General features: G+C 54.6%; 97 protein-coding genes, 1 tRNA gene and 1 pseudogene (1 of these 99 cut by a window edge). 39 read left to right on the forward strand and 60 right to left on the reverse strand.

The window, feature by feature from the left end:
• Positions 1 to 825: the start of an excinuclease ABC subunit UvrA gene (gene uvrA / locus ABLV17_RS17905; protein WP_308958489.1), read on the reverse strand. The gene continues 2,001 nt to the left of window position 1, outside the view; 825 of the gene's 2,826 nt are visible here — the first part of the coding sequence; the start codon lies at positions 823 to 825; its stop codon lies beyond the left edge, outside the window.
• A gap of 254 nt (positions 826 to 1,079) precedes the next feature.
• On the opposite strand from uvrA, the gene ssb1 reads away from it, so the two are divergent.
• Complete coding sequence (gene ssb1, locus ABLV17_RS17910; RefSeq protein WP_015368746.1) at positions 1,080 to 1,604, forward strand: single-stranded DNA-binding protein SSB1; 525 nt, start codon at positions 1,080 to 1,082, stop codon at positions 1,602 to 1,604.
• A 79-nt stretch (positions 1,605 to 1,683) separates the two neighbouring features.
• On the opposite strand, the gene ABLV17_RS17915 is transcribed toward ssb1, so the two are convergent.
• Positions 1,684 to 3,264: a lytic transglycosylase F gene (locus tag ABLV17_RS17915; protein WP_308958490.1), complete on the reverse strand. Its 1,581-nt coding sequence runs from the start codon at positions 3,262 to 3,264 to the stop codon at positions 1,684 to 1,686.
• 451 nt (positions 3,265 to 3,715) lie between these two features.
• Between ABLV17_RS17915 and iraM the strand changes: the two genes are divergently transcribed.
• The gene (gene iraM / locus ABLV17_RS17920; RefSeq protein WP_308958491.1) at positions 3,716 to 4,069 is read left to right on the forward strand and encodes an anti-adapter protein IraM; all 354 of its coding nucleotides are present in this window, start codon (positions 3,716 to 3,718) and stop codon (positions 4,067 to 4,069) included.
• Between the two features lie 70 nt (positions 4,070 to 4,139).
• On the opposite strand, the gene ABLV17_RS17925 is transcribed toward iraM, so the two are convergent.
• Positions 4,140 to 4,421 carry a YjcB family protein gene (locus ABLV17_RS17925; protein WP_015704055.1) on the reverse strand — a complete coding sequence of 94 codons (282 nt, stop codon included), beginning with the start codon at positions 4,419 to 4,421 and terminating at the stop codon, positions 4,140 to 4,142.
• Between the two features lie 550 nt (positions 4,422 to 4,971).
• On the opposite strand from ABLV17_RS17925, the gene ABLV17_RS17930 reads away from it, so the two are divergent.
• A complete protein-coding gene (locus tag ABLV17_RS17930; RefSeq protein WP_308958493.1) occupies positions 4,972 to 6,576 on the forward strand; it encodes an EAL domain-containing protein in 1,605 nt (534 codons plus the stop codon).
• On the opposite strand, the gene soxS is transcribed toward ABLV17_RS17930, so the two are convergent.
• The gene (soxS, locus tag ABLV17_RS17935) at positions 6,561 to 6,890 is read right to left on the reverse strand and encodes a superoxide response transcriptional regulator SoxS (RefSeq protein ID WP_015368734.1); all 330 of its coding nucleotides are present in this window, start codon (positions 6,888 to 6,890) and stop codon (positions 6,561 to 6,563) included. The genes ABLV17_RS17930 and soxS overlap by 16 nt on opposite strands.
• Before the next feature lie 84 nt (positions 6,891 to 6,974).
• Here soxS and soxR point away from each other — a divergent pair, with 84 nt between their 5' ends.
• The 4 genes from soxR (at position 6,975) to ABLV17_RS17955 (ending at position 11,891) form a co-directional block, all read left to right on the forward strand.
• A complete protein-coding gene (gene soxR, locus ABLV17_RS17940) occupies positions 6,975 to 7,433 on the forward strand; it encodes a redox-sensitive transcriptional activator SoxR (RefSeq protein WP_087858828.1) in 459 nt (152 codons plus the stop codon).
• 274 nt (positions 7,434 to 7,707) lie between these two features.
• Positions 7,708 to 8,376: a glutathione S-transferase gene (locus ABLV17_RS17945; protein ID WP_087858827.1), complete on the forward strand. Its 669-nt coding sequence runs from the start codon at positions 7,708 to 7,710 to the stop codon at positions 8,374 to 8,376.
• Between the two features lie 371 nt (positions 8,377 to 8,747).
• Complete coding sequence (locus ABLV17_RS17950; protein ID WP_015368730.1) at positions 8,748 to 10,097, forward strand: NCS2 family permease; 1,350 nt, start codon at positions 8,748 to 8,750, stop codon at positions 10,095 to 10,097.
• Between the two features lie 147 nt (positions 10,098 to 10,244).
• Positions 10,245 to 11,891: a Na+/H+ antiporter gene (locus tag ABLV17_RS17955; RefSeq protein ID WP_015368729.1), complete on the forward strand. Its 1,647-nt coding sequence runs from the start codon at positions 10,245 to 10,247 to the stop codon at positions 11,889 to 11,891.
• A 131-nt stretch (positions 11,892 to 12,022) separates the two neighbouring features.
• Here ABLV17_RS17955 and ABLV17_RS17960 read toward each other — a convergent pair whose 3' ends face one another.
• Positions 12,023 to 12,904 carry a LysR family transcriptional regulator gene (locus tag ABLV17_RS17960; RefSeq protein WP_087858825.1) on the reverse strand — a complete coding sequence of 294 codons (882 nt, stop codon included), beginning with the start codon at positions 12,902 to 12,904 and terminating at the stop codon, positions 12,023 to 12,025.
• Positions 12,905 to 13,007: 103 nt separating this feature from the next.
• Here ABLV17_RS17960 and ABLV17_RS17965 point away from each other — a divergent pair, with 103 nt between their 5' ends.
• The 7 genes from ABLV17_RS17965 to ABLV17_RS17995 all read left to right on the forward strand — a co-directional run bounded on the left by ABLV17_RS17965 (position 13,008) and on the right by ABLV17_RS17995 (position 20,078).
• Positions 13,008 to 13,418, forward strand: coding sequence for a CidA/LrgA family protein (locus tag ABLV17_RS17965; RefSeq protein WP_113375005.1), 411 nt, complete (start codon positions 13,008 to 13,010; stop codon positions 13,416 to 13,418).
• The gene (locus tag ABLV17_RS17970; protein WP_087858823.1) at positions 13,411 to 14,100 is read left to right on the forward strand and encodes an LrgB family protein; all 690 of its coding nucleotides are present in this window, start codon (positions 13,411 to 13,413) and stop codon (positions 14,098 to 14,100) included. Before ABLV17_RS17965 ends, ABLV17_RS17970 begins: the two co-directional genes overlap by 8 nt.
• Positions 14,101 to 14,550: 450 nt before the next feature.
• Entirely contained in the window at positions 14,551 to 15,111 is a 561-nt protein-coding gene (locus ABLV17_RS17975) for a fimbrial protein (protein WP_162750243.1), read from the forward strand.
• Between the two features lie 53 nt (positions 15,112 to 15,164).
• A complete protein-coding gene (locus tag ABLV17_RS17980) occupies positions 15,165 to 15,851 on the forward strand; it encodes a fimbrial assembly chaperone (RefSeq protein WP_087858822.1) in 687 nt (228 codons plus the stop codon).
• Positions 15,805 to 18,378, forward strand: coding sequence for a fimbria/pilus outer membrane usher protein (locus ABLV17_RS17985; RefSeq protein WP_348854525.1), 2,574 nt, complete (start codon positions 15,805 to 15,807; stop codon positions 18,376 to 18,378). Before ABLV17_RS17980 ends, ABLV17_RS17985 begins: the two co-directional genes overlap by 47 nt.
• A gap of 22 nt (positions 18,379 to 18,400) precedes the next feature.
• Complete coding sequence (locus ABLV17_RS17990; RefSeq protein WP_308958495.1) at positions 18,401 to 18,964, forward strand: fimbrial protein; 564 nt, start codon at positions 18,401 to 18,403, stop codon at positions 18,962 to 18,964.
• A gap of 19 nt (positions 18,965 to 18,983) precedes the next feature.
• The gene (locus ABLV17_RS17995) at positions 18,984 to 20,078 is read left to right on the forward strand and encodes a type 1 fimbrial protein (protein WP_113375008.1); all 1,095 of its coding nucleotides are present in this window, start codon (positions 18,984 to 18,986) and stop codon (positions 20,076 to 20,078) included.
• A 41-nt stretch (positions 20,079 to 20,119) separates the two neighbouring features.
• Here ABLV17_RS17995 and actP read toward each other — a convergent pair whose 3' ends face one another.
• The 3 genes from actP to acs all read right to left on the reverse strand — a co-directional run bounded on the left by actP (position 20,120) and on the right by acs (position 24,222).
• On the reverse strand, positions 20,120 to 21,769 hold the full coding sequence (gene actP, locus ABLV17_RS18000) for a cation/acetate symporter ActP (protein WP_213317920.1): 1,650 nt from the start codon (positions 21,767 to 21,769) through the stop codon (positions 20,120 to 20,122).
• A complete protein-coding gene (locus ABLV17_RS18005; protein ID WP_045398145.1) occupies positions 21,766 to 22,080 on the reverse strand; it encodes a DUF485 domain-containing protein in 315 nt (104 codons plus the stop codon). The genes actP and ABLV17_RS18005 overlap by 4 nt, the downstream gene beginning before the upstream one ends.
• A gap of 183 nt (positions 22,081 to 22,263) precedes the next feature.
• Positions 22,264 to 24,222 carry an acetate--CoA ligase gene (gene acs / locus ABLV17_RS18010; protein WP_032709622.1) on the reverse strand — a complete coding sequence of 653 codons (1,959 nt, stop codon included), beginning with the start codon at positions 24,220 to 24,222 and terminating at the stop codon, positions 22,264 to 22,266.
• 414 nt (positions 24,223 to 24,636) lie between these two features.
• Here acs and gltP point away from each other — a divergent pair, with 414 nt between their 5' ends.
• Positions 24,637 to 25,947: a glutamate/aspartate:proton symporter GltP gene (gene gltP / locus ABLV17_RS18015; protein WP_045398139.1), complete on the forward strand. Its 1,311-nt coding sequence runs from the start codon at positions 24,637 to 24,639 to the stop codon at positions 25,945 to 25,947.
• Positions 25,948 to 25,982: 35 nt separating this feature from the next.
• Here gltP and ABLV17_RS18020 read toward each other — a convergent pair whose 3' ends face one another.
• Complete coding sequence (locus ABLV17_RS18020; RefSeq protein ID WP_087858852.1) at positions 25,983 to 26,666, reverse strand: tetratricopeptide repeat protein; 684 nt, start codon at positions 26,664 to 26,666, stop codon at positions 25,983 to 25,985.
• 352 nt (positions 26,667 to 27,018) lie between these two features.
• Positions 27,019 to 29,166 (reverse strand): formate dehydrogenase subunit alpha, encoded by a 2,148-nt coding sequence (gene fdhF, locus ABLV17_RS18025; protein WP_308958424.1) that lies wholly within the window; start codon positions 29,164 to 29,166, stop codon positions 27,019 to 27,021.
• Positions 29,167 to 29,438: 272 nt separating this feature from the next.
• On the opposite strand from fdhF, the gene ABLV17_RS18030 reads away from it, so the two are divergent.
• The gene (locus ABLV17_RS18030; protein WP_087859226.1) at positions 29,439 to 30,173 is read left to right on the forward strand and encodes a response regulator transcription factor; all 735 of its coding nucleotides are present in this window, start codon (positions 29,439 to 29,441) and stop codon (positions 30,171 to 30,173) included.
• A gap of 28 nt (positions 30,174 to 30,201) precedes the next feature.
• On the opposite strand, the gene ABLV17_RS18035 is transcribed toward ABLV17_RS18030, so the two are convergent.
• Genes ABLV17_RS18035 through ABLV17_RS18045 form a run of 3 tightly spaced genes read right to left on the reverse strand, consistent with a single transcriptional unit; the run spans position 30,202 to position 33,686 of the window.
• The gene (locus tag ABLV17_RS18035) at positions 30,202 to 31,143 is read right to left on the reverse strand and encodes an ABC transporter substrate-binding protein (protein ID WP_113374716.1); all 942 of its coding nucleotides are present in this window, start codon (positions 31,141 to 31,143) and stop codon (positions 30,202 to 30,204) included.
• A gap of 27 nt (positions 31,144 to 31,170) precedes the next feature.
• Entirely contained in the window at positions 31,171 to 32,169 is a 999-nt protein-coding gene (locus ABLV17_RS18040; RefSeq protein WP_045380370.1) for a ribose ABC transporter permease, read from the reverse strand.
• Positions 32,166 to 33,686, reverse strand: a complete 1,521-nt coding sequence (locus tag ABLV17_RS18045; protein WP_032713455.1) for a sugar ABC transporter ATP-binding protein — start codon at positions 33,684 to 33,686, stop codon at positions 32,166 to 32,168. Before ABLV17_RS18045 ends, ABLV17_RS18040 begins: the two co-directional genes overlap by 4 nt.
• 189 nt (positions 33,687 to 33,875) lie before the next feature.
• On the opposite strand from ABLV17_RS18045, the gene ABLV17_RS18050 reads away from it, so the two are divergent.
• Both ABLV17_RS18050 and yjdP read left to right on the forward strand, forming a co-directional pair.
• Positions 33,876 to 36,161 (forward strand): hybrid sensor histidine kinase/response regulator, encoded by a 2,286-nt coding sequence (locus tag ABLV17_RS18050; RefSeq protein WP_271031625.1) that lies wholly within the window; start codon positions 33,876 to 33,878, stop codon positions 36,159 to 36,161.
• Positions 36,162 to 36,231: 70 nt separating this feature from the next.
• Complete coding sequence (gene yjdP / locus ABLV17_RS18055) at positions 36,232 to 36,585, forward strand: DDRRRQL repeat protein YjdP (RefSeq protein WP_045396524.1); 354 nt, start codon at positions 36,232 to 36,234, stop codon at positions 36,583 to 36,585.
• Positions 36,586 to 36,607: 22 nt separating this feature from the next.
• On the opposite strand, the gene phnP is transcribed toward yjdP, so the two are convergent.
• The 12 genes from phnP to ABLV17_RS18115 all read right to left on the reverse strand — a co-directional run bounded on the left by phnP (position 36,608) and on the right by ABLV17_RS18115 (position 45,497).
• On the reverse strand, positions 36,608 to 37,366 hold the full coding sequence (gene phnP / locus ABLV17_RS18060) for a phosphonate metabolism protein PhnP (protein WP_308958313.1): 759 nt from the start codon (positions 37,364 to 37,366) through the stop codon (positions 36,608 to 36,610).
• A gap of 15 nt (positions 37,367 to 37,381) precedes the next feature.
• Positions 37,382 to 37,945 (reverse strand): ribose 1,5-bisphosphokinase, encoded by a 564-nt coding sequence (phnN, locus tag ABLV17_RS18065; protein WP_308958314.1) that lies wholly within the window; start codon positions 37,943 to 37,945, stop codon positions 37,382 to 37,384.
• Entirely contained in the window at positions 37,945 to 39,081 is a 1,137-nt protein-coding gene (phnM, locus tag ABLV17_RS18070; protein WP_308958315.1) for an alpha-D-ribose 1-methylphosphonate 5-triphosphate diphosphatase, read from the reverse strand. The genes phnN and phnM overlap by 1 nt, the downstream gene beginning before the upstream one ends.
• Entirely contained in the window at positions 39,078 to 39,758 is a 681-nt protein-coding gene (gene phnL, locus ABLV17_RS18075; RefSeq protein ID WP_308958316.1) for a phosphonate C-P lyase system protein PhnL, read from the reverse strand. Before phnL ends, phnM begins: the two co-directional genes overlap by 4 nt.
• A 107-nt stretch (positions 39,759 to 39,865) precedes the next feature.
• On the reverse strand, positions 39,866 to 40,624 hold the full coding sequence (gene phnK, locus ABLV17_RS18080) for a phosphonate C-P lyase system protein PhnK (RefSeq protein WP_042894298.1): 759 nt from the start codon (positions 40,622 to 40,624) through the stop codon (positions 39,866 to 39,868).
• On the reverse strand, positions 40,621 to 41,469 hold the full coding sequence (locus tag ABLV17_RS18085; protein ID WP_015368699.1) for an alpha-D-ribose 1-methylphosphonate 5-phosphate C-P-lyase PhnJ: 849 nt from the start codon (positions 41,467 to 41,469) through the stop codon (positions 40,621 to 40,623). Before ABLV17_RS18085 ends, phnK begins: the two co-directional genes overlap by 4 nt.
• The gene (locus ABLV17_RS18090; RefSeq protein WP_308958317.1) at positions 41,462 to 42,526 is read right to left on the reverse strand and encodes a carbon-phosphorus lyase complex subunit PhnI; all 1,065 of its coding nucleotides are present in this window, start codon (positions 42,524 to 42,526) and stop codon (positions 41,462 to 41,464) included. The genes ABLV17_RS18085 and ABLV17_RS18090 overlap by 8 nt, the downstream gene beginning before the upstream one ends.
• Complete coding sequence (phnH, locus tag ABLV17_RS18095; RefSeq protein WP_015368697.1) at positions 42,527 to 43,111, reverse strand: phosphonate C-P lyase system protein PhnH; 585 nt, start codon at positions 43,109 to 43,111, stop codon at positions 42,527 to 42,529.
• A complete protein-coding gene (phnG, locus tag ABLV17_RS18100; RefSeq protein WP_015368696.1) occupies positions 43,108 to 43,560 on the reverse strand; it encodes a phosphonate C-P lyase system protein PhnG in 453 nt (150 codons plus the stop codon). Before phnG ends, phnH begins: the two co-directional genes overlap by 4 nt.
• A complete protein-coding gene (phnF, locus tag ABLV17_RS18105) occupies positions 43,561 to 44,286 on the reverse strand; it encodes a phosphonate metabolism transcriptional regulator PhnF (RefSeq protein ID WP_015368695.1) in 726 nt (241 codons plus the stop codon). It abuts the gene before it with no gap.
• A 156-nt stretch (positions 44,287 to 44,442) separates the two neighbouring features.
• On the reverse strand, positions 44,443 to 44,877 hold the full coding sequence (yjdN, locus tag ABLV17_RS18110) for a VOC family metalloprotein YjdN (RefSeq protein ID WP_308958318.1): 435 nt from the start codon (positions 44,875 to 44,877) through the stop codon (positions 44,443 to 44,445).
• 284 nt (positions 44,878 to 45,161) lie between these two features.
• Entirely contained in the window at positions 45,162 to 45,497 is a 336-nt protein-coding gene (locus tag ABLV17_RS18115; RefSeq protein ID WP_015704081.1) for a zinc ribbon domain-containing protein YjdM, read from the reverse strand.
• A gap of 534 nt (positions 45,498 to 46,031) precedes the next feature.
• Between ABLV17_RS18115 and proP the strand changes: the two genes are divergently transcribed.
• Positions 46,032 to 47,534, forward strand: a complete 1,503-nt coding sequence (proP, locus tag ABLV17_RS18120; protein WP_020079848.1) for a glycine betaine/L-proline transporter ProP — start codon at positions 46,032 to 46,034, stop codon at positions 47,532 to 47,534.
• 50 nt (positions 47,535 to 47,584) lie between these two features.
• On the opposite strand, the gene melR is transcribed toward proP, so the two are convergent.
• Positions 47,585 to 48,523 carry a transcriptional regulator MelR gene (gene melR, locus ABLV17_RS18125; RefSeq protein ID WP_032715623.1) on the reverse strand — a complete coding sequence of 313 codons (939 nt, stop codon included), beginning with the start codon at positions 48,521 to 48,523 and terminating at the stop codon, positions 47,585 to 47,587.
• Positions 48,524 to 48,762: 239 nt separating this feature from the next.
• On the opposite strand from melR, the gene ABLV17_RS18130 reads away from it, so the two are divergent.
• The 5 genes and pseudogenes from ABLV17_RS18130 (at position 48,763) to ABLV17_RS18150 (ending at position 53,235) form a co-directional block, all read left to right on the forward strand.
• Positions 48,763 to 50,115, forward strand: a complete 1,353-nt coding sequence (locus ABLV17_RS18130; RefSeq protein ID WP_308958319.1) for an alpha-glucosidase/alpha-galactosidase — start codon at positions 48,763 to 48,765, stop codon at positions 50,113 to 50,115.
• Between the two features lie 92 nt (positions 50,116 to 50,207).
• Positions 50,208 to 51,623 (forward strand): melibiose:sodium transporter MelB, encoded by a 1,416-nt coding sequence (melB, locus tag ABLV17_RS18135; RefSeq protein ID WP_113374726.1) that lies wholly within the window; start codon positions 50,208 to 50,210, stop codon positions 51,621 to 51,623.
• Positions 51,624 to 51,628: 5 nt separating this feature from the next.
• Positions 51,629 to 51,693, forward strand: a pseudogene (locus ABLV17_RS18140) (hypothetical protein); the annotation flags it as partial.
• Between the two features lie 204 nt (positions 51,694 to 51,897).
• Positions 51,898 to 52,854, forward strand: a complete 957-nt coding sequence (locus ABLV17_RS18145) for a plasmid stability protein StbA (protein WP_015368687.1) — start codon at positions 51,898 to 51,900, stop codon at positions 52,852 to 52,854.
• A 9-nt stretch (positions 52,855 to 52,863) separates the two neighbouring features.
• Entirely contained in the window at positions 52,864 to 53,235 is a 372-nt protein-coding gene (locus ABLV17_RS18150; RefSeq protein ID WP_087859243.1) for a plasmid partitioning/stability family protein, read from the forward strand.
• A 192-nt stretch (positions 53,236 to 53,427) separates the two neighbouring features.
• Here ABLV17_RS18150 and cbpM read toward each other — a convergent pair whose 3' ends face one another.
• From cbpM to ABLV17_RS18165, 3 genes are all read right to left on the reverse strand, one after another.
• Positions 53,428 to 53,733 carry a chaperone modulator CbpM gene (gene cbpM / locus ABLV17_RS18155; RefSeq protein WP_087859244.1) on the reverse strand — a complete coding sequence of 102 codons (306 nt, stop codon included), beginning with the start codon at positions 53,731 to 53,733 and terminating at the stop codon, positions 53,428 to 53,430.
• Complete coding sequence (cbpA, locus tag ABLV17_RS18160; protein ID WP_308958321.1) at positions 53,733 to 54,650, reverse strand: curved DNA-binding protein; 918 nt, start codon at positions 54,648 to 54,650, stop codon at positions 53,733 to 53,735. The genes cbpM and cbpA overlap by 1 nt, the downstream gene beginning before the upstream one ends.
• 141 nt (positions 54,651 to 54,791) lie before the next feature.
• Complete coding sequence (locus ABLV17_RS18165; RefSeq protein WP_087859246.1) at positions 54,792 to 55,475, reverse strand: TerC family protein; 684 nt, start codon at positions 55,473 to 55,475, stop codon at positions 54,792 to 54,794.
• A gap of 218 nt (positions 55,476 to 55,693) precedes the next feature.
• Between ABLV17_RS18165 and ABLV17_RS18170 the strand changes: the two genes are divergently transcribed.
• Positions 55,694 to 56,485, forward strand: a complete 792-nt coding sequence (locus tag ABLV17_RS18170) for a DsbA family protein (RefSeq protein WP_045380425.1) — start codon at positions 55,694 to 55,696, stop codon at positions 56,483 to 56,485.
• A 57-nt stretch (positions 56,486 to 56,542) separates the two neighbouring features.
• Here the strand turns inward: ABLV17_RS18170 and pgaD are convergent, their stop codons facing one another.
• The 4 genes from pgaD to pgaA are packed head-to-tail and all read right to left on the reverse strand — an operon-like array spanning position 56,543 to position 62,769.
• Positions 56,543 to 56,977 (reverse strand): poly-beta-1,6-N-acetyl-D-glucosamine biosynthesis protein PgaD, encoded by a 435-nt coding sequence (gene pgaD / locus ABLV17_RS18175; RefSeq protein ID WP_087859247.1) that lies wholly within the window; start codon positions 56,975 to 56,977, stop codon positions 56,543 to 56,545.
• A complete protein-coding gene (gene pgaC / locus ABLV17_RS18180; protein WP_087859248.1) occupies positions 56,974 to 58,305 on the reverse strand; it encodes a poly-beta-1,6-N-acetyl-D-glucosamine synthase in 1,332 nt (443 codons plus the stop codon). The genes pgaD and pgaC overlap by 4 nt, the downstream gene beginning before the upstream one ends.
• Positions 58,298 to 60,313 carry a poly-beta-1,6-N-acetyl-D-glucosamine N-deacetylase PgaB gene (gene pgaB / locus ABLV17_RS18185; protein WP_348854529.1) on the reverse strand — a complete coding sequence of 672 codons (2,016 nt, stop codon included), beginning with the start codon at positions 60,311 to 60,313 and terminating at the stop codon, positions 58,298 to 58,300. The genes pgaC and pgaB overlap by 8 nt, the downstream gene beginning before the upstream one ends.
• Before the next feature lie 8 nt (positions 60,314 to 60,321).
• Complete coding sequence (gene pgaA / locus ABLV17_RS18190) at positions 60,322 to 62,769, reverse strand: poly-beta-1,6 N-acetyl-D-glucosamine export porin PgaA (protein ID WP_271031630.1); 2,448 nt, start codon at positions 62,767 to 62,769, stop codon at positions 60,322 to 60,324.
• 651 nt (positions 62,770 to 63,420) lie between these two features.
• On the opposite strand from pgaA, the gene ABLV17_RS18195 reads away from it, so the two are divergent.
• The gene (locus ABLV17_RS18195; RefSeq protein ID WP_020079840.1) at positions 63,421 to 63,987 is read left to right on the forward strand and encodes a LuxR family transcriptional regulator; all 567 of its coding nucleotides are present in this window, start codon (positions 63,421 to 63,423) and stop codon (positions 63,985 to 63,987) included.
• 330 nt (positions 63,988 to 64,317) lie between these two features.
• Positions 64,318 to 64,605, forward strand: coding sequence for a PerC family transcriptional regulator (locus ABLV17_RS18200; RefSeq protein WP_020079839.1), 288 nt, complete (start codon positions 64,318 to 64,320; stop codon positions 64,603 to 64,605).
• Positions 64,606 to 64,973: 368 nt separating this feature from the next.
• On the opposite strand, the gene ABLV17_RS18205 is transcribed toward ABLV17_RS18200, so the two are convergent.
• From ABLV17_RS18205 to aspA, 7 genes are all read right to left on the reverse strand, one after another.
• A tRNA-Phe gene (locus tag ABLV17_RS18205) sits at positions 64,974 to 65,049 on the reverse strand.
• Positions 65,050 to 65,163: 114 nt separating this feature from the next.
• A complete protein-coding gene (locus ABLV17_RS18210) occupies positions 65,164 to 67,251 on the reverse strand; it encodes a DUF1176 domain-containing protein (RefSeq protein ID WP_308958326.1) in 2,088 nt (695 codons plus the stop codon).
• Positions 67,252 to 67,316: 65 nt separating this feature from the next.
• On the reverse strand, positions 67,317 to 67,892 hold the full coding sequence (locus ABLV17_RS18215) for a transcriptional regulator (protein ID WP_113374765.1): 576 nt from the start codon (positions 67,890 to 67,892) through the stop codon (positions 67,317 to 67,319).
• Positions 67,893 to 67,927: 35 nt separating this feature from the next.
• The gene (locus tag ABLV17_RS18220; protein ID WP_308958327.1) at positions 67,928 to 69,640 is read right to left on the reverse strand and encodes a protein-disulfide reductase DsbD; all 1,713 of its coding nucleotides are present in this window, start codon (positions 69,638 to 69,640) and stop codon (positions 67,928 to 67,930) included.
• Positions 69,616 to 69,939 (reverse strand): divalent cation tolerance protein CutA, encoded by a 324-nt coding sequence (gene cutA / locus ABLV17_RS18225; RefSeq protein ID WP_213795028.1) that lies wholly within the window; start codon positions 69,937 to 69,939, stop codon positions 69,616 to 69,618. Before cutA ends, ABLV17_RS18220 begins: the two co-directional genes overlap by 25 nt.
• Positions 69,940 to 70,038: 99 nt before the next feature.
• On the reverse strand, positions 70,039 to 71,340 hold the full coding sequence (locus ABLV17_RS18230) for an anaerobic C4-dicarboxylate transporter (protein ID WP_047040086.1): 1,302 nt from the start codon (positions 71,338 to 71,340) through the stop codon (positions 70,039 to 70,041).
• 116 nt (positions 71,341 to 71,456) lie between these two features.
• Positions 71,457 to 72,893 carry an aspartate ammonia-lyase gene (gene aspA / locus ABLV17_RS18235; RefSeq protein WP_045380159.1) on the reverse strand — a complete coding sequence of 479 codons (1,437 nt, stop codon included), beginning with the start codon at positions 72,891 to 72,893 and terminating at the stop codon, positions 71,457 to 71,459.
• Between the two features lie 335 nt (positions 72,894 to 73,228).
• Between aspA and ABLV17_RS18240 the strand changes: the two genes are divergently transcribed.
• Positions 73,229 to 73,699: an FxsA family protein gene (locus tag ABLV17_RS18240; RefSeq protein ID WP_015368667.1), complete on the forward strand. Its 471-nt coding sequence runs from the start codon at positions 73,229 to 73,231 to the stop codon at positions 73,697 to 73,699.
• Positions 73,700 to 73,730: 31 nt separating this feature from the next.
• Here the strand turns inward: ABLV17_RS18240 and yjeH are convergent, their stop codons facing one another.
• Positions 73,731 to 74,978 (reverse strand): L-methionine/branched-chain amino acid transporter, encoded by a 1,248-nt coding sequence (gene yjeH / locus ABLV17_RS18245; RefSeq protein WP_308958328.1) that lies wholly within the window; start codon positions 74,976 to 74,978, stop codon positions 73,731 to 73,733.
• A gap of 231 nt (positions 74,979 to 75,209) precedes the next feature.
• Between yjeH and ABLV17_RS18250 the strand changes: the two genes are divergently transcribed.
• From ABLV17_RS18250 to ABLV17_RS18260, 3 genes are all read left to right on the forward strand, one after another.
• Positions 75,210 to 75,503, forward strand: coding sequence for a co-chaperone GroES (locus ABLV17_RS18250; RefSeq protein WP_003855929.1), 294 nt, complete (start codon positions 75,210 to 75,212; stop codon positions 75,501 to 75,503).
• 37 nt (positions 75,504 to 75,540) lie between these two features.
• Positions 75,541 to 77,187: a chaperonin GroEL gene (groL, locus tag ABLV17_RS18255; RefSeq protein ID WP_015368665.1), complete on the forward strand. Its 1,647-nt coding sequence runs from the start codon at positions 75,541 to 75,543 to the stop codon at positions 77,185 to 77,187.
• A 127-nt stretch (positions 77,188 to 77,314) separates the two neighbouring features.
• Complete coding sequence (locus tag ABLV17_RS18260; RefSeq protein WP_015368664.1) at positions 77,315 to 77,668, forward strand: DUF4156 domain-containing protein; 354 nt, start codon at positions 77,315 to 77,317, stop codon at positions 77,666 to 77,668.
• A gap of 42 nt (positions 77,669 to 77,710) precedes the next feature.
• Here the strand turns inward: ABLV17_RS18260 and yjeJ are convergent, their stop codons facing one another.
• The 8 genes from yjeJ to ABLV17_RS18300 form a co-directional block, all read right to left on the reverse strand.
• On the reverse strand, positions 77,711 to 78,574 hold the full coding sequence (gene yjeJ / locus ABLV17_RS18265) for a YjeJ family protein (protein ID WP_348854530.1): 864 nt from the start codon (positions 78,572 to 78,574) through the stop codon (positions 77,711 to 77,713).
• Between the two features lie 10 nt (positions 78,575 to 78,584).
• The gene (locus ABLV17_RS18270; protein WP_316425429.1) at positions 78,585 to 80,708 is read right to left on the reverse strand and encodes a peptidase domain-containing ABC transporter; all 2,124 of its coding nucleotides are present in this window, start codon (positions 80,706 to 80,708) and stop codon (positions 78,585 to 78,587) included.
• Entirely contained in the window at positions 80,701 to 81,990 is a 1,290-nt protein-coding gene (locus tag ABLV17_RS18275) for an HlyD family secretion protein (RefSeq protein WP_087859218.1), read from the reverse strand. The genes ABLV17_RS18270 and ABLV17_RS18275 overlap by 8 nt, the downstream gene beginning before the upstream one ends.
• Positions 81,991 to 82,061: 71 nt before the next feature.
• Positions 82,062 to 82,433 (reverse strand): hypothetical protein, encoded by a 372-nt coding sequence (locus tag ABLV17_RS18280; RefSeq protein WP_087859217.1) that lies wholly within the window; start codon positions 82,431 to 82,433, stop codon positions 82,062 to 82,064.
• A gap of 132 nt (positions 82,434 to 82,565) precedes the next feature.
• Entirely contained in the window at positions 82,566 to 83,582 is a 1,017-nt protein-coding gene (locus ABLV17_RS18285; protein ID WP_213317938.1) for a fimbrial protein, read from the reverse strand.
• A gap of 23 nt (positions 83,583 to 83,605) precedes the next feature.
• A complete protein-coding gene (locus tag ABLV17_RS18290; protein ID WP_271031636.1) occupies positions 83,606 to 86,149 on the reverse strand; it encodes a fimbria/pilus outer membrane usher protein in 2,544 nt (847 codons plus the stop codon).
• Positions 86,150 to 86,184: 35 nt separating this feature from the next.
• Positions 86,185 to 86,871, reverse strand: a complete 687-nt coding sequence (locus tag ABLV17_RS18295; RefSeq protein WP_087859214.1) for a molecular chaperone — start codon at positions 86,869 to 86,871, stop codon at positions 86,185 to 86,187.
• 56 nt (positions 86,872 to 86,927) lie between these two features.
• Positions 86,928 to 87,491: a fimbrial protein gene (locus tag ABLV17_RS18300; RefSeq protein WP_213317940.1), complete on the reverse strand. Its 564-nt coding sequence runs from the start codon at positions 87,489 to 87,491 to the stop codon at positions 86,928 to 86,930.
• A gap of 501 nt (positions 87,492 to 87,992) precedes the next feature.
• On the opposite strand from ABLV17_RS18300, the gene ABLV17_RS18305 reads away from it, so the two are divergent.
• On the forward strand, positions 87,993 to 88,550 hold the full coding sequence (locus tag ABLV17_RS18305; RefSeq protein ID WP_087859212.1) for a winged helix-turn-helix domain-containing protein: 558 nt from the start codon (positions 87,993 to 87,995) through the stop codon (positions 88,548 to 88,550).
• 164 nt (positions 88,551 to 88,714) lie between these two features.
• Here the strand turns inward: ABLV17_RS18305 and epmB are convergent, their stop codons facing one another.
• Positions 88,715 to 89,746 (reverse strand): EF-P beta-lysylation protein EpmB, encoded by a 1,032-nt coding sequence (gene epmB, locus ABLV17_RS18310; RefSeq protein ID WP_113374739.1) that lies wholly within the window; start codon positions 89,744 to 89,746, stop codon positions 88,715 to 88,717.
• A gap of 42 nt (positions 89,747 to 89,788) precedes the next feature.
• Between epmB and efp the strand changes: the two genes are divergently transcribed.
• From efp to sugE, 4 genes are all read left to right on the forward strand, one after another.
• Entirely contained in the window at positions 89,789 to 90,355 is a 567-nt protein-coding gene (efp, locus tag ABLV17_RS18315; RefSeq protein WP_003855940.1) for an elongation factor P, read from the forward strand.
• Positions 90,356 to 90,419: 64 nt separating this feature from the next.
• Positions 90,420 to 90,551, forward strand: coding sequence for an entericidin A/B family lipoprotein (locus ABLV17_RS18320; RefSeq protein ID WP_087859224.1), 132 nt, complete (start codon positions 90,420 to 90,422; stop codon positions 90,549 to 90,551).
• 151 nt (positions 90,552 to 90,702) lie between these two features.
• Positions 90,703 to 90,849, forward strand: coding sequence for a lipoprotein toxin entericidin B (gene ecnB, locus ABLV17_RS18325; protein ID WP_015368653.1), 147 nt, complete (start codon positions 90,703 to 90,705; stop codon positions 90,847 to 90,849).
• A gap of 138 nt (positions 90,850 to 90,987) precedes the next feature.
• Positions 90,988 to 91,305: a quaternary ammonium compound efflux SMR transporter SugE gene (gene sugE / locus ABLV17_RS18330; protein WP_015368652.1), complete on the forward strand. Its 318-nt coding sequence runs from the start codon at positions 90,988 to 90,990 to the stop codon at positions 91,303 to 91,305.
• On the opposite strand, the gene ABLV17_RS18335 is transcribed toward sugE, so the two are convergent.
• The 5 genes from ABLV17_RS18335 to frdA all read right to left on the reverse strand — a co-directional run bounded on the left by ABLV17_RS18335 (position 91,302) and on the right by frdA (position 95,239).
• Positions 91,302 to 91,832: a lipocalin family protein gene (locus tag ABLV17_RS18335; protein ID WP_047046300.1), complete on the reverse strand. Its 531-nt coding sequence runs from the start codon at positions 91,830 to 91,832 to the stop codon at positions 91,302 to 91,304. The two genes, sugE and ABLV17_RS18335, sit on opposite strands and share 4 nt — an antisense overlap.
• Before the next feature lie 113 nt (positions 91,833 to 91,945).
• Complete coding sequence (gene frdD, locus ABLV17_RS18340; RefSeq protein ID WP_015368650.1) at positions 91,946 to 92,305, reverse strand: fumarate reductase subunit FrdD; 360 nt, start codon at positions 92,303 to 92,305, stop codon at positions 91,946 to 91,948.
• Positions 92,306 to 92,315: 10 nt separating this feature from the next.
• Positions 92,316 to 92,711 (reverse strand): fumarate reductase subunit FrdC, encoded by a 396-nt coding sequence (gene frdC / locus ABLV17_RS18345; RefSeq protein WP_045362549.1) that lies wholly within the window; start codon positions 92,709 to 92,711, stop codon positions 92,316 to 92,318.
• Between the two features lie 10 nt (positions 92,712 to 92,721).
• The gene (gene frdB, locus ABLV17_RS18350; RefSeq protein WP_087859210.1) at positions 92,722 to 93,456 is read right to left on the reverse strand and encodes a fumarate reductase iron-sulfur protein; all 735 of its coding nucleotides are present in this window, start codon (positions 93,454 to 93,456) and stop codon (positions 92,722 to 92,724) included.
• Complete coding sequence (frdA, locus tag ABLV17_RS18355) at positions 93,449 to 95,239, reverse strand: fumarate reductase (quinol) flavoprotein subunit (protein ID WP_113374740.1); 1,791 nt, start codon at positions 95,237 to 95,239, stop codon at positions 93,449 to 93,451. The genes frdB and frdA overlap by 8 nt, the downstream gene beginning before the upstream one ends.
• Before the next feature lie 277 nt (positions 95,240 to 95,516).
• Between frdA and epmA the strand changes: the two genes are divergently transcribed.
• Both epmA and yjeM read left to right on the forward strand, forming a co-directional pair.
• The gene (gene epmA / locus ABLV17_RS18360; protein WP_015368646.1) at positions 95,517 to 96,494 is read left to right on the forward strand and encodes an elongation factor P--(R)-beta-lysine ligase; all 978 of its coding nucleotides are present in this window, start codon (positions 95,517 to 95,519) and stop codon (positions 96,492 to 96,494) included.
• 202 nt (positions 96,495 to 96,696) lie between these two features.
• Positions 96,697 to 98,199, forward strand: coding sequence for a glutamate/gamma-aminobutyrate family transporter YjeM (gene yjeM / locus ABLV17_RS18365; RefSeq protein WP_087859208.1), 1,503 nt, complete (start codon positions 96,697 to 96,699; stop codon positions 98,197 to 98,199).
• Positions 98,200 to 98,242: 43 nt separating this feature from the next.
• On the opposite strand, the gene mscM is transcribed toward yjeM, so the two are convergent.
• The 3 genes from mscM to rsgA form a co-directional block, all read right to left on the reverse strand.
• Complete coding sequence (gene mscM / locus ABLV17_RS18370; protein WP_087859207.1) at positions 98,243 to 101,569, reverse strand: miniconductance mechanosensitive channel MscM; 3,327 nt, start codon at positions 101,567 to 101,569, stop codon at positions 98,243 to 98,245.
• 24 nt (positions 101,570 to 101,593) lie between these two features.
• Positions 101,594 to 102,556, reverse strand: coding sequence for an archaetidylserine decarboxylase (gene asd / locus ABLV17_RS18375; protein ID WP_308957759.1), 963 nt, complete (start codon positions 102,554 to 102,556; stop codon positions 101,594 to 101,596).
• A 150-nt stretch (positions 102,557 to 102,706) separates the two neighbouring features.
• Positions 102,707 to 103,768: a small ribosomal subunit biogenesis GTPase RsgA gene (gene rsgA, locus ABLV17_RS18380; RefSeq protein ID WP_087859205.1), complete on the reverse strand. Its 1,062-nt coding sequence runs from the start codon at positions 103,766 to 103,768 to the stop codon at positions 102,707 to 102,709.
• A 94-nt stretch (positions 103,769 to 103,862) separates the two neighbouring features.
• Between rsgA and orn the strand changes: the two genes are divergently transcribed.
• Positions 103,863 to 104,408, forward strand: coding sequence for an oligoribonuclease (gene orn / locus ABLV17_RS18385; RefSeq protein ID WP_015704162.1), 546 nt, complete (start codon positions 103,863 to 103,865; stop codon positions 104,406 to 104,408).
• 41 nt (positions 104,409 to 104,449) lie between these two features.
• Here the strand turns inward: orn and ABLV17_RS18390 are convergent, their stop codons facing one another.
• Together ABLV17_RS18390 and ABLV17_RS18395 are read right to left on the reverse strand one after the other, a co-directional pair.
• Positions 104,450 to 105,181, reverse strand: a complete 732-nt coding sequence (locus tag ABLV17_RS18390) for an arginine ABC transporter substrate-binding protein (protein WP_308957760.1) — start codon at positions 105,179 to 105,181, stop codon at positions 104,450 to 104,452.
• Between the two features lie 130 nt (positions 105,182 to 105,311).
• A partial coding sequence (locus ABLV17_RS18395) for a hypothetical protein (RefSeq protein WP_205414710.1) occupies positions 105,312 to 105,528 on the reverse strand: 217 nt, incomplete at its 5' end.

A 105,528-nucleotide genomic window follows, 5' to 3' on the forward strand; every position in this document is an offset into this window, starting at 1 on the left:
CCCTGCCGGGTTGTTGAAGGAGAACAGACGCGGCTCCAGCTCACGCATGCTATAGCCGCAAATCGGGCAAGCGAAGTTGGCCGAGAACAGCAGTTCTTCCGCTTTACTGTCATCCATGTTGGAAACAATGGCGGTGCCGCCTGAGAGCTCCAGCGCGGTTTCGAAAGATTCCGCCAGACGCAGCGCCAGATCGTCGCGCACTTTAAAGCGGTCGATAACCACTTCAATCGTGTGTTTCTTTTGCAGCTCTAATTTCGGCGGATCCGAAAGATCGCAGACTTCGCCATCGATCCGCGCGCGGATGTAGCCCTGACTGGCAAGGTTCTCCAGCGTTTTGGTGTGCTCGCCTTTACGTTCTTTAATGATGGGCGCCAGCAGCATCAGGCGCTGACCTTCCGGCTGAGAGAGCACGTTATCGACCATCTGGCTGACGGTCTGCGCGGCCAGCGGGACGTCGTGGTCCGGACAGCGCGGTTCACCGACGCGGGCGTACAGCAGGCGCAGGTAGTCGTGGATTTCAGTAATCGTACCTACCGTCGAACGCGGGTTGTGGGAGGTCGATTTCTGTTCGATAGAAATCGCCGGCGACAGCCCTTCGATATGATCGACGTCCGGTTTCTCCATCAGCGACAGGAACTGTCGCGCATAGGCGGAGAGCGATTCGACGTAGCGACGCTGGCCTTCGGCGTACAGGGTGTCGAAAGCGAGTGAGGATTTGCCAGACCCAGAAAGCCCGGTGACGACAATAAGTTTGTCGCGCGGAATGACGAGGTTGATGTTTTTGAGATTATGGGTGCGGGCGCCCCGAACTTCGATCTTATCCATTCACCTTTCCCGGTAGGTAGATACACGGATTGCCTGGTTTGCTTAAAGGACAAACGGCAGAAACGGCTAATTATGACACAATTTAACCTGTCTGGATATACAGTATTGGAATGGCGCTGCAGTAAGAGGGTGAAAATTTGCATAGCAGCGGCATGTTTTCTGGAATTGGCTTCGCAGCTATCAAATTGCCCCTTTGTGGTGTTAGAATTCCCGGTTTACACTTATACAAAACGTATTATTCAGGAGATTCGATCATGGCCAGCAGAGGCGTAAACAAGGTGATTCTCGTCGGTAATCTGGGGCAGGACCCGGAAGTACGCTACATGCCAAGTGGCGGCGCTGTCGCCAACTTCACGCTGGCAACTTCCGAATCCTGGCGCGATAAGCAAACCGGCGAAATGAAAGAGCAGACTGAATGGCACCGCGTTGTGCTGTTCGGCAAACTGGCGGAAGTCGCGGGCGAATACCTGCGTAAAGGTTCTCAGGTTTATATCGAAGGCCAGCTGCGTACCCGTAAATGGACCGATCAGTCTGGCCAGGACAAGTACACCACTGAAATCGTGGTAAACGTCGGCGGCACCATGCAGATGCTGGGCGGCCGTCAGGGCGGCGGCGCACCGGCAGGCGGCGGCCAGCAGCAGGGCGGTTGGGGTCAGCCTCAGCAGCCGCAGGGCGGCAACCAGTTCAGCGGCGGCGCGCAGTCTCGTCCGCAGCAGCAGGCCCCGGCAGCGCCATCTAACGAACCGCCGATGGACTTCGACGACGATATCCCGTTCTAAGGTTTTCCTTATTACCTACTGCCTATGCAGTTAGCCAACAAAAAGCCCCGAGTGTTCGGGGCTTTTTCGTTTCAGGCTCTCAGGTTGCCGGGGCCGAAGCTTCAGGAGCGGGTGACGGAGCCGCGTCTGGTTGAAGCTTACCTGTTCCTGGCTCGGGTAGCGGGGTGGCGGTCGCTTTTTGTTTACGGGCGATATCATCCATTATCAGTCGATAGGCAATGTAGTATTTATAGATATTACTGACATAGGTCACCGTCTCAGCGCCGATTTTTTCCGCCGCGAGATTCTCAACGTTGCCAAACCAGATATTCGGATCAAAACCGCGTTTTTGGGTTTCCGTACGTAGACGCGCGATACGCGCCGGGCCCGCATTGTAGGACGCGAACGAAAACAGCGCTTTATTAAGCGGCGTCATTGGCTGATCGCCATAGTAATGATCAATCATCCAGCGCATATACTTCACGCCGGCATGAATGTTGGGATCGATTTTCTTAATATCGCCAACTTTTAGTTCCTTGCCGGTCGCGGGCATGACCTGCATCACGCCGATTGCGCCAACGTGGCTGCGTACCGATTGATTGAGCCGCGATTCCTGATATCCCTGGGCGGCCATCAGCAGCCAGTCGACATCATAGCGTTCGCCATATTTTCTAAAAATTTCCACCATCTGCAAAAACTTAGCGCGCTCTCTGTTGGCTGCGGCGTTTTTAACGTAGGTCGCGCTTTTCAGGTAGCGCAGCAGAATCGTGTTTCCCAGGGTGCTGCCTTGACGATTATTTTTCACGAAATTATTCAGCACCGCGAGAAGCTGCGGGTTGTCTTTGCGGACCGCCCAGGCGATGTCGCCTCCCTCCCGTAATACAATGTCTTCATGCACCTGAATTTTTGGAAACACCTGTTTCCAGAAAATCGCTTTATGGCGATCCACTACGATCAGGGGTATCAGATCGGCATTGAGCATTTCGAGAAGATCCTCATCCTCGAGCGCTTCAGGTGCTTCCTGCAAAATGACCGGCGGCAGCGCTGCTTTGGCAAAGCGGGCGTTAAGCGCCTGCAAACTTTCGTAATAGCTGGATGAGCGTCGAACAAACACGGTTTTACCGGAAAGCTGCTCCAGGCTTTTTACCTCGAGCGATGATGGCCCCGAAACTAATAGTTCTTTGACATCGCTATAGAGCGGGGTGGTAAAGGCGACCTGCTCCTGACGCGATGAAGTAATCGTGAGATTGGCGGCAGCGATATCCCCTTTGCCTTCATTCAGTGCCTTGAACAGGTTATCCCGCGTCACCGGGATAAAAACGATCCGCACTTTGAGGTGTTTCTGCTTCAGCTTCTTCTCTTTTGCCAGCTTGCTATTGAGATCTTTTTCTAAAGCGATGAAAAGATCGTGGGTGGCGCCGCGTTGGGTACCCTTGTCGATAAAAAAGAACGTTTTGCTGTAGGTCGTCAGCACCCGGATCGCCCGCCGATTGATCATATCGGGAAGATCGCCTTTTTGTGGCTGCATGATGTGATCCATATCGATGGTCAGCTCAGCTTTATCCTTATGCGCCGGCGACGCTTTACTCGTCGAAGCCGCTGAAGCGGAGAAGGCAAACAGTATGGCGAGAAGGCAGCAGGAAACCATCGCCAGGCGACGTTGAAAACCGAAGATGTTCATGATGCGGCACTCTGCAGGGGGATGGTTATATTTTAGTCAATGCAAACGCGCCCCTGTGCCTTTTTCTATCTACCTCCCTCGTGTGCTGCTCGGCGTAGGTGGTATTTGCCTGTTTGCGAAAATTCAAAGGACAGAGGCACTTCTCATACTAGAAAATATTTTCATTTTGCGATTGCTAATTGATTATTCCGCCCACTTGAATATCAAAATGATATTTTTGTCTGCTATTTAAAATATATTGTAAGGTTAGTTATAGTCTTTGCATGGTTTTGTTTTTTTAGTATTAATACATAATTCGTAGAATGCCCGGGTTAGCTTACTTCAAGAGAGGTATAGCCGAGATGTATCAGGCTTGGTCTATATCACAATATTAATCAGCCACCTTGCAGATAACGGCCTGGAGTGCTATCACTAAATTTCCCGTAACAGATTTTACTTACAAGGACGGAAGATGAAATGGACGATTCTTAACACCCTTATCTGCCCGCATACCGGCGTTGCATTCTCGTCAATATCGGGGCTGCGGTTTCTGAAGTTTATTATCTGGTATGAAGCCGATCTTTTATTAATTCCTGGCGAAACCATGAAGCTTTATTCATCTAAAGTTTTAATTAATGATCAATATCATTCATTAAAAATTTATAACATCACGTGTTATGACGATAAACAGTGGGAAACGTTAAGAGAGCGGCCAACCTGTCCGTATAATTTCGAGGTCGCGGAGCCGGAATTTTGTCTTTATCAATCGTATTGTGCGGTTAAGCGCTGCCCGAACGAGCGTCTGCGGCCGATGTTATACGGATAATATTAGCTCGGGTAGAGAAGAACATCATCGTTGCTGAAAATAAAAAAGCTTCCCGCAGGAAGCTTTTTTATCAGGTCATCATCATTGGCCACTCTGGCGGCGTCTGACTCATGACTTCAACCATGACATCTTTAATGTTGCCCCAGATTTTGGCGACATCCACCATGGTGATACCTAACAAGCCGGTGGCAAACCAGCAGGCGGCAGCCAGACCCAGACAGCTACAAATAATCGCTAAGCCGGCATAGTCGCTTTTACGTAATTGAATATTCAGCGAGCTGGCCAGGAACATCAATACCGCGCTCACCAGGGGCCAGCGCAAAAGTACGACACTGGTAGTAATGGAAGCCATTAACTTATCCTATCTCTCAAAGAAATTCGGGAGCCTTAGACAACCTGGCGCGATTATCAATAATGAGACGCTCTGGCTATCTGGGGGCACTTCAGGGAGTGATGAAACGACAGTTCTGTTTCATCAACTTGTGTGAACTATATCACATTTGTTGATTTATTCACCAGACAAAAAATGACCTTTTTTGACATTTAAAAACCATGTTGTGAGTGTGGTTAATTGCGCGGCAATGCGTACCAGCTTGTCTGATGGCCGTTTTTCGACGCCGTTAAGGACCGGACTAGGACTGCCGATAATTGATCTACGGGTTTTGTTACTTATTACGAGTAATTGTACGGAGAAACCGAATTAGTAAGTGGCTAGTGTCTTAATTATTACGAGAATGTTTCTCGATCCATCTATAAGTAAGTATGATTCATCATTATTAGGTGTGAGGTTTTTACATAAACGTGTTCGTTGCTGAAATTCGCTGTTTTTTATAACAGTCGGTAATGCCTGGTTTTTGTCCTTATACCGTGATTGAGGCGTATCGCATGGATAAAAAGCGGAAATGAATCGTAACGCGCCGCATAAGGCGTTAAGAATATTCTTCATCATACTGGTGGTTGTACTGCCGGTGGTGTTGGCGTTGTGGTTTGCGCAAATCAGGGCCAAGGAAGAAATCTCAGATAGACTGCAATCGTTTTCGCAGCTGGCGCTGCAAAAAACGGAAATGGTCATTCATGAATCCGAGCAGGCGCGCGAAAAAGCCATGCGGTTTACCGGGTTAATGTGTTCCCCTCAGCATCAGCAGTACATGTTGAATATTGTTCGCGGACTACTGTACGTTGATGACCTGATTTACGCGAGCGGTAACACTTTCCTTTGTTCCACAGCGGTCCATCCCGAAGAGGGCTGGAGAATATCCGCGGCGAATTATACTCGAAATCCCGACATCTCCATCTACTACTATCGCGATACGCCGTTTTATCCCGGCTATGATATGAATTATATGCAGCGTGGGCATTATGCCGTGGTGGTTAACCCCCTCTCTTATAGTTCAGTCATTTCCAGTGATAAAGATTTAGCCTACGGCGTCTTCGACACCAAAACGAACATGTTTTTCTCCGTGAGTAAAAACGTTGATGCCAGGGAGCTTCATCGTCTTATTCGCCACGAAGACGCTTTTTTCAATCAGGATGGCCGGGTTTATACCGTCGCCCATTCGTCGATTCGGCCGATTGCGGTCATCATGTCCACCTCGCGCGCCAGCTATTATGCCAGCCTGTACGATCAGGTTACTTTGACCCTGCCGTTAGGAATTATTTGCAGCATATTGATTCTGATGGTCTGGTCGCGAAGCCGTCAGCAGTATCATTCGCCGCGCAATAAGCTGCAGCGAGCGTTAAGCCACCGCCAGCTTTGTCTGCATTACCAACCTATTATTGACATCAAGAATAACCGCTGCGTCGGCGCCGAGGCGCTGCTACGCTGGCCGGGATTTGACGGTCCGGTGATGAGCCCGGCGGAGTTTATTCCGTTGGCGGAAAACTCAGGCATGATTGCTCAGGTAACAGATTACGTGGTTGACGAGTTGTTCAACGATCTTGGTGAATACCTGGCCAGGCATCCGCAGCTCTATATCGCGATTAATCTTTCGGCATCCGACTTCCATTCCGCGCGGTTAATTGCGCAGATTACTGAGAAAGCGCGCAGCTACGCGGTTTGCGTGAAGCAAATCAAAATTGAAGTCACCGAAAGGGGATTTATCGATGTGCCGAAAACCACGCCGGTGATTCAGGCTTTCCGCGAGGCGGGCTACGAGATAGCTATTGATGATTTCGGCACCGGTTATTCCAACCTGCATAACCTCTATTCGCTCAACGTCGATATTCTGAAGATTGATAAATCTTTTATCGATACGCTGACGACTAATAGCACCAGCCACCTGATTGCCGAGCATATCATCGACATGGCGCGTAGCCTGCGTTTAAAAACCATCGCTGAAGGGGTAGAAACGCTGGATCAGGTGGATTGGTTACTTAAGCGCGGCGTACAGTTTTGTCAGGGATGGCATTTTGCGAGGGCAATGCCGCCGCAGGAGTTTATGCAGTGGCTGGCCAAGTCCCCGATCTTACTGCGTACGCCGCACGACGGTCGTCAGGCGGAAATCTGATGACGGTAGTCGCTGGGAGTGCGATCGAACTCCCGGCGGAACACCCGCGAGAACGTCTGCTGCGAGACGTATCCCAAATCCATCGCAATATCAAAAATAGGACGCTGCGTGGTTCTCAGCGCTTCAGCAGCGAGCAGTAGCCGGCGCTGACGAATGTAATCACCCAGCGTTTGGTGGGTAACGGTACGGAACATCCGCTGCAGATACCATTTCGAGTATCCCGATTTTTTAGCGACTACATCAATGTTAAGTGGTTGATCGATATGTTCATCAATCCATTCAATAAGCGTTTGGATAATATCCTGATGGGACATAAAGCGGCCTCTCTCAATTCTCGATTCGTCGTTTTGTCTGTCGGCGAGTATAATTCCTCAAGTTAACTTGAGGTAAAGAGCTTTATGGAAAAGAAATCAGCCCGTATCAAAATGCTGCTTTCTCCTGGAGAAGTGGCTAAACGAACCGGCGTCGCCGTCTCGGCGCTGCACTTTTATGAAAGTAAAGGGCTTATCCGCAGCCAGCGTAATGCCGGCAATCAGCGGCGATATCGCCGTGATGTACTGCGAGCGGTAGCCATTATCAAGATTGCGCAACGTATTGGCATTCCGTTGGCGACCATCGGCGAGGCATTTGGCGTCCTGCCGGAAGGACATAATCTGAGCGCCAAAGAGTGGAAACAGCTGTCGTCGCAATGGCGGGAGGAGCTGGACCGGCGTATTCACACCCTGACTGCGCTGCGTGATCAACTCGACGGCTGCATCGGCTGTGGTTGTTTATCGCGCCGCGATTGCCCATTACGCAACCCAGGAGATAAGTTGGGTGAAGAGGGGACCGGCGCACGCCTGCTGGAAGAGGATTAATCGTGATACCTACAAAAAACTAAAGCGCCACAACAGGGCGCTTTAGTTGTTTTCCGGTCTTTGTCTTTCGCATTATCCCGCTGGCTCACGGGAGGGTTTCCCCCGACGTCGACTCCCCTCAGGTATTGCGCAATGTGTTGAAGGAGGTTCCGGATTGCGTCGACAATGTAATTGTGGCACAGCCTGCTGATTTTGCCTGTTGGTGTTGCCGAAATTTTTCCGTCATTGGCCGCCTGTTCCTATAGTTAATTTGAACGAACAACAGGAGAGCGCCATGTTGACGGTCCATCACCTCAACCAATCCCGCTCGCAGCGCGTGCTGTGGGCGTTGGAAGAACTGCAATTGTCCTATCAGGTCGTCTGCTACCAGCGTGAAAAAAACATGCAGGCGCCGCCGGAGCTGAAAAAAATTCACCCGTTGGGTAAATCGCCGGTGCTTGAGGATCAGGGCGTAGTGCTGGCGGAGTCCGGCGCCATTCTGGAATATCTGCAGGAGACCTACGATAGCGCCCAGCAGCTGAAGCCGCAGGGGCGGGAAGATAAACTGCAATATCGCTTTTGGCTCCATTATGCCGAGGGATCGTTAATGCCCTTGTTGTTGATGAAGCTTATCTTCGCCAGCCTCGGCAAACCGCCGGTGCCGCTTGGCATGCGCACGCTGGGCGGGGCGTTGGGCAAAGGGGTGCAAAAGGCGTGGCTGGATAGACAGCTGGCGACCCATGCGGCATATATTGAACAGCATCTGGCTGGCCAGCCGTGGTTTGCCGGCGGCGCGCTGAGCATGGCGGATATTCAGATGAGCTTTCCGGTGATGGCGTTACTGGCGCGCGGCGGCATTCAAGACCTGCCGCACACCCGCCGCTGGCAGCAACAGGTTGAATCGCGACCGGGCTGGCTGAATGCTATTGAGCGCGGCGGGCCGTTTACCCTACCTGGCGGTTAATGCGCTGAAAGCGGATTAAAACATATAAAAATGTTAATGCTTTGCGCATTGACGATAACGTTTGCGCATCGTTTGTCTATTTCCTGAGCTTTGGCGGCGAAATTTGGCAAAATACGACAAACTTCAGTTGAAAAGGGTCGTCTAAAGACAGGATAATCGTTTGCCTTTTTACTTTGCTCGTTTTTTCCCCTGCCGATAGGGGGAGCAAAGACATTCCATACATCGCATTGTATGTGCGGAGTTAAACGTTTGCTTTTTCTCAGCCTCCCTCCTGGCGCCGGGAAACAGCACAAGGAGATGGCGTTTAACTGGCAGTGGATGGTCCATCACGCATGCAAGCGAACGATCAAAATTTTCAGGGGAAGTTTTCTATGTCTACGCCTTCAGCGCGTACCGGCGGTTCTTTAGACGCCTGGTTTAAAATTTCAGCTCGCGGCAGCTCCGTACGTCAGGAAATCGTTGCCGGATTAACCACCTTCCTGGCGATGGTGTACTCCGTCATCGTAGTGCCGGGAATGTTAGGCAAAGCCGGTTTTCCGCCGGCAGCGGTGTTCGTCTCGACCTGCCTGGTGGCGGGCGTCGGTTCATTAGTGATGGGTCTGTGGGCTAACCTGCCGCTGGCTATCGGCTGTGCGATTTCGCTGACTGCCTTTACCGCTTTCAGCCTGGTGCTGGGACAACACATCAGCATTCCGGTGGCATTAGGCGCCGTGTTCCTGATGGGGGTATTGTTCACCATTATCTCCGCCACTGGTATTCGTAGCTGGATCCTGCGCAATCTGCCGCAAGGCGTGGCGCACGGAACCGGCATCGGTATCGGCCTGTTCCTGCTGCTGATCGCCGCCAACGGCGTCGGCCTGGTAATTAAAAACCCGCTGGACGGCCTGCCGGTGGCGCTGGGCAATTTCGATAGCTTCCCGGTGATGATGTCGCTGATTGGCCTGGCGGTGATTATCGGCCTGGAAAAACTGAAAGTGCCGGGCGGTATTCTGCTGACCATTATCGGGGTCTCCATTATCGGGCTGATTTTCGATCCCAACGTCCACTTCTCCGGGATTTTCGCCATGCCGTCGCTGAGCGATGACAAAGGCAATTCGCTGATTGGCAGCCTCGATATCATCGGCGCGCTGAACCCGGTGGTGCTGCCAAGCGTGCTGGCGCTGGTTATGACCGCGGTATTCGACGCCACCGGCACCATTCGCGCGGTCGCCGGCCAGGCTAACCTGCTGGATAAAGACGGGCAGATCATCAACGGCGGCAAAGCGCTGACTACCGACTCCCTGAGCAGCGTGTTCTCCGGCGTGGTGGGCGCAGCCCCTGCGGCGGTGTATATTGAATCGGCGGCCGGTACGGCGGCGGGCGGTAAAACCGGCCTGACGGCAGTCACCGTTGGCGTGCTGTTCCTGCTTATCCTGTTCCTTTCCCCGCTCTCCTATCTGGTTCCGGCCTATGCGACCGCGCCAGCGCTGATGTACGTTGGCCTGCTGATGCTGAGCAACGTGGCGAAAATCGACTTCAATGACTTCGTGGATGCGATGGCGGGGCTGATTACCGCGGTGTTCATCGTGCTGACCTGCAACATCGTAACCGGCATCATGATCGGTTTTGCGTCGCTGGTGATTGGCCGCGTGGTATCCGGCGAGTGGCGTAAGCTCAATGCGGGCACCGTGATCATCGCGGCGGCGCTGGTCATCTTCTACGCTGGTGGGTGGGCGATTTAACTTTTCCTGCTAACGACGGGCGGCTTTGGCCGCCCGTTTAATTTTTCAGCCACATCCTGTTTCCTTTTGCGTTAATCTGAGTAGCGTATCATTTCGAGACATGACGCCTCGGATGTAAAAAAAGAAAACGCAGCAAACAGGGAACACATGGAAATATTCTTCACCATACTCATCATGACCCTCGTGGTCTCTCTCTCCGGGGTGGTTACACGCGTACTGCCCTTTCAGGTTCCATTACCGTTAATGCAAATCGCCATCGGCGCGCTGTTGGCCTGGCCGACCTTTGGTCTGCACGTCGAGTTCGACCCTGAACTCTTCCTCGTTTTGTTTATCCCGCCGCTGCTGTTTGCCGACGGCTGGAAAACGCCGACCCGCGAGTTTATCGAGCACGGGCGAGAAATCTTCGGCCTGGCGCTGGCGCTGGTGGTGGTCACCGTGGTCGGTATCGGCTTCCTGATTTACTGGATTGTGCCGGGGATCCCGCTGGTTCCGGCATTCGCCCTTGCGGCGGTGCTGTCGCCGACCGATGCCGTGGCGTTGTCCGGTATTGTCGGCGAAGGGCGGATACCGAAGAAAATCATGGGCATTCTGCAGGGCGAAGCGCTGATGAACGACGCTTCGGGCCTGGTGTCGTTAAAATTTGCCGTTGCCGTGGCAATGGGCACGATGGTGTTCACCATTGGCGGCGCCACCGTTGAGTTCCTGAAGGTGGCGATTGGCGGCATCCTGGCCGGTTTCGTGGTCAGTTGGCTGTATGGCCGCTCAATGCGTTTCCTCAGCCGCTGGGGCGGCGATGAACCGGCAACGCAAATTGTGCTGCTGTTCCTGCTGCCGTTCGCTTCCTACCTGATTGCCGAACATATCGGTTTCTCCGGGATCCTGGCGGCGGTGGCCGCAGGGATGACCATCACCCGTTCCGGGGTGATGCGTACCGCGCCGCTGGCTATGCGCCTGCGCGCCAACAGCACCTGGGCAATGCTGGAGTTCGTGTTTAACGGCATGGTGTTCCTGCTGTTGGGTCTGCAGCTACCGGATATCCTGTCGAGTTCGCTGGTGGCGGCAGAAGCCGATCCTAACGTTGAAACCTGGATGCTGTTCACCGATATCGTGCTGATTTACGCCGCGCTGATGCTGGTGCGTTTCGGTTGGCTGTGGACGATGCGTAAGCTTAGCCAGCGCTTCCTGAAGAAGAAGCCGATGGAGTTTGGCTCCTGGACCACCCGTGAGCTGCTGATCTCCTCCGTCGCCGGGGTGCGCGGGGCGATTACTCTCGCCGGTGTGCTGTCGATTCCGCTACTGCTGCCGGACGGCAACGTCTTCCCGGCGCGTTACGAGCTTATCTTCCTGGCCGCCGGGGTGATTCTTTTCTCCCTGTTCGTCGGGGTCATCGCGTTGCCGATTTTGCTGCGGCGTATTGAGTCTACCGACCACGTACAGCAGCGCAAAGAAGAGCGTCTGGCGCGTGCCGCGACGGCGGATGTGGCGATTGTCGCGATTCAGAAAATGGAAGAACGCCTGGCGGCGGATACCAAAGAGAATATCGACAACCAGCTGTTGACCGAGGTAAGTTCGCGCGTCATCGGTAACCTGCGACGCCGTGTGGATGGCCGTAACGATGTCGAAACCTCGATGCTGGAAGAGAGCCTTGAGCGCCGTTTCCGTCTGGCGGCGCTACGTTCGGAGCGCGGTGAGCTGTACCACCTGCGCGCGACGCGGCAAATCAGCAACGAGACGTTGCAGAAGCTGCTGCACGATCTCGACCTGTTAGAAGCGCTGTTAATCGAAGATCAGTAACCTTAAGTCCCGGTAAGCGCGACGTTTATCGGGACTACTCGCGGTGCCGTTAATTTATTCACCATGCTGGCTGATACTGCCGGTACCAATGGCCTCAAAATCCCCCGGTGGCGCTGCCGCTTACCGGGGAGTTACTCCAGCCAAAATGACTTACTGCACTCCAGCCACGCCTGGGCGCTGCGCGACATATATACGCCTTCCCGCCAGATCATCCCTAATTCCCAACGTAATTCGCTCTCCAGCGGGATCCAGTAAAAATCCTCGGCATCCAGCCGCTGGCAAATCGGCTCCGGCAAAATCGCCACGCCAATGCCCGCCTGCACCATTGCCGCCAGAAAATCCCACTGGCCGCTGCGCACGGCGATACGCGGCTTCACGTCATGCTCGGCAAACAGGCGCATCAGCTGCTGGCTGAGGGCAAAATCTTCGTTGTAGATAACCAACGGATGCTGCGCCAGCTTCTGCGGCGAGATCGAGGTGATATCCTGCCATTGCGCCGTCTTTGGCACGAGGACGCAGAGCGGATGGCTGAAGAGCGACAGCGTGGTCAGACCGCTGGCCTCATCGACCGGTAGCGCGGTCATCGCCAGATCGAGCTCGCCGTTGCTAACCGCCTGCTGTACCGTCAGCCCGCCGAACTCGGAAATTTTCAGCTCCACGCCGGGATAACGCAGGCGAAACCGGCTGATGGGCTCAGCCATCAACATGCCGACCATCGGCGGGATCCCCAGCCGCAGCACGCCTTTATTCAGATGGTTGATATCGCTGAGCTCGGCTTTTAACTGGCTGAATTCGCCGAGTATCGCCTGCCCGCGTTCGAAAACTACCCGGCCGGTATCGGTTAATAACAGCTTACGGCCATCACGGATAAGCAGAGTGCAGTTGAGCTCGTCTTCCAGATTTTTGAGCATCTTGCTGATGGTGGGCTGCGTGACGAAGAGCTTCTCCGCCGCGCGGGTAAAGCTTTGCTGGCGGACGACTTCGACAAAATATCGCAACGTACGTATATCCATGATTATTCCCTGAGACTATACCTGTGATGATTTTAATTCATTTCTGTCAGTAAGGGCGGCTCTCTATACTTCACGTCTGTCTTATTTTTAGGGAATTCCGCTCATGGCCTTCGCGCCAGCACGTGTTGCGCCTTTCGTGGCGCGACGTCTTCAGGTACCGGTTCAGGTACTGCTCTATGCCGGGCTGTTTGTCTGCGCTGAATATCTGGTTAATTGGCTTCATCTCCCGCTTCCGGCCAATCTTGTCGGCATGTTGATGCTGCTGATGCTTATCGTCTGCCGGGTGATACCGCTGAACTGGGTGCGCGCAGGCGCGCGCTGGCTGCTGGCGGAGATGCTGCTATTTTTCGTCCCGGCGGTGGTTGCCGTCGTTAACTATGCGCAACTGCTGATGGTGGACGGCTGGCGTATCTTCCTCGTCATCGCGCTAAGCACCACCCTGGTATTGGGCGCCACGGCGTGGGTAGTGGATAAGGTTTATCGCTACGAAGTGAGCAGGTTGAAAGATGAGTGATTTTACCCTGAGCGTGTTGTGTCTGGCGGTCACCCTCGTGCTCTATTTTGCCAATAAGCGTCTCTATCGCCGCTTCCACAAACTGCCGTTGATGCCGCTGGTGCTGACGCCGGTATTGTTGGTGCTGATCCTCGTCTTTGGTCATATTTCCTACCAGAGCTATATGGGCGAGTCGCACTGGCTATTGTGGCTATTGGGGCCAGCCACCATCGCCTTCGCCGTGCCGGTCTATGACAACATGGCGATTATCAAGCGTCACTGGATGTCGTTGACTGCCGGGGTGGTAACGGCTTCGCTGGTGGCGGTAACCACTTCCGTCTGGCTGGCGCGTCTGTTTACTCTTTCAGATGAGATCCAGCGAAGCCTGGCGGTGCGCTCGGTGACCACGCCGTTTGCGCTGGCGGCAGCGAAACCGCTCGGCGGTCAACCCGACTTAGTGGCGCTGTTTGTGGTGGTTACCGGAGTCTTTGGCATGGCGATTGGCGACGTGCTGTTCTTACGCTTGTCGATAAGCGCCGGCATGGCGAAAGGAGCCGGCTTTGGCGCGGCGTCCCACGGCGCCGGGACCGCTCGTTCTTACGAGCTCGGGCAGCAGGAGGGCGTGGTCGCCAGCCTGGTAATGATGCTTTCCGGCGTAGTGATGGTACTGGCGGCGCCTTTGGTGCGCTGGGCGATATTTTAAACTTCAGCAGTTTTACCCCGAAGTACAGCGGGTAAGGCTGCTGATATTAGAATGAGTTAAGAAACTACGTATATATAAGATGTTTGGCGTAATTAATATTTAAAGTGTTTAGGCTTTATTCCGAATCCATCAGGATACATTAATTTTCTTTCTGGCTGAGTGTATATCTAATTTGTTGATGTTTATGATTTTATGTTTTGTGATGCCTGGTGATAAATTTCTGCTAATAAGTGATGTTAGCTCTTCTTATTGAAAAATATTTTCTGCTCGATATTATTTTGATGTGGGATATTATTATTGAATGGATTCAATGAGTGACCACGTGGTGAAGTATGACGGGTATAAATTGATCTTATCATTATTTGCATGACGCATTTGTAATGCGAATATTGAATTCCATTCTCTAATATACCTGCATGAAGCAATTGACGGATTGATTGTCATTTTACAATGGATATGGGAATTCATATGAAAATCAGTAAAAAATATTTATTCAGCGCGCTGGCGATTTCCGCCTCCTGTATGTTGTCTACTATTACGCAAGCGGCGCCGAATACCATTACCTTCACCGGTACCGTTTCTGATACAACCTGCACCGCAACCATTGACGGCGGCGTAACTGCGATTGCCATGGGGACCGCGTCGGTTGCAGATTTAAAAGCCTATACCTACGGCGCGGCGAAAAACTTTTCCTTTAAGCTGGCTGATTGCCCAACCACTGAAGAGGGAGGGAGCACTATCGCTCGCGTAACATTTGGTGGCGAAGCAGACAGCGCTAATAGCGATTATTTTAAAAACCAGGCAGGCTCGGAAGCGGCATCAGGCGTTGCCGTTGCTATCTTCGACAATGCGGGAAATTTACTCAAAAATAACGTTGAGGGCGCCGATGTTGATATCTCCTCTGGTGAGGCGACCATCCCTTTTACGGTAAAAATGGCTAAATCAGGAAGCGCTGACCCAACTAAAGGCGCAGTACAAACCACTGTGACTTATAACGTGACTTACTATTAATATTATTCATGGAGCAAGGGGAATCTATCCTGATTCCCCTGGAATAAAATCAGATGAGATATTTTCTGTTATTTTTCGGGTTATTATCTATCACCAGCGCGCAAGCGAGCGTAGTGGTTGGCGCAACTCGCGTGATATTTGACGGTGCAAAAAATAATGCCGAGGTAGCTGTAGAGAATAAAGATAATAGCTCTGATATTGTTCAGTCGTGGGTCTCATTGGTGGATGCCACATCTCCGGCGAAAGACTCATTTATCATTACCCCTCCGCTTTTTCGCTTAAAAGCGGGAGAAAAAGGTTTCGTGCGAATAGTGCGTTCCGGTAAGCCTCTGGCCGCCGACCGTGAATCCATGTTTTGGCTTAACATTAAAGGTATTCCGGCAATGAATAATATGCCAGATACTAATATGGTTCAGTTTGCTATCAATTCAAAGATAAAACTTATCTATCGTCCCGCTGAGCTTAAAAACAGTTCGCCAGAAATGTATGCCGGGAAATTACAATGGCAGCGCTTGGGAAGCTTTATTAGTGTAAAGAACAACTCACCACTTTATATGAACTTCTCGCAGATTGGCATTAACGGTAGGAATATTTCTGGCGGATGGTTTGCCGCCCCGTTTACGACGTTAAAAATACCAGCTGAAAGTAATTTATCCTCGACAGGGAAACAATCGATCACATGGAGCGTGATTAATGATTATGGTATGTCAGGAAAGAAATACACTGCGATCGTACAATAGTTCGAAGTTAATATACTGCCGTATTATTTTAATCCTGTCCGCTGCCGCGTTGAGCGTTAGCGTACAGGCGAGTGAATATTTTAATCCCCATCTCCTTGAGGTTACGGAAAGCCAATCAACTGCTGTCGATTTATCCTATTTTTCTCAGGAAGCGGTACCGCCGGGCCGCTATAGCCTGGATGTTTATATAAATGATAAATTTGTTTCTTCTGAATCTATTGATTTTAAAAAACATTCCGGCGATGCCGCGATGGCGGTTCAACCTTGCATTCGGCTTGAGCTTCTTAAAACGTGGTTAATTAATACCGAGAGTTACCCGAAGCTTGCTGCCGCGGGAACGGAATGCGCTCGCCTGTCTGCCATTCCGGGGCTGGAGTACACCGTCGAACTCGCCCAGCAGCGGATTAATTTTTCGATTCCACAGGTCGCGTTACTGAATCGGCCAAGAGACTATGTGCCGGAAAATCAGTGGCAGCAAGGCATCAATGCCGGTGTACTCAATTACAGCCTATCCGGCCAGCGTAGCATTCCGCGTCATGGCGGCGCCGCGACGGAGAGTCAGTTTGTCAGCCTGCAGCCAGGTATTAATTGGGGAGCGTGGCGTATACGCAACTACAGCACGCTTAACCATAGCGATGATGGCAGCCGGTGGGAATCGGTTTATAGCTATCTTGCGCGAGATATTCATCGGCTGAAAAGCCAGTTGGTGATGGGCAATACCTATACCGCCTCGGATATTTACGACAGTTTGAACTTCACTGGTCTACAGCTAAGTTCGGACAAAGAAATGCTACCAGATAGCCTGCATGGTTTTGCGCCGACGATTAAGGGAATTGCGCGGACAACGGCCGAAGTTTCTGTTTATCAAAACGGCTATAGTATTTATAAAACGACGGTTGCCCCCGGCGCCTTTGAGATAAAAGATCTGTACTCTACCGGTAGCGCTGGCGATTTGTACGTCAATATTAAAGAGTCAGATGGCAGTCAGCAAAGTTTCGTCGTTCCTTACGCATCATTGGCGATTTTGCAGCGCGAAGGGCAGTTGGATTACACGTTTAGCAGCGGTAAGACCCGCTCGGCCAATTCAGGCGGTAAAGAATATAATTTTGTCCAGTCAACTTTGGCTTACGGGCTTTCCAGCAACGCCACGCTCTATACCGGGTTTCAGCAAGCTGAAGATCGGTATACGAATATACTCGTAGGTACCGGATTCAATCTCGGTATTGTTGGCGCTCTTTCTCTGGATGCTTCCGGCTCTTTGGCTGAGATGAAAAATAACGATAACTCGCTCTTTGCAACTAAAGAGAAAGGGCAATCCTATCGCCTGCGTTTTAATAAAAGTTTTATGCAATCGGGGACCAGTTTTTCCGTCGCGGGTTATCGCTATTCCACTTCCGGATATTATTCTTTTGCCGACTTTATTGATGAGACTACCGCTGATAGTGACCGCAGTTCATTAACCGGTCGCAAAAAAGGTCGTTTTGATGCGTCAATTTCGCAAACGCTATCTGACTACGGCTCACTGTCGCTTTCACTGGTCAATGAAACGTATTGGGATAACTCAAGAATGGCCTCTTTAGGCGTTGGTTATAGCGGTACTATCGGCAAAGTGTCTTACTTTGTTAATTATTCATACAACCGTAATGTCCAAAGTACAGACGATAGCGGGGAGAACAATCCAGACAGCGACACTATCGTGTCACTCACGCTGAGTGTGCCGCTCGGCGAAACGATGTCAGCCAATTACAGTATGAGCGCGGGCCGTAAAAGCGATACCACGCACAGTGTCGGTCTTAACGGGATGATGCTTGCCGATCGTTCGCTGAACTGGAACGTTCAGCAAGGCTATGACGCCAGTGATAAAAGTATCTCCGGAAATATTGGCGTGGGTTATCAAGGATCAAGGGGCGAAGTGACCGCCGGATATGGTTACGATCGCTATAGCAACCATTACAACTATACGCTGCGTGGCGGCATGGTTGCTCATTCAGGTGGACTTACGTTTTCTCGTTTTCTGGGGGAAAGCTCGGCGCTGGTTGAAACGCCAGGCGTCAGCGATGTGACGGTGCGCGGTCAAACGAACGTCAGCACCGATTCGGCGGGTTACGCTATTGTGCCTTATATCCGCCCTTATCATAGCAACAACTTGTCATTGGATGAGCAGCAGGTCACTGGCGCCGAAGTGGATAATGTGGTGAGAACCGTGGTGCCGACGCGCAACGCCATCGTGAAAGTAAAATACGATACCTATATTGGCTATAAGGCAATGATTACCTTAAAAACGAAGTCTGGAATTGTCCCATTTGGCGCCATCGTGTCTCTGGATAATAATAATGGACGAGCCAATGATATCCGCAGCAATATTGTTGGTGATGGCGGACAGGTATATGTAACGGGCCTCCAGAAAAAAGGTGCGCTGCTTGTAAAATGGGGCAGCGGTAGCAATGAGCAGTGTCGGGCAGTTTATGACTTTAGCGGCCAGGTTTCGGACCAGGATATTATTTTCTATCAGGCTATTTGTTATTAACTTTTCACGCTGAGAGTAATAAATGAGTAAAGTTAAAAAAATAACTTCGATATTAACTTGCGCCCTTGTTTTATTGCCCGGCAGCTTTTTTATCGCGCCTTGCGCGCTGGCATATGATGAGTCGAGTACGCTTAATATTAACGTCACGGGAAGTATCGAGGAGCCCTCCTGCGAGGTGGCGGTTAAACCGTCAACCACCATCGACTTAGGCACGGTGTCCTATCAAACTCTGACGGGGAAAGCAGGATCCCATGGGCAAAGTACGCCGGTTAAATTAGAGTTTACTAACTGTGCTGCGGGTTTAACGTCGGTTACGCTATCATTCAGTGGTTCATCTTATGATGATACTTATCCTTCAATCTACAAAAGTAATCAAACAGGCAGTAACGGCGCCAGCGGCGTCGGAATGCAATTGCTTAGCCAAACCGACCAACAAACCTTAGGCCCCAACGAACGCTATCTCTATACCTTTGATAACACTGATACGCATACTTTTAATATGCTTGCTCGAATGTATTCACCCTATGGAAAAATAAGCGCTGGCGTAGTGGGTTTTACGGCCACGTTTGATGTGGCCTATAAATGATATTTATACAGGGAAGAGTATGAAAAAATACATTTTACTGTTACTGGTTATTATCTTTCCTGTTTATGGTTGGGCCTGTGATGGGATTAACTATGGCAGCGTCTCTATGACCAATTTGCCGGAGAAAATCCTCGTCAATGCCGGTAGCTATTCGGCTGGTACTATTTTATATGACTCCGGCAAAATTACGCGCGCGCAGACAACGTTATTAAATTGTGAAGGTGAAACCTACGCGCTTTTTAAGTGGGCATCAGACAATGCGGGTACGCTAATTGGCGATAATATCTATACCACCTCGGTTTCAGGCGTTGGTATTCGTGTGAAAGTCTGGCTAAATATCACAGGTGAGTACGGTGGCGATACCAATGATTTTAGCAGTGATTATCAAACGCATTATATTGGCGATGCGAACTATTATCTGGGCAAGCCTACGGGATTTGGTGATAGCTTCGCGACAACCAGTTACTCGCCCGCGTATCAACTACAGTTGGTCGCCACCGGCGGGCCGATCGCCAGCAATAGTACTTTAACGTTTGGCGATCCGATTTCCAGAGTATCGGTTCAGGATAATGTCGGCACCACCAGTATTTCTCCCTTGCATATCAGCGGCACCACCACGATTCAACTGACCCCGATGGGCTGTGTAACCAATAGCTCGGGGCTCAACTTCGCGATGGGGACGGTCAGCGCCTCGGCGTTTAATACCGCGACGAAAGTGGGCTCCGTCCGGCAATCTGTCACGCTCGCCTGCGAACCCGGGACTAACGTATCGATGCGGGTGACGGCGGCACAAGCGGGCGGTGATAATCCTGATAACACGGTGATGGCGCTGACGGCAGATAGCAATGTCGCCACCGGCGTTGGCGTTCAGCTTAATCTGAATGGCGAGGCGTTACCGTTGAATACGGATATCAGCTTGTATTCTTCAAGCCGCACCACGGTGACCAATAGCGGCGCGGATGCTGGCTATACTATTTTTACTAATCCTGATAGCCCCGGCGGCGCCTATGCTTTAGACACGTTGCTATTCTCAACCAATTACTACAAAACAGGGGCGACGGTGACGGCGGGCTCGGCAAATGCGGCCGGGGTGATAACTTTTACCTATAACTAAACCTCAGCCTCCTCCCCAGCGCGAGGAAGAGGCTGATACGCTTAGTGCGCCTGACCGCGTTCGATACCGATACCGGTTTGCGAACGGATGAACTGAGCGCGGAACTGCTCGCGCTCGCGCATCCCTTCGGCGGAGTTATCGGTAATCGAGAACAGCCAGATGCCGATGAACGCGATGGCGATGGAGAACAGCGCCGGGTATTCATACGGGAAGACGGCTTTCTCGTGTCCGAGGATCTGCACCCATATGGTCGGGCCGAGGATCATTAGAATCACCGCGGTCAGCAGGCCGAGCCAGCCGCCAATCATCGCGCCGCGGGTGGTCAGTTTCGACCAGTACATCGACAGCAGGATAATCGGGAAGTTACAGCTGGCGGCGATAGAGAACGCCAGGCCGACCATGAAGGCGATATTCTGGTTTTCGAACAAAATCCCCAGCAGAATCGCCACCACGCCAAGGATCAGCACGGTGATTTTCGATACTTTCAGCTCCTGACGTTCGGTCGCGCCTTTACGGAACACGTTAGCGTAAAGATCGTGAGAGACCGCCGATGCCCCCGCCAGCGTCAGTCCGGCGACTACCGCCAGAATTGTGGCGAACGCCACCGCCGAGATAAAGCCGAGGAACAGGTTACCGCCGACGGCATCCGCCAGATGTACTGCCGCCATGTTGTTGCCGCCGATAAGCTGTCCGGCCGCGTCTTTAAACGCCGGATTCGCCCCCACCAGCATGATCGCGCCAAAGCCGATGATAAAGGTCAGAATATAGAAGTAACCCATGAAACCGGTGGCGTAGAACACGCTCTTACGCGCTTCTTTGGCGTCGCTGACGGTGAAGAAACGCATCAGAATATGCGGCAGGCCCGCGGTACCGAACATCAAGCCGAGACCGAGCGACAGCGCCGATATCGGGTCTTTCACCAGCCCGCCGGGGCTCATGATCGCCGCCCCTTTCGGGTGGACCGCCATCGCTTCAGTGAACAGATTATTGAAACTGAACCCGACGTGCTTCATCACCATAAAGGCCATAAAGCTGGCGCCGAACAGCAGCAGGACCGCTTTGATAATCTGCACCCAAGTGGTGGCAAGCATGCCGCCGAACAGCACGTACAACACCATCAGCACGCCGACCAGCACCACCGCCACGTGGTAGTTGAGGCCGAACAGCAGCTGGATGAGCTTACCGGCGCCAACCATCTGCGCGATCAGATACAGCGCCACCACCACCAGCGAACCGCAGGCGGAGAGGGTGCGAATCGGCCCCTGCTTCAGGCGATAAGACGCTACGTCGGCAAAGGTATAGCGGCCGAGGTTACGCAGGCGTTCGGCGATCAGGAACAGGATAATCGGCCAGCCGACGAGGAAGCCGAGCGAGTAGATCAGACCGTCGTAGCCGGAAGTGTAAACCAACGCGGAAATGCCGAGGAACGAGGCCGCGGACATAAAGTCGCCGGCAATCGCCAGACCGTTCTGGAAACCGGTGATATTGCCGCCTGCGGTGTAGTAATCGCTACGCGAACGTACGCGTTTTGACGCCCAGTAAGTGATATACAGCGTCAAGGCGACGAAAATCACGAACATGATAATCGCCTGCCAGTTGGTCGGCTGACGCTGCACCGCGCCGGTAATGGCATCGGCGGCGTTGGCCGCGAAAGGGAACGTGGCGGCAAGCGCCGTCAGGACTTTTTTCATGATGCTTGCACCTCGCTAATCACGCTTTTGGTCAACTTGTCGTATTCGCCGTTTGCCCGCCAGACGTAAATCCCGGTCAGAACGAAGGAGATGATAATGACGCCGATGCCAATAGGGATACCGCGGGTGACGCTGGTGCCTTCATGCAGCGGCGTCCCCAGCCAGCCGGGCGCGAAGGCGATAAGCAAAATAAAGCCTACGTAAATGACCAACATAATGACTGACAGAATGGCGGCAAACCGTTGCCGTGATGCAACTAACTCCCTGAAATGCGCACTATTTTCTATCCGCTGACAAATTTGTTCATTCATCTTAGCGTCTCCAGAGGTAACCCTTATGTCATCCATCGGCTATCCGTCGGCAACAGTGACCCGCCCGACGCTATTGCGTCGAGTCGTCGCTGATTTACCGCTTTCCTGCTGAATAGAATCCTTGGGGGGAGTTTATGTTTTTAACCTCTCCCTCCTAAGAGGGAGAGGGGGGTAGGTATCGTGTTAAGAAGGCATCGCAATGGCCTGCTTCTCTTCGAGCAGTTTGTCCACTACGCCCGGATCGGCCAGCGTCGAGGTATCCCCGAGATTACTGGTATCGCCAGCGGCAATCTTACGCAGAATACGGCGCATGATTTTGCCGGAGCGGGTTTTCGGCAACGAGTCGGTCCAGTGCAGTACATCCGGCGTCGCCAGTGGGCCAATCTCTTTGCGCACCCAGTTACGTACTTCGGCATACAGTTCCGGCGTCGGCTCTTCACCGTGATTCAGCGTCACGTAAGCGTAGATGGCCTGGCCTTTGATGTTATGCGGAATGCCGACCACCGCCGCTTCGGCGATTTTCGGATGCGAAACCAGCGCGGATTCAATTTCCGCGGTGCCCAGACGGTGGCCGGAGACGTTCAGTACGTCATCGACGCGACCGGTTATCCAGTAATAACCATCTTCGTCGCGACGGGCGCCGTCGCCGCTAAAGTACATATTTTTAAAGGTCGAGAAGTAGGTCTGCTCGAAGCGTTCATGATCGCCAAACAGGGTACGCGCCTGGCCAGGCCAGGAGTCGGCGATAGCCAGGTTGCCCTCGGTCGCGCCTTCCAGCGGCGTCCCTTCGTTGTCCACCAGCACCGGCTGGACGCCGAAGAATGGACGCGTGGCGGAACCGGCTTTCAGCTCGGTGGCACCCGGTAGCGGGGTAATCATGAAGCCGCCGGTTTCGGTCTGCCACCAGGTGTCCATCACCGGGCACTTCTCGTTGCCGATCTTCTTCCAGTACCACTCCCAGGCTTCCGGGTTAATCGGCTCGCCGACCGAGCCGAGGATGCGCAGTGAGGAACGATCGGTACCTTCGATAGCTTTGTCGCCCTCCGCCATCAGCGCGCGGATCGCCGTCGGCGCGGTGTACAGAATATTGACCTGATGTTTATCCACTACCTGGCACATGCGCGCCGGGGTCGGCCAGTTTGGCACGCCTTCAAACATCAGCGTGGTGGCGCCGCAGGCCAACGGGCCGTACAGCAGGTAGCTGTGACCGGTGACCCAGCCCACATCGGCGGTGCACCAGTAGATATCGCCCGGATGATAATCAAAGACGTATTTGAAGGTAGTCGCCGCATACACCAGGTAGCCGCCGGTAGTGTGCAGCACGCCTTTAGGCTTGCCGGTCGAGCCGGAGGTATAGAGGATGAACAGCGGGTCTTCGGCGTTCATTTCCACCGCTTCATGTTGGTCATCCGCTTTTTCAATCAGATCGCTCCACCACAGGTCGCGACCTTCCTGCCAGTCGATTTTGCCGCCGGTGCGTTTGAGTACCACTACGTGCTCGATGCTGGTGACGTGCGGGTTTTTCAGCGCATCATCGACGTTTTTCTTCAGCGGGATGGCGCGACCGGCGCGTAACCCCTCGTCAGAGGTGATCACCAGGCGAGCGCTGGAGTCGATAATACGACCGGCAACCGCTTCCGGCGAAAAGCCGCCGAAGATAACCGAATGGATGGCGCCGATGCGCGCGCAGGCCAGCATAGCGACGGCGGCTTCCGGCACCATCGGCATATAGATAGCAACGACATCGCCTTTTTTAATGCCCAGATCGAGCAATACGTTGGCAAAACGGCAAACATCGCGATGGAGTTGGCGATAAGTGATGTTTTTGCTCTGGCTGGCGTCGTCGCCTTCCCAGATGATCGCGGTCTGGTCGCCGCGCTCGTGCAGATGGCGGTCGAGGCAGTTGGCCGCGAGGTTCAGGGTGCCATCTTCATACCATTTGATGGAGATGTTTCCCGGGGCGAAAGAGGTATTTTTTACCTGCGTATAGGGCTTAATCCAGTCGAGGATTTTGCCTTGCTCACCCCAGAAGGCATCTGGGTTGCTGATGGATTGTTGGTAGTTCACCTGGTACTGTTGCGGATTCATCAGGCAATGTTCCGCAATCTCTGCGGGAATAGGGTGTTTATGTATTTGGCTCATGGCTTTTTTTCTCCTTTAACTTGTTAAATATATGTCAAATAACCGTTAAGAATAGGGGCTTTATGAGCTTTGTTTACTATTTGGGGGGCAGATCACGCATTGATTAAACTGAATGAAATTCAATCAAATGAAACTTTGAAGTGAAATAATTTACAGCGTGGATTTATAGAAACTGAATGTGTTAAATATTTTTTATAACAAATACTTATGCAATGTAATGCGCTGAAATGGGCGGATTTATGCAGAAAACCAGAGGAAAGCCCTGTTCTTAAAGGCTTGCGCAGCATGCCGTGCAAATGATACTGATATTGCGCGTTAAATAACCCCATAAAGCAACGCAACACAATTCATACCCCTTTCAGTGGGTGCCATTACCTCCCGGAATGGTGCCTTTCATTGAGGAAGTCAGTAGTGATGAAAAAAACAAAAGTCAGCCTGGCCTGGCAGATTTTGCTAGCCCTGGTGCTTGGCATACTTCTGGGCAGCTACCTGCATTACCACGCCGAAAGCCGTGATTGGTTAATCTCAAACCTCCTGACCCCGGCGGGCGATATCTTTATCCACCTGATTAAAATGATTGTCGTCCCGATTGTCATCTCGACGCTGGTGGTGGGCATTGCGGGTGTAGGCGACGCCAAGCAACTGGGCCGCATCGGCGCCAAGACCATTATCTATTTTGAAGTGATCACCACGGTGGCGATTGTGCTGGGGATCACCCTGGCGAACGTCTTCCAGCCGGGTAGCGGCATTGATATGTCGCAGTTGGCGGCGGTCGATATCTCGAAATATCAGAACACCACCGCAGAGGTGCAGAGCCACGCTCACGGCCTGATGGGGACTATCCTGTCGCTGGTGCCGACTAATATCGTCGCCTCGATGGCGAAAGGCGATATGCTGCCGATTATCTTCTTCTCGGTGCTGTTCGGTCTGGGGCTTTCTTCCCTGCCGTCTACTCACCGCGAACCGCTGGTGACCGTGTTCCGCTCCATCTCCGAAACCATGTTTAAAGTGACGCACATGGTGATGCGCTATGCGCCGGTCGGGGTCTTTGCCCTGATCTCGGTGACCGTCGCCACCTTCGGCTTCGCTTCGCTGTGGCCGCTGGCTAAGCTGGTTATCCTGGTTTACTTCGCGATTCTGTTCTTCGCGCTGGTGGTGCTGGGTATCGTGGCGCGGGTATGTGGGCTGAGCATCTGGATCCTGATTCGTATCCTTAAAGATGAGCTGATTCTGGCTTATTCCACGGCGAGCTCCGAGAGCGTGCTGCCGCGTATCATTGAGAAAATGGAAGCCTACGGCGCGCCGGCCTCAATCACCAGCTTCGTGGTGCCGACCGGCTACTCCTTTAACCTCGATGGTTCGACGCTATATCAGAGCATCGCGGCGATCTTCATCGCCCAGCTGTATGGTATCGACCTCTCCCTGTGGCAGGAAATCACTCTCGTGCTGACGCTGATGGTGACCTCGAAAGGCATCGCGGGTGTACCGGGCGTCTCCTTCGTGGTGTTGCTGGCGACCCTGGGTAGCGTGGGGATCCCGCTGGAAGGGCTGGCGTTTATTGCCGGCGTCGACCGTATCCTCGATATGGCGCGTACCGCGCTGAACGTGGTCGGCAACGCGCTGGCGGTGCTGGTTATCGCCAAGTGGGAACATAAGTTTGATCGCAAGAAAGCGCTGGCGTATGAACGCGAAGTGCTGGGCAAGTTTGATAAAACCGCCCAATAAGATGTCAGAGCCCGGCCATTCGCGCCGGGCTTTTTTTAGCCTTTGGTTATCCTGTCGAACTCTTCACATCCGGTATCAAACCCCTCCTGACAGCTGACGTTAAGCCAATGCAGCGCTTTTTGCGGGTTTGGTTCGATAAAACCTTTCTCTCCCTGCTGGAACATCATCCCAGCCCAGTATTCGGCATAGCCGGTGCGCGAAAGCGCCGAGCTGCCTTTGAAGTACTGCGCGGCCTTGAGGTCATCTTCCGGCGGCAGCACGCCGCTGGCGTAGATAAGCCCCAGCAGCATCTGCGCATCGACGGCAGAGTCGCTCTCTTCATCTTTGGCCGCATCCTGCAGCAGCCTGATGGCGTGCGCATAATCGGTGGGGCCAGCCTGCTGATTGACCAGCACGCGGGCGAGGATAATCTCGCCGGCCTTGCTGCCGGCCTGCACGGATTTTTCCGCTAGCTGTCGAGCCTGCTGATAGTCGGCCTGCTGCGGGTTACGGATTTTAAGCTGAGCCAGCAGCGCCAGCGCGTCGCCATCGCCCTGCGCCGCCGCTTTCTGCGCCCAGTATTCAGCCTGTTGATAGTTGCCGGAGCTAACCCAGGTATCCGCCAGATAAAACTGCGCGCGCGGGTCGCCAGCTTCGGCCTGCTGTTGGTATTGGCTGCCCGGATCTGCAGCGTCTGCGGCGAAGCTTGTCAGCGCCAGCAGTAAATAGAGGTATTTCATTTTTTTATTATCAGTAAGGAAGACCCCCGCAGTATAAAGGGAGGCGGAAAAGAAGAAAATGGCGGGAATTAGCGGGGTGAACCGGGCTACGGTTCGGTATTCGGTCGGTAGCCCCGGTAAGCGTAAGCGCCACCGGGGAGGGTTCCCGGATAGCGGCGCATAGCGCCTTATCCGGGCTACGGTTCGGTATTCGGTTGGTAGCCCCGGTAAGCGTAAGCGCCACCGGGGGAGAATTCCCGGATAGCGGCGCGTAGCGCCTTATCCGGGCTACGGTTCGGTAGTCGGTTGGTAGCCCCGGTAAGCGTAAGCGCCACCGGGGAAGGGCCCGGATATCGGGTATGGCCGTCGAACCTTAACCCATCGCGCTTTCGCGCAGGCGGGCTTTCAGCTTGTTGTACTCGTCGATCACGTACTGCTCCGCCGCGCGCTGATCGGCAATCCGCTCAACGTTAACCGCGCAGTACTTGTACTCCGGCGTTTTGGTTATCGGGCTCAGGTTCTCCGACACCAGCTCGTTACAGGCGCCGATCCACCATTGGTAGGTCATGTACACCGCGCCTTTATTCGGCCGATCGCTGACCTGCGCGCGGGTGATGATGCGCCCCTTACGCGAATTGACCCACACCAGCGCTTCATCCTCGATGCCTAACCGTTCGGCGTCGGCGGTGTTGATTTGCGCATAGCCCGGTTCATCCGCCAGCGCCGCCAGCGCCGCACAGTTGCCGGTCATTGAACGGCAGGAGTAGTGACCGACTTCGCGTACCGTTGAGAGCACCATCGGGTACTCGTCGGTGAGCTTATCGATCGGCGCGACCCAGTCGCAGGTGAAGAACTGCGCCAGCCCGTTCGGGGTATCGAACTTCTCTTTAAACAGATACGACGTCCCCTGGTCGGCGTCGGACTCATCGCGGCATGGCCACATGACATAGCCGAGCTCGCCCATTTTTTCATAGGTGGCGCCGTAGAAGTCCGGGCACAGATGCCGCAACTCATCCCAGATCTCCTGGGTGTTGTTGTAGTGCATCGGATAGCCCATCCGGGTGGCGATTTCGCTGATGATCTGCCAGTCGGTTTTCAGGTCCCACTTCGGCTCCACCGCTTTAAAGAAGCGCTGGAAGCCGCGGTCCGCTGCGGTATACACGCCTTCGTGCTCGCCCCACGAGGTGGACGGCAGGATGACGTCGGCCGCGGCGGCGGTTTTGGTCATGAAAATATCCTGGACGATAACCAGTTCCAGCTGTTCAAACGCCTTGCGCACCGCGGAAAGCTCGGCATCGGTCTGCAGCGGATCCTCGCCCATAATATAGGCGGCGCGGACTTCGCCGTGTTCGGCGCGGTGCGGCAGCTCGCTGATGCGATAGCCGGTATGTTCCGGCAGGCTGTCGACGCCCCAGGCTTTAGCGAACTTCTCGCGGTTTTCCGGGAACTTAACGTACTGGTAGCCCGGATAGGTATCCGGCAGCGCGCCCATATCGCAGGCGCCCTGGACGTTGTTCTGTCCGCGTACCGGGTTGACGCCGACGCTCGGTTTGCCGAGGTTGCCGGTGAGGATCGCGAGGCTGGTCAGCGACCGCACGGTCTCCACGCCCTGGTAGAACTGGGTGACGCCCATGCCCCACAGGATGGCGGCGGATTTGGCGCTGGCATACATCCGGGCGCAGGCGCGGATCTCCTGAGCGCTGACGCCGGTTATCTCTTCCACCGACTCCGGCGTGTAGCCTTCGACGATTTTGCGATACTCCTCGAAGCCTTCGGAACGGCTGGCAACGAAGGATTTATCGTACAGATCCTCTTCAATAATAACGTGGCCAATGGCGTTGAGCAGCGCGATATTCGAGCCGTTCTTCAGCGCGATGTGCATGTCGGCGATGCGCGCGGTTTCAATTTTGCGCGGGTCGCAGACGATGATTTTCGCCCCGTTGCGTTTGGCGTTAATGACGTGATTCGCCACGATAGGGTGGGAATCCGCCGGGTTGTAACCGAAGATAAACACCAGATCGGTGTTATCAATCTCCGTGATGGCATTACTCATGGCGCCGTTACCGACCGACTGGTGCAGACCTGCAACCGAAGGGCCGTGTCAGACGCGAGCGCAGCAGTCGACGTTATTGGTGCCAATAACGGCGCGCGCGAATTTTTGCATCACGTAGTTGGTTTCATTACCGGTCCCGCGGGAGGAGCCGGTGGTCTGGATCGCGTCCGGGCCATATTTTTCTTTAATGGCGCCAAGGCGGGTGGCGACATAATCGAGCGCCTCGTCCCAGGAGACGGCTTCCAGTTTGCCGCCACGCTGGCGACGGATCATGGGGGTTTTGAGACGCGGGGTCAGGATCTGGGTATCGTTAATGAAGTCCCAGCCATAATAGCCTTTCAGACACAGGGTTCCCTGATTGGTTTTCCCCTGCGCCGCCTCAGCCCGGACGATTTTGCCGTTATCGACCACCAGGTTGATTTTGCAACCTGATGCGCAATACGGGCAAACCGTGACGACTTTTTTCATCGGTTTTGCTCCAGTTAATCAATTAGCGCTGACGCGCAATCGACCGTCACTATGCATCTTCTATGCCATGTTTTCATTGTGGGTATTGACGGATAGTACGCGGCTTTTTTGGGCGAAATGCTGACGAAAAACAGGTCATCGTCAGTTTTGACGTGACGAAAAGCCCGGAGATGTGACGCCGATTATAAAAACGGCAGCGAAAAATGGATTTGTCGTCGCCTGCTTGCACAATCGACCAGACTGACACTATTCCCGCCAGGCAGAGGTAAACCATGAAACCGGTCATTTTAGTGATTGATGATGACGCTGCGATCTGCGAGCTGCTGAGCGACGTGCTCGGCGCCCACGCGTTCGAGGTGGTGGCCTGCCAGAACGGCGGCGAAGCGCTGGCGACGGTCGCCCGGCGCGCAGATATTGCGCTGGCGCTGCTGGATATGATCTTGCCGGATACCAATGGATTGCTGGTGTTGCAACAGCTGCAGCGCACGCGGTCTGAGCTACCGGTGATAATGCTTTCCGGCCTGGGAAGCGAATCGGATGTGGTGGTCGGGCTGGAAATGGGCGCCGACGATTACATCGCCAAGCCGTTCAACGCGCGGGTAGTGGTGGCGCGCGTCAAGGCGGTGCTGCGGCGCAGCGGGGCGATCGGCACGGAAAGCCTCGTGCCGGGCGGAGATCATGGCCTGTTGTTTAACGGCTGGCGGCTGGATACCCGCCGTTGTGAGCTGTTTAATCCCCAGCAGCAGAGCGTGGCGTTAACCCAGGGGGAATATGGATTGTTGCTGGCGCTGGCGCAAAACGCCCGCCGGGTTCTGAACCGTGAACAGCTGCTGGCGCTGACCCATAATGAGAGCATGGAGGTATTCGACCGCACGATCGATGTGCTGATCATGCGCCTGCGGCGTAAAATTGAGGTCAATCCGCACCAGCCCACGTTGATTAAAACCCTGCGCGGGCTGGGCTACGTTTTCTCCGCTGACGTTATCCATAACGACAAAGCGGCCTAAGGGGAGACCCGTCAGCCGCTTTGCAGCGTTATTTCACCGTCCAGCCCTTATAGCTGCTGACGTTATTTTTATCGATCATCTTCACCGGGATCAGCACCGGTGCGGTCGGTGCGGGCTTGCCCTGCAAAATGTCATAACCGATTTCCACCGCCTTCGCCGCCATGACCTGCGGGTCCTGCGCCGGCGTGGCGACGAATAGCGAATTCTTACGCTTCAGCGCCTCTTCGCCGTCCGGGCTGCCGTCGACGCCCACGATAAAGAACTCATTACGTTGCGCCTGTTTCGCCGCCAGATCGGCGCCAATCGCCGTCGGATCGTTAATCGCGAACACGCCGTCAATCTTCGGATTTGCCGCCAGCAGCGACGTCATCACTTCCAGTCCGCCTTCGCGGCTGCCTTTAGCGTTCTGGTTGGCGGAGAGGATTTTGATATCCGGATGTTTTTTGAATTCGGTTTCGCAGCCTTCGACGCGGTTCTGCACCGCGGAAACCGGCGGCCCGTTAATAATCACCACGTTGCCTTTGTTGTTCAGGCGATCGCTAATGTATTTACAGGCCATAGCGCCCGCTTGCGTGTTATCGGAGGTGATGGTGGCATCCGCGCCTTCGGCGGCGACGTCAACCGCCACCACCACGATTCCGGCCTCTTTCGCCCGTTTCACCGCCGGGCCGATACCTTTTGAATCAGCGGCGTTGAGGATGATCATATCGACTTTGGCGGCGATAAAATTATCGATCTGCGCTACCTGCTGTCCCAGGTCGTAGCCGCTGGACACCAGCGTGACCTTCACTTTGTCCCCCGCCAGCTTGCGCGCTTCCAGCTCGGCCCCCTTGGTGATTTGCACGAAAAACGGGTTGGCGAGGTCGCCCACCGTCACGCCTATCGCTTGTAGATCTTTGGCCGACGCAAAAGGGGAGGCGGCCAGCAGCGCGCCGGCACATAGCGCGGTCACTATCGGTTTTAAACGCATTCGCTTTTCCTCGCAGGTAAGATGTTGTTATGCACTTTGATGGTGTCGGGTACGGTATTTGTCGATCAGCACCGCTATGATGATCACCGCCCCTTTGATCACCAATTGCCAGAAGTAGGAGACGCCCATCAGCGTCATGCCATTGTTAAGGGTGGCGATAATCAGCGCCCCCACCAGCGTACCGGTGATGGTGCCGATACCGCCGACGAAACTGGTGCCGCCGAGGATCACCGCGGCAATGGCGTCCAGCTCATAGCCGACGCCGAGGTTGCCGTTGGCGCTGTACAGCCGTGAGGCGCTCATCACCCCGCCGAGCCCGGAAAGCAGCCCGCTCATGCCGTAGACGAACAGCAGCACCAGCCAGACTTTAATTCCCGTCAGCCGCGCCGCCTGCATGTTGCCGCCTACGGCGTAAATATGAATACCGAGGGTGGTGCGGCGCAGGATAAACCAGCACACCGCCACGACCGCCAGCGCTATCACCACCAGCCACGGCACCGGGCCGAGATAGTTATTGCCGATCCACTCAAAGCTAATATCGGAGTTAATCACCGTGGTGCCGTCGGCCAGCAAATAGGCGGCGCCGCGCAGCGCGGTGTAGGTGCCAAGGGTGACAATAAACGGCGGTAGCCCGGCGAAGGCCACCAGCGCGCCGTTGAACAGCCCGAGCAGCAGACCAAGCATCAGCGCCGCCGGAATCGACAGCATCGCGAATTGCGGGATGAGCGATACCACCATCGCCGCAACCGCGGTGGTGCCGAGAATTGACCCCACCGACAGATCGATACCGCCGGTCAGAATAATAAAGGTCATCCCCGCCGCCAGCACGATGTTGATAGAGGACTGGCGGGTAATATTCAGCAGGTTGCTTTCGGTAAAGAAGTTCGGCGCGACGAAGCCGAACACCGCGACGATCAGGATTAAAATCGGCAGGATGCCGACGGTTTGCATCAGGTCGCCCATCAGCATTTTTTTTGCCGAGGCGGATTTCGCCGCCGGCGCGGAGGTCTCTTTCGGTATGCTCATGCTTGTCCTGCCTTAAGGTGAGAATCGTTCACGCCGGTCGCCAGCGTCATAATGCTTTCCTGACTAATCTCGCCAACCTGCAACTCTCCGGCGATAGCGCCTTCGCGCATCACGTATACCCGGTCGCTCATGCCTACGATTTCCGGCAATTCGCTGGAGATCATTAAAATGGCGACGCCCTGGCGGGCCATCTGATTCATGATGCGGTAAATCTCGCTTTTGGCGCCGACGTCAACGCCGCGGGTCGGCTCATCCAGAATGAGAATGCGCGGGCCGATCGCCACCCAGCGTGAAATCAGCAGCTTTTGCTGATTGCCGCCGGAAAGCCCGCCGGCGCGTACCTGGGCATGTGGGACGCGGATGTTCAGCAGCTGGATGGCGTCATCGGAGATGGTTTGCGCCTTCTTACGGTCGAGCATCCCCCAATTGGCGTCGCGCTCAAGCGTCGCCATGGTGATGTTTTCCTGCGCCGCCAGTTCGAGAAACAGCCCCTGTTCCTTACGGTTTTCGGTCAGAAAGCCGATCCCGAGGTCGATCGCTTCGCGCGGCGAGTGAATAACAACCGGTTCGCCGTCGATTTCAATCACCCCGCCCGTCGCTTTACGGACGCCGAAAATCAGCTGCGCCAGCTCGGAACGCCCGGCGCCGACCAGCCCGGCCAAGCCAACGATTTCCCCGGCGTGCACCACCAGGCTGCTGGGATGCACTTTGCCGCCGTCGCTGAGATCCTGCACCCGCAGGCGCGGCTGGCCGCGCGGGATATCGCGCTCTTTATTGAACAGATCGCTGAGCGGACGGCCAACCATCATGCGTACTAATTCGGGGGCGCTAAGGTGGTCGCGGGTGAGGCTGCCGACATACTGGCCATCGCGCAGCACGCTGACCCGGTCGGAGAGTTCATACACCTCCGCCATGCGGTGGCTGATGTAGATGATTGCCATCCCTTCATCGCGCAGGCGCAAAATCAGCTCAAACAGGCGCTGCGTTTCCCGCGAGGAGAGGGCGGCGGTAGGTTCATCCATCACCAGAATGCGGCTGTTGCGATGCAGCGCGCGGGCGATTTCCACCTGCTGCTGTTCGGCGATAGTCAGCTTCATCACCCGGTCGCTGGCTTTGAACTGCGCGCCGAGCCGGTCGATAACCGCCTGCGCCTGGGACTCCATCTCTTTACGTTGTACCAGACCGCCGCGGGAAAGCTCGCTGCCGAGGAAAATGTTTTCCGCGACGGTGAGGTTAGGCGCCAGCTGCATCTCCTGATAGATCAATGTGATCCCTGCCGCCAGCGCATCCTTCGGGCCTCTGATCGTCTGTGGTTGTCCGTCGATCAGGATCTCGCCGCTGGAGGCGGTATAGGCGCCGGCGAGGATCTTCATCAACGTGCTTTTTCCCGCGCCGTTTTCGCCCATCAGCGCGTGGATCTCGCCGGGCCAGACCGTCAGATCCACCCCTTTCAGCGCATAAAACTTGCCGAAAACTTTGGCGATGTTGCGCATGGATAGCACCGGTGTTCCCTGCATGCCTGCTCTCCTGGCTGCGTTGTTGATGTCGGCACTTCATCACCGCAACGTAAATGAGTGATGTCATCGGCCATTCATAATTGTCATATTTTTGAATAGTTAATACAGATCACAATTACGCCGAGAAATTTTCTTCACCTTCGGCGATAGTCCGGGAATGATGGGAGAAAACGCCTGACCGGAGTCGCCATGTCTTCTCGCCATCCGTACTTTTTCGTTAGCGCCCGCGGTCGCCTGCTGTCATTTAACTTGTTGATGGTGGCGGTGACGTTAATGGTCGCCGGAGTGGCGATTTTCGGTTTTCGCCATGCCAGTCAGTTGCAGGAGCAGGTGCAGCTGCAAACGCTTACCGACATGAGCGGCAGTATGAATCTGGCGCGTGATACCGCGAACGTCGCCACCGCGGCGGTACGGCTGTCGCAGGTAGTAGGCGCGCTGGAGTATAAAAGCGAAGCGGAACGGCTGCTGGAAACCCAACAGGCGCTGAAGCATTCTCTTGGACAACTGGCCTCGGCGCCGCTGGCACGGCAGGAACAGACGCTGGTGGCGAGCATTATTCGCCGCAGCAACGAGCTGCAGCAGAGCGTCGGCGGCATGCTGGAGCGCGGGCAGCGTCGCCATCTGCAGCGCAATGAACTGCTGAGCGCGCTGTATCAAAACCAGAGCTATTTGCGTCATTTGCAGGATCTCAACGATCGCGAGGGTAAACCGGCGATCGATCCTCAGCGTTTAAACGAGATGGATCGGCTGATCGTCGCCGCGATACACACTGCGACGCCGCGCTCAATCGTCCTGCAGCTCGATGACATCAGACGCTTTTTACCGCGCAACGATAGCGATTCAGAGCGGGCGTTTATCCTGCCGGATTTCAACGCCGAGTTGGCGCGGCTGGCGCCGCTATCGGCGCAGCTTGAAGAGAGCGATCTGGCGATAGGCTGGTATATGTTTCATATCAAAGCGCTGGTTGCGCTGCTTAATGATGATATTAATCAGTACGTTGCCAGAGTAGCCCAGGCATCTGAGGCACGGGCGGCGCAAAGCCACCAGCAGTTGCGCTCCATCAGCACATTTATCCTGCTGGCCGCGCTGCTGGCGCTGGCGATTACCGGCTGCGCCGGTTGGTATATTTATCGTAATCTCGGCCTTAATCTGAACGCGATATCCGGCGCGATGTCGCGGCTGGCGCACGGCGAGCAGAATGTGACGGTGCCGGCTCTGCAGCGGCGCGATGAGCTTGGCGAACTGGCGCGCGCCTTTAACGTTTTCGCCCGTAATACCGCTTCCCTTGAGCACACCACCCGCCTGCTGCGGGAGAAAACCACCCAGATGGAAATTGACCGCATTGAGCGACAGGGGCTGGAAGAGGCGCTGCTGCATAGCCAAAAAATGAAAGCCGTCGGCCAACTGACCGGCGGCCTGGCGCACGATTTTAACAACCTGCTGGCGGTTATTATCGGTAGTCTCGAACTGGTACAGCCGGATGAGCGCGATGCGCCGCGGATATCGCGGGCGCTGAAGGCCGCCGAACGCGGCGCCTTACTTACTCAGCGGCTGCTGGCCTTTTCGCGTAAACAGGCGCTGAACCCGCAGGCGGTGGCGCTACAGCCATTGCTGGAGAACGTCTGTGAACTGATGCGTCATTCGCTCCCCGCATCGTTGCGTCTTGAAATTGAAGCGCAGTCTCCCGCCTGGCCGGCGTGGATCGATGTCGGGCAACTGGAAAACGCGATTATCAATCTGGTGATGAACGCCCGCGACGCCATGGAGGGACGGCCAGGCGTTATCGCGCTGCGCACCTGGAACCAGCGGGTTACCCGTAGCGATGGACGACGTCAGGATATGGTGGCGCTGGAGGTGATTGATCACGGCTGCGGCATGTCGCAGGAGATAAAAACGCAGGTCTTCGAGCCCTTCTTTACCACCAAACAGACCGGTAGCGGCAGCGGGCTTGGGCTGTCGATGGTGTACGGTTTTGTGCGCCAGTCGGGCGGGCGTGTGGCGATTGAAAGCGCGCCGGGGCAGGGCACCACCGTACGTTTACAGCTGCCGCGAGCCACGTCAGCGGCGGAGGATGAACGAGCACCGTTGGATAGCGAACCGATAACGAGCGGCGAGCGGCTGGCTTTGGTGCTTGAGGATGAAGCCGATGTGCGCCAGACGCTATGCGAGCAGCTGCATCAGCTGGGCTGGCTGACGCTGGAGGCGCAAAGCGGCGAGCAGGCGCTGCAGATGCTGGCGGCCTCCGGGGATATCGCGTTGTTGATTAGCGATTTAATGCTCCCTGGGGGGCTGAGCGGCGCCGAGGTCATTCACGAAGCGCAGCGCCGTTTCCCGGCGGTGGCGCTGCTATTGATTAGCGGCCAGGATTTGCGCCCGGCGCACAATCCGGCATTGCCGGAGGTGGAACGACTGCGCAAGCCTTTTACCCGCACGCAGCTGGCGCAAGCGTTGCGTGCGGCGATGGCGCGGATTTGAGATTCCTCCGCTACACGCGGCAAATAGGGTTGATTAAGGTACCGCCAGTACCCTGATGAGACTGGCCCTGATGAAACGTTACGCAACCGCTCTGTTTTTTTGCACGCTGGCGCTGAGCAGCCAATTGGCCCACGCCGATATTATTGATGACGCTATTGGCAATATTCAGCAAGCCATCAACGATGCCTACAATCCGGGCAGCAGCCGTTCCGACGACGACGACGGGCGCTATGACGACGGACGCTACGATGACGGCAGCTATCAGGGCAGCCGCCAGCAGCGTAGGGATAATCAGCAGCAATATAACGATCGCCAGCGCCAGCTTGATGACCGCCGTCGCCAGCTGGATGAGCGCCAGCGCCAGCTCGATAGCGATCGCCGCCAGTTGGAAAGCGATCAGCGCCGTCTCGACAACGATTACTGATTTTCCATTGCCATGACGCCGGTTACTCCAGCACGATCTCCATGCCGTCGTATCCCGCCTCGAAACCTTTCGGCAGCGGGTTAGTCATCATCCAGCGGTCGAACTGATGGCTGATATGGGTGAGGATCACCCGCGGGCAGCCAAGTACCTGGTTCAGTGCGCGCACGGTATTCAAGTCGCTGTGGTTGCGCGGCGTCTGCGCTCTGGGCTCGTAGCTGCAATCGATGACAATCACCTGCGGCTGATTATTAAGTAAAAACTTCAGCGTCTTCTCCGGCAGCCCGGCGGTATCCGCAAGCCATGCCACCCGGCTGTGCGCCGACTCCAGCAGATAGCCGTAGGTCAGCTTCGAGTGGATTAACGGCAGCGGCGTGACCTGTAGCCCCTGTAGTTCAAATACCGTGAAGGGGGTAACGGCGTGGCTAAAATCGAGGATGCCGGGATGTTTAAACAGATCGTCGCAGCCGATGTCATCCGGCGGGCCGTACACCGCAATCGGATCGCCCACGCCCCAGCGCAGGGGGAACAGCCCCTGTACGTGGTCCATATGGTAATGCGTTAATAAAATCTGCTGGAAGCTGCCCGCGGGCTGGCGTTCCGCCAGATCCGCCAGCCCGGCGTCGAGCAGCGTGACCGCATGGTTAAAGCGCACCACCGCGCTGCAGGGGCGGCGGCGATAGCGCGCATCGACGCGGGCGCGCTGGCAGGCGGCGCAATCGCAGCCGAAGACCGGCACCTGCTGGGCGCCGCCGGTGCCGGTCAGGCGGATCGTCAGGCTCATCGTATTACCTTACCCTCAGGCATGCTGATTCTCTTCACGCCCGGCGTGCTGGCGCAACAGCTGGAAGAAACGCTCTACCGATTGCCCGAGGCTGCCGTCGTTATTCAACGTCAGGCAGTCGGCCGGTTTATAACGCGCGGCGCGTTGCAGGCGTTGGGCGATTTCCACGGCATTTTCCCGGCCGCGCTGTTCAAGCCGCTGGCGCAATACCTGTGGCGAGACTTCGAGACAAATTGGTACCAGTACGTCATCGTAACGTTCCCGCGCCTGCGCCAGATGCGCGCGCGAGCCGTTGGCGACGACATCAAAACCGGTATGCAGCCAGAGGTCGATCTCCACGCCGACGCCATAGTAATTATTGTTGGCATGCCAGCTTAGCGCGAAAAGATTACGCTCGGCGCGGGTGAAAAACTCATGCTCGCTCAGCGCAATATGGTTCTCGCAGCCCGCCTGGTGCGGGCGGGTGATGTAGCGATGCGCGACCAGCAGTTGCGGATGCTCACGCTGGCGCAGCGCGGCCAGCAGGCTATCTTTTCCCGACCCGGAGGGGCCGACCAGCCAAATCAGTTTTCCAGGCATTAAAAGACCCTCTTTCCCTGACGCCAGACGTGGTCGATATGGACGTGCTCGCCGCGGCGGCGCGCCAGCACCAGATCGGCGCGTTTGCCTTCGGCGATGACGCCGCGGTCATGCAGACCCAGCGCCTGCGCCGGATGTTTGCTGACCAAACGGACAGCCTGCGCCAGCGTAAAAGCGTTGTCGTCGCTATCGGCGATGCGGAAAGCGGCATCAAGCAGGCTGGCGGGGTAGTAGTCGGAAGAGAGAATATCTAACAGGCCGCTGGCGGCCAGTTTATGCGCGGCGACATTGCCGGAATGAGAGCCGCCGCGCACGATATTTGGCGCCCCCATCAACACATTCATTCCATGCTGGCGCGAAGCCTGCGCGGCGGCCAATGTGGTGGGAAACTCGGCGATCACGCTGCCAAGCAGGTGGGATTCGGCGACATGTTCATGAGTGGCGTCGTCGTGGCTGGCGAGAGCGATTTGGCGCTCCCGGCACATCGCGGCGATAGCCTGGCGATTAGGCTGCGACCAGGCCGCCGCCAGCGCCATTTGCTCCTCTTCGAAGCGTAGCATCTGCTCGCTGCTGAGCTGATATTTACCCTGATAATATTCGCGATATTTTTCGCGGTTGGCGAACTGGCGTTGACCTGGCGAGTGATCCATCAGCGACACCAGAGTGACCGGCTCGCGGTCGACCAGCTTTTCAAACAGCGGCAGAGTGGTGTGGTGCGGCAGTTCACAGCGCAGATGCAGGCGATGCTCGGCGCGGTTAAGCCCGCGTTTTTGCGTCTCTTCCACCGCGTTGATCATCTTTTCCAGATTCTCAAGGCGGTCGCCGCCGTCGCGCACGTCGCCAATCGCCACGGCGTCGAGTACGGTGGTGATGCCGCTGGCGACCATCAAAGCATCGTGGCTGCTCATCGCCGAGTGTGCAGGCCAGTCAACCTTTGGCCGCGGGGTGAAGAATTTATCCAGGTTATCGGTATGGAGTTCGATAAGCCCCGGCAGCAGCCAGCCTCCTTCGCCATCGAGGGCGCCGGGCAGCCGGCTCTGGCTCTCGGCAAAGGCGTAAATTCGTCCCTCCTGCACTTCCAGCGAACCGTCGATGGTTTCGTCTTCCAGTACCAGTTTTACGTTATTGATTATCATACTGTGATACCCATTGGGTGCAGGCGGTCGGCGACCTGGCCGCGTACCGTTTCATCATGGAAAATACCGACGATGGCCGCGCCGCGGGCTTTAGCCTGCTGGATCAGCGCCACCACCGCGGCGCTGTTGTTGGTATCCAACGAGGCGGTGGGTTCATCAAGGAGTAAAATCGGATAGTCGACCGCAAAACCGCGGGCGATGTTGACCCGCTGCTGTTCGCCGCCGGAAAAGGTGGATGGCGCCAGATGCCACAGACGCTCCGGCACGTTGAGATGGCTCAGCAGACGGGCGGCTTTAGCGGCGCTCTCTTCGCGCGGCGTACCAAGGTCGAGCAGCGGCTGCATGACGACTTCCAGCGCGGATATCCGCGGGATCACCCGCAAAAATTGGCTGACCCAGCCGATGGTGGTTTTACGCACTTCCAGCACCTTGCGCGGCGTGGCGGTCACCAGATCCACCCATTCGTCGCCGTGGCGGATATGAATATGACCGCTGTCCGGCAGATAGTTAGCGTACAGCGAGCGCAGCAGCGTCGATTTACCGCTGCCGGAATGGCCGTGCAGCACCACGCACTCCCCGGCGTTAACGGAGAGCGAAGCGTCGGCGAGCACCGGCAGACGTACGCCGTGCTGTTGGTGCAGAACAAAGGTTTTATGGATGTTTTCAACGCGGATCATTTTAGCCCTCTCGGGGTTGGAGTGCCGGGTGGCGCTTCGCTTACCCGGCCTACGAATAACGCACCTGTAGGCCGGATAAGGCGCAGCCGCCATCCGGCAAAACAGCATCAATTCTGCAACACCGACGACACCAGCAGCTGGGTGTAAGGATGATGCGGATCGTCGAGCACCCGGTCGGTTAAGCCACTTTCCACCACCTGTCCTTGTTTCATCACCAGCAGACGGTTCGCCAGCAGGCGGGCGACGCCGAGATCGTGGGTGACGATCACCGCCGCCAGCCCTAACTCCACCACCAGCCCGCGCAGGAGATCGAGCAGGCGCGCCTGTACCGAGACGTCCAGCCCGCCGGTGGGTTCATCCATAAACACCAGTTTCGGCTGCGTCACGAGATTGCGGGCGATTTGCAAGCGCTGCTGCATGCCGCCGGAAAAGGTGGTCGGCAGGTCGTCGATGCGGGAAGGCGGGATCTCCACCTCCTGCAGCCAGCGTTCGGCGGTGGCGCGAATGTCGCCGTAGTGGCGGGCGCCGGTCGCCATCAGCCGTTCGCCGATGTTGCCGCCCGCCGAGACCTGGCGACGCAGACCGTCCATCGGGTGCTGATGCACAACGCCCCATTCGGTGCGTAGCAGGCGGCGGCGTTCGGCTTCGCTCATGGCGTATAGCGATCGCTGTTGATACCGCACTTCACCCTGTTGCGGCGCCAGACGAGCGGAAATCGCTTTCAGCAGCGTGGTTTTACCGGAGCCGGATTCGCCGACGATGCCGAGCACTTCGCCCGGCCACAGCTCGAAAGAGACATCGCTAAAACCTTTTCCCGGCGCATAGAGATGGGTCAGGTGATTGACTGCAAGTAACGGCTGGCTCATTTTTTCTGCGCCTCGCTCTGTTGGCGGCAATAGTCGGTATCGGAACAGACAAACATCCGCTGGCCGCTGTCATCCAGCACCACTTCGTCAAGATAGCTGTGACGCGAACCGCAAATGGCGCAGGGTTCATCCCACTCCTGCACGCTAAACGGGTGATCGTCGAAATCGAGGCTTTCGACTGCGGTATAGGGCGGCACCGCGTAGATACGTTTTTCGCGCCCGGCGCCGAACAGCTGCAGCGCCGGCATCATGTGCATTTTGGGGTTATCGAATTTTGGGATCGGCGAAGGGTCCATCACGTAGCGGCCGTTCACCTTTACCGGATAGGCGTAGGTGGTGGCGATGTGGCCGAAGCGGGCGATATCCTCATACAGCTTCACCTGCATTACGCCGTACTCTTCCAGCGCGTGCATGGTGCGGGTTTCGGTTTCGCGCGGTTCGATAAAGCGCAGCGGCTCTGGGATCGGCACCTGATAGATCAGGATCTGATCTTCCACCAGCGGCGTTTCCGGGATCCGGTGGCGGGTCTGGATCAGGGTGGCGTCTTCGGTGCGTTCGGTGGTGGCGACGCCGGTTACGCGTTTAAAGAACTGGCGGATCGACACCGCGTTGGTGGTGTCATCGGCGCCCTGATCGATGACCTTCAGTACGTCGTTCTCGCCGATAACGCTGGCGGTCAGTTGGATCCCGCCGGTACCCCAACCATAGGGCATCGGCATTTCGCGGCCGCCGAAGGGCACCTGATAGCCGGGAATGGCCACCGCTTTCAGTATCGCCCGGCGGATCATGCGCTTGGTTTGCTCATCAAGATAAGCAAAGTTATAGCCAGTCAGTGGATTAGCCACGTTCGTTCTCCCGTTGCAGGCGTTTCAACAGCGCCAGTTCGGCCTGGAAATCGACATAGTGCGGCAGTTTCAGATGCGAGACGAAGCCGGCGGCTTCAACGTTATCGGCGTGCGCCAGCACGAACTCTTCATCCAGGGCCGGTCCGCTTATCTCTTCGCCGTATTCCGGCGCCTGAAGGGCGCGGTCGACCAGCGCCATGGCCATCGCTTTACGCTCGCTCATGCCAAACGTCAGGCCGTAGCCGCGGGTGAAGTGCGGCGGCTCATCCTCTGGATCGACAAAGCCGTTGACCATTTCGCATTCGGTCAGCAGCAGCTCGCCAATATTGACGCTAAAGCCCAGCTCTTCCGGCACGATTTCCACCTGCACGTAGCCGCTGCGGATCTCGCCGGCAAACGGATGGTTGCGGCCATAGCCGCGCTGGGTTGAGTAGGCCAGCGCCAGCAAATAGCCTTCATCGCCGCGTACCAGTTGCTGCAGCCTTGAGGAGCGCGAGCAGGGATAGACCGGCGGGGTGCGGGTGATATCGTCAGGCGGCGCGCCGCAGTCCGCTTCCGCTTTTGCCAGCCCCTGCTGCGCCAGCAGGTTGAAGACGTGCGGCGTAGGCTGCGTTTCGCTACCGGCTTTCTGCACCGACGGCGGTTCGCCGTTGGCCAGCAGGGCAAAATCGAGCAGGCGGTGGGTATAGTCGTAAGTGGGGCCCAGCAGCTGGCCGCCGGGGATATCTTTGTACACCGCGGAGATCCGGCGCTCGAGGCGCATCCCGGCGGTATCAACCGGTTCGCTGACCGCCAGCCGCGGCAGGGTGGTGCGGTAGGCGCGCAGCAGGAAGATCGCTTCGACGTTATCGCCGCTGGCCTGCTTCAGCGCCAGCGCCGCCAGTTCGCGGTCGGCGATGCCGCCTTCGGTCATCACCCGGTCCACCGCCAGGCTGAGCTGTTCGCTTATCTGGTCAACGCTCAGTTCGGGAAGCCGTCCATCGCCCCGTCGTTTCTGCTCTTGCAAGGCGTGAGCGGCGCTAATCGCCTTCTCGCCGCCTTTGACGGCAACATACATTTAGCACACCTCCACGTGGGTGGTACGCGGGATAGCCAGCAGGCGCTCGCCGCAGGTCAGGATCAGGTCAATGCCCAGCGGGAACGGGTGCGGGCGTTCGGTTAATTCGTCGATGATGCAGTCTGGCAGCTGTGGGGCGATCATTCGCTCCTCGGCAATGCCCGCGCCGGTCAAGCGCAGCATGCGTCCGCCGCTCAGGCTGGCTAGTTGAACAATCAGCGTGACGCCGGTTTCCGGCGCCGCCACGGTACCGGCGGAAAGGACATTAAGCTGTTCGGCGCTGATGGTGTCGCAGGCGACGGCAAATACCGCCTGCTGCGGCTGTTCCACCAGCGTCGCGCCGGTATGGAAGCGAAGATTTTGGCTGACCAGATCGTTATGCAGCGCGGCGGCCATCCACACCGGGGTGTCGTGATCGGCCAGGGTCAGCAGCAAGCTGGTGGAGGCGATATTCAGCGGCTGCCAGCCGTGCTGAAGCTGCTGCAGGGAGACAATCACTCCCGGCTCGCTCATTGCTTTCAGCAGGCGGCGGAAACTGTGTTGGGCATCCTGCACCGGTAGGGTAAAGGCGGTTTGTAATGTCATGCGTTATCTCCGCGAACCAGAGTAAAGAAGTCGACCCGGCTGGCGTTGACTTCGGCGCGGCGGGCGTCAAGGCGCGCGCTGCGTTGTGCTTCCAGCGGGGTAATGAGGGTTTCCATTAAGGTGTGAAAATAGTGAGGCGATTGCAGCAGGCCGTCGATCGCCGCACAGCGCTCGGCGTGGGGGCGGTCGCGGCCCAAAATCCAGCTGTAGCCGAGGGTGCCATCGGCCAGGCGCACGGCGGCGCGGGTCAGGGTGGCGTCGCCGGCAAAGAAGCGATCGCCGATGCCGCCCATGCGCGCCTGGAGCTGTACCAGCCCGGTTTCCGGGGCGCGAATTAATTCATACTCCGGCGCCAGCCGCAGCGATTGCATGCGCGCCAGAAGGTCCTGCGGTTCACTGTGGGCCAGTACGGACATCCAGCGCTGGCGGGTGGCGGTATCGAAGTGCATTCAGTGCTCCATGGTGAATTCAATCATGTCGGCGCGGGTCAGGCTGACGGAGTACTCCGTCGTGACTGTCTCGCCCTCGCGGCTATTGAGCGTGCGTACGCACAGCAGTGGCGCCATATTGGGGATTTCCAGCAGCTTGCTCTCTTTCGCCTGCGCGCGGCGGGCGCTGATTTTGGTGCGTACGCGGGTCAGTTCGATGGCGAGTTGGTCGCGCAGCAGGTCGTGTAGCGAGCCATGGGTGAAGGTTTGCAGCACCGGCCAGAAGCGCAGGTCGGCGAAGTAGTGGTCAATCAAACACAGCGCCACGCCGTTAACCCGGCGCAGGGTGCGCAGATGAATGACGGTTTCGCCTTCGGCGATGCCAAAGGCTTCGGCAACGTGGCTGCTGGCCGGGCGCAGCACCGACAGCAGTTTCTCGCTGGTCGGGTGGCTGCCTTGTTCCAGCAGATTCTGGCTAAAACGCGCCTGGGCGTTGAGCGGGTAGTCGATGGGGCGCATCAATACCAGTACGCCGACGCCCTGGCGGCGCTGGACCCATCCGCGTTCCACCAGCTGATCGATGGCGCGGCGTAGGGTGTGGCGGTTAACTTCAAAGCGCGCCGCCAGCTGTTGTTCCGCAGGCAAATAGTCGCCGCAGCGATAGTGATGGCGCAGCTCCTGTTCAAGCCTGGCGGCAATTTCCTGATACCGGGTGGGGTAACTGGTCGGATGTCTGGATAAGTACATTGTTATCGAGCCTCACTAAGCACCTTGGGGATCCCCGTTGAGCGTGGGCCGATACTGACGCGTTTTTGTTACATTCCTGTTAAGTCACGATGACCGCAGGATGAAGAGTTAATGCCGGTGAGATGACAGGGCGGAGAAGCCGCCCTGGAGAGAAGATTAGGGTTGTTTGACGACGTTAACCATCCACGGCACGCCGAAACGATCGACCACTTTGCCGAAACCGTGGGCCCAGAAGGTCTCCTGCCACGCCATTTCGATGCGCCCGCCATCGGCCAGCGCCTCAAACCAGTGTTTGCCTTCAGCAATATCTTTTGGCTCCAGCACGAGGACGAATCCCGCGTAATGTTCCATGCCGCTACTGGGGCTATCGCTCAACATCAAAATACTGTCGGCGACCTGCAGGCTGGCGTGGGCGATGCAGTCGGCGGCAAGATGTTGCCCGGAGGCGCAACCATCTTCGGCATCCTGGGCGCTCTGCGGCATCTCGCCGTAGGTGATTTGGTGGATAAGCTGCGCCCCCAGCGCCTGCTGATAGAAGGCGATGGCGGCAGCGCAGTTGCCGCTAAAAGCAATGTAAGGACTCAGGGACATAAGCATGACCTCAGATAACCAATGACCCATAAAGCGTAGTTGGTGACGGGCAAAAGAAGCCAGGCGGCAAAGCGGGGTGAATTTTTCTGAAAATGCGTCGCCGCGTGGCGGGAAGGCAGAGACGAAATGAGAATTGATCGCGCGGTTTGGCTGGAAGGATTCGGGAATAATTTCCGTGAAATTAGCAAAATAACTTCGCCGCGATCCGCCGCTGATATTCGGACGCGCCGGCGAGGTTGCCGCCAGCGCCGGAAAAATAATGGCGCTGGCGTAAAAAAAATTAATTAGTTCTTTTTGACGAATTCAGATTTCAGCTTCATCGGACCAAAACCGTCAATTTTGCAGTCGATGTTGTGATCGCCTTCGACCAGACGGATATTCTTCACTTTGGTGCCGATTTTCAGCATGGAGGAACTGCCTTTTACCTTCAGATCTTTCACCACGGTCACGCTGTCGCCATCGGCAAGTAAGTTGCCGTTAGCGTCTTTTACGATCAGCGCGTCGGTGTCGTCGGCCGGCTCGGCATTGTTCCACTCGTGGGCGCATTCCGGGCAGATGTACATGCCGTTATCTTCATATGTGTATTCAGAATGGCATTTTGGGCAGTGTGGAAGTTGCATGGCGTTCCTCGTGATTACTGGGAAAAATAGGACGTTGGTCCGTTAAACAGCGGCTATTAGCCGAAAGTGCGGCTGATTATAGCGCAATTCCGCACTTTTGTCGGGTATTTTTTCCAGGAAATAACGCAGGGTAATTATTTTGGCTTTGCGGAGAATATGCTGAAAAATGGACGTTAATAAAGTCCATAAATAAACATCGGCGGCGAAACAGAGATTGAACTTATTCATTTTATTTGGCTCTGTAATTAAGCTGGGCGAATTTTTCGTGAAGTTGATCCCAAATTTAAACGCTGGTAGGGTAAAAAGGGATGTAAGTAAATTCGTCACTGCTTATTTGGTAAGTGAATTATTAATTTAAGGCCAGAGCAGGCGTCAACAGGTTCGGTTGTACACTCTGTCAGAAAGACAGTGCAGGCAAACCTGCTACGCTTGAAATGTGGAGCACAGCACTTCGCCGCTCCCAACGTACGTCGCGAATGACCTCGTCATTTGGCGAGGAGTCGTGCGCTCAAGGCGATAGCACAGAGGAAAAGTATGCTTAAAAGGAAAAAAATAAAGCCGATCACGCTTAGGGATGTCACCATCATCGATGATGGTAAGTTGCGAAAAGCCATCACCGCGGCCTCGCTCGGTAATGCGATGGAGTGGTTCGATTTCGGTGTGTATGGTTTTGTGGCTTATGCCCTTGGTAAAGTCTTCTTCCCCGATGCCGATCCCAGCGTGCAGATGATTGCCGCGCTCGGTACTTTCTCGGTTCCCTTCTTGATTCGTCCGCTCGGCGGCCTGTTCTTCGGGATGCTCGGCGATAAATACGGTCGACAAAAAATCTTAGCGATCACCATCGTTATCATGTCGATAAGTACATTCTGTATCGGTCTTATTCCGTCGTATGCCACTATTGGTATCTGGGCGCCGATTCTGCTGCTGTTGTGTAAAATGGCGCAGGGCTTCTCGGTGGGCGGCGAATATACCGGGGCGTCGATCTTCGTGGCCGAATACTCGCCTGACCGTAAACGCGGGTTTATGGGCAGTTGGCTGGACTTCGGTTCGATTGCCGGCTTCGTGATGGGCGCAGGCGTGGTGGTACTGATTTCCAGCGTCGTGGGTGAAGAGAACTTCCTCGACTGGGGCTGGCGTATCCCGTTCTTCCTGGCGCTGCCGCTGGGGATTATCGGCCTGTACCTGCGTCACGCGTTGGAAGAGACCCCGGCGTTCCAGCAGCACGTGGATACCCTTGAACAGGGCGATCGCGAAGGCCTGCAGGAAGGTCCGAAGGTCTCCTTTAAAGAGATTGCCACCAAGCACTGGCGCAGCCTGCTGACCTGTATTGGCCTGGTGATTTCCACCAACGTGACCTACTACATGCTGTTGACCTATATGCCGAGCTACCTGTCGCATAACCTGCACTACTCGGAAGATCACGGCGTACTGATTATTATCGCCATCATGGTCGGCATGTTGTTTGTCCAGCCGGTTATCGGCATGCTGAGCGACCGTTTTGGCCGCCGTCCGTTTATCCTGGTGGGTAGCGTCGCGCTGTTCACGCTGTCTATCCCGGCCTTTATCATGATTAACAGTAACGTGATTGGCCTGATCTTCGCCGGTCTGCTGCTGCTGGCGGTGGTGCTGAACTGCTTTATCGGCGTGATGGCCTCATCGCTGCCGGCGATGTTCCCGACCCACATCCGCTTCAGCGCCCTGGCCAGCGCCTTTAACATCTCGGTGCTGATCGCCGGTCTGACGCCGACGCTGGCGGCATGGCTGGTGGAAACCACCCAGAACCTGATGATGCCGGCTTACTATCTGATGGTGATTGCGGTGATTGGTCTGATTACCGGCCTGTCGATGAAAGAGACCGCTAACCGTCCGCTGAAAGGGGCGACACCGGCGGCGTCCGATATCCAGGAAGCGAAAGAAATTCTGGGCGAGCACTACGATAACATCGAGCATAAAATCGAAGATATCGATCAGGAAATCGCCGACCTGCAGGAAAAACGCGCCCGTCTGGTACAGCAGCATCCGCGTATCAACGACTAACCGTTTTTCACTGTTCACGATGCCGCCTGGGGAGACCCCGGCGGCATTTTTTATGGCTGCGGCGACGCAAGGCTGTGGCGGCGCTGTTGGCTCAATTTACGGTACTGCTGCGGCGGCATGCCGACGTAGCGGGTAAAGGTGCTGTAGAAGCGGCTGCTGGACCGGAACCCGGCGGTGAGGGCGATATCAAGGATGGTCTTATCGGTGTCGCTCAGCAGCGCGCGCACGTGATTGATGCGCATGGCGGTGATGTACTGCTTCATGGTCTGCTGCATTACCCGCTGAAAAACGCCCATCGCGTAGTTTGGGTTGAGTTTAACGTGCTCGGCGACGGCATCGACGGTCAGCGCCTGGTCATAATGGGCGGCGATAAATTCCAGCATCTGGCTGACATAAAATTGCGCGTGGCGCGAGACGCTGTTCTTGTGCGTGCGCGAGGTCTTATTGACCAGAATCGGCTGCCAGCCGGCGAGGCTCAGCCGCTTGAGCATCAGGGCGATTTCATCGATCGCCAACTGGCGAATCTGTTCATTCTCGTGATTCAATTCCTGCTGCCAACGGCGTACTTCAAAAGCGCTTAACTGCTGGGCGGCAAGAGATTTAATCACCATCCCGTGGGTGACGTGGTTTATCAGTTCGCGATCCAGCGGCCACGACAGAAACAGATGCATCGGCAGGTTGAATATCGCCATCTGCTGGCAGTCGCCCGGGCGGGTCAACTGATGCGGCGTACAGGCCCAAAACAGGGTGATATAGCCTTTCTCAATGCGCACTACTTCATTGTTAATCAAATACTCCACGTCGCCGTCGAACGGCACGTTGACCTCTACCTGGCCGTGCCAGTGGCTGGTGGCCATGGCGTGCGGGGGGCGCAGTTCGATATCCATGCGCTGATACTCGGAATAGAGCGCCAGCGGGCTGCGGCTCTGCTTTTCATCGCTGCTGCACATGTGCGGGTCGGGGGGCAGGGAAGTGAAGCGGTGTTCCATCATGGGCGGATTCCTGGATCGTCAGAGTGGCTGCGTTTTTAGCCTGAACTGATTACAGCTTAGCGGAATCATCGGCCCGTTTTCTCTCCTTTTAAGCCGATCTATTCCCAAAAGCTCAGATTTTGTGGCGCTTAATGGCCGATCTGAGTTTCCGGGAATGCTCCGGCGGGAACGGGGCAGCGCAGCGGCGAGCGGCATGCCACTCTGAAAGTGTTCAATGACCTGATGGAGAGAGCGCGATGTCCGCCCCAAAAATTACCTTTATCGGCGCCGGTTCGACGGTGTTCGTCAAAAATATTCTCGGTGATGTTTTCCAGCGCCCGGCGCTGAAATCGGCGCATATCGCGCTGATGGATATCGATGAAACCCGGCTGGAAGAGTCACATACCGTGGTACGAAAGCTGATGGATTCCGTCGGCGCGAATGGCGAAATTAGCTGCCATCGCGATCGTAAAACCGCCTTGCGGAACGCCGATTTTGTTGTTGTCGCTTTCCAGATTGGCGGCTACGAGCCGTGCACCGTGATTGACTTTGAAGTCTGTAAACGCCACGGCCTTGAGCAGACCATTGCCGATACGCTGGGGCCGGGAGGCATTATGCGCGCGCTGCGCACCATCCCGCACCTGTGGGCTATCTGCGACGATATGAGCGAGGTCTGCCCGGACGCCACCATGCTTAACTACGTTAATCCGATGGCGATGAACACCTGGGCGATGTACGCCCGCTACCCGCATATCAAGCAGGTGGGTCTGTGCCACTCGGTGCAAGGCACAGCGGAAGAGCTGGCGCGCGACCTTAACCTCGACCCGGCGGATTTACGTTACCGCTGCGCGGGAATTAACCATATGGCGTTCTATCTGTCGCTGGAGAAAAAGCTCGCGGACGGCAGCTACGTCAGTATCTATCCCGACCTGCTGCAGGCCTACGCCGAAGGACTGGCGCCGAAGCCGAACCTGCATGGCAATCCACGCTGCGAGAACATCGTCCGCTATGAGATGTTCAAAAAGCTGGGCTACTTTGTCACCGAATCGTCGGAGCATTTCGCCGAATACACGCCATGGTTTATCAAGCCGGGGCGCGACGATCTTATCGCCCGCTATAAAGTGCCGTTGGATGAGTACCCTAAACGCTGCGTCGAGCAGTTGGCCAACTGGCATAAAGAGCTGGAGAGCTATAAGAGCGGCGAGCGTATCGAGGTTAAACCTTCGCGCGAGTATGCCAGCACCATCATGAATGCCATCTGGACCGGCGAGCCAAGCGTGGTGTACGGCAACGTGCGCAACGATAATCTTATCGACAACCTGCCGCAGGGTTGCTGCGTGGAAGTTGCTTGCCTGGTGGACGCCAACGGCATCCAGCCGACGAAAGTAGGCGCGCTGCCGGCGCATCTGGCGGCGCTGATGCAGACCAACATCAACGTGCAGACGCTGCTAACGGAGGCCATCCTGACGGAAAATCGCGATTACGTTTATTACGCCACGATGATGGATCCGCACACCGCCGCGGTGCTGGGGATCGAAGAGATCTACGCGCTGGTGGATGATCTGATCGCCAGCCACGGCGACTGGCTGCCGGACTGGCTGCACCGTTAATCTTCTCATGCCGCCGGGGGATCTGGTCCGGCGGCGCCTGCCATGCTCTATCAAACGCTAAAGGAGGCGCTGGCGACAGCGACCTGTACCCTATGAGTATTTCAATGACAACAAAGCTCAGCTACGGATTTGGTGCCTTTGGTAAAGATTTCGCTATCGGTATCGTTTACATGTATCTGATGTATTACTACACCGATATTGTTGGCTTATCGGTTGGGGTGGTTGGCACCTTGTTCCTGGTGGCAAGGATCCTCGATGCGATAGCCGATCCGATCATGGGATGGATCGTCAACTGCACGCGATCGCGATGGGGGAAGTTCAAGCCGTGGATCCTGATCGGCACTATCACCAACTCGGTGGTGCTGTATATGCTGTTCAGCGCCCATCACTTCAGCGGCGGGGCGCTTCTGGCGTGGGTGTGGCTGACCTACCTGCTGTGGGGCTTCACCTATACCATCATGGATGTGCCGTTCTGGTCGCTGGTGCCGACCATTACCCTTGATAAACGCGAACGTGAACAGCTGGTGCCTTACCCGCGCTTTTTCGCCAGCCTTGCCGGGTTTGTGACCGCCGGGGTCACACTGCCGTTTGTCAGCGCCGTCGGCGGCGCCGATCGCGGCTTCGGTTTCCAGATGTTTACCCTGGTGCTGATTGCCTTTTTCGTAATTTCCACCCTCGTTACCTTGCGCAACGTCCATGAGGTTTACTCGTCGGATAGCGGCGTAAGCGAGGATTCCAGCCATCTCTCACTGCGCCAGATGGTGGCGCTCATCTATAAAAACGATCAGCTGGCCTGCCTGTTGGGCATGGCGCTGGCCTATAACACGGCGGCGAATATCATTGCCGGCTTCGCGATTTATTACTTTACCTACGTGATTGGCAGTGCGGAGATGTTCCCGTATTACATGTCCTACGCGGGGGCGGCGAATTTGCTGACGCTAATCCTGTTCCCACGGCTGGTGAAAGGTCTGTCGCGACGCATTCTGTGGGCGGGGGCATCGATCATGCCGGTGCTGGGCTGCGGCGTACTGTTGCTGATGGCGCTGAGCGGGGTTTACAACATTGCGCTGATTTCGCTGGCTGGAGTGTTGTTGAATATTGGCACCGCGCTGTTCTGGGTGCTGCAGGTCATTATGGTGGCCGATACCGTTGACTACGGCGAATATACGATGAATATCCGCTGCGAAAGTATCGCCTACTCGGTACAGACGCTGGTGGTCAAAGCCGGTTCGGCGTTTGCGGCCTGGTTTATCGCCATCGTGCTCGGTATCATCGGTTACGTGCCGAATGTGGTGCAATCATCCCACACGCTGCTGGGGATGCAGGCGATTATGATTGCGCTGCCGACGATCTTTTTTGCTCTGACGCTGTTTCTCTATTTCCGCTATTACAAACTGAATGGCGATATGTTGCGACGTATTCAGATTCACCTGCTGGATAAATATCGTCGGGTACCGGAAAATGTCGTCGAGCCGGAACGGCCGATCGTGGTACCCAATCAGGTGTAAAAAGCGTGCGAAAACCGCTGGCGAAAGAGGGGAGGGATGCTCTCTTTTTGCACAAAAAAAGCGTTTAAAATAGACAGAAATGAAAACTTTTAGTTCTCTTATTTGTCTCTTATAGTTCTCTCTTTGAACTCAATGAGTTAATTGAAATCTCCATTGTTTCTCAAATAAAACTCAGAATTGTCTCTTTTTCGTGCTCTTGCGCTGCTTTTTAACTCTTGCTACTCTTTTTGGGTCTTACATTTTCTCTTATTTGTCTCAGTGATGGAGCAATGCGATGCGCATTTTTATCGATGATGGTTCAACCAATATCAAAATGCTGTGGGAGCAAGATGGCGAAACTTTCACCCATATCAGCCCCAATAGTTTCAAGCGCGGCTGGTCTGCCACTTTCGGCGCCGGGAAGCCATTTAACTACACCGTGGATGATGAAAAGTACTCTTTCGACCTGATCACCCCCGATGCGTTACCCACCAACAATATTGATTGGCAATACAGCCCGTTGAACTCCATCGCTGTTCACCATGCTCTGCTGACCAGCGGCCTCGAACCGCAGGATGTCGAGATTGTGGTCACCCTGCCGCTGACTGAATTTTATGATGAAGATGCGCAATATCGTCTTGATAACATTGAGCGTAAGAAAAAGAGCCTGCTGCGCGAAGTTAAACTGAATAAAGGCGTGGTGTTCAATATCACTAAAGTCACCGTGCGTCCGGAATCCATTCCGGCGGGTATCAGCCTGTGCGATGAGCTGAAACCCTCGCATTCGGTGCTGATTGTCGACCTCGGCGGCACCACGCTGGATATTTCGATGGTGGCCGGGCAAATGACCTCGGTTTCGCGTATTTACGGCGACCCGAAGCTGGGCGTATCGCTGGTGACCGACGCCGTTAAGCTGGCGCTGGCGCGGGCGAATACCGATACCTCCAGTTATAACGTTGACCAGATAATCATCAACCGCCACGACGAAGAGTATCTGACCGATAACATCAACGATCCGGATGCGGTATCTGAAGTGAAAAAGGTTATCTCCAACAGCATCGAACGCCTGACGACTCGCGTTCTGACGGCGATTGATAGTTTTAAAGGCTATTCTCACGCCATCGTGATTGGCGGCGGCGCGCCGCTGGTTGCCGATGCGATTCGCGAACGCATGGGTCTGCGCGAAGATCGCTTTGTGGTGGCCGACGAGCCGCAGTTCGCCCTCGTGCGTGGTCTGAAAATTATTGGTTAAGGAGCGTCTATGACTCTGGATCGCAGAAAGGTTCTGATATACCTGCGCCCGGATATCAGCGCCAGCGAGCGCTTTGCGGACGCGAAAATTGAAGCCCATCATCGTGGCGATCGCGGGGATATGTCGCGTACAGCGCTGCTGGCAGGGTTAGCGTTGGGTGAAGTAGATAGCCGGCTGCCGTCAATGCTGGCGGCGCTGCTGGCGGAAGATACGCCACCGGAGACGCTGCGTAGAATGCTGGCCTCGTTTCTTGAGATTCAGCCAGCCTCTTCCGCTGCGGCATCTACGCCAGCGGCCGCGCCGGTTAAGGCGCCCGAGCCGCCTGCGCCGGTGAGCGAGAGCGTCTCCGCGCGTAATCTCGCCGGCTCGCTGCCGGATTAAGCGCTTTTCCCGGCTCTCGCTGCGCGCAGCCGGGCTACGGTTTGCGCCGTGAGCGAGCTGTAGCCCGGGTAAGGCGGAACGCCGCGACCCGGGAAATTTCCCGGCTTACGCTACGCGCAGCCGGGCTACGGTTTGCGCTGTGAGTGACCTGTAGGCCGGGCAAGGCGGAACGCCGCGACCCGGGAACTCCGCTTAGCTGTGGGTCAAAAAGCGGGCCAGACGCTGCTGCAGTAGCCGATTTTCGCGGGTGAGTCGCGCATTTTCATCCAGCAGCGTCAACGCCACCGCAATCCCCGGCCAGTCCAGCTCCAGCTCGTTACGCAGGCGCACAGCGCGATGCACAATCGTCACCGCGCTGTCGTCAAACAGCCAGGTTTCAGCCTGCGGCTGGTGCGGCTCAATCATCCCTAAGCCGACGATCTCCGTCAGCTCCTCTTGCGACACCCCGGTGCGCAGGCACAACTCGGTGATGGTAAACGTCACTGTTACTTTAGCCATCAGGCTTTCCCCCATGTCTTACGCGGATCGAAGCTGGCTTCGCTTTCGGCGAGTTGCTGCCAGAGCTCACGCGCTTTTTCATCTGGTTTTGGCGGCATAACGATTTTGATGACGGCGAACAAATCGCCGGTGTGGGTTTTGCTTACCAACCCTTTGCCCTTGATGCGCAGCCGTTGTCCCGCCTGGCTACCCGCCGGAATTGTCAGCAGAATGCTCTCTTTTAACGTCGGTACGGTGACTTTCGCCCCCAGCGCGGCTTCCCACGGCGCCAGCGGCAGTACGATCTCCAGGTTATGACCGTTGATGTCGAACAGCGGATGCGGCGCGATGTGAATCACCAGCCACAGATCGCCATTCGGGCCGCCGTTTTCGCCTGGCGTCCCCTGACCTTTCAGGCGAATTCGCTGGCCATCGCTGACCCCCGCCGGAATTTTCACATTCAGCGTTTTCGGCGTTTCACTCTCAACCATGCCGAAGACGTTATAGACCGGCAGCTTGTAGCTGACGGTACGAGTCTGTTCGGCGAGGGTTTCTTCGAGGAACACCGCCACTTCGATTTCGACATCGTGACCGCGCTCGGCGCGCTGGCGGCGGGCGTGATGCGCCTGCTGGCCGAACATCGAGGAGAAGATATCGTCGAAGTCCTGCTGGCTGTAGCTTTGTTCGTGGGCGTGCTGTTGGCGGTTGAACTGCGGATCGTTGCGGTGCTGCCAAAGTTGATCATATTCGGCGCGACGCTGATCGTCTTTGAGGACTTCCCATGCTTCGGCGAGATCCTTGAATTTTGCTTCGGCATCGGGCTCTTTGCTGACGTCGGGGTGATATTTACGAGCCAAACGGCGGTAGGCGGTCTTGATGGTTTTCAGATCGTCCGTTGGCTTAACCCCTAGAATGGTATAATAATCCTTTAATTCCATGGTGTTATCTCATTTATGCTCAAAAATCTGGTCACGGAACCCCTGGATCAGGCGGCTCTATTAAGAGTAGGGCAAATGAGAAAGGGTGGCGGAGAAAAGTGGCAAAAACTTGACGCCGTCGGGGATGACGGCATCCAGTGATTATTCTGGGGTGCCGGAGCGGTAGTTGCGCCGCCATCCTTCCAGCAGCACCAGCGCCGCACCAATGGCCCCGGCAACAAAATGTAGATAATTCGGGGAATTGGGGAACAGCTGAACAAAGGTCGGGTCGGTTATCATCATTGAACCGGCAATCCAGCCAATCAACGCGCCGCCCAGCAATACGACCGAGGGAAAGCGAGTCAGTATGGCCAACACCAGCTTACTGCCCGCGACAATAATCGGGATGCTGATTAATACCCCCAGCGCCACCAGCAGGAGATGGCCTTTACCGGCGGCTGCCACGGCTAGCACGTTATCCAGCGACATGATCACATCGGCGACGGTGATGGTGACGGCGGTGCGCCACAGGCTACTGGAGCTGCTGATATCGCTCTCTTCTTCCTCGTTGGCGACCAGCTTAATGCCAATCCACAGTAGCAGTAACGCACCGACGATTTTTAGCCACGGCAACGACAACAAATAAATCGCCACCGCCAGCAGCGCGACCCGGGCGATAATCGCGCCGAGAGTACCGATAACAATGGCTTTGGTGCGCAGATGCGCCGGCAACTTGCGGCAGGCCATGGCGATGACCACCGCGTTATCGCCGCCTAATAACAAATCGATGGCGATGATTTGTAGCAAAATAACGGCGAAGTCCCACTGACTCAATATTTCGTTCATGCCTGGCTCGTATTGCAAATAATGTCGATCAAAAAAGATGGGCGCAGGGTACTCCCGTTCTTCGCCCCTGACCACCCTTCAGGCCGTAGGGGGAATCGCGGCGTCTGACAAATAAAGTTACGAATCAATGCATAGACTGACAATGATTCGCCGCCAAAGGATGATATTTTGTCCGATTAGGCTCACCTGCCGTCTACTTTTCGTAAGGACTTTTCAATATGTCTGGCATCAAGAATCTACTTATTCTCGCTCTGGCGGGCGCTTCCCTGCTGCCGGCGCTGGCCAGCGCCGCTGACGCGCCGGCCGCGACGTTCACCGCGGAGCAGGAAGCGCGTATCGGCAAAATCGCCGCTGATTACCTGGTCGCCCATCCGGAAGTGCTATTGCAGGCCAGCCAAAAGCTGCAGCAAATTCAGGCGGAGCAGCAGGCCAGCGCCGCTACCCAGGCGGTAATCAAGAATGCCGACAAGCTGACGCAGGATAAGGCCACGCCAACCTACGGCCCGGCTAACGGTAAAGTCACCGTTATCGAGTTCTTCGATTATCAATGCATCTACTGTAGCCGCCTCGCGCCGGTTATGGAGCAGGTGATTAAAGACCATCCGCAAACCCGTTTTGCCTTCAAAGAGTGGCCGATTTTCGGCAGCCGTTGGGCAACTTCGCTGGATGCGGCGAAAACCGGTCTGCAGATATATCAGCAGAAAGGGGCCGAGGCCTATCTGACTTACCACAACGGCGTTTACGCCACCGGGCATAACGAAGGCAAACTGACGGCGGCGGACATCCAACAGCAGGCGAAAAAGGTGAACTTTGACGCCAAAAAAGCGGCGGATGTCGAACCGGCGCTGGAAAACATTAACCAGCTGGCGCAGGAGATTGGCTTAAGCGGTACGCCTGGCGTGATAGTCATGCCGACAACTGGCGCGACCGAAGCGACCATTACCGTCTTCCCGGGACTGGCCGACAAAGCCTCGCTGGATGCGGCGATTAAGAAAGCCGGCGGTAACTAATTTCACCGCCCCGTAAGCACAAAGGCCGCAAGCGATGCGGCCTTTTTTGTGGTTCCGTTAGCGTTCGTCTTCCTCGCTCTGATTGATTTTTAAATCAATGATTCTGCCAATCTGGTCGTGATATACCGTCAGCAGGTTATATTGGCTCATCTCGGAAATGATTTGCGGTGCGATATTAAAGCTCTCCGCTAGTTCTTCATGACGTAGCGAGGCCATGCTGCCGTGTCGCCGGGCGTTATAACGGCGTAGATTGTACTGATACCACAAAATCAGCAGCCAGCCGTTAATTGCCGCCACCAGTAAATAGACCAGTACGGTATTAAACGACGCCATAATCGCGTCCCAGCTGTCGTTACCGTGCTGGGTAAACTGCATCAGCAAATTGGCATACAGAAAAAAGGCGAAGCCGGCCCACGCGATAGCGGTTAATACGCCGTCAAAGATGCGCGGCAACACGCGATGCTCGGTTAAGATCAGGGTTTGTTCGTTCATGACATTCTTCCTTTACCTCTATCGGGGCTGACCCAGCGAGCCCTGGCGCGTTTACGTTTCAACATGACTTTGGGGAAGGCAACGATGGTGGTTAACAGGCCAATCATCCAGTACACCATCGGAAACCAGATCACCCAGAACAGCGAGCCGGCGACGCCGCGTTCATAGCGCCGTTCGATGTACAGACTGGCGATAAACTGCAGCAGACACATCACCCCCAGCAGCAGCCCGGTAAATTCCGGCGGAAAAAGGCTGCGGACGGTCAGATTCTCCGGCAGCGGGGCAAAATGGCTGGCGATGAACAGCAAAATGGTGACCGCATAGGCGAAGGCCCACAGCGTGGAGAGGGCATATTCGAGAAACAGCGGCCACATCCGGTGATGCTCCCAGCGAAACAGGCGGCGCAGATTGACCAGAAAAACCTCGGCGCCGCCCTGCGCCCAGCGTAACCGCTGTTTCCACAGCCCCTTCAGCGTCTCCGGCATCAGGATCCAGCACAGCGCTCGCGGCTCGAAGAAAATCGCCCAATGGCGTAGCTGCAGCTTCCAGCTGATATCGATATCTTCGGTGATCATATCCGGGCTCCAGTAGCCGACGTCCGCCAGCGCCTGGCGACGAAAAGCGGCAATCACACCGGAGACGGTAAACACCCGGCCGTAAATACGCTGGGTGCGCTTAATCAGCCCGATTATCGAAGAGAATTCGCCGACCTGAATGCGGCCAATCAGCGTCGAGCGGGTACGAATTCGCGGGTTGCCGGTCACCGCGCCGACGTGGGGATACTGAATCAGCGGCGCTACCAGGTAGGCGGCGGTATCACGGTCGAGCAGGGCATCGCCGTCGATGCACACCAGCAAGTCCCCACGCGCGGCGGCAGCGCCGGCTTTCAGCGCTACCGCTTTCCCCTGATTTTCGGCTAGATGAATCACCCGCAGCAGGTCGTACTCTTCCGCCAGTTGATTCAGCACCCTGGCGGTATCGTCGGAGGAGCCGTCGTTGATGGCGATCACCTCAATGTTGCGATAGCGCTGAGCCAGCGCGGCTTCGATGGTCTCGCGGGCATTTTTCTCCTCGTTAAAGCAGGGAATCAAAATAGAGATCAGCGGATCGCCGTCGAGTTTCGGCGGCGGCGTCTCTTTACCCCACGGCCAGTGGCGTTCCAGTTGAAACCAGAAGTAGAGCCCGCCGGTTATCCACAGCACCGACATAAACAGCGGCCAGAAGAAGACGAAATCCAGTATCAACTCGCCGGTGAAAACGGCGGCCACGCCCAGCGGTAGCCCGAAAACCAGGCATAAAATCGAAAATGCGATAATGCGATCAGTCATTGTTGGGATACCAGTACGATGAAAACAGGGGCCTGATTTTCGAGATATCAGGCTGATTATTAAGGAAATCGTCGGGGTAGTAGCCGTAATTGTTGACGCCGTTGAGCTGTAATGTCCGCATCCAGTCGACCAGCTGTTGGTCAGGGATGGCGTTCTGCTGCGGGAGAGTCCAGTCTTTAGCCTGCAGCTCAAAAATGGTTTTCTTCAGTGCGCCCGGCCTGGCGCTGACGGCGCGCACCAGACGCGCCAGCCACGCATCGCTTTCCGCAACCGGAACGGATTCCATCAGCGGCATCGCCATCGGCACCGTCCAGTCGTAGGCCGCCAGAAAATCATCCAGATTCTGCGCGAACCAGGCCTCGCTTTCCGGTTGCAGGATCGGCAGGGCGAAGATATTGCGCGCGGTTCTCACCTGCGGGCCGCGAATCGCTTTCACGCTCTGGCTGAGCGTGCGGGTGAAGTCGATAAGCGTCTGACTTTTAAATCGCGTCCAGGCGTGCAGCGTGGCGGGGTTTTGGCGGATCTGCGCGATATCCTCCCGATGGCCCGCCGCACGCCAGGCAGCCATCGCCCCGGCGCCGGCATCTTCGTAATCCGTCAGTACCGCGTCGTCGTGGAACAGCACGCCGTCAAAGGTCGCGTAGCGGGCAAGGTCCTGATAAATATCGCGGATCTCGTCGCGCACCTGGCTATTCCATGGCGACAGACGTACATAGGGGTGAGTAGCCTGGCGCAGCGTGTTGCTTTGTGCATCCCAGCGCTGTACGCGCGGTAGCGAACCGTCCAGATCGAACGCCAGCACTGGCATCCACGCATACACTTTGGCGCCGCCGCGCGTCTGCAATTGCCAGGCGACGAAATTAAACAGATCGGCGCGCATCGGCAGGCGGCGGTTGGGGAAGTAGAGCGCTTTCACCGTGCCGTCGCCGAGCGGATCGGAAAAGGCCTGTAGGAAAACGTGAGTGATTTTCATGTCATAGACGCGCTGGATCAGCTTATCGATATTTTTGCGCTGCTGAGCCGGGTCTTTATCGTAGACATAATCGAGATCGACGTGCATCACCCGAACCGGTTCACGCTCCTGGATTTGCGTCACCTGGCTGGCGAAGGCCTTGATCGACGGGTTACCGGAGATAAGCAGACGGGGAATGTTATCCAGATCGCGCACGTCGCCCAGACCATCGCCTAGGGTAAACGCCAGTTGATAGCCGCGATTTTTGGCAATAGCCAGCGATGTGCCGTTGGCCGCGCCGTAGGGCCATACCCAGGCGCGCGGCGCTTTGCCGGTGACGTCGGCGATTTTGTCGCTCACTTTGCGCACGTCGGTATCGATGCGCTGGTGAAACTGCTGGTCGCTTTCGTAGCGCCCACTGGCCTTATCATAAAAGCGGTTGGCAACCGCCGGTTCGCGGCTACCCTGCGGATTGGCCTGAATACCATAGTGCGAAGCCCAGGTATGCGCGCCGATTTCAACCAGCGGTGATTGCGCGAGCTCGCGCACCATCTCCCAGGTGGCGAAACGTTCGCGCGGGGTCATCAGACCGCCGAAATCGACTTTTTTCTGCTCCGGCGTATCGACCCAACTGCCTACCGGCGCCCACAGTGCCGGGACGTTCCAGGCTTTTAACAGCGGCCAGACCCGGGTGTAAAAACTGCTGTAGCCATCATCGAAACTCAGCAGAAATGCCTTCGGCGGCAGGGTGATTAACCCCGCGTTGGCGTCGAGAATATTTTGCACGCTGATGGCCTTATAACCATTGTGCAGCAGCCAGCCGATTTGATCGTTGAGCGCGCTGGTACGCACCGCCAGATAGCGCTGATCGGCGGCATCGTCTTCTACATCGTGATAGGCCAGTACCAAAAACTTATTCTGCGGCCAGGGCTTATTCGCCTCCGGCTGCGGCCGCGCGTCCGGCGGCAGAAAAGGAATCGTCTCTGCGCGAAGCGCGCAGGTCATCAGGAGCCAGCCGATAACCATCAGGCTGATGCGGATACTTTTGTTGACCATGTTTATCCTTAAAACCGTAAATTCGCATCAAGGGCAATGGAGAGATTGCTTTCGCGTTTGCCGTCGTAAGGGCGCTTGTCCCAGTTCAGCATCACGCCGGTGTCGATCACGTTGTTCCAGCGAATACGCTGGCCGTAGCCGAGCATGGCGATAGCGCCGGCCGAATATGCTTTTTGCCAGTAGGCGCCGCCGCCTGCCGCAAGCTGCTGGCTCCAGACGGTATCGTAGTGCTGATACATGACGTGATCGGCGACCAGCGCCGAGGTGGCGGCGAAGTCGCGTTTCGGGTTGTAGTACAGGGTATCCGTCCGGCTGTTGGCGCTGGCGGAAAGCCCAGGTTCAAGATCGAGCGTGATGGTTGGCGATTGCCAGAGCCGCTCTTTGCCGGTGAAGGTGTATTCCTGACGACGGTTGTGGTCGGAGAAGCGGCTGGCGGCGGCGCTAAAGCGATATTCGCGTCGCTCGTTTTGATACCAGCGAACCCATCCCTCGCCGCGGTTGGCGCTGATACCATTGCGCAGCGCGCGCAGCGGCGTCTGGCGCGACAGGCGTTCGACCTCGCCGCCAATCTGCCAGCGATCGTTGAAACTTTGCCAGGCGGAAAGCCGGGCGCCGGGTTTGTTGTCGCCGGCAAAATTGTTGTTGGAGATTTCCAGTTCAGCCCAGGCATCACGCGGGCGCCATTCGATGCCGCCAAAGAGCTGGCGGCTGGAGCCTTTTCCTTCATCAAAATTCCCTTTGGCGAAGCGATTACCGGCGAAAAGCCGCCAGTTATCAGCGATTGGCGGGCCGTAAATCGCTGCATCCCAGCTAAAGTCGTGGCTACCGCTGACCGGGTTATCCGAGTGGATCCCCTGAGTACTGTTGAGACGCAATTCCGACATATGGTGCACCTCGCGAGCGCGAGCTAATTTTTGCGTGCTCAGGTCTTCAGGGCTGCGCGCCAGCAGGTCATCGGTTAATAGCTCCATCTGCCGCCACTCCTGAAGATCCATCGCCACGTAGGCCTGCTGGCGTTCGAGGGGAATATTCGACGGCTCCAACGCTTCCGCCGCTTTCAGTTCCCGTTCGGCGGCGCGGGGTAAACCGCGCGCCTGCAGTATCGCCGCGTAGTCAATGCGCAGCCCCTGATTACCGGGCGCGGTAGCGGCCAGTCGGCGGGAGAGACGCTCGGCTTCCGGCAATGCGTTCGTACTCAGTAAATACTGTACCTTCAGCGATTGGGCGTTCAGCCACGGGTCGTTTGGCTGCGGCGTCGGCGAGCCGTAAAGGCGGCGGGTGTAGGGAACACCGTTAGTCACTTTGGCGAGATAGTCGCGGGCGGCCTGATACTGGCCGCTGTCCAGCAGCGCGTAAAATAACTCATGCTGATCATCTTGCGGATCAGGTCGATAAAGGGGATGTTGGCGGGCGATCGCCTGCGCGGCCCCGACGTTCTGTTGCGCAAGATAAGAGGAGATAACCCAGCCGATGGCCCAGTCAGGAACGGGCTGCTGAGCGGCGGTCAGCGACTGATATTCACTGATGACCTGAGTGTAATAGCCGCGGGTGTATAGCGCGCCGAGGCGGTCAATACGCGCGCGGGCAAGATCCTCTGCGGCCTGCGGATCCTGACGCCAGCGGGCGAACAGCGCGTCGTAGCGGTTGAGCGCCATTTGCGCCAGGCGAAAGCGCTCCTGTTCACCGCGGGCAGGGGTGTCCGCCAGCCGTACCCACTCCGCCGCCGCGTCCATTTCCAGCTTTCGCTGCTGCGCGGGCGTTAAGGTGGTTTTGGCTGACCATTGCAGCGCAGGCGAATTGATGCGATTGCTGCTCAGGCTTTCAATCAGGCTATTGAGCGTCTCTCTGTTTTGCGGCGCGAGCTCCTGCGCGCGCATATCGGTGAGCAGCTGGTCCCAGCTTTTTCCCTGACGTAAATAGACGTAGGAGAGCGTCTGCAGGTGAGCGGCGCTGGGTGTGGTGGCGACTAAGCGGCGGGCTTCACTTAGCGCCTGCCCGTCATGGCGCGCATCGGCCAGCGTTTTAATCCGGCCAATAAGATAATCGTCGTTCTTCGGCTGTTGGCTGAGCGCTTGATCCCAAAGCGCCAGCGCCGAAGACCACCGTTTTTGATTACGGTAAGCCTGCGCCGCTGCCGCCGTACCGCGTGCCGGTAGCGCCATATAAACCTGATAACGCTGCCACACCTGGATAACTTCCTCATCACGTCCAGCCCAGGAGGCAATTTGTAGCCAGTCGGCGACTTGCTCAGGCGTCAAGGCATGTTGTTGCTGATACTGCTGAAGATAATCGAGAAAAGGAGAGTAATTACCTTCACGCGCCTGTAGTACATGCTGTTCATATATCGACTCAGCCCCCTGAGCCAGAATAGGCGTTAACAACAATAAACTAATTGAAAGCGAGAATGTCGTGCGGCGATAAAAGAATAACTTATTGAAACGAGTTGATCTTCCCATAACTATTTACCATATGTCCATCAAGAATCCATTGCACAACACGTCGGCCTTTTAGCTGAATGCAAAAGGATGGGGTAATGAGTTTTTACCTGACGGTACGCGGCTGCGATTACTTATTTAAGGTAATAAAATATCTCCTCGCGATAACGGGGTGGCGATTAATGTACACCTGATATGTTTGCCTGAAAATATGTCAAATAATAGACCTGTGGTTTTAAGATAAATCTGGAAATTGTCCTTTTATACAATAATTAATTGTCTGATGTTACGCATAACTAACTGAATTGGAAAAAGTTAAAGTGCGTCCGAAATTCTGTTTTAATGTTTTTGGTTCGCTTTTCCATGCATAATGTTAGGCTGTTGGTGTAGATATTTAAGACGATTTTTGACAAAAATTCTCAATAGTGGAAAAGCTTCTTTTTTGTGCGAGTTTTTTATTTATAATTAGCCGAAGGGCAGATAATTAGGAAATGACGTAAGAGTCGTGGAGTGGAGCATTCACTATAGATGGAGAGGTTGGAGGTTTACTAAAACGACAAACACATGCTTTATTTTGCTCGCCATAGTCAGCACGCCACCAGGCGCTGTGCATATTCTCCCTGGAGGGGTTTTGTTGCTTTATTGTTAAAGGGATGATTTGTGGCAACGACAATGTTTTTAGTTACTCAGGATCACTATCTCTTTGAAGGGGTAAGGATTTTCTTTCCAGATATCATCCAGTTACATTCGATTGAGCATAAGCTTTTTGAGAGTGATGCCGAGGAGTTTTCGGTGCTGGTGGATAGTCGAGCGCCGCTTTGTTTTTATGATTATCTTATTCCTGGCGCAGCGGAAGCGGGTAAACGTATCTGCTGTATTATGCTTGATATGCGCCATCGGGAAGAGCATTTGCTGAGCTTAAAGTGGTTTCTCAACATGTCTTTGACGCCTACGGATATGGCTAATTTATTTAGCCTGTTTCTTGATGTGAAGAGTAAGCGGCTGACCCGAGAATGGCTCAAGAATTTCAGCCTGAAACCACAGGAACATATGACGTTGACTTTGCTCAGGGCCGGAATGACCATGGATCAAATTGCCGGGGTGCTTAATACTTCAGTGAAAAGCCTGTATCGTAAACGCATTGAGCTTTATGAACGTCTGGGACTGGCCAACTTTAATGAGGCCTGTTTGTTTATCTTTAAAAATAGACTGCTGGAGTGTCCCGCGCAGAAGCGATAAAAAGGGAAATGAATACAGAGTAAGGTATCTACTACAAGCTACTCAACAACGGTATTATGTTAATTTAATCAATCATTGATAGGTATAACCGTAGTTCAGGAATAACTCAGATGATAATCCGCGGTATATGATAAAAATGCTCTTTGGAAGTACTTACTGCTTCGGCAGTTTTAATGCACACAGCAATTAATATTATAAATGTCCTCAATATTGAGCTGGCATAGATTTATCGTGGATCAAATTATCGGGGTTTTCTTTCATTATTTCTTCGGATGGCGTGGTTATATTTATATACGCAAATTAGCTAGCATATGTGAGAGAAATTATCGAATGATCAAGGACAGTATTGCCGAGTCTCTGGAAGCCCGTGGATTGTACCGTCGGGCCGCTTCGCGCTGGGTGGATGTGATGCAGACGTGTGTCGATGATAATGACCGTGAATGGATTAGGATGCACCGCAATAAATGCCTGAAAAAAGCGAAGCTGCCGCCGGCGCGTAAAGAAGAGTTTGCTGACATCCACAAGGCAGCCAGAGAAACGCAGTACCGTATGGGAATTGCCAAGCCGAATGGGGAAGTGTTCCGCCTTCCCGCTAAGAAGAAAGCGACGCGGCGCTAGCTCTGCGTGGCGCGTTCCTTTCTCTCTTGCCCGTTTCAGGAGGAGAGCATTTGTGCCCTGATATGGGGATTAAATTCTGATGCATAGTGCTCCCTCCATTCCTCCTTCAGGTTCATTTTTTCATTTTGAAATCATACATTGGGTAGAGGAAAGGCTATCGATACAAGCCGGGGATTTCTATGCCTGCATTACGCCTGATGGCGCTGCGCTTATCAGGCCTACGGTATGCCATTGACGTTGAACAGCGCGCTTGTCGCGCTGGCCCCGAAGGGGTGAGCCGCGTTGCGGCGAATAATCGAACGCAGTTCGATGGAGAGTCCGGCCGTAGAAAAGCAAAAACCCGCCTTTTGGGCGGGTTCTTTAAATAGTGGTGCCCGGACTCGGAATCGAACCAAGGACACGGGGATTTTCAATCCCCTGCTCTACCGACTGAGCTATCCGGGCAACGGGGCGCATTAAACCGTAATCCGCCCACTGCGTCAATGAAATTTCTCTATTTATTGTTTGATTGCTTATCTTTGCGGCAATTCCGCGCCAAAAGGGGCGTTTTGCTTAAAATCACATCACGCCGTTATCGCCTTCGCGGACTCTCCAGCCGCGGGTGATGGCGATGGCATGGCGTTTTCCGGAGATGTCATAATCGCCAACGATCTCTTCGTCATCTCGTGGCGAATTGATGGTTAAGATCGCATCCACCCCGTGGCGGTAAGCGCCATGATGGCTGAAAATGGTGCCGATAAAGCATTTATCGTTGAGCCACACCGGGATCCACGCCACCGTTTCAACGGTGTAGTGCCCCGCAGCGCCGCCATAGTAGCTGTCCACATCATCTTTAGCGGTACCGGGGGGAACAGGGCAAATCGGCTCATCGTTATCGTCAGCAGGTTTATCCTTTAGCAGGCTACCTTGCATGACGTCCAATGACTTCAATAAACCCGCTTTATCTTTATCGTTTAAGGCTGGGGTGGGTGACTGCCCGTTTTCCGCAGCGCTAATGATATTGAGGTTATAACGGTAGCGGATGGTGATGGCCGGCGTCAGGTCGCTCTGGTTAAACGGACGCAGCAGATAGAGGTTATCTTCCCCAAACACGCCGTTAAACCACAGGGCGTAAACCTGGCCGTTGATTCTGACCCAGCGGCCCCACTGGTTCGCTCCGCGATCGTTAATAGAGTAAAGGGCGCCGGGCACGCCGGCATCGAAGTTATCGTCGTCATTGCTGTCGGCATCGTTCACCGATTCAAAGGCGTTATCACCGCGTTTCAGCACGCCGGTATAGCTGAACAGGCCGGTACCGCCAACATAGCTATCGATGATGAGATCGCGTTTGCCGTCGCCGTCGAGGTCGATAAGCGTGAAGCTGACTTTGCCGTTTTCCGAATCGGCGCTGATATCGGAATGTAAAAACGCCTGCCACTCATCGTCGCTGATATCCGCCGCTGGCTTGGTGGTGGAGACCGGCGCGTCGTCGGCATAGGTGAGGGTAAAGTGGCTGATGTGTCCGCTGAGCGGAAACTGTTCCGCAATGTTCTCTAATGCAAGTTCCGGGTTGCGTTTTTGCTCTTTTAGGACCGCGTCGTGCAACGTCTTCAGCGCGAGTATATCGGCCTCTCGTTGCTTGCGGGGAATAACCTTGCTGACGAAGGTAGGAAGCTGCCAGGTTCCGCCTGGGGTGATTTCCCGACACATGCCGGTACTGTATTTCAGACTTTGCACAAAAGCTTTGCCATCCCACACTCGCTCTTCTCCGCTGACGCAGTCGGCGACGCCGCGTCCCTTGTTGAAGAAGGCGATTACGCCATCGTTATAGCTGGAAGCATCCGTGGTAATGAGCTGTGGCCTGGCGGCCTGTGTGTTATCGACAACCCACATCGCGTAGCCGTCGTTATAGGCGGCGCGCCAGCACAGAGTCTGCAGTAGCGAGTGATTTTTATCCAGCGGAGTGAGGGTGATTTGTCGTTCGCTGGTCGGAATATCGGCGTTTTGCCTGTCATCACACTGGCTGTTGAGCGCGATTTCCAATTGCGGTAGCCATTTCTGCTGTTGTTTCGCGTTGAGCGCAACGGGCTGGGCGCTGTGAATAAACGGCGCGCTCAGGATCTCCGGCGCGGGAATGGCGCGCAGAACGGTGCTGTCGTCACCGTCGCCTTTACGTAACAGCGCATCGGCGGTGCCGATCCGCCGCTGGAATTCATCGATCTTGAGGAACACCGCGCTGCTGCCTGCGTTCGACAGCCGCTTGCGCTGGCCATTGAGCGATAGCTCGATGTTTGCGTTTTGCTCCAGGGCGGTAATAAGCGCGCTGGTTTGCGTACTGTCGAAATGAAAATGGCTGTCGTCGATAGCCTCAAGCGTCCCGCGATCGCTATCGTTGATAAAAAGATTTACGCTGGCATCTGGCGGAATATCGTGCTCGGTCTGCGCAAAGGTGACCTGCGCGGTTGCCTGCCGCCCTGCGCCCGCACTGCGAGTCAGCAGGACGCTGACTTCGCCCATTGTCGCGCCATAGCCCGCAGCCCGGCAGGTGCCGGTATTATCGCAGGCGACTTCCCAGTCTTTGTAGGCGAAAGAGAAACCGCGAGGAGGGGCGGCCATCAGCGAGGTTGAACAGAGCCCCATTACGGCGGCCCAGAGAAGTGGACGCATATAGATCCCTGCCACAGAAAGTGTCAGGGAATTATATGCGCCTTGCAGGGCTTGGGAAATCCGAATTACGTGAGCGCGCCGCCCATCCGGCAGCGGGCAAAGCGCAGAATATCTTCCGCCAGACGCTGGGCGGTATCGACGTCGGCCTGGCTGCGTTTGATCAGCATGCGGCTCAGGCAGCCTTCGACAATTAATTCCATCTGCTTAGCGACCATTTCCGGGTCATCCACCTCAAGCAGGGTCAGCAGCTCGTGCGTGTAGGCCAGCGAAGCCTGCTTCTGCTGTTCCGCTAACTGGTGAATTGGGTGCTGGGCATCCGGATAGAATGTACAGGCGGCGATAAACAGGCAGCCCGGATAGCGGTGATTGCTAACGCATTTGGTCAGCGCGCTATAGCGCGCCAGCAGCTTTTGTTCTGCGCTCAGCGTCTCATCCAGCAACAGCTGGCGACGCCAGGCATCAACCTGCTGACTTAAATAACGCAGGGCGTCATAAAGCAGCGCTTCGCGGTCGGGCCAAAAGCGCTTGAGGTCATCAAGCGGGTATGCGACGCGTTCGGCGACCATTTCCAGCGTGGTGTTGGCGATACCCTCGATTTCAAGAATTTGTATGGCCTCACCCAGGACATCTTCACGTTGCACGATAGTCTCCTCCATTTATCCTCCTCAAGTGTCGTTCACGGTTGCCAATCGCGCAAATGGGCGCTGAATGCCGTAGCATCCATAAACCCGGTGACGCGCTGCGCGGGCTGTTCTTCTCCCTGCGCGTTGAAGAACAGAATCGTCGGCAAGCCGAGCACCTGTAAATGTTTCAGCAGAGCTGCGTCTTGCGCGCTGTTCTTAGTGACATCCACTTGCAACAGAACGGTCTCTTTTAGGGCCTGTCGCACTTCAGGAGCGCTAAAGGTATATTTTTCGAACTCTTTGCAGGCCACGCACCAGTCGGCATACAGATCGAGCATGACCGGTTTCCCTTTGGCCTGAGCCAGCGCCTGGTTGAGTTCATCAACGGTGCTGACGCGGGTAAATTCCAGATGCGCCTGCTGCTGGACGGCCGGTGCGCCAAAGGCCCAATCCTGCAGCGGACGCGCGCTAACCAGCGCGGCGGCCAACATGACGATTTGCACCAGACGCAGCCAGGGTTTGGTGGCGCCAAGCGAGGTGATAAACGCCCAGCTAAAGAAGGCGACGCCAAGCAACGACCACAGACGTAAACCCCAGGCTTCGCCGATAACGCGTTCCAGTAAAAAGACCGGCAGCGCGAGGATCACGAAGCCAAACGCGGTCTTGACATGAGCCATCCACGGCCCGCTCTTCGGCAGCAAACGGTTACCGAACACGGTCACCAGGATCAGCGGCAGCCCCATTCCCAGCGCGTACAGATACAGCGTGCCGCCGCCGAGCCACAGGTTACCGCTTTGAGCGATATACAACAGAATGGCGCTAAGCGGGGCCGTAGTGCAAGGGGAACAGATAAGCCCGGCGATGGCGCCCATTGCAAACACGCCGCCCGGCGAACCACCCTGGCGCTTGTTGCTCATCAGCGTCAGTCGGGTTTGCAGCGATGAAGGCAGCTGCAGCGTAAACAGGCCGAACATCGACAGCGCCAGCGCGATAAATACCGCTGACAGCCCAATTAATACGTAAGGGTGCTGCAGCGCGGCCTGGAATTGCAGACCGGCGGCGGCTACGACCAGCCCCAGCGCGGTATAGGTAACCGCCATCCCCTGGACATAAATAAATGCCAGCAGCAGGGCGCGCGCCGTTGATAAGCGCTGTTTACCGCCGAGGACAATCCCGGAAATCAGCGGATACATCGGTAAAACACAAGGCGTAAAGGCGATACCGATACCAATCAGCAGCGCCCATAGCGCTGAAAACGGCAGCGACGCGGGTTCCGCGCCGGTCTGGCTGCCGCTGGCGGGTGCTGAAGGTTGGTCTGCCAGCGCCTTGCCGGAGTCAGCGAGCACCGCGCTGAGCGGCACGATTTTGGTCTCCGGCGGGTAGCAGAACCCGGCGTCGGCGCAGCCCTGATAGGTAACGGTCAGCGTGGCTGTTTTGCTTGCTTGCGTGAGGCTAATCGGTAATGTCAGACGCTGACGATAAATTTCGCTTTTGCCATAAAACTCGTCTTCATGCCATTCGCCAGGCGGTAGCGAAGGGGCGACGATCGCAGCGTCCTTTGCCGTCAGCGTAATCTGCTTACGGTAGAGGTAGTAGCCATCCTTGATGTGCCAGCTCAGGTTGAGGTCGTGTTGATTCTGCTGAAAGTCAAAGGCGAAAGCCCGATCGGCAGGCACGAAGTTTGAACGCCCGGGGGCGTCAAACAACCCGGCGCTGGCGGATGCGCTGCACAGTAGCAGGATCAGCGTAATGATGCGTTGAGCCATGAGAGGTAATCGTTGTCTCCGTGAGTAACCGGCAGGACCAGTAGTTCGGGGGTTTGATACGGGTGATGGGACTTCAGGCAGTCCAGTAACGCCTGCTGATGGGCCAGGTTGGTTTTGAGCAGCATCTGGACTTCATACTCCTGCTCAAGCTTTCCTTCCCAGTAGTAGAGCGACGTCGCTCCCGGCAGGATGGTGGCGCAGGCGGCGAGTTTTTCTCCGAGCGCTTTGGCCGCCAGATCCTGGGCGGTCGCTTCATCCGGCGCGGTACAGAGTACAACAACAGCATCAGGCATAGTCATCGTGAACCTCGTATCAGCGAAAAGAGGCACTATAGCATGCATGATGCGGGGAGATTAACCAAAGGGGCCAGTTACTTTACTGGCCCCTTTTTAACGATCTTAAAGCATGAGGCCGCCGAAGATGAATCCGAGGATCACGCAAAGCGTAATGGCGATGACGCCCGGGATCAGGAAGGCATGGTTAAAGACATATTTGCCGATACGCGTGGAGCCGGTGTCGTCCATTTCGACCGCTGCCAGCAGGGTCGGATAGGTTGGCAGCACGAACAGCGCTGAGACCGCCGCGAATGAGGCAATTGCCGTCAGCGGGGTGACGCCAAGCAGCAGCGCGGCGGGCATCAATGCCTTGGTCGTGGCAGCCTGTGAATAGAGCAGCGTAGCGGCGAAGAACAGCACCACCGCCAGCAACCACGGATAGTTTTGCAGCAGATCGCCCGCTACCGTCTGGATATCGGCAATGTGCGCTTTAACGAAGGTATCCCCGAGCCAGGCGACGCCGAGCACGCAGACGCAGGCGCTCATTCCTGACTTAAAGGTGCTGGCGTTCAGCACTTCGCCGGTATCGATTTTACAGGTGATGCTAATCAGCGTGGCGATGGTCAGCATGAAGACCACGATCGCTTCGTTACGCGGCAGCACCGGGTTCTGGATCAGGCCGACGGTGTCGCTGATGGCGGTAGCGTAGAACATGACCGCGACGATGCCCACCAGGAACAGCAGAACGGAGCGTTTAGCATGCGGCTTCAGCTCGAAGACCTGACTGCCGCGCAGGCTCACTTCCCCTTTTGCCAGCCGTTCCTGATAGACCGGGTCGTCTTTCAGCTCGCAGCCGAGGAAGTTACAGACGACGGCGGTCAGCATGACGGCAATCAGGGTAACCGGCAGGCAGATCGCCAGCAGCGTCAGGTAGCTGACGCCAAGTGGTTCGAGAATACCGGCAAAGAAGACCACTGCCGCGGAGATAGGCGAGGCGGTAATCGCAATCTGCGAAGCGACAACGGCGATGGAGAGCGGGCGGGAAGGGCGAATACCCTGTTCTTTCGCCACTTCGGTGATGACCGGCAGGGTAGAAAACGCGGTATGACCAGTGCCTGCCAGCACGGTCATGAACCAGGTGACCAGCGGCGCAAGGAAGGTAATGTACTTGGGATGGCGGCGTAGCATACGTTCGGCGAGGCTGACCAGATAGTCCATCCCTCCGGCGACCTGCATCGCGGCGATAGCGGCGATAACCGCCATGATGATTTCAATGACGTCAAAGGGGATCGCCCCGGGTGGAATTTGAAAAATTAAGGTTAAGACGAGGACGCCGAGGCCACCGGCAAAGCCGATACCAATGCCCCCGAGTCGGGCCCCCAAATAGATTGCCAGCAGGACAACCACGAGCTCTGCACCAAACATATATGCCTTCCTTGTTTTTTAACAAGTTGATATTGAATTGTTGTCGTTTCGTAAACCCAAAAAAGCAAAAAGGCATGTCATCACTGACATGCCTTTGGTTAGTTTACCCTGAAAGCTTACTGTTCGCTTTCATCGGTATACCGTTTTGCTTTATAAGCAGGATGCATCAGGTTTTGCGGGGAGAAAATGTCATCCAGTTCGGCTTCGGTCAGCAGCCCGCGCTCCAGCACCACTTCACGTACGCTCTTACCGGTTTCGGCGCAAATCTTACCGACGATATCGCCATTGTGGTGGCCGATGAACGGGTTGAGGTAGGTAACGATACCGATGGAGTTGTAGACGTAGCTTTCGCATACCGCTTTGTTAGCGGTAATGCCGTTCACGCATTTTTCCAGCAGGTTGTAGCAGGCGTTGGTCAGGATGTGGATAGATTCAAACATCGCCTGGCCAATCACCGGCTCCATAACGTTCAGCTGCAGCTGACCGGCTTCGGAGGCCATGGTCACGGTGGTATCGTTGCCGATAACTTTGAAGCACACCTGGTTAACCACTTCCGGCACCACCGGGTTAACTTTTGCCGGCATGATTGAGGAACCGGCCTGCAGCTCTGGCAGGTTGATTTCATTCAGGCCAGCGCGCGGGCCGGAAGAGAGCAGGCGCAGGTCGTTACAAATCTTGGACAGTTTGACCGCCAGGCGTTTCAACGAACTGTGAACCATCACATACGCGCCGCAGTCAGAAGTCGCTTCAATCAGGTCTTCCGCCGGAACGACCGGCAGGTTGCTGACTTCCGCCAGTTTCTGTACCGCCAGCTGCTGGTAGCCGTCAGGGGTGTTCAGGCGAGTCCCGATAGCAGTCGCGCCGAGGTTCACTTCCAGCAGCAGCTCTGCGGTACGCAGAATGCTTTTGGTTTCTTCGTTCAGCAGTACGTTAAAAGCGTGGAATTCCTGGCCGAGGGTCATCGGCACCGCATCCTGTAGCTGCGTGCGGCCCATTTTCAGGACGTCCTGGAACTCAACGGCTTTCGCCTGGAAGCCTTCGCCCAGCTGTTTGATAGCATCGATTAATTTGAGAATCGATGCATAGACCGCGATGCGGAAACCGGTGGGGTAGGCGTCGTTAGTAGACTGGCATTTGTTGACGTGGTCATTAGGGTTGAGGAACTGGTATTCACCTTTCTGGTGGCCCATCAGTTCCAGACCGATATTCGCCAGCACTTCGTTGGTGTTCATATTGACGGAGGTGCCCGCGCCGCCCTGGAACACATCAACCGGGAACTGGTCCATGCATTTACCGTTGTTCAGCACTTCATCGCATGCCGCGACAATGGTGTTCGCTACGCTTTTAGGAATGGTTTGCAGTTCCTTGTTAGCCAGCGCGGCGGCCTTCTTCACCATCACCATGCCCCGAACAAACTCAGGGATGTCGCTAATCTTGTTGTTGCTGATGTAGAAGTTTTCAATCGCTCTCAGAGTATGAACGCCATAGTATGCGTCAGCTGGAACTTCCCTGGTGCCCAACAGATCTTCTTCGATACGAATGTTGTTTAACATGTGAACCTTCTTTTTCAAGCTGCCAATGAATTCACCAAATACACAGAATTTATAGGATTTAGCGTATTTTCAGACCGAAGATTATTTCCTTAACCGGCCCGGTGCCCACGATCATATGCTGATGATAGCGAAGTTCAGTAACCTTGATCACTTATTATATAGCGCGGCGGATAAGAATTATTAATCTGTGAAATGAGTCACCGCTTTACTATTTTTGAAAAAAATGCCGTTGTCGTTGATTGAAAAATGGCGCGCCAACCCCACATTCCTATGACGCGAATAGCAAATTTATCACTACGGGCGTCTGCGACGACGGCCGATTGAAGGAGACGCCGGTGCGTTGGATCCCATTTATTGCCTTTTTCTTATACGTTTACGTCGAGATCTCGATCTTTATCCAGGTCGCGCACGTGCTTGGCGTGCTGTTGACGCTGATCCTGGTTATCTTTAGCTCGGTTGTGGGGATGTCGCTGGTCCGCAACCAGGGCTTCAAAAACCTGATGCTGATGCAGCAGAAAATGGCGGCTGGCGAAAGCCCTGCCGCAGAAATGATTAAAAGCGTGTCGCTGATTATCGCCGGGCTGCTGCTGTTGATCCCGGGCTTCTTTACCGACTTCCTCGGTCTGCTGCTGTTGTTGCCGCCGGTGCAAAAGCTGATGACCTTAAAACTAATGCCGTATCTGCGCTTTAGCCGGATGCCTGGCGGCGGTTTTAGCGCCGGCGCTGGCAACGGAGACACCTTCGAAGGGGAGTTCCAGCGTAAAGACGACGAACGCGACCGTCTGGATCACAAAGACGACCGCTAAAACGACAAAACCGGCCTGCGCCGGTTTTTTGTTATCGGCTTGCTGAAGGTGAGCGTGCAGGTAAGGCGAACCACAGCACCGCCAGCATAATAATGGCGTACAAGCTCTTCCAGCCGACCATTGCTAACAGCAAAATGCAGAGCACGCTTCCCACGATGGCCAGCACGCGGTATTTACCGTGTAGGAGTCGGCATCCCGCTAGCATGCACAGCAGATAAATCATGATGAAAATGCCGTTGGCATAGACGATCAGCGCATCGAGATTAATGTTCAGCCAGTAAATGCACAGCGTACTGAGTACGCAGCAGCCTAAGACCGCATTCAGCGCATTGCGCGGTACCTGACGCGGCGACAGGCGGGCCAGATAACCTTCCGGCTTGAACTGCGCCTGCGACCAGACCAGGCGGGCAAAACTTTGGATATAGATATTAAGGCTGGCGAAGCAGGCGAGATAGCCGATTACGCAGGCAACCCACAGCGCCTGCACGCCGAACAGTCGCACTACGATGTTTGGCAGCGAAGCCGCCGCCGCCATTTCCTCACCGAAGGCGTGAAAATGCAGAACGACTACCGTACAGCCCCAATAAACGGTTCCTGCCAGCACCAGGCCAATCATCAGCGCTCTAGGGAAGTCGCGCTCCGGACGTTTAAACTCTGATGCCAGATGAGCAAAGGCTTCCAGGCCGACGAAGCACCAGAACATCACCGATAGGGCCGCAAACAGCTGTGACGTGTCGACATCTTTAGGCTCCGGGAAAGGGATCTGCGCCGGGTTTATGCCGCCGCGCCACCAGATGGCGACGATCAGCGCGACAATCAATATCGCAACCAGCGTCTGTAGATTGGCGCTGGAACTGGCGCCGCGCGAGCCCACCCACCAGACGATCGCTAGCGTGCCGAGCTCGGCAAGCAGCAGCTGAGTATCGTGCCAGCCGAACAGCGCCTGGCCAAAACCGGTGGCGATATACAGTGCGGCGGGTAAGCCCACCGGGATCACCGATAAAAACAGCCAACCGGTTACCCGCGCCAGACGTGGGCCGAACGCCATATCCACAAAATGAGCCACGCCGCCAGCGCTAGGAAAGTGGCGCCCAAGCACGGCAAACACGATAGCGATGGGAAAGACCAGGAGAATCAGCGCCGGCCACGCCCACAGGCTATTATCGCCTGCGACCAGCGCCGCCAGCGCCGGTACGGCGAATACGCCGGTTCCCAGTAGTGATGTTGAAAGTAACCCGACTCCCTGACCTAACCCCAGCTCCTGTTTTAAACCACTCATGACTCAACCCTGCGCGCGGCAAAAAAACGATGTTATCACAACCCTTTGCGCCAGAAAGCGCAGCCGCCACGCGAATATTTTTGCGCGTCAGCGCACAGGCGGAAATTTTTTTTTAATTTTCCCCTTGAAGCGGTAAATGGCCATCCCCATCTCTCTCTGCACTAGTCGGAAACCGTTTACGGCCCGGCGCCATCCATAACTGATAATGACTTTCTCGAAGGAGAGCTATCAATGAGTATTCGTCCGTTACATGATCGTGTGATCGTCAAACGTAAAGAAGTTGAAACCAAATCTGCTGGCGGCATCGTTCTGACCGGTTCTGCGGCAGCTAAATCAACTCGTGGCGAAATCATCGCTGTCGGTAAAGGCCGCATCCTGGAAAACGGAACTGTGCAGCCGCTGGACGTTAAAGTTGGTGACATCGTGATTTTCAACGATGGTTACGGCGTGAAGTCTGAGAAGATCGACAACGAAGAAGTGCTGATCATGTCCGAAAGCGACATCCTGGCAATTGTTGAAGCGTAATTCGCACGACCCTGAACGAATTTGAGGAATAAAAGAAATGGCAGCAAAAGACGTAAAATTCGGTAACGACGCTCGTGTAAAAATGCTGCGCGGCGTAAACGTACTGGCAGATGCAGTTAAAGTCACCCTGGGCCCGAAAGGCCGTAACGTTGTTCTGGACAAATCCTTCGGCGCGCCGACCATCACTAAAGATGGCGTTTCCGTAGCTCGTGAAATCGAACTGGAAGACAAATTCGAAAACATGGGCGCGCAGATGGTGAAAGAAGTTGCCTCTAAAGCGAACGACGCTGCAGGCGACGGTACCACCACCGCAACCGTACTGGCTCAGGCTATCGTTAACGAAGGTCTGAAAGCCGTTGCCGCGGGCATGAACCCGATGGATCTGAAACGTGGTATCGACAAAGCTGTCGTTGCCGCTGTGGAAGAACTGAAAGCGCTGTCCGTACCGTGCTCTGACTCTAAAGCCATTGCTCAGGTTGGTACTATCTCCGCTAACTCCGACGAAACCGTAGGTAAACTGATCGCTGAAGCGATGGATAAAGTCGGTAAAGAAGGCGTTATCACCGTTGAAGACGGCACCGGTCTGGAAGACGAACTGGACGTCGTTGAAGGTATGCAGTTCGACCGTGGCTACCTGTCCCCTTACTTCATCAACAAGCCGGATACCGGCGCTGTTGAACTGGAAAGCCCGTTCATCCTGCTGGCTGACAAAAAAATCTCCAACATCCGCGAAATGCTGCCGGTTCTGGAAGCTGTAGCGAAAGCTGGCAAACCGCTGGTTATCATCGCTGAAGACGTTGAAGGCGAAGCGCTGGCGACCCTGGTGGTTAACACCATGCGCGGCATCGTTAAAGTTGCTGCGGTTAAAGCGCCGGGCTTCGGCGATCGTCGTAAAGCCATGCTGCAGGACATCGCGACCCTGACTGGCGGTACCGTTATCTCTGAAGAGATCGGTATGGAGCTGGAAAAAGCGACTCTGGAAGACCTGGGTCAGGCTAAACGCGTTGTTATCAATAAAGACACCACCACCATCATCGATGGCGTTGGCGAAGAAGCCGCAATTCAGGGCCGCGTTGCTCAGATCCGTAAGCAGATCGAAGAAGCGACCTCTGATTACGACCGTGAAAAACTGCAGGAGCGCGTGGCTAAACTGGCCGGCGGTGTTGCGGTAATCAAAGTCGGTGCTGCTACCGAAGTTGAAATGAAAGAGAAAAAAGCGCGCGTTGACGATGCCCTGCACGCGACCCGTGCTGCGGTTGAAGAAGGCGTGGTAGCTGGCGGCGGCGTAGCGCTGGTCCGCGTGGCGGCGAAAATCGCTGGCCTGACCGGTCAGAACGAAGATCAGAACGTCGGTATCAAAGTTGCGCTGCGCGCAATGGAAGCGCCGCTGCGTCAGATCGTTTCCAACGCCGGTGAAGAGCCGTCTGTGGTTGCCAACAACGTGAAAGCAGGCGACGGTAACTACGGTTACAACGCGGCTACCGAAGAGTACGGCAACATGATCGACTTCGGTATCCTGGACCCGACTAAAGTCACCCGTTCTGCGCTGCAGTACGCGGCATCCGTTGCTGGTCTGATGATCACCACCGAGTGCATGGTGACCGACCTGCCGAAAGGCGACGCGCCTGATTTAGGTGCTGCTGGTGGCATGGGCGGCATGGGCGGTATGGGCGGCATGATGTAATCGTGCGCTATACGGCATAAAAATGCAGAAACCCCCGGTCAGAAATGGCTGGGGGTTTTTCTTTTTGCTGGCTTTTTAGTATAAGGTTTACATCCGGGCCAGTGCGTCCAGCTCATTGGGGAATAACATGCAGGTAAAATATTTAGCAGGGATTGTCGGCGCAGCATTATTGTTAGCGGGTTGCAGTTCCAGCAACGAATTAACCGCAGGCGGCCAGAGCGTGCGTTTTGTTGAAGATAAACCGGGAACGGAATGCCAGCTGTTAGGGACGGCAACCGGTACGCAAAGCAACTGGCTGTCAGGCCAGAATGGCGATGAAGGCGGCTCGATGCGCGGCGCGGCGAATGCCCTACGTAACCAGGCTGCGGCCATGGGCGGTAACGTCATTTATGGCGTGAGCAGCCCGACGCAAAACCTGCTGTCGAGCTTTGTTCCGACCGATAGCCAGATGAACGGCCAGGTTTATAAGTGCCCGAACTGATGCGTTAAGCACTCTCTGCACAGGCAGAGAGTGCTTAACAACTTATGCCTCAAGCGCTGCTTTGGTAGCCACGTAGAATTCACGCAGCGACAGCATACATTCATCTCTGGTTAGCATTTGTCCCGGTGAGGATGGAATTACCTTACTGAAGATTTGATACGGCGTATGCTGGCTGTGGACCTGTTTTAGCTTCTGACTCTTTTCAAGCAGATGCAGCACGATACTCTTTTCAACATCGGACTGATGCGCGGCGCTGGTTTTAATCACCGCACCGGAGAGTACTTTTTTACCCTCCTCCTGCTCGTAGCTGTATAACACGGCCAGATGGTGGCTAAACAAATTCAGCTTCCACTCTTCCTGAGCATATTGCTGGTACTCAATGTTAGGTTGGGTCGTTAAATCGACGGTATACAGCAGTACATAATCCAAAGCCAGCGCCAGGTACTCATTTAATTTCGTATCAGCAACCATTTTTAGTGATTGATTGATACCCAGAATCAACGCCTCTACCTGCCGGTCGTCAATCCGTAATGTCGCGATTTGCTCGTTCTGCAGCATCAGGATCAGCGTTGACTCATTTACCCCCGGTTTCAACGTGATCGACATGATCCGCAGCTCCGGATTGGGGTTTTGTACCTCTACCATATCGACTGCCGGGGTGTTGGCGATGAGCTCATTATTGTAGGCAATAAGCTCCTCTTTCAGCGTATCGTCGCTTTGCTGCAAGCGCTGTAAGAAAACAGACATTCGAGTTGTCAGGACCATGAGCAGGTCAGCCAGCGCCGGCGCCTGTAAATAGAACGTCCGACACAGGCCATTCTGGTTTTGTACTTTCAGCAGCAGCGCCATGAAATGGTCTTCATAGGTAATTCCGGCGGTGTTAAAACCAATAAACGTTCCTTGCATATTCTTCTCCTTACGCTGGCATTGGTATTTTGGACTGCGACAAATCAATAACCCGATCGGCAGAGGCGATAGTTGACGGGCGGTGGGCAACGATGATGCGGGTAATACTGAGCCCTGAAATCGATTGGTTAATGACCGACTCATTTCTTAAATCGAGATGGCTGGTGGCCTCATCCATAAACAGAATGCTTGGTTTACGATAAAGCGCGCGAGCAATCAAAATACGTTGCTTCTGGCCCCCGGAAATGCCTAAGCCTAACTCACCGATGATGGTTTCATAGCCCATCGGCATTTTCATAATTTCGTCGTGGATGTTGCAGCGTTTAGCGCATTCGACAACAAAATCCACATCGGCGTTGTCTTCAAAGCCGCTGATATTATCGATAAGCGAACCGGAAAAGAGTCTATCCTCCTGCAATACGCAGGCCGTTCCCTGGCGATAGTTATTGAGACCTATCTTCTGGATATCGAGATTATCGGCGAAGACGTCTCCGCTGGTGGGGGAGAGCAGCCCGCACATGACTTTCAATAGCGTAGTCTTACCGACGCCGGACGGCCCGACCAGCGCGACAGATTCCCCCGGCTCAACGGTGATGTTCAGGTTTGAGAAAATCGGCTGTGAAAAGGGATCGTACTGATAGCTGAGATTTTTGACTTCAAGTCTTGCGCCGGCATCTTTTGAGAAGACGTCCCGTGATGGTAATTCTTGCTCGGGTTCGCTGAAGACGATTTCTGAAAGACGCTCGTTATGCAGCGATAGCATGCGCAGCTGCATGGTCAGGTCAACCAGGCTGGATGCGCGCTGGGAGAACTGGCCGCGGTAGGCGTTAAAGGCCATAAACATACCGAGGGTCATTTCATTATCAATAACCATAATGGCGCCCAACCACAGTACCGCCACCTGATCGATAGCGGTAATGAAGGTATTAATACCGCTAAACATCATGTCGAAACGGGTTTGCTTGATCCCCGCATTACAGGCATCGATATTGATATTCAGCCAGTGCTGGGAGCGGCGTTCTTTCAGATTCAGCGCTTTGATGGTCGAAATACCGTACAGCGACTCCATAAAATGCGAACTGGAACGCGCACCTTTGATTACCTGCTCTTCAGCAACGCGGCGATAGAAGCGATAAGTTCCCAGACGCATAATGGCGTAGCATAAGGTAAAGCCAACGACGACCCATGTTAGCCAACCGCCGTACAGCGTGAGCATAATCAGCAGCCCGATTGTCATGATCGAATCGATAATGCCGCTGACGATGCTATTAGTGAACGTGGAGCGAATGGTGTCCAGCGATGAGAAACGGGACTGAATATCCCCCAGATGGCGCTTTTCAAAAAAAGAGAGCGGCAGGCTGGCCAAATGATCGAAAAGGGTCGTTTTCCACTGAATATTGGTCAGCGTGTTGAGCGTCAGCGAAGTCCATGCGCGCAGCATACTGATAAAGGTGCGGAAGAGGGTAAAGAAAACCAGGCCAATACAGATAACCGAGAGCAGGCTTTGATCGTGGGCCATGATCACGTGGTCAGTGACTAACTGCGTGCCTATCGGCAGCAGTAAGCCGATAGCTTCAACCACCACCGAGAAGGCGAAAATTTTCAGCAGCGCTGATTTTAAGCCAACAATATTGCGCATCAGATCTAACAAACGCAGGCGAGATTTGGCTTTTTCCTGCTGAAAGTTCTGATCGGGCCATAGCTCTAAGGCGATGCCGGTAAAATTATTCGACATTTCCTGAATGCCGATAATGCGTTTACCCAGCGCCGGATCGTGGACGACAAAACTGGACTTTCGCACTTTGGTGAGCACGACGTAGTGGTTCATTCCCCAGTGGATAACGCAGGGTAGCTTTAATTGCCTGATTTCGTCGAGATCGAGCGACAGCGCCCGGCTTTTTAAGCCGGCATGTTCCGCCGTTTTGCTCAATGACATCAGCGTGACCCCCTGAGAAGGGCTACCAAAACGCTGGCGGAAGTTGAAGAGATCGATATCGAGGCCATAATGGCCGCAAATCATTGCCAGGCAGGCAATGCCGCATTCGGCGGCTTCGGATTGTAATATGACCGGCGTCTTTTTCAGTATTGAAAAATTAACTTTCGCCGTAATTTTCTCAAACAGTTCATTAGTCATGAATCGGGCCGCTCACGCTTTGAGTAATCTTATAAACCGGAGTAAACATCCACATATAGAGAGGGCGTTCTTCAAGAAAAACAACGGCTTGTGCTTTAAGACCGTTGGACAGACTCAGCTTTTTCCCGTCATATTCGAACTGTTTATCTTTAATTTTGACGATTGCTTTATACAGCGCCAGTTCTTGTTGCTGATTACCACCATTGTTGACGTTGGTATATTCAGACATCTCTTGTCGTGATGCCGGCATTGAGGATATTGATATGATTTTTCCAGGGAATTGCCCGAATTTGTCTGATGGGAAAGCATCATAGCGAATATTAATGGTATCCCCAGTTTTTAAATAGGGGATAGTATTGTTTGGTAGCCAAAGGATAAGAAAATACTCAACGTTTCCTGTGGGTTTTATCTGTGCCAGGCTGCTGCCGTTATCAACGGTTTGTCCTTGGGTAGCTGAAAGTGACTCAATTCTGCCATCGCTGGTGGATTTAATAATAATGTTACCGTTAGCGTTGGATTCAACGAGTTGATTTTTAAAATCGTTGGATTGGTTGTACTGGCTGGATATTTGGTTATCAAAATCAGCAGCTTTAGTGATTTTATCGCTATTAAGCTGGGTGATTTGTGATTCCAGTTGCATCTTCTGGCTAACCAGAGATTGATACGCGCTTTGCTGTTGAAAGTATAAAGAGTGCTGATAGTTATACTGATCTTTTGTTATCAGGCCATTGCTAAGGTATTTATCGTAGCTGGAAAGGTTATCATGCATTTTTTTCAGACCGACCTGGGTATTGACCAGCATTCGGTTGGTCTCTTTCAGAGAGTCCGTAGTGGTTTTCAACTGCGCATTTAGCGCATTTAATGTCTGACTTTTATTATCTTCCAGCTTTTTGATGATGTCGTCAGAGTTGGCAATTTTTTCATTGATGACTTCTATCTGCGCCGCACTGACATTGCCGCTGGTGGTGCTGCGGGACACATCAATTTCGTAGAGCGGTTGGTTTTTTTTAACGACGTCACCAATTTTCACGAATTGCTTAACGACAAATCCTTGCTGCGGCGCAAAGACGTTAATCGAGTGAGGGAGGGTGATGACTTCGCCCTGAACGTCAACGCGCTGGGTGAACTTACAAAAAATGAGTGCGCAAATAAGCGCAATGAGAAATAGTGCCGATAACAATGCAATCAACCATGCAGGTAAGCCAGCGAGCAATAAGGCTTTACCTTTCCAGTGATTTCTTTTGTATTCGATCGCTTCCTTGCGATAAAGCTTATTATTCATGAATGATGATTCTGATTATAGTAGTCGGGGAAACAAAGGCCAATATGGCCTTTGTTTATGTAAAAAGATATTTACGATGATGGCCAAGGTACAAAGGTACCATCAAGCCCGGCGTCGATAAGTTGACTTAAATAATCAATGCACTTATCCCAGCCTACTGCCACGGCGCCGACAGCACCTGCAATTGCACCGACGGCTGCACCAGCAAATAATCCAACCAGGTTACCCAACAGGCCGAAACCTAAAAGCCCACCATTTGTCCCACCTAATGTTCCTCCAACAGAGGCGCCAATTGCACCGACAATAACGGATCCGAGGATTGCGGAGCCTGCGGCTTCAGCCGCATTACCAAGTAAAGATGTCACGGTAGAAGAAATTGAAGAGAAATCCCATGAATAGCCTCCGGAGATCTCTTCCATCTCAAATACTGTTAATTGCTTCATATTTATTCCTTTAAATTAATATTATTACGGATTGACCTAATTACGGGTCGGGCAGAAATGTAAGCGACGATTGCTTTTTAAGCAATGTAATAGACATGAATTGTTTGTGAATTCATGTCTATTTTCTTAATATTATTGTTCCTGTATAACTACCTCTAACATTGCCTTAACTTTACCGTTAGTAATATCGTCAACACTATTGCTTTGGCGATAGTAGTCAGCGGTAAGGTTGATGACCTGCGAAGTCGCTGCACTGTTGAAGCTATAGCTATCCATATCATAGAAAACTAAAGGCGTCCCAGTTTGTTTGAAAATGATACCGACATTTTTGGCGCCGCTATCATCGGTTATCATATTATCAATGATGCCATCGCCAGATGCGCTGGCGGTGCCTATCGGATTAAACCAGTACATTAACGTATTCCCGATTGAACCGGCTGGACAGTTAATAGTTAATAAAATATTTTTTTGCTCTGGTGTCACGCCGCCGCGGGAGACCGACATTAGCGTACTTTTTTTAATCCGACCGAGCGTTATCTGTGAACTGGAGGGCGATATATCACAGGATGTTGCCTGATAGGTAGTATTTTTCAGTTTGATAGTCGTAGTATATAAAAGTCTATCACTGGCGCTTGGGTTGGTTGTAGGGTTGCCGACAGAGAAACTTATTGACGGGTTTGAATCCGATCCTGAAGTATCAATGACCTGTTTTGTTTTGATAAACCACACGGTGACAAACTTATAGTAGTTATCTGAGGTTTTTTCAAACGGTACCAGTACCGAACCCGCAACGGCAGGAACCAGTGCGCCATTTTTACTTTCCAGTAGATCGGATACCTGGAATCCAATACCGTCAATTCCGGTTTCATACACCGGCATTCCATGCATTCCTGTAACGCCGGCGACCTCAGCGGTACTGATAGTCGTAATATACTGATCGTTATCTTTCTGGCTGCATGTGAAGTTTTTATAGTTACCAGTGCCGTATTTAGTCGAATATAATATGCTGCCCACTGGAATTGAGTCGTCTGTCGGTATTTTTGCTCTAATAGTAAATGCTTGCCGCTGGATGCTACCTGAGTAACTACATTTTGCAGCCGCCTCACCACCGATAACTAAAAGCATTAATAGAATAAATATTCTCTTCATCAATATTTGTCCTTAAATGATGGCTAGCGACATACCGCTTCGACCTGGTTTAAGCCAGCGGTTTTGCCTTCCCGCGGCGGTAACGTGAAGGGGGCATGACACTGCTGGGAACTACTTTTTCCCCACTGAACGTTGAGCGTCCCGGTTTGCTGCAGACCGGACATATAGACCATCCCGGCATCGCTAACGATACTTGCCTGGCTTTTCGCATCACCTGCCAGTAAAACCATCGCTCCATAGGGAATGTCCTGACCGCTGGCGGATTTAAGATGAATAAAGGCACGTTGCCCAATCTTGCCGTCGTAGTTTGCCCGCACAATAGCGCCGCGAGTCGGCACCACGGTTTGCGTTGTTTCCGGTAGTTCCATATCATCGCCAAGCGTGGCGGTGTCGAGAGTGATATCGGTGCGACGATAAGGGGTAACGTAAGGCACGATGGCATAGCCGCGATAGTCGGTCGAAATGGTGTTATCGGTCGTCAGTTTGACGTCATCCAGCCCCGGAGCTTTAACCAGTACGGCAGCATCGGTGATGTCCTGACCTAAAGTGATGCCGTCAGCGTGCGCGATAATGCTGCCGTTGGCGCCATAATCAATGCGTTGGCTATCGCGATCGTAGCTGTAACCGGCGTTAACACTCCCCTGAGAACTGTTATAGGTGGCGCGCATGTCGCCGCTGTAATACTCGCGGTTGCTGTATCCTTGCTGAATACTCCAGTCCAGACTATCGTTTTCCAGCCCGACGCCGCCGATAGCAACCGATTGATCCGTTGAGCCTGGGTTGCTATTGGTGAGCTGGTAACTGGTATAGGTGCCAGGAAGCCAGTTGCCGATCGGTAAAGTAACCGTTAGGGTGATACGTTGATCGTCCTGGGCATCTTTATTCGCGCTATTGCTGCTCCAGGTATAGCGGCTATAGCTATAACCCAGGTAGAAGTTCACGTTTTTAAAGCCACCGTTATAGCCAACGCTGATAGATTTATTGGTGCGTTTATCATCCCAATAATCTTCTACCAGACCGCTAATAGAGAGACTACCGAGCCCTTTACCTAAGCTTTGATTAAGCGTCAGGTTGGTACGGTTGCGCAGTGAGCGGGTGGTATAGCTGCCGTCGTTTGAATAACTATCGAACACCTCTGACAGGGTGTTAAAGCCTTTGGTAGAGTATCGGTAACCCGCGATAGTAATGTTAGTACCGGTATCAAGGATGTTTTTGCCGTAGCGGATACGCCAGGACTGACCCGACGTCTTTTCTTGATCCTGGATCTTTGACCAGGCTTGAGTGACGTCTGCTGAAGCCGCGCCAAAATCACCGAGGTTATAGCCTAGACCGGATGATAATGCTTGATAGTGCGAGGCCATTTGCATCCCGCCGTAGGCCGTCAGGCTACTGGATACACCATAGCTTATTGTCGCTTGGGTGAATGGCGTTTCGTCAACTCCGCCATCATAAGGACGATATTTACCAGAGGTGATTTCATACTGTAGCTGGCCTTCGCGCACCATGACCGGCAGCGTAGCGAACGGCACGATGAATTCTTGCTTTGAGCCATCCGATTCTTCTACCGTTACGTACAGATCGCCGCTACCGCCGCTTGGGTACATATCGGTAATTTCAAAGGCGCCGGGGGCGACGTAGGTCTGATATACCTGGTAGCCATTCTGCTTAACAATCACCCTGGCGTTGGTTTTTGCAATCCCTCGGATAATTGGCGCATAGCCGCGAAGGCTCTCCGGCAGCATGGAGGTATCCGTTGCCATTTGAATCCCGGTAAACGGCACGCTATCAAAAATACCGGAGAGCGAGGAGCTTTCACCCATTACCAGATTACTATTAAGAGGGCGAATGCTGCGCTGCATGTACAGGTAAGCTGATTCCCAGTCGCTGGATTCTCCTTTCGTTTTATTCCAGGTGCTCAGATTTCGGATACGCCATGGACCAAGATTTAAACCGGACTGGAGGTTAAGGCTATAGTATTCATCTTCTGATTCGAAATCATTCGAGCCGCTGAACTGGTAATTCATTAACAGCGCGTTAATACCTTCATCAAATTGATCTTCCGGAATAAATCCTTGCACGACGGTGGATAATGCCGCTTGTGGTATGGAGATATTTAACCGTTGTGCAGTAAAATCGAAATCAGCTTTTGTATCCGGTATGACCGTTAGGTTAACACAGTTATTGGCATCTTCTTTCAGAGCTGGGAAGGATTTCACTCTGACACCATATTCCGCCAGGTCTTTAAGCGTGAAACAGGGGGTTAATTTGATATCATCACTCTTATCGGCAGTATGGCTATCAATAACAAACTTGATAGTACGGGTATCCAGATATTGACCGTTGAAAACAATGTCAACCCGATAATCCCCGGGCGCCTGAGCGTTCCTGGCTTCAAAAACAGATAAGTCTGGGGCGTTTGAAGGATCGCTACCATTCAATGAATTGATGAATGAGGGATCGAAGAAATCACGTGCTTGCGCTTTATTATCCAAACCACAAAAAAACGCTGGCAACAACGTGATGCAGAGCGTTGATAGTTTGAATAGCTCTTTATTTTTATTTTGCATAGACACATCCCTATAACGTTAATAAAAATTCCCAATTACAACGGTGATGAATAGAGCGATCCGGCCCCACCATAATCATTAACTATTTTCCATGTCACGCTTGATGCATTGACACTTTCCTTTAACGTGACTTCTTTTGTTTCCATCGGAGGGACGGTGTTTACTTCATTTTTTATTTCGGTGTTGCCTATTTTTATTGTGTTGAAGTAATAGAAAAAAGGTGTCGGATTGTTAATGAACAATTTATTGCCTGATTTACGCCATTGGAGTTTTGCCGCTTCTGTATTTGGCTTCATATCAAACAGCGATTTTGGCCGGTATACCAGACGCATACGGTGGCGAACCGCTAGCTGAATCGTATTGTTTTTGGCATTGGTGTCATCAGCTGGCGGGATAGCCATAATATTGAAATAAAATATAGATTCTCGATCTGTTGGCGCAGTAACATTATTGGTTGAAAACAAACGCACGGTATTTTGCTGTTTTGCTTCGAGTCGGAATAGTGGCGGAGTCGCCGTGAAAGAGGGTATTTGCCCTTTTGGGGTCTCAATCCACGACTTAATTAAATAAGGAATACCGTCTTTGTTCTCAATCTGCGCAGTGATTTCGCGAGCGCCCTCTTTGTAAAGATAGCGAGTTGACTCGATAACGATACCAGCATGTGCAATACCGCTAATCAATAAAAAAAAGGGAATGAAAAGTTTAAATAAGGTGCTTAACATAGCATTTCTCTAAACGGAAAAAGGGCTCGCCAGACGGCGAGCCCTCTAAAATAGAATTAAATGGTGTAATCGATAGTAAAGGTTGCAACGCCTTTAACCGGACCTTCGGTTACAGCAGTTGTGGCATTTACTTTCACATAACCAGCATAGTAGTTCAGGGAAGTGACGGAACCGTCAGTGTAGGTTTCGGACATGGTGGTCGAACCATCAAACTTAACGCGAGAACCATCGCTTACTTTCGCGATACCGATACCGATACCGGCAGCGCCGTCGTCAGCGGTGTTGTCCAGAATGGCCGCGTCGCTGCTGGTGGTACCAGTAACAGCAACAGTCAGGCCAGTTGCCGGATCTTTGCTGCCTTTGGCGCAATCAGAAACATCAAAACCAAACTTCTGGCTTTTGAAAAGGGTGTTTGCAGCCTGAGCGTTCGCTTCGCTGGTGGTAACAGAAGTCAGACGAACGATGCCGTTGTTCAGAGTACCAGTCGGGGTGACTACGCAAGAAGCGGAGGAGTCATTGACTTCACCCAGAACGGTCACTTCAGCAGTGTTAGCGGCCATTGCCTGAGCACTCAGAACTGCAGATGCAGCAACCATTACAGCTACGATTGTTTTTTTCATTTATTTGTCCATGTATAAATACGTAATCCTTGAAATAGATATCGCTCTAATTGCTAATTATTGGTTGGTCTAATAATTCAATAATTGCCCCAAGAACTACACTATCCCATCTCTGTACTCCTTGTTGTCCCTTACGCTAATAAGCAGGTGTTAGCCTGCATTTAGCTTAAGACGGGAGCACTGAGGAATCTAATTCGCCGTTGGTGAAAATGCATGTGAATTTTAATTGAATAATCTTTTTAATGACTAAAGGAACGATTCACATTTTTATTCGAACTATAAGTGATAGCGTTGATTCGATGAATGTTGTGCGGTATCTCTGGCTTCCATTCAGTTTAAATATCATGTTAGTCTTATCTTTGATGCAAAATCGAGACTCAATGATTGATATATGAAGCCATCTAATAGCAGGCCTGTTCAAGGCTATTCGCGCAACATTAAATATGGGATTTCATTAATTTCATGTTTATTTCACATAGCTAATGAAAAAGGGAAGACATTATGGCATTTAGTGAATTCATCATTAATGATGAAGTTATTTTTGACGTGAATATGAGTGAGTTGCGAACTGTTAATGAAAATGGCACTACCGTTAACTTAAATGGACCAACGGCGCGTTGTTTATTGTTGCTGATAGAAAGTAATGGCAGGATCATTTCACGTGAGGAATTTCTGGAAACTGTCTGGAAAACAAGGGGGGTAATAGTTGCGCAAAACACGTTTTACCAAAATATCTCATTGCTCAGAAAATCACTGGTAAAGGCCGGACTATCTCAGGATATCATTATTACCGTCAGGCAGCGCGGGTTTATCCTTGCCACGGATGCGGTAATCACTCCAGTTACCACAACGCAAGAGATAATAGCGAGCCCATCAACGAATGTAGATGATTCTGCAAGTGATAGGGAGAGCATAGAGAGCGAAATGTACGAAGTTAAAAATACCGTTAATGCTAATCGAAGCGAAAGTCGCAGAGGAACTACGTTTAAATTACCTAAATGGATCGTGGTGATGTTTATTGTTATGGTCGCAACTAATATACTTTCACTGCTTTTTTAGATGCTCTATTAGCGCATCATTTAATAGATACGCGTATATATAATTATAAATGTTAAGCAAACACCGCTTTCTGGATAACGCTGGTGAAAAATGTTATATCTTTTATTTGCCAGGCGAACATACTTGTCATTTAAGTATCTGCCGGACAGGGCCGGCAGAAAAACTTAGTTTTGTTGCTTTAAACCTAAATCCAGCGGCGTTTTACTCGGTTCGCCGCCGATTTCACGTGCCAGCCTTGGCACCATATATCCGGATACCAGCGTTAATAGCTTACGCATGATTGCCCGGGCCTCCTCGTCTTCGACCATGAAGTGGGCTGCGCCCTGGACTTTATCAAGCACGTGCAGGTAGTAGGGCATCACCCCGGCATCGAACAGCGCGTTGCTGAGGTCCGCCAGGGTTTGTGCGTTGTCGTTAACGCCGCGCAGCAGGACGCTTTGGTTGAGCAGCGTCACGCGCGCTTGCCGTAGCAGCGCCATTGCCGCCCGAAATTCCGGGCCGATCTCATTGGCATGATTGATATGGTTAACCAACAGGATCTGCAGCGAGGAGGCGTTAAAGCGAGCCGCCAGCCCTTCGGTGATCCGCGCCGGAATGACAATCGGCAAGCGGCTATGGATGCGTAACCGTTTAATATGCGGGATAGCTTCCAGTTGCGTCAGTAACCAATCCAGTTCGTGGTCTTTGGCCATCAACGGATCGCCGCCGGAAAAAATAATTTCATCAAGCTGTGGATTGGCGGCAATGTACTCGAGCGCTGCCTGCCAGTTGCGTTTATTGCCCTGGTTCTCGGCATAGGGGAAGTGGCGGCGGAAGCAGTAGCGGCAGTTGACCGCACAGCCTCCTTTCACCAGCAATAGCGCCCGGTTGCTATATTTATGCAGCAGGCCTGGTACAACGCTGTGTTGTTCTTCCAGCGGATCGGTGGAAAAACCAGGGGCGGCAACAAACTCTTCTTGTGCGGTAAGTACCTGACGAAGAAGGGGATCGTTTGGGTTGCCCTTTTCCATACGTGCAATAAACGCGCGCGGTACGCGCAGCGCGAAGAGACGCTTCGCATCACGTCCCGCCAATAGGTTTGCATCTGTTTCCAGATCTAAAAGATGCAATAGTTCATCGGGACTGGTCACAACATCGGCAAGTTGCGTGATCCAATCTTCTCTGGATGGGGTATTTAGGGTTACAATATGCGCCATTTTGTGGCTTAGCTACCAAGTTAAACAATTTCAGAGGGCCTTATGGCGACTTACTATAGCAACGATTTTCGTGCTGGTCTTAAAATCATGATGGATGGTGAACCGTATGCGGTTGAAGCCAGTGAATTCGTTAAACCAGGTAAAGGTCAGGCATTCGCACGCGTTAAGCTGCGTCGTCTGCTGACCGGCACCCGTGTAGAAAAAACGTTCAAGTCCACCGACTCTGCAGAAGGCGCGGACGTTGTCGATATGAACCTGACTTACCTGTACAACGATGGTGAGTTCTGGCACTTCATGAACAACGAAACCTTCGAACAGCTGTCCGCTGATGCTAAAGCTATCGGCGACAACGCGAAATGGCTGCTGGATCAGGCTGAGTGCATCGTGACCCTGTGGAACGGTCAGCCTATCGCTGTCACGCCGCCGAACTTCGTTGAACTGGAAATCGTTGAAACCGATCCAGGTCTGAAAGGCGACACCGCAGGTACTGGCGGCAAGCCGGCGACTCTGTCCACTGGCGCTGTGGTTAAAGTTCCGCTGTTCGTTCAGATTGGCGAAGTCATCAAAGTAGATACCCGCTCCGGCGAATACGTATCTCGCGTGAAGTAATTCATGCTGTGAGACGGTGGGCGCAGCCATGCTGCTGCGCCTCCAGTTTCATGTCAGGATTAACATGAACCGGACGCTCAAATTTCTCATTTTGCTGCTGCTCAGCGGCGCGCTGCTTACTGGATGTAATACCGCCCGCGGTTTTGGCGAAGATATCCAGGGGTTAGGGCACGCGATTTCTCACGCCGTCAGCTAGTCTCATTTCATCTGCCTTCCCTGCAATTCATTTTGTGCAGTTCAGTCTGAACCTCTTTTTCTCTTAAAAAACGCGACTATCCCTTCATTCTGAATCAGTTTGGCTATGCTTATAGGGCAAGAAAACAAAAACTGTTTATAAGGATGATATTATGGTGAAAAAAACGATTGCGGCGTTCTTTACTGTTTTGGTCCTTTCCTCCGTGCTCACCGCATGTAACACCACGCGTGGTATCGGTGAAGACATTTCTGACGGCGGCAGCGCTATCTCTGGTGCGGCGACCAAAGCTCAGAATTAAACATTACCGGTACGGCCTCGCGCCGTACCGGTCTTCACATTCACGGCGCCGTTGTTTATAATCCCGGCGTTTTCAACCACCTTGCGGGACGACCCGTGAGCGTATCTCATTCGGGGACGGCCCCATTACTGGAGCCATATGTCCTGGATCATTCTCTTTATCGCCGGTTTGCTGGAAGTCGTGTGGGCCGTCGGCCTCAAATACACCCATGGGTTTAGCCGTCTGCTGCCAAGCGTGATTACCATTGCCGCTATGGTCGTCAGTATGGCGCTGCTATCGTGGGCGATGAAATCACTGCCGGTGGGTACCGCCTATGCGGTGTGGACCGGGATCGGCGCCGTAGGCGCAGCGATAACCGGCATCGTGCTGCTGGGTGAATCCGCAAGCCCGATGCGCATCGCAAGCCTGGCCTGTATTGTCATCGGCATTATCGGGCTGAAAATCAGCGCGCATTAATAGCGCTGGTTAACCCAAATCAGTTTGCTCACGTCGAAGCCCTGCCGGGTGGCGATATCCAGCATCTGCTGTTTTACCTGCGGCGAAATCTTCGGCGTACGCGCCAGTAGCCACAGGTAATCGCGATCCGGCCCGCAAACCAGCGCATGGCGGTACTCTTTATCCAGCGCAATCACGTTGTAGCCGCCATAGAAAGGGCCGAAGAACGAGACTTTTAGCGCCGCGCGGTTCGGATCGCCGGTGAACCAGGCCACGCCGTCTGTTTTCTGCCAGATGCCGCGGTCAGGGTTATAACCTTTATTGACCACATCAATGCCGCCATCGCCGCGCAGGCTGTAAGTCGCCGTAACCTTTTCCAGTCCGCTTTCGAAATGATGATCGAAGCGGGCTATTTCATACCAGGTGCCGAGGAAGCGTTGGCTTTCGAATGGGCTGACGACGGTCACGCCAGCGGGAGGAACGGGATTGCTGCACGCAACGCTCAGCAACGACGCGATAACCACGGTTAACACTGGCAGCAGACGCATAGGTACCTTCCTTACCGCTTTTTCTCTAAGTGTAGATAGCGGCAGGAAAAAAGTAGGGAGATTTTGTCGATAAGCGAGCCCGGTAACAGATTGCTACCGGGCGAGATGTCGCATCAGATAAATAACACGCCGACCAGGGTAACAACGGTTAAAATCGCCGCCAGGCCATAGAAGACCCATTTGCCGTTCGGTACGTGGATTTTCAGATCATGCATCGCATGGTGGATACGGTGCAGGCCGCACCACAGCGGCAGAACAATCATCAGAAAGATGAAAAGGCGGCCGATGAAGCTATGGGCGAAGGCGTAAACGCGTTCGTAGCTGAAAGCATCGCCAGGGGCGAGTCCCAGCGGCAGCAGAATACCGACCAGTAGCACCATCACCGGCGCGATAATCGCCCCCCACATGCCGCCTGCGCCAAACAGCCCCCAGAACACCGGTTCATCGGAACGTTTGGGATTGGGATTAATCATATCAGCCTCCTTACCAGAACAACGCGACAAACAGGATCACGATGCTAACCAGCGCCGTTACCGCCCACAGCCCTTTAATCAGCGGCTCAGGCCCCATTTTCTCGCCTTTAATAATGATGTTGGCGGCTTTCGGCGCCAGCTCAAACCAGGTTTTGGTGTGCAGCAGCGCCGCTGCCAGGGTGATCAGGTTGAGGATCACCACAATCGGGTTTTGCAGGAATGCCACATAGCCATCCCAGCTTTCGGCGCCGTGCTTAAGGGCGAACAGGCCGTAAATCAGCACGATGCTGAACCAGACCGTCGGCACCGCCGTCCCTTCACGCAGCATATAGAAGCGATAAAATGGCAGCTTCTTCCACCAGGTGGAGGTCATGGGCCGCACGTAGGGTTTGCGTTTAGTCGTCATAGTGCACTCCTTAGCGTGGTTTCAGGGTGGCGATCAGGAAGTCTTTCGAACTTTCTACCTTGCCCTGCTGAATGGCGGCCGCCGGATCGACATGCTTCGGGCAAACTTCGGAGCAGAAGCCGACAAACGTACAGCTCCACACGCCGTTCTGGCCGTTAAGCTGCGCCATACGTTCCTTTTTGCCGTGGTCGCGGCTGTCTTCGTTGTAGCGATGGGCGAGGGTGATCGCCGCCGGGCCGATGAACTCCGGGTTCAGACCAAATTGCGGACAGGCGGCATAGCACAAACCGCAGTTGATGCAGCCGGAGAACTGATGGTATTTCGCCATCTGCGCGGGAGTCTGCTTATTCGGCCCCTGCTCCGGCGTGCGGTTATTTCCGATGATATACGGCTTAATCGCTTCCAGACTTTCGATAAAGTGGGTCATATCGACCACCAGATCGCGCTCGATCGGGAAGTTGGCCAGCGCTTCTACCTTCAACCCTTTGGTATAGTCGCGCAGGAAGGTTTTACAGGCCAGTTTTGGCACCTTGTTGACCATCATGCCGCAAGAACCGCAGATCGCCATGCGGCACGACCAGCGGTAGCTTAAATCCGGCGCGAGGTTGTCTTTGATATAGCCCAGCGCGTCGAGCAGCGAGGTTTGTTCGTCGTAGGGGACTTCATAGAAAGCGCTGTGCGGCGCGGTATCGACTTCCGGGTTGTAGCGCACCACTTCAATTTTCAGTTTGTTCATCTCAGCCATGGGTCGTCTCCTTCTTCTCAGCGGCTTCCGCTTCGGCGCCATACACGCGTTTAGCCGGCGGCAGAGTGGTGATCTTCACATCGCCATACTCCAGACGCGTGCTGCCGTCGGCCTCACGGAAGGCCAGCGTATGCTTGAGGAAATTGACGTCGTCGCGTTCAGTACAGCCTTCATCGAGACGTTGGTGAGCGCCGCGGGACTCTTTACGCGCGATAGCGGAGTGCGCCATACATTCGGCGACGTTGAGACCATGGCCCAGCTCAATGGTGTAGAGCAGGTCGGTATTGAATACGCTCGAGGTGTCGGTGATACGCACGCGCTTAAAGCGCTCCTGCAGCTCGGCCAGCTTATCGATGGTTTTTTGCATCAGCTCCGGCGTGCGATAGATACCGCAGCCTTCTTCCATCGACATACCCATTTCATCGCGGATTTTGGCCCAGTTTTCATTGCCTTGCTGGTTAACGAGGTCTTTAAGACGGTTTTCAACGTCGTTGACCTGCGCATCCAGCGCCGCGTTGTTAGCTTCGCCCGCGGCCATCGCGCGCTGCATGGCTTGCTCACCGGCAAGGCGGCCAAAGACCACCAGCTCGGCAAGCGAGTTGGATCCCAGACGGTTGGCGCCATGGAGACCGACGGAGGAACATTCGCCGACGGCGAACAGGCCCTTGATGCGGGTTTCGCACTGCTGGTCAGTTTCGATGCCTCCCATCGTGTAGTGGGCGGTCGGACGCACCGGAATGGGTTCTTTTACCGGATCGACGCCGACATAGGCTTTCGCCAGTTCGCAGATGAACGGTAGGCGTTCAAGCAGTTTCTTCTCGCCGAGATGGCGCAGGTCGAGATAAACCACGTCGCCGCGCGGCGTCGAAATGGTGTTGCCTTTGCGCCACTCGTGCCAGAAGGCCTGAGAGACTTTATCGCGTGGGCCGAGTTCCATGTATTTGTTTTTCGGCTCGCCGAGCGGCGTTTCTGGCCCCATACCGTAATCCTGCAGGTAGCGGTAGCCGTTTTTATTCACCAGAATACCGCCTTCGCCGCGGCAGCCTTCGGTCATCAGGATCCCCGAACCCGGCAGGCCGGTTGGGTGATACTGGACGAACTCCATGTCGCGCAGCGGGACGCCGTGGCCCAGCGCCATGCCCATGCCATCGCCGGTGACGATGCCGCCGTTGGTGTTATAGCGATAGACGCGGCCAGCGCCGCCGGTAGCCATGACGACCGCATTGGCGCGAATTTGCACCAGCGTGCCTTCCATCATATTCATTGCCACCAGGCCGCGGGCCTGGCCGTCATCGACGAGAATATCCAGCACGAAGTGCTCGTCGAAACGTTGAATTTGCGGGAACTGGAGGGAGGTCTGGAAGAGGGTATGCAGCATATGGAAGCCGGTTTTATCGGCGGCGAACCATGTACGTTCGATTTTCATCCCGCCGAAGCGGCGAACGTTGACGCTGCCGTCCGGGCGGCGGCTCCACGGGCAGCCCCACAGCTCAAGCTGGGTCATTTCCGTGGGGCAGTGGTGTACGAAATAGTCTACGACATCCTGTTCACAGAGCCAGTCGCCGCCGGCGACGGTGTCGTGAAAATGGTATTCAAAGCTATCGTGATCCTGCGCGACCGCCGCAGAACCGCCTTCGGCGGCGACGGTATGGCTACGCATTGGATAGACTTTTGAAATCAGTGCGATTTTGGCTTTTGGATTAGCCTGCGCAGCGGCGATGGCTGCGCGAAGACCTGCTCCGCCTGCGCCAATGACGACAAGATCGGCTTGAAAAGTTTGCACGACATTCCTCCAGTTTTTGTGTATTTCGCCGCCGGGCTGGCGAAAAAGTATCACTGCTCCTTTATAGGTAAATGAGTATAGCCATAGGGATGTTGGGGAAAATTGACGCGTTCGATTTTTTTATCAATCCGTGCGCTGATTTATCAATTTTATTTATGCAATTAAGTTAGCAATAAATTATCAGGATGTAATATCGCCGCCGGATTGCACAAAATTTGTTTCACTCGACGGTTGCGAGTAGACTTCGTGCCCTTGTATGAAATCGGAGAAAAGTACCATGAGCGAGACGGCAACCTGGCAGCCGAGCGCATCCATTCCAAATCTGTTAAAACGTGCGGCTGTAATGGCGGAAATTCGCCGTTTCTTTACCGACCGCGGCGTGCTGGAGGTGGAAACGCCTTGTATGAGTCAGGCAACGGTGACCGATATCCACATGTTCCCGTTTGAAACCCGTTTCGTTGGCCCCGGCCACTCTCAGGGTCTGAATCTGTATCTGATGACCAGCCCGGAATACCACATGAAGCGGCTGCTGGCCGCCGGATGCGGGCCGGTTTTCCAACTGTGCCGTAGCTTTCGCAATGAAGAGATGGGCCGCCACCACAACCCAGAGTTCACCATGCTGGAGTGGTACCGTCCCTGCTACGACATGTACCGTCTGATTAACGAAGTTGACGATTTACTGCAGCAGGTGCTCGAGTGCCAACCCGCGGAAAGCCTCTCTTATCAACAGGCCTTCCAGCGCTATCTGGAGATCGATCCGCTGTCGGCAGACAAAACCCAGCTGCGTGAAGTGGCGGCAAAGCTCGATCTCAGTAATATCGCCGATACGGAAGAAGATCGCGATACGCTGTTGCAGCTGCTGTTCGCCATGGGTGTAGAGCCGCACATCGGTAAAGAACGTCCGACTTTCGTCTATCACTTCCCAGCAAGCCAGGCGTCGCTTGCGCAGATCAGCACCGAAGATCACCGCGTCGCCGAGCGCTTTGAGGTCTACTACAAGGGGATGGAGCTGGCGAACGGCTTCCACGAGCTGACCGACGCACGCGAACAACAGCAGCGTTTTGAGCAGGACAACCGCAAACGTGCGGCCCGCGGCCTGCCGGAGCAGCCCATCGATTATAACCTGCTGGCCGCGCTGGAAGCCGGACTGCCGGATTGTTCCGGCGTCGCGCTGGGTGTAGACCGCCTGGTGATGCTGGCGTTAGGTGTAGAGACCATCGGCGAAGTGATCTCATTCACCGTCGATCGCGCCTGATTAATTACGCTTCCCTTTCATGAGGAGAGGGAAGCCGTTTCCCGCCGTTAGCGTTATCCCCTTCATTCAAAGATTTTTACAGTTCTCCCCGCTGCATTAGCCCTAATAACCACAATTTCAAACTGGATTATTGCTAGGATCCGCGTTCAATTTCTGCTTACCTGGCGACGCCGTTCGGCGACGCTCACGTTTGGATCGATTTATGCCTCAACAAATCAAGAAGATGAGCCTGATTGGGCTGATATTAATGATCTTCACTTCGGTGTTTGGCTTTGCCAACAGCCCTTCGGCGTTTTATCTGATGGGTTATAGCGCGATGCCGTTTTATCTTTTCTCGGCGCTGTTTTTCTTTATTCCTTTTGCCTTAATGATGGCGGAGATGGGCTCGGCCTATCGTAAGGAAGAGGGCGGGATCTATTCGTGGATGAACCGTAGCGTCGGGCCGCGCTTTGCATTTATTGGCACCTTTATGTGGTTTTCATCCTATGTGGTGTGGATGGTCAGTACCGCGGCGAAAATTTGGGTCCCGTTTTCGACCTTTCTCTTCGGCGCGGATAAAACCCAGAGCTGGGCTTTTGCCGGCTTAACCTCGACGCAAACCGTCGGCGTACTGGCCGCCTGCTGGATGGTGCTGGTGACGCTGGTGGCGGCGAAAGGGATAAATAAGATTGCCAAAATTACCGCCGTGGGCGGCATCGCGGTGATGTGCCTTAATCTGGTACTGCTGCTGGTGAGCGGGGCGATTCTGCTGCTGAACGGCGGCCATTTCGCACAATCGCTGGATTTCACCGCGTCGCCGAACCCGGGATATCAATCGGGGCTGGCGATGCTGTCTTTCGTGGTGTTCGCCATTTTCGCCTATGGCGGGATTGAAGCGGTCGGCGGGCTGGTGGATAAAACCGAGAAGCCGGAAAAGAACTTTGCCAAAGGCATTATTATCGCCGCGCTGGTGATTTCGATCGGTTACTCGCTGGCTATTGTGCTGTGGGGCGTCAGCGCCAACTGGCAGCAGGTCTTGAGCAACCACAGTACCAACCTTGGCAATATCACCTACGTGTTGATGACCAGCCTCGGCGCGACGCTTGGACAAGCGCTTCATCTGTCGCCGCAGGCGGCGGCGCTGACCGGCGTATGGTTTGCGCGCATTACCGGGCTGTCGATGTTCCTTGCCTATACCGGCGCATTCTTCACCCTGAGCTATTCGCCGCTGAAGGCGATCATTCAGGGGACGCCGAAAGCGCTGTGGCCGACGATGATGACCAAAGTCAACGCTAACGGCATGCCGGCTAACGCCATGTGGCTGCAGTGTCTGCTGGTGAGTCTGTTTATTTTGCTGGTCTCTTTCGGCGGCGATACCGCTTCAGCGTTTTATAACAAGCTAACGCTGATGGCTAACGTCTCGATGACCTTGCCGTATCTGTTCCTGGCGATCGCGTTCCCGTTCTTTAAGGCCAAAGCCGATCTCGATCGTCCATTTGTGATGTTTAAAAGCCGGGTGAGCACGCTGCTGGCGACGACGATAGTGGTACTGGTGGTAGCGTTCGCCAATATCTTTACCGTTATTCAGCCGGTGATGGATTCCGGTGACTGGAACAGTACGCTGTGGATGGTCGGCGGGCCGATTTTCTTCTCGCTGTTGGCATTAGGGATCTACGAGAACTATCGTCAGAGAACGGCGGTACAGGTAGCGCTGGCGGAGGGTTAAGAAAGAGAATGCCCGGTGAAGCGCTCACCGGGCTAGTTAGTGCTTACAAACTTCCTGGCGTACGGCTGCTTTTACCCGCTGAGTTCAGCGGCTGGCTGCTGCGCAGACCATCCAGGCTTTCCAGGCGCATCTGGAACGGTGGGAACGGCATGTCGATGCCGTGTGCGCGGTAACCCGCCAGAATCAGCTGATGCAGCTCATGACGCAGCGGCATACGGTGGCCCATCTCGGCGGCGTAAATACGCAGCTCGAAAATCTGAATCCCCTGCTGCAGGTCAACGAGAAACGCTTCCGGCGCCGGGGTATCAATCACCAGCGAGCAGCGATGAGCGGCGGTCAACAGAATCTGCGTGACCTCTTCCGTATTGGCCTCCGCGGGCGCCGGGATAGTCAACACCACGCGAGTGACCGAATCCGACAGCGACCAGTTGATGAACTGTTCGGTGATGAACGCTTTGTTCGGCACGATGATTTCTTTACGGTCCCAGTCGCTGATGGTGGTGGCGCGGGTATTAATTTTCGTCACGCTACCGGTCAGGCTGCGGATAGTGACCGTATCGCCGATACGGATTGGTTTTTCAAACAGGATGATCAGGCCGGAGATAAAGTTGGCGAAAATTTCCTGTAGACCAAAACCAAGACCGACGCTGAGCGCCGCCACCAGCCACTGTAGTTTCGACCACTCAATACCAATCATCGAGAAGCCGACCAGCCCGCCAATTAGCATCAACAGATATTTGGTGATGGTGGTGATGGCGTAGCCGGTACCCGGCGTCAAATCCAGATGTTGCAGAATCGCCAGCTCCAGCAGCGCCGGGAGATTGCGCACCAGCTGGGTGGTGATAATCAGCACCAGAATGGCGATCAGGACGGCGCCAAGAGTAATGGGTTCAAGACTTTCGACGCCCTGTACCGTGGAGGTCACATCCCATAGCGAGATATTTTCGAGGAAGCCGAATGCCGAGTGAATTTCCGACCACAGAATAATCACCGACAGCAGGGCGATTAGCATCAGCAGCGAGCGGACCAGGCGCAGGGACTGGGTACTGATGGCGTCGAGGTCGACTTCGCTGACTTCCGCTTCGACCGAGCCTTCTGTGCTGGTGGAGTGGGCGGTATCTTCTTCGCCGCGGGCGCGCTGGGCGAGGATTTCCGCACGGCGGTGTTTGGCGCGATCGAAGGCCAGGCGCCGACGCTGAATCAGCATCCAACGGCGAATAATATGGTAAACCACCAACAGCAGGAACCAGATGGCGACCGAGGTTTCCAGTCGCGCCAGTAGCGCCTGCGAGGTGGCAAGATAGCCCACCGCCGCCGCCAGCATCGCGATCAGCGGCGCGCCGAGCAGCAGGTTCCACAGCAGACGGTTCACCATGTTCTCGCCGTCGCCTGCTTTATCAAGATACAGCGGGATCCCGGCGTGCTTCAGGCTCAAGGTAACCAGCGCCAGCGCGCCGCATATCAGCATGAAGCACAGGCGGCCCAGCGAGGCGGAGAATTCACGGTCGTTGAGATTATCGAACATGATCAGCGCCATAATCAGCGGTACGATCAACCCGATGCTCATCAGGTAGTAACGCATGGCTTTGGCGACGCGGTTACGCGGCCAGCCGAAGTGGGCGATGAACAATCCATTCGGCCGGGCGAAGGTGGCGCAAATCATCACCACCCACAGCAGCGGCACGGTGGCGGTCACGCCGTCGCCAATGGCGACCGCCAGCGGGAAGGGCCAAGCCGCCTGCAATCCATAGCCGAGCGTCATCCACAATACCGGCAGCGGAGATGCCACCAGAATTGACCAGAACACGGTACGCAGCGTCAGCCAGAAGTGATCCTGCGTCACCTTGCCAATCCGCGCGCTGGAGCGCTCAAGGAAGCGGGTAAAGTGGCGTCGCGAATAGATACTGAAGCCCACCAGCACCAGCGCGCCAAACAGCGGGAACAGCGTCTCTTTGCTGGTCAGCATCATGACGCTGGCCTTGCCGAGCTGGTTGATGGTATCAAGCGAGATCAGACGACGCAGATCCTGCACCACTTCCAGCGGCCAGGAGAAGCCAATCGGGCTGACGTCCGAGGTCCAGAACAGATAGCGGTGGGTTGCTTCGTTAATCTCTTTCAGCGCGTCTTCTAACTGGCCGTTGGCGACTTTCAGTTTCGTCAGTTCGAGCAGCAAGGTATCGCCGCCGCGTAGAAGCGAGTTAAGCAGCTCGCTCTGGGTACGCAGCTGCGCCTGCAGGATGCGGTTTTGTTCCGCGGTGAGCGGCTCGCCGTCGGCCTGGCGAATCAGCCGTAGCTGCGCCTGCTTGCTGAGCAGGTCTTCGTAATGCAAGCGCTGTACGCGCAGCTGGGCCGTTTCAGTATCTAACTGCTGTGGGCGCGGGCGCTCCGGCAGACGGGCGACCTGGGCGCGTAGCGCTTCGCCGAGTAGATTCGATGATCCCAGCCACTGCGACTGTTCGCGCAGGGTGTTCAGCGCCTGGCGCACCTGGAGCGTTTGATTGGTTGCTTGCCGCTGCTGCGAGGCCACCAGATCCAGGCGCTGAACCTGCTGATTAAGCGCCTGCGATAGTTCGCGGTTAATTTTGAACTGGTCGGTGATCCCCGGCGGCAGGTTTTCGCTGTTTTCCGCCAGCAGCTCGGTGCTCTCCAGCGCCTTTTCCGCTTCGCGTTGGCGCTGGCTGTTCTGCTGATTACGCAGCGCCTGCAGGTAGGCATCGAGCTGTTCGCTCTGTTTCTGCGCCAGCTCAGAGCGGATGCGCGACAGTTCCTGGCGGTTGTTAGCGGAGAGTTGGGCCAGATCCAGCTCGTCGACCAGCGCTTTCAGACGCGCGGATTCCGCCTGCAGACCGAGATTTTGCGCCTGCGCCAGCGGCGTATTGCCGGGCTGCGCGCCGACGCGACGTTCAATCTCATTAAGCTTGCGGCGGGCGTCGGTTTGCTGCTGTGGTAATTGATTAAGGGAGTCGGCGATTTCCCGCGCCCGATCCTGCTCCTGCTGCGCCTGGCGGCTGGCTTCCAGCAGTTGGCTGCTGACCTGCAGGATCTCCTGATTCAGCGCGTCGGCGGTGAGGGCGGTAGGTACCTGGTGCGGCGTTTCGCTGACATTCGCTAACTGAGCGCGGAGCGTTTGAAACAGTTTGGGGAAATTATCGATAACGTCCTGGTACTGGCGAGCGCGCTCAACGGAGGCGTTGCGCTCCTCCAGCGCATTCAGCGCGGCTTGCAGGACTTCGACGGTTTCAGGCTGGGCGGGTTTCGCCGCCTTCGCCTGTTCCAGTTCCTGGGTAATTTGTTTGACGTCCGGGGCCGTCGCTGCGTACGCCCCGAAGCTGAGGCTCAAGGCCAACAGAAAAGTGTATATCAGGCGCACGGCGTAACCCTTTGTCGTCCGGAATTAACCTTCGTCTTGTTTATCGTCAACCAGCGGGCTGGCGCGGTGTTCGGCGCGGATCTCTTCTTCCGGCAACGGCGCAGGTTCCACGGAGATATCAGCTTCTACGGCCGTCGCCAGCGGTTCGCCGATTTTGGTGACTGACAGGCTTTGCAGTTGTTCAACCAGCTTCACCTGGCCTGGCGCAAACAGGTTAATCACCGTTGAGCCCAGCTTAAAGCGGCCCATCTCCTGGCCCTTCAGCAGCGCAACGGAGCCTTCGCTTTCGCCTGCAGGCCAGGTCCAGCGTTTAATAATACCTTCCCGCGGCGGCGTCACGGTGCCGGACCAGACGGTCTCGATGCTGCCAACAATCGTTGCGCCGACCAGAATCTGCGCCATCGGACCGAATTCAGTATCGAACAGGCAGATAACGCGCTCGTTGCGGGCAAACAGGTTCGGTACGTTTTGCGCCGTCAGGTGGTTGACCGAGAACAGATCGCCTGGGACATAGATCATCTCGCGCAGGATGCCGTTGCACGGCATATGCACGCGGTGATAGTCGCGCGGCGACAGATAAGTGGTGGCGAAGCTACCGTTACGGAACAGGTTGGCCATCTGGTAGTTACCCGCCAGCAGGGCCTCCAGGGTGTAATTGTGGCCTTTGGCCTGCAGAATTTTGTCATCTTCGATAGCGCCAAGCTGGCTGATAACGCCGTCAGCCGGCATTACCAGCACGTTGGGATCGGTGTTCAGCGGGCGAACATCGTCACGCAGCGGGCGGACGAAGAAGTCGTTGAAGGTGCGGTAAGCGGCAGTATCCGGCTTCTGCGCCTCTTTCATATCGACTTTGTAGTATTTGACGAACAGATCGATAACCAGTTTAGTCAGCCAGCCTGCTCGTTTACTTGCCCCCCAGCCTGCGAGGCGGGTGAGCCACAGTTTAGGCAGAATGTATTGCAGTGAGAGTTTAAACGAGTTTAACAAGGTAGCCTCCAGGCCGTTAATTGTCGTTCCTGACCCCGCTTTGGCGCGGGGTACTGAAAAGGGGGACGATTCTATACGTAAACTTCAGCGAATTGTATCCGCGCCGTCTTGCCGGCAAAGCGATTACGTTTAGCGACGACAGCTTAAATGTCAGTCGTCGGTTGATGAAAAGCTTTTACGCGTTTTTACCTGCACCTGTTCCATACTTTCCAGGATGCGGTGATAGTTGGCGAAACGGCTTTCGGCGATAGCGCCTTTTTCTACCGCTTCGCGAATGGCGCAGCCTGGGTCGGTGTCGTGCTTGCAGTCGCGATACTTGCAATGGCCTAAATAATCATGGAATTCGACAAAGCCGTTGGTGATTTGTTCCGCGTCAAGATGCCACAGGCCAAACTCGCGGACGCCCGGGGAGTCAATCACATCGCCGCCGTGCGGGAAGTGATAAAGACGTGCGGCGGTGGTGGTGTGCTGGCCGAGCCCTGAAACATCAGAGACGTCGTTCGTCAGGATTTGCTCATCCCGCAGTCCCAGCAGCGTGTTCAGCAGGCTGGATTTACCCACCCCGGACTGGCCGGCAAAGATACTAATGCGCCCGGTCAGGGCCTCTTCAAGCGGCTTCAGGCCGTCCTGAGTATGGCTGGACACCATCAAAACCGGATAACCGATCTGGCGATAGATATCCATCTGCTCATTGACGAAGGCCATACCCTCCTCGTCCAGCAGGTCTATCTTATTCAGTACCAGCAGCGGTTCGATATTCTGCGCTTCGCAGGCCACCAGATAGCGGTCGATAATATTGAGCGACAGTTCGGGTAAAATGGCCGAAACCACGACGATTTGGTCGATATTTGCCGCGATAGGCTTCACGCCGTCGTAAAAGTCCGGGCGCGTCAGCACCGAGACGCGTTCATGTACCGCTTCGACGATGCCTTTGACGTTGACCCCGTCGGCGGCGTCTTTGCCTGGCCGCCAGACCACGCGGTCGCCGGTTACCAGAGAACGAATGGTCCGGCGAATGTTGCAGCGGTGGGTCGTGCCATCCGCGGATTCGACATCGGCATGCATACCAAAACGGCTGATGACGATACCTTCAGAAGGCTCGCCAAACAGGTTGTCATCGTAGTCGGCCTTCTCCGAAGTCGTTTTCAGGCGGCGCTGGTGGTTGGCCTTAACGCGGCGCTGCTGGCCTTTGGAGAGCTTATTTTTACTCAATCGAACTGGCTCCTGGTCGCCCTGATGGGGCAAAACCTCTATGATACACGCTATTTTAGATGAATATAGTCACGCAAGAAGGGTGGAAAATAGCATGAGTGCAGATGAAAACAACCTGATTTGGATCGATCTTGAGATGACGGGGCTGGATCCCGAGCGCGATCGCATTATCGAAATCGCCACCCTGGTCACCGACGCGAATCTTAATATTCTGGCAGAAGGCCCGACCATTGCCGTGCACCAGTCTGATGCTCAGCTGGCGCTAATGGACGAATGGAACGTGCGCACTCATACCGGCAGCGGGCTGGTCGATCGCGTGAAGGCCAGTACCGTGGGCGACCGTGAAGCGGAACTGGCCACTATTGAGTTTCTCAAGCAGTGGGTGCCGGCGGGGAAATCGCCAATTTGTGGCAACAGCATCGGTCAGGACCGCCGCTTCCTGTTCAAATATATGCCGGAACTGGAAGCTTACTTCCATTATCGCTATCTCGACGTCAGCACCCTAAAAGAGCTGGCGCGCCGCTGGAAGCCGGAAATCCTTGATGGGTTTAAAAAGCAGGGCACTCACCAGGCGATGGACGATATCCGCGAATCCGTCGCCGAGTTAGCCTATTATCGCGAGCATTTTATTAAGCTCTGAAGCGTCAACGGGGCCGACATGGCCCCGTTCTTTTTGATGTGTTACTTAAACCACTTTTGTTCCATCTGCTGGAACTCCGGCGACGCCTTCACGACCTCCAGCGCGTCATTAATCTGCTTAAGCAACTCCGGGTCGTCTTTGCGTACCGCGATGGCATATTGTTTGCCGTAGTAGGCCGGGTCGGTGGCGCGCTCTTTCATCTCGGCGTAATCAGGATTATCCGCCAGCCACTGGTCCATCGTCGCTAAATCGCCGATCGCGCCGTCGACTTCGCCGCTTTTCAACGCCGTCAGCGCGTCGCTATCGCTGCCAAAGGCGACGGTTTGAATGCCTTTTTGTTTATCGCGTAGATAACGCTGATGAACGCTGCCTTTGACCACGGCGAGCTTTTTACCCTGCAGGTCGGCAAACCCGTGGGCGGCGTCTTTTGCCGTGACTACCACCCCGGAGAGCTCCTGGCGATAAGGCTGAGTGAAGGCGACCTGCTTTTCACGCATCGGCAATACTTCAACGCCGGCGATAATAGCGTCGAACTTTTTAAAGCGTAGCGCCGGGATGAGCGTATCAAAGCGCTGCGGCGTGAATTTACATTCCGCCTGCATCTGTTTACACAGCGCATTGGCCAAATCAATGTCAAAACCCGTAGGTTGGCCTTTGCCTTTGACGGTCTCAAACGGCGGATTGGCGGTTGTGGTGCCAAAATGGAGCGTCTCGGCAGAAGCTGTTCCGATGATTGATGTGGTCAGCAGCAGGACGGAAAGCGCTTTTTTCATTCTGAATCCCTGATAGTCGTCATGGTGGACCTTTTCGCGGATAGCCACCGCGGTGTCATGAGGGCGATTTTGCGCCATTCGCGCGGGGGGAAAAAGATATTTTGCTAATTATGGCGGTTATTTATACAATTCAGTGGGCTGTGTGGCGAGAAAATGTCCATTCAAACAAAAAACGAAAAAAAGTGCTCGCCAGGGGGTTGCAGGTGAATCGAATTCTCGTATAATGCGCCTCCCGTAACGACGCAGAAATGCAAATTACGACGCCATCGAAATATGGCAAAAAAGCAGTAACGCGGGAATAGCTCAGTTGGTAGAGCACGACCTTGCCAAGGTCGGGGTCGCGAGTT

The sequence above is a fragment of the Klebsiella sp. CN_Kp091 genome (assembly GCF_040065095.1).
Taxonomy (GTDB): domain Bacteria; phylum Pseudomonadota; class Gammaproteobacteria; order Enterobacterales; family Enterobacteriaceae; genus Klebsiella; species Klebsiella aerogenes.

Excerpts from the sequence above, each read along its gene's own strand:
- ssb1 (WP_015368746.1), top strand. The coding sequence starts at position 1,080 with ATGGCCAGCAGAGGCGTAAACAAGGTGATTCTCGTCGGTAATCTGGGG.
- ABLV17_RS17915 (WP_308958490.1), bottom strand. The coding sequence starts at position 3,264 with ATGAACATCTTCGGTTTTCAACGTCGCCTGGCGATGGTTTCCTGCTGC.
- iraM (WP_308958491.1), top strand. The coding sequence starts at position 3,716 with ATGAAATGGACGATTCTTAACACCCTTATCTGCCCGCATACCGGCGTT.
- ABLV17_RS17925 (WP_015704055.1), bottom strand. The coding sequence starts at position 4,421 with ATGGCTTCCATTACTACCAGTGTCGTACTTTTGCGCTGGCCCCTGGTG.
- ABLV17_RS17930 (WP_308958493.1), top strand. The coding sequence starts at position 4,972 with ATGAATCGTAACGCGCCGCATAAGGCGTTAAGAATATTCTTCATCATA.
- soxS (WP_015368734.1), bottom strand. The coding sequence starts at position 6,890 with ATGTCCCATCAGGATATTATCCAAACGCTTATTGAATGGATTGATGAA.
- soxR (WP_087858828.1), top strand. The coding sequence starts at position 6,975 with ATGGAAAAGAAATCAGCCCGTATCAAAATGCTGCTTTCTCCTGGAGAA.
- ABLV17_RS17945 (WP_087858827.1), top strand. The coding sequence starts at position 7,708 with ATGTTGACGGTCCATCACCTCAACCAATCCCGCTCGCAGCGCGTGCTG.
- ABLV17_RS17950 (WP_015368730.1), top strand. The coding sequence starts at position 8,748 with ATGTCTACGCCTTCAGCGCGTACCGGCGGTTCTTTAGACGCCTGGTTT.
- ABLV17_RS17955 (WP_015368729.1), top strand. The coding sequence starts at position 10,245 with ATGGAAATATTCTTCACCATACTCATCATGACCCTCGTGGTCTCTCTC.
- ABLV17_RS17960 (WP_087858825.1), bottom strand. The coding sequence starts at position 12,904 with ATGGATATACGTACGTTGCGATATTTTGTCGAAGTCGTCCGCCAGCAA.
- ABLV17_RS17965 (WP_113375005.1), top strand. The coding sequence starts at position 13,008 with ATGGCCTTCGCGCCAGCACGTGTTGCGCCTTTCGTGGCGCGACGTCTT.
- ABLV17_RS17970 (WP_087858823.1), top strand. The coding sequence starts at position 13,411 with ATGAGTGATTTTACCCTGAGCGTGTTGTGTCTGGCGGTCACCCTCGTG.
- ABLV17_RS17975 (WP_162750243.1), top strand. The coding sequence starts at position 14,551 with ATGGATATGGGAATTCATATGAAAATCAGTAAAAAATATTTATTCAGC.
- ABLV17_RS17980 (WP_087858822.1), top strand. The coding sequence starts at position 15,165 with ATGAGATATTTTCTGTTATTTTTCGGGTTATTATCTATCACCAGCGCG.
- ABLV17_RS17985 (WP_348854525.1), top strand. The coding sequence starts at position 15,805 with ATGATTATGGTATGTCAGGAAAGAAATACACTGCGATCGTACAATAGT.
- ABLV17_RS17990 (WP_308958495.1), top strand. The coding sequence starts at position 18,401 with ATGAGTAAAGTTAAAAAAATAACTTCGATATTAACTTGCGCCCTTGTT.
- ABLV17_RS17995 (WP_113375008.1), top strand. The coding sequence starts at position 18,984 with ATGAAAAAATACATTTTACTGTTACTGGTTATTATCTTTCCTGTTTAT.
- actP (WP_213317920.1), bottom strand. The coding sequence starts at position 21,769 with ATGAAAAAAGTCCTGACGGCGCTTGCCGCCACGTTCCCTTTCGCGGCC.
- ABLV17_RS18005 (WP_045398145.1), bottom strand. The coding sequence starts at position 22,080 with ATGAATGAACAAATTTGTCAGCGGATAGAAAATAGTGCGCATTTCAGG.
- acs (WP_032709622.1), bottom strand. The coding sequence starts at position 24,222 with ATGAGCCAAATACATAAACACCCTATTCCCGCAGAGATTGCGGAACAT.
- gltP (WP_045398139.1), top strand. The coding sequence starts at position 24,637 with ATGAAAAAAACAAAAGTCAGCCTGGCCTGGCAGATTTTGCTAGCCCTG.
- ABLV17_RS18020 (WP_087858852.1), bottom strand. The coding sequence starts at position 26,666 with ATGAAATACCTCTATTTACTGCTGGCGCTGACAAGCTTCGCCGCAGAC.
- ABLV17_RS18030 (WP_087859226.1), top strand. The coding sequence starts at position 29,439 with ATGAAACCGGTCATTTTAGTGATTGATGATGACGCTGCGATCTGCGAG.
- ABLV17_RS18035 (WP_113374716.1), bottom strand. The coding sequence starts at position 31,143 with ATGCGTTTAAAACCGATAGTGACCGCGCTATGTGCCGGCGCGCTGCTG.
- ABLV17_RS18040 (WP_045380370.1), bottom strand. The coding sequence starts at position 32,169 with ATGAGCATACCGAAAGAGACCTCCGCGCCGGCGGCGAAATCCGCCTCG.
- ABLV17_RS18045 (WP_032713455.1), bottom strand. The coding sequence starts at position 33,686 with ATGCAGGGAACACCGGTGCTATCCATGCGCAACATCGCCAAAGTTTTC.
- ABLV17_RS18050 (WP_271031625.1), top strand. The coding sequence starts at position 33,876 with ATGTCTTCTCGCCATCCGTACTTTTTCGTTAGCGCCCGCGGTCGCCTG.
- yjdP (WP_045396524.1), top strand. The coding sequence starts at position 36,232 with ATGAAACGTTACGCAACCGCTCTGTTTTTTTGCACGCTGGCGCTGAGC.
- phnP (WP_308958313.1), bottom strand. The coding sequence starts at position 37,366 with ATGAGCCTGACGATCCGCCTGACCGGCACCGGCGGCGCCCAGCAGGTG.
- phnN (WP_308958314.1), bottom strand. The coding sequence starts at position 37,945 with ATGCCTGGAAAACTGATTTGGCTGGTCGGCCCCTCCGGGTCGGGAAAA.
- phnM (WP_308958315.1), bottom strand. The coding sequence starts at position 39,081 with ATGATAATCAATAACGTAAAACTGGTACTGGAAGACGAAACCATCGAC.
- phnL (WP_308958316.1), bottom strand. The coding sequence starts at position 39,758 with ATGATCCGCGTTGAAAACATCCATAAAACCTTTGTTCTGCACCAACAG.
- phnK (WP_042894298.1), bottom strand. The coding sequence starts at position 40,624 with ATGAGCCAGCCGTTACTTGCAGTCAATCACCTGACCCATCTCTATGCG.
- ABLV17_RS18090 (WP_308958317.1), bottom strand. The coding sequence starts at position 42,526 with ATGTATGTTGCCGTCAAAGGCGGCGAGAAGGCGATTAGCGCCGCTCAC.
- phnH (WP_015368697.1), bottom strand. The coding sequence starts at position 43,111 with ATGACATTACAAACCGCCTTTACCCTACCGGTGCAGGATGCCCAACAC.
- phnG (WP_015368696.1), bottom strand. The coding sequence starts at position 43,560 with ATGCACTTCGATACCGCCACCCGCCAGCGCTGGATGTCCGTACTGGCC.
- phnF (WP_015368695.1), bottom strand. The coding sequence starts at position 44,286 with ATGTACTTATCCAGACATCCGACCAGTTACCCCACCCGGTATCAGGAA.
- yjdN (WP_308958318.1), bottom strand. The coding sequence starts at position 44,877 with ATGTCCCTGAGTCCTTACATTGCTTTTAGCGGCAACTGCGCTGCCGCC.
- ABLV17_RS18115 (WP_015704081.1), bottom strand. The coding sequence starts at position 45,497 with ATGCAACTTCCACACTGCCCAAAATGCCATTCTGAATACACATATGAA.
- proP (WP_020079848.1), top strand. The coding sequence starts at position 46,032 with ATGCTTAAAAGGAAAAAAATAAAGCCGATCACGCTTAGGGATGTCACC.
- melR (WP_032715623.1), bottom strand. The coding sequence starts at position 48,523 with ATGGAACACCGCTTCACTTCCCTGCCCCCCGACCCGCACATGTGCAGC.
- ABLV17_RS18130 (WP_308958319.1), top strand. The coding sequence starts at position 48,763 with ATGTCCGCCCCAAAAATTACCTTTATCGGCGCCGGTTCGACGGTGTTC.
- melB (WP_113374726.1), top strand. The coding sequence starts at position 50,208 with ATGAGTATTTCAATGACAACAAAGCTCAGCTACGGATTTGGTGCCTTT.
- ABLV17_RS18145 (WP_015368687.1), top strand. The coding sequence starts at position 51,898 with ATGCGCATTTTTATCGATGATGGTTCAACCAATATCAAAATGCTGTGG.
- ABLV17_RS18150 (WP_087859243.1), top strand. The coding sequence starts at position 52,864 with ATGACTCTGGATCGCAGAAAGGTTCTGATATACCTGCGCCCGGATATC.
- cbpM (WP_087859244.1), bottom strand. The coding sequence starts at position 53,733 with ATGGCTAAAGTAACAGTGACGTTTACCATCACCGAGTTGTGCCTGCGC.
- cbpA (WP_308958321.1), bottom strand. The coding sequence starts at position 54,650 with ATGGAATTAAAGGATTATTATACCATTCTAGGGGTTAAGCCAACGGAC.
- ABLV17_RS18165 (WP_087859246.1), bottom strand. The coding sequence starts at position 55,475 with ATGAACGAAATATTGAGTCAGTGGGACTTCGCCGTTATTTTGCTACAA.
- ABLV17_RS18170 (WP_045380425.1), top strand. The coding sequence starts at position 55,694 with ATGTCTGGCATCAAGAATCTACTTATTCTCGCTCTGGCGGGCGCTTCC.
- pgaD (WP_087859247.1), bottom strand. The coding sequence starts at position 56,977 with ATGAACGAACAAACCCTGATCTTAACCGAGCATCGCGTGTTGCCGCGC.
- pgaC (WP_087859248.1), bottom strand. The coding sequence starts at position 58,305 with ATGACTGATCGCATTATCGCATTTTCGATTTTATGCCTGGTTTTCGGG.
- pgaB (WP_348854529.1), bottom strand. The coding sequence starts at position 60,313 with ATGGTCAACAAAAGTATCCGCATCAGCCTGATGGTTATCGGCTGGCTC.
- pgaA (WP_271031630.1), bottom strand. The coding sequence starts at position 62,769 with ATGGGAAGATCAACTCGTTTCAATAAGTTATTCTTTTATCGCCGCACG.
- ABLV17_RS18195 (WP_020079840.1), top strand. The coding sequence starts at position 63,421 with ATGTTTTTAGTTACTCAGGATCACTATCTCTTTGAAGGGGTAAGGATT.
- ABLV17_RS18200 (WP_020079839.1), top strand. The coding sequence starts at position 64,318 with ATGATCAAGGACAGTATTGCCGAGTCTCTGGAAGCCCGTGGATTGTAC.
- ABLV17_RS18210 (WP_308958326.1), bottom strand. The coding sequence starts at position 67,251 with ATGCGTCCACTTCTCTGGGCCGCCGTAATGGGGCTCTGTTCAACCTCG.
- ABLV17_RS18220 (WP_308958327.1), bottom strand. The coding sequence starts at position 69,640 with ATGGCTCAACGCATCATTACGCTGATCCTGCTACTGTGCAGCGCATCC.
- cutA (WP_213795028.1), bottom strand. The coding sequence starts at position 69,939 with ATGACTATGCCTGATGCTGTTGTTGTACTCTGTACCGCGCCGGATGAA.
- ABLV17_RS18230 (WP_047040086.1), bottom strand. The coding sequence starts at position 71,340 with ATGTTTGGTGCAGAGCTCGTGGTTGTCCTGCTGGCAATCTATTTGGGG.
- aspA (WP_045380159.1), bottom strand. The coding sequence starts at position 72,893 with ATGTTAAACAACATTCGTATCGAAGAAGATCTGTTGGGCACCAGGGAA.
- yjeH (WP_308958328.1), bottom strand. The coding sequence starts at position 74,978 with ATGAGTGGTTTAAAACAGGAGCTGGGGTTAGGTCAGGGAGTCGGGTTA.
- ABLV17_RS18250 (WP_003855929.1), top strand. The coding sequence starts at position 75,210 with ATGAGTATTCGTCCGTTACATGATCGTGTGATCGTCAAACGTAAAGAA.
- groL (WP_015368665.1), top strand. The coding sequence starts at position 75,541 with ATGGCAGCAAAAGACGTAAAATTCGGTAACGACGCTCGTGTAAAAATG.
- ABLV17_RS18260 (WP_015368664.1), top strand. The coding sequence starts at position 77,315 with ATGCAGGTAAAATATTTAGCAGGGATTGTCGGCGCAGCATTATTGTTA.
- yjeJ (WP_348854530.1), bottom strand. The coding sequence starts at position 78,574 with ATGCAAGGAACGTTTATTGGTTTTAACACCGCCGGAATTACCTATGAA.
- ABLV17_RS18270 (WP_316425429.1), bottom strand. The coding sequence starts at position 80,708 with ATGACTAATGAACTGTTTGAGAAAATTACGGCGAAAGTTAATTTTTCA.
- ABLV17_RS18275 (WP_087859218.1), bottom strand. The coding sequence starts at position 81,990 with ATGAATAATAAGCTTTATCGCAAGGAAGCGATCGAATACAAAAGAAAT.
- ABLV17_RS18280 (WP_087859217.1), bottom strand. The coding sequence starts at position 82,433 with ATGAAGCAATTAACAGTATTTGAGATGGAAGAGATCTCCGGAGGCTAT.
- ABLV17_RS18285 (WP_213317938.1), bottom strand. The coding sequence starts at position 83,582 with ATGAAGAGAATATTTATTCTATTAATGCTTTTAGTTATCGGTGGTGAG.
- ABLV17_RS18290 (WP_271031636.1), bottom strand. The coding sequence starts at position 86,149 with ATGCAAAATAAAAATAAAGAGCTATTCAAACTATCAACGCTCTGCATC.
- ABLV17_RS18295 (WP_087859214.1), bottom strand. The coding sequence starts at position 86,871 with ATGTTAAGCACCTTATTTAAACTTTTCATTCCCTTTTTTTTATTGATT.
- ABLV17_RS18300 (WP_213317940.1), bottom strand. The coding sequence starts at position 87,491 with ATGAAAAAAACAATCGTAGCTGTAATGGTTGCTGCATCTGCAGTTCTG.
- ABLV17_RS18305 (WP_087859212.1), top strand. The coding sequence starts at position 87,993 with ATGGCATTTAGTGAATTCATCATTAATGATGAAGTTATTTTTGACGTG.
- epmB (WP_113374739.1), bottom strand. The coding sequence starts at position 89,746 with ATGGCGCATATTGTAACCCTAAATACCCCATCCAGAGAAGATTGGATC.
- efp (WP_003855940.1), top strand. The coding sequence starts at position 89,789 with ATGGCGACTTACTATAGCAACGATTTTCGTGCTGGTCTTAAAATCATG.
- ABLV17_RS18320 (WP_087859224.1), top strand. The coding sequence starts at position 90,420 with ATGAACCGGACGCTCAAATTTCTCATTTTGCTGCTGCTCAGCGGCGCG.
- ecnB (WP_015368653.1), top strand. The coding sequence starts at position 90,703 with ATGGTGAAAAAAACGATTGCGGCGTTCTTTACTGTTTTGGTCCTTTCC.
- sugE (WP_015368652.1), top strand. The coding sequence starts at position 90,988 with ATGTCCTGGATCATTCTCTTTATCGCCGGTTTGCTGGAAGTCGTGTGG.
- ABLV17_RS18335 (WP_047046300.1), bottom strand. The coding sequence starts at position 91,832 with ATGCGTCTGCTGCCAGTGTTAACCGTGGTTATCGCGTCGTTGCTGAGC.
- frdD (WP_015368650.1), bottom strand. The coding sequence starts at position 92,305 with ATGATTAATCCCAATCCCAAACGTTCCGATGAACCGGTGTTCTGGGGG.
- frdC (WP_045362549.1), bottom strand. The coding sequence starts at position 92,711 with ATGACGACTAAACGCAAACCCTACGTGCGGCCCATGACCTCCACCTGG.
- frdB (WP_087859210.1), bottom strand. The coding sequence starts at position 93,456 with ATGGCTGAGATGAACAAACTGAAAATTGAAGTGGTGCGCTACAACCCG.
- epmA (WP_015368646.1), top strand. The coding sequence starts at position 95,517 with ATGAGCGAGACGGCAACCTGGCAGCCGAGCGCATCCATTCCAAATCTG.
- yjeM (WP_087859208.1), top strand. The coding sequence starts at position 96,697 with ATGCCTCAACAAATCAAGAAGATGAGCCTGATTGGGCTGATATTAATG.
- orn (WP_015704162.1), top strand. The coding sequence starts at position 103,863 with ATGAGTGCAGATGAAAACAACCTGATTTGGATCGATCTTGAGATGACG.
- ABLV17_RS18390 (WP_308957760.1), bottom strand. The coding sequence starts at position 105,181 with ATGAAAAAAGCGCTTTCCGTCCTGCTGCTGACCACATCAATCATCGGA.